The sequence below is a fragment of the Vibrio sp. MACH09 genome, from assembly GCF_033238805.1.
In the GTDB taxonomy this organism is placed as follows: Bacteria; Pseudomonadota; Gammaproteobacteria; order Enterobacterales; family Vibrionaceae; genus Vibrio.
The window spans coordinates 287,429-402,771 of record NZ_BSFZ01000002.1; the positions used below are offsets into that span (position 1 = coordinate 287,429).

Genomic DNA, 115,343 nt, shown 5'->3' on the forward strand with positions numbered 1-115,343 from the left:
ATAAGAACATCAAAACTTTTATTGCTATGGAGAACATTGGCTACCCGCAATGAGTTTGTTATCACTTGAAGGTTACTTTTTTTCAGCAAATGACTGGCTATAACTTCCGTGGTGGTTCCGATAGTAAGAAATACTGTTGAGTTATCAGGGATCATCTCCGCAATACGCGCACCAATAGCATTTTTCTCTTCTGTTTCAGATACTTTTCGAATTTCATAGTCTAGGTTTACTGTGCTTGATGGTGAGCTAGCACCACCATGGTGACGAACAATAAGACGTTCATCACTTAGCTTTTTAATATCGCGTCGAATGGTTTGGGTAGAAACATCCAATGTTTCTGCTAATTCTTCAACGGTGCAGTAACCTTTATCGATAACTAATTGTAATAACTTGTCTTGTCTTGGATTAGTCATGATAAACCTTATTATTATTTGGCGATATCGACTTCAACTGTCTCTCTGTCTGGAATACCTTCACGCCCGCCTATTTTAGTACATTTAAGAGCCGCTACTGTATTGGAAAAAATCACTGCATCTCGCGTTTCCATATGCTCAGAAACGGCTAATGCAAAAGCCCCGTGGAATACATCACCAGCACCAGTGGTGTCTACAACGTCGACAACCTTGCCTGATTGATGTTTAAGATCCCCGTCTTCCAACCAGTAACATCCCTTTGCGCCGACAGTAACATAAACCTTACCATTTGTCCTTTTTTGAGCAATTTCTAACCCTTTAATTGGGTCTTCTGTCTCAGTAAATCTTGCAAGCCCAGGCTCAGAAAAGGCCACATGGTCTGCTAATTCAACAAGCTTATCAATGGGTTCAGGTGACAAATCAGCATCTAGAACAGAAGGAATAGCGTATTTTTTTGCTTGTTTTAGAGCGTATTCCGCTCCTTCAGGCCATCTAACATCACACAACACTGTAGAATATGTAGAAAAGTCGACAGTTTTCAGCCGCTCAATATCTCTGCTTAATGATTTGTCTTGATAATTAATGATCATTCTCTCACCTTCATCATCAACTAAAACAGCAGAAAATGCAGAGGAAGCATTAGCAATGCGGATAACATTGTCTACATTCACACCATAATCTGACATCTCTTTTAACATTGTGTCAGCAACCGAGTCGTCACCTACACGGCCAATAAAATCAACAGACTTGCCTAATTTAGCGACCGCTACTGCAGCTGTCGCCGCTGGGCCACCACCTATTTCAAAATAATCCGTCGCAACAAATTTTCCTCCCGTTGTTGGCAGGTTATTTACGCGCTGTACTCGGTCTAAAACGGTGATTCCTACACAAGCTATCGGCATCATTTTCATCTCTTTTATTGATATCTCACGTCTAACTGGCTTTTCTTGTACCATATTTACATAAGATAAGGGCTAAGTTTTCTCACATTATAAGAAAAATGACGGATTTGGTTGGGATTGCAATCACAAAACGACATTTCATGAGCATAAAACAACATTATGTGACATTGATTACGGTTGTTTTTGTTGAAAAGGTTATAGTTGCGCTAGTTTAAACACATTTAAAAGGAAAAGTTCATGTCAACTATCGGCTTTATCGGTCTTGGTCAAATGGGTAGCCCAATGGCAGCTAATTTAATCAAAGGCGGCCATTCTCTAAAGGTTTATGATATTAGCAAAGAGGCGATTGATGTTTTAGTCAACCTAGGAGCAACAAGTGCCGCTTCACCACAAGCAGCAGCAGAAGGTGCAGACTTTATCGTCACAATGTTGCCAAATGGTGCATTAGTACGTAATACCATTTTTGCGGACAATGGCATCATAAAAGGCATGAGCAAAGACGCGCTGCTTATAGACATGTCGACTATTCACCCTTTTGAAACAGATGCGCTTGTTAAAGATATGACTGCGCAAGGTTTCGCTATGATGGAAGCGCCTGTAGGCCGTACATCTGATCACGCCATTAAAGGCGAACTATTAATCTTGGCAGGCGGAACAAAAGAACAGATCGAAAAAGCACAACCTCTATTCGACTGCATGGGTTCAGAAACCATCGATGCAGGCGGTGCGGGTAAAGGTATACGCGTTAAGATCATCAACAATTACATGAGTATCGCGTTAAATGCATTATCAGCAGAAGCCGCAACCTTAGCAGAAGCAATCGGCTTAGAGTTTGATACTGCGCTAGCCGTTATGAATGGTACACCAGCTGGTAAAGGTCACTTTACTACTACATGGCCTGGCAAAGTTCTAGCGGGCGATCTCTCTCCAGCATTTATGGTTGATCTGGCGCATAAAGATCTCGGCATTGCTTTAGATTTAGCCAATCAAGTTCATGTGCCAATGCCTTGTGGCGCGGCATCACGCGAGCTTTATAGTATAACCAAAGCAGCAGGACGTGGCCGACAAGATTGGACGGCTGTTCTGGAACAACTTCGTGTAACGTCAGGGCTTGAAGCAAAGATTAAATAATCCGACGAGGCAAATATAGTGGAATTGACGATCACACCTTGGGGAGCCGTAGAGGGAGAGGATAAACCTGTTCAACTATTCACTCTGCAAAACAAAAGTGGCATGAAAATGTCAGTGACTAATTTCGGTTGCATTGTTACATCAATAGAAACACCCGATCGCTCAGGCCAATTGGCCGACGTCGTTCTTGGCTACGAGTGCTTAGAGAAGTATCTCGCGGGTCATCCCTTCTTTGGTGCAATAGCCGGACGTTTTGCAAACCGCATAAAGAATGGCAAATACCAACTTGATGGAAAAACATTTCAGCTAGAAACCAATGAACCACCCACTGTCCAACATTTACATGGTGGCAGCAAGGGGTTCGATAAGTATGTTTGGCACCACTCAGTTGAACAGACTGATAATGGTGTTTTTGTACACTTCAGTCGAATCTCTCCTGACGGTGAGTCTGGTTATGGTGGTACATTAACAGTCACTCATACCATCGGTTTGGATGAAGATAATCAAGTCCACTATAATTTTAAGGCCACGACAGACAAGCCAACGGTTATCAACCTTGTTAACCATAGCTACTACAACTTAGCTGGACATGATTCCGGACCGGTAGACAAGCATAGTCTGAAACTCTATTCGGATTTTTACACCCCAGTGTCAGATAACATGATCCCTACGGGGGAGATTTTATCGGTTAAAGACTCCGGGCTCGACTTTACTCAGTCAACGGTTATTGCTGAAAACAAACAGCGAGTAGTAAATGGCGCATTTGATCATAACTATCTTCTTCATAAGCGTGAAACTGAAGGTGAATATGCCATGGCAGCTGAGCTATATGAGCCATCATCAGGTCGGCTAATGACCGTACTAACCACACAACCAGCGGTTCAGTTTTATAACGGCTCAAAGCTATCAAATAAACCGTGGTTTGGAAAAAATGGTTTTAAGTATGAGTCTTGTGGTGGAATGTGTTTGGAAACGCAACATTTTCCTGACAGCCCAAACCAAGCTCACTTCCCGAGTACTCGTCTAAATCCGGGTGACATTTACCAAGAGAAAACAATCCATCGTTTTGACGTTAGATAATCAGTTTCTCATGTTCATCGGCGCTCTTAGCGAGCGCCTTTTTTATTTAATTTATCTTTATTAATAGTGACACAACGATTGTCGTTTTATGACATTAACCAGCAAAAATGTCCATTTTTGGAGATTAATGTCATAAAGTGATACTTATCTAACAGAAATGAAACTGTTTGACTGATAATTTCAGTATTAACAGACAATGAGGAAATTTTTTATGAAGTGGATTAACACTCGGTCCCATAACTCTTGGTTAGAAACTGAAACGGATCGTATTTTTGAATTTGGCAGAAATGCTGTCGTAGCAAATGGCTTTGGCTGGATTGGTAACAACGGTCAGGTTCGCGAAGAGATGGGCACACGTCTGTGGATCACCTCACGTATGCTGCACTGTTATTCACTGGCTGCTTTGATGGGTCGTCCGGGCGCCATGGATCTAGTTGAGCACGGTATCGCTGCTCTGGAAGGTCCGATGAAAGATAGTACTCATGGCGGCTGGTTTGCCACCATCGACAACGAAGGCGAAGGCATTATGGATTCGTCTAAACAAGGTTACCAGCACGCATTCTTACTACTTGGCGCTGCCAGTGCGGTAACTACCGGTCATCCTCGTGCTCAAGCTCTTCTAGACGAAGCTATTACGGTTTACGAAAACCACTTCTGGGTAGAAGAAAAGCAGATGTGTTACGAGTCATGGGATCAGGCATTCACTGAAACAGAAGATTACCGTGGCGGTAATATGGCGATGCACTCAGTAGAAGCTTTCCTCATCGTTTACGATGTGACTAAAGATAAGAAATGGCTGGATCGCGCACTGAACATCACAGAGTTTATGATCCACAAAACAGCCAAAGGCCTCAGCTACCGTGTCAACGAGCACTTTGATTCTGACTGGAATCCACTGCCCGATTACAATAAAGAAACTCCTGCCAGCCACTTCCGTGCTTACGGCGGTACTCCGGGTCACTGGATCGAGTGGGGACGCCTGATTTGTCACCTACGCGCCACGCTGATGGAAATTGGCGCTGACGCTCCTGAGTGGATGCTGGAAGATGCCAAAGGTTTATTCGATGCAACAGTACGTGATGCATGGTCTGTAGATGGTGCACCAGGATTTGTTTATTCGGTAGATTGGGATGGCAAACCGGTTGTTCGTGAGCGTATCCGTTGGACACCCGTTGAAGCCATCGGTACTGCTTATGCGTTATTTACCGTTACAGGCGACAAAAAATATGAAGAGTTCTATCAAATTTGGTGGGATTATTGCCGCACTTACTTAATTGATTACGAAGGATGTTCATGGTGGCAAGAGCTTGACGTTAACAACCAAGCTGGCACCAGTAAAGTATGGGATGGCAAACAAGACATCTATCACTTGATGCACTGCTTGGTCATTCCTCGTTTGCCACTAACACCAGGGTTAGCACCTGCGCTAGCGGAAGGTTTACTCGATCAAAAGATGCAGTAACCTTAACCTGATAACTTGTCAGACATTAAAGATGATGGTTTAAACACCATCATCTTTTTTTCCCTTAGAGCGCTCTGTCCATTGGCTTCTCGTCATTAAAGCCTATTGAACTGTCGCCGCTCATTTTGCCGCAATGTATTGATGCATCAACAAGCCTTAGCGATTCCGACAAATCATCAATATTCAACAAACTTTTCATGTCCAGTGCTCACAGCGTAAAAATATGTGTCATAACGCTCACAAATGTCCATTTATGATTATTTTTGTCCAAAAGTGGTACTTAATTAACAGAAATGACAATCACTGACTGGTAACTTTACCCACACGAACTAATTATGAGGATTCTCAAATGCCATACCAATCTGGTAAAACAATGATTAACGAAGCGTGGAACAATGGCTACGCTATCGGCGCTTTCACAGCTCACAACCTTGAAACAATCAAAGCGGTTCTTCTTGCTGCTGAGGAAGAACGCTCTCCAATCATGCTTCAAATTGGCCAGAAAGCAATTAATGAAATGGGCATGAAGCCTCTACGTGATGCTGTAGATTCTCTTATTCAACATCACCAAATCACAGTGCCAATCTGTATTCACCTTGACCATAGCCGTAAGTTCGAACAGTGCATGGAAGCAGCAACACGTGACTTCCAATCACTTATGTTTGATGGCTCAGCATTACCGTTTGAAGAAAATATCCGTATCACGAAAACCGTATGCGAAGTTGCTGCAGCACTGGGCTTAGGCTCTGAAGGTGAGATAGGCAAAATCGGTGGAACAGAAGATGACATCACAGTGGATGAGAAAGATGCCATGATCACCACCGTTGAAGAAGCGCTTGATTTTTCTGAACGCACAGGTGTTGACTATCTTGCAGTTTCAATTGGCACTGCACATGGTGTGTACAAAACAACACCAGAATTGAAGTTTGATCGTTTAAGTGAAATTAAACAAGCGGTTAAAAAGCCTATCGTACTTCACGGTGGATCTGGTGTGCCTGACGACCAAATCATTGAAGCAGTAAAACGTGGCGTTGCAAAGGTAAACGTTGACACTGAGCTTCGTCAAGGTTTCATAAGAGGCGTACAAGGGCACTGGGCAAAAAATGAAAATGATTTTATCCTAGCAGATGTGTTTAATACTGGTATCGCTTCCATGAAAGAAGTGGTTCAACATAAAATTCGTTTATTCGGCTCAAACGGTAAAGCGTAATCTAAATAACTATTATTTAGGGAGTAGCCCTCCCTAAATAATGTTATAAATGTGACATCAAATATACACAAAATTACAAATCTTGATTGAATGTGAAAATCATCACGGTTCGATTGAACCAAACTGATAGGATTCAATTCAAGAAATAATATAACAACTTTATAAAGCAGTTCTCCAATAGATTACCGAAACAGAGATATTTGATTATGCTGTTTCTATAACGCCTGTTTAATAAAGTTTTAATGGTGACTATATGTTTAAAGGTATTGAAAACGCGTTGAATAAGATTAACGCACCTATAGCAAATTTTGCTGCTCAGGTTTCAGGTATCTTATTATTAGTAATGACAGTAATCGTACTACTACAAGTCGGATGCCGTTACATTTTGAATATACCTCTTAGCTGGACCGACGAATCATCTCGTTTTTTGATGATTTATATGACTTACCTTTGCTTACCTATCGTTTATCTACGCGATCAAAACATCGCAATGACATTCGTAACTGACAAGTTTAAGAATCTACGCGTTTATCACGTGTTTATGATGATCGCTCATATTGCGGCACTAATTCTATTCGCAATCTGGATCTACTATGGATACATCTTCTTCCAAACGGGTGGAGTAATGGCAGATAGCTTGCCAATTCCGATGTATGCCATCTACATCATTCCACCTGTGATGTTAGCCATATCAAGCTTAACGGCTCTAGAAAAGCTAGCTGCGTCAGTACACAACTTTATTCATTTCGCTGACCAACGTAAGTTAGCAGAAGTAGCGGAATAGGGACTAATAATTATGATTTCTCCAATTTTTCTTGTCTATTTTATGACATTTCTGATCATTGGTGTGCCTGTTCTGTTTGCTCTAGGTCTATCACCAATCATCACTTTTGTTCAAGACGACCAAATTCTATTTATAAACATGCTTTATCAGAGACTTTACTCTGGTCTAGACAACTTTTTACTGTTAGCTCTGCCATTCTTTATGTTGGCAGGTGAATGCATGTCTAGCGGGGGGATTACTCCTCGTATCATCTCTTTTGCTCAAACTCGCGTTCAACATATGCGTGGTGGACTTGGACATGTTGTTATCATCGCTTCAACACTATTCGGAGCACTTACTGGGTCTGCGGTAGCTGCGACCTCAGCGATTGGTAATATGCTGATCCCAGAGATGACTCGTTACAAGTACGACAAAGCATACGCCGCTGCTCTGACTGCTGCTGCCACTGTACTGGGAACGATTATTCCACCATCCGGTATTATGCTGATCTATGCGTTTGTTATGAACACATCGGTAGCGGCTATGTTCCTATCGGGTATCGTTCCGGGGTTAATTTTCTGCTTAGGCTTAATGCTGGTTAACCGTATTCAGATTCGCAAGTACCCGAATGTTCAGCCGTTTGAACGTGCGACGAAAGAAGAACGCCGTAAGAGTATGAAAATGGCCATTCTACCTTTAATGACACCAGTAATTATTCTTGGTGGTATTTATGGTGGTATTTTCACTCCAACTGAAGCAGCCGCTGTCGCGGTACTGTACGCCATCATACTGTCGGTTTACATTCTTAAAGTTAGTGACATTAAAGCGACTTATGCTCTGTTTTCAAAAGTAGCAGTTAACGCTGCAGCCATTCTAATCATTGTGGCCGCCGCTAGTGGATTTGCATCTGCAATCAGCTTCTCTGGTATTTCTAACAGTGTTGCCGCGTTCTTTAACGGCATAACTGATAACCCATATTTGCTGTTCTTTATCATCAACATCTTCTTGTTCATCGTAGGGATGTTTCTTGATGCAGGTCCTGCCATTCTAATTTTTGCTCCAATCATCGCACCTATCATGATTGCAGCAGGAATCGACCCAGTACACTTTGGTGTCGTAATGGTATGTAACCTTTCTATCGGTCTTGCAACACCACCGATGGGTCTCGTTCTCTTCGTGGCATCTGGCGTTTCAGGTGTACCACTGCAACACATTTCGAAGGCGATTATCCCGTTCCTAGCAATCGAGTTCTTAATCATCTTCTTAATTTCGTTCTTCCCATCATTAGTTATCGGTTTACCGCAACTATTAGGGGTTATGTAACACCGAATTATTCGTGAAACAAAATCTTATTTGAAAAAATAAAACAATAAGTTAAGGAATATAACATGAAAAAAACACTACTTGGATTAGTTACTTCAGCACTGTTCGTATCTGGCGCAGCATACTCAGCAGACTATAAACTAACAGTCCCTCATGTATCTAACCTAGATAGTTACAACCACCAGTCTCTATTAGTATTTAAAAACTATGTTGAGTCTCGTTCTAATGGACAGATTGAAGTTGATATTTATCCATCAGGTCAGCTATGTAGCAACGCGAAAGAGTGTTTAGCAGGTATCCAAGCAGGAATGTTTGATTACTTCCAAACAACAATCGCCGAGCTAGCTAACTACTGGCAACCTGTAGGTGCGTTTGACCTACCTTACATGCTACCAAACGACCGTGTGGCAGAGTGTGTTTATGATAATGAAGCGTTCCTTGGCGACGTTCGTCAAAACGTTCTTAAAAAAGCACCAAACTCTCGTCTAATGATGGTTTCTAACTCAGGTGGTTGGAGAAACATTGCTACAACCAAGAAACAAGTTAAGTCTCCGACTGATGTTGAAGGTCTAAAACTGCGTACTGTTCCAGCTAAAATTCAGCAAGAATTGGTTAAGAACCTTGGTGGTGCACCAACACCTATCGCCTGGCCTGAAGTTTACACAGCCCTTTCTACAGGTGTGGTTGACGGAACTAAGAATGGTATCGTAGATATCGTACAGAACCGCTTCCAAGAGAGCTTAAACTACATGGTGCTTGATGGTCACGCATACATGGGTGGTGCTTGGGTATTTAATGACAAGAAATTCCAATCTTTCCCTGATGAGCTAAAAGCCGTCATCATCGATGCCGTTAATGCTCAAAACCAGTACCTACGTTCTTATCCTAAGCACCGTGAATACACAGCTTACGAAGAGTTTAAGAAAGCTGGCGGCGCGATCTACAACCCAACAAACCAAGAGAAAGAAGCATTCAAAACAGCAGCAGCGCCTGTTCGTGATTACTTCTTAGAAACTTCTGGTGCGGAAGGCGAAAAATGGCTTCAACGTTTTGAAAACGAAATCAATACTTGTAAAGCTAAAATCGACGCTGACTATAAAGTACAGTTTAAATAAGTCTATTATTTAATATTCTAGCCTCTTCTATTGGAGAGGCTAATTAAGATGACAAAAAGGAGAGCAATTATTCTCTCCTTTTATTTCAAATGAAATCTCATTTATTTATTTAAATAATTTCTACAAAGAACATTTAATTAAATTTATTTACATAAATAAATTAGTAATTTTTCCTGACTATTTGGAGCCTAAAAATGGACGTATCCTGCAACGACAGTGCTTTAATCATAAAACATAAAAATAGAATTGTATTCCAGCACTCTAAAGACACTCCCTCTTTATTCTTAGGTGTAGGTGAAGCGAACTACGACATGTACCGTGGTAATTTTGATATTACGGACTATGTGACTGAAAGATTGCCAATGCGCCAATATGATGTTGAGCAAGGTGATAATGCGACAACAGTAACCTTCTATTTTGATGGTGAGCCAAGTATTAAAATGGTGGTTTCAGAAACAGAAGAGACCCGTCTTAAAGCTGAATTTGTTGCTTTAGACGAAAAATATAACCGTTTCTGGATTCGTCTTGCTGCCACAGAAGATGAGAAAGTTTATGGCTGTGGCGAACAGCTCACCTACTTTAATCTGCGAGGCAAAAACTTCCCTCTTTGGTCTTCAGAGCCTGGAGTAGGCAGAAACAAAAACAATTACGTGACATGGCTTGCTGATGTTAAAGATAAAGCAGGCGGCGATTACTACAACACTAACTACCCTCAACCGACGTTTGTTTCCGACAAGAAATACTTCTGTCACCTAGAAACTACCGCCTACGCTGACTTCGATTTCACTAATGCGGATTTCCATGAACTACAGTGTTGGAACATTCCTCAATATCTGCTGCTAGATGCTGAAGAATCATTCCCTGCCTTAGTGAAAAACATTACCGGTGTATTTGGCCGCCAACCAGAAATGCCAGACTGGGTTCATGATGGTGTGATCCTCGGTATTCAGGGTGGTACGGACATTACAGTAAGCAAAATAGACAATGCGAAAGCGGCAGGTGTCGAAGTTGCAGGTGCGTGGTGCCAAGATTGGCAAGGCATTAAGATGACCTCTTTTGGTAAACGCTTGCAGTGGGATTGGCAATGGAACAAAGAGCTATACCCAGAGCTTGATAGTAAGATTCACAAACTGAAAGAAGAAGGTGTGCGCTTCCTTGGTTACATTAACCCTTATGTTTTAGAAGACTTCCCTCTTTATAACGAAGCGGCTAAAAATGGCTATCTTGCCACTAAACAAGACGGCTCGAAGTATGTGGTTGATTTCGGTGAGTTCTACTGCGGCGTGGTTGACTTCACTAACCCTGAAGCCTGTGAGTGGTATAAAGGCGTAATTAAAACGAACATGATCGAATTTGGTCTTGATGGTTGGATGGGTGATTTTGGTGAGTACTTACCAACTGACTGTTCCCTAAGCAACGGGGTTAGTGCTGAAATCGAACACAATAAGTGGCCATATCGTTGGGCAAAAGTTCAGCATGAAGCGATTGAAGAAGCCGGAAAAACGGATGATATCCTGTTCTTTATGCGTGCGGGTGGTACCGGCATTCAAGGCTACTGTCACACATTATGGGGTGGCGATCAGTGCGTTGACTGGTGTATTGAAGATGGCTTGGCGTCTGTTATCCCAGCCGCACTTTCATCCGGTTTAATGGGTAATGGTATTCACCATAGCGACATTGGTGGCTATACCACGCTTCACGGAATGAAACGCAGTAAAGAGCTATTCCAACGTTGGGCTGAAATGGCAGCATTTACACCAATTATGCGTAGCCATGAAGGTAACCGCCCGGGAGACAACCATCAATTTGATAGCGATGCAGAAACCCTTGCTCACCTTGCCCGCATGACCAAGATATTCAAATATCTTAAGCCTTATATCAAGGCGGCTAGCAAGTTGAACGCTCAAGAAGGATTACCTATTCAACGTCCTCTGTTTATGCATTATGAAAATGACACAGAATCGTATGAAATTAAGTTTGAATACCTATTTGGTCGTGACCTATTAGTTGCGCCTGTATACAACCAAGGCGAACAAGAGAAAGAAGTGTATCTTCCCGAAGATGAGTGGGTACATGTATGGACAGGTGAGGTTTATACCGGTGGTTGGATTACCGTCGACGCACCTATAGGCAAACCTGCGGTATTCTATCGTAAGAACGCTGAACAAGCGGAATTCTTAAGCAAAATAGCGGATTTCTAATAACATTATCCATCCTCGTATTTGGCCTCTTTTTACTAAAGAGGCCTTTTTTATCCCTCTCAACTCTCTCTATTTTCTGTTGTATAACTCGCCACAGTCGCGCTGGATAGTCAGCTATTAGCATCTCATTATCTAAATTACTTTTTATATGCTATTAAAAGTTGACCTATTAGCTCTCAATATTGATTTATCAATACAACTTGCGAGCAATAATGATGCTTTTATCCGACAACATCAGTGTAGATAGCAAATTACTCTCTGAATTAATCACCTCTTCCGGCGGAGACGACAGTATATTTAGTATCTCCACAATTCTAGATAATATTGACGCCGTTATTTGTGCCAAAGATCTTCAAGGACGACACTTTATTGCCAATAAGTGTTACCAACACTCTGTTGGTGTAAAAAGAGAAGATGTATTAGGAAAAACCGATCGAGAAATATTTGTTTTTTCCCCTGAGACAGCCGAACATATTCGCCAATTTGATCAACAAGTCATTCGCGAAAAGAAAAAAGTGACCATTGAAGAAGAGGTACCAAACTCAAAAGGTCATTCTCATTATTATCTCACGCAAAAGGCACCGATATTTGACAGCAAAAATAGGGTTATTGGCGTAATGTGTTTAGCGGTCGATATTTCAAAACAAAAACGTTTGGAGCTGAATTTAAAGCAGGCAACAAAAACAAAAAATCTATTTTTAGCCAAAATGAGCCATGAAATCCGTACCCCCATCAGCGCAATTTCGGGTTATCTTGATCTGATAAAACATTCCGATTCATCAAAGCACGACGAGTATCATAGTAATATTGAAGCATCCGTCGATCACCTACTTAACTTAGTCAATGACATTCTTGATATCTCATCCATCGAGGTAAACCAGCTTAAATTGGATCAACATAAGTTTAACCTAGTTAACGTCATTGAAAGCGTGTTATCTAATCAATCTTTTAAAGCCAGCGCGAACAATATTGATCTAATCTCAAAATTTACTATCAATAAAGAAGATCAATTTATTGGTGATGAGACTAGAGTTAAACAGATCATTTTTAATTTGGTCTCTAATGCCATTAAGTTCTCCAGAGATGCCCCGGTTGAAATCCGCGTCTCGTCGCTGACAACACGCACTCCGAATCGACATAAAATAATGATATTAGTCAGAGATCACGGTATCGGGCTCAACACTCATCATAGAAACTCTGTGTTTAAAGTGTTTAAACAACTCAAAAGTTCAGAAAAATACTTTGAAGGGACTGGATTAGGGCTTGCGATAGTAAAGGAAATTGCTCTACTGATGGGAGGAAATGTAAAGTTATTTTCAACACCTAACCGAGGCACTATTGTCGCGGTATCTTTATATTTAGATAAAGTCGAAGAAGAACAAGTTTTCACAGAAAACAGGCCGACATTATTTTCTGACAATAAACGCTATTTACAAAATAAAGTGATCTGTATTGTAGAAGATCAAGCGTTTAATCGAGAGATCTTAAAGTATATGGCACGCTCAGAAGGCGCGAAGGTCATTGCGTTCGCCGATGGTGATGAGCTAATTAAAGCAATAGAACAACAGCAATTTCCCAAATATATCGACTGTTTTTTGCTGGATATCCATATGCCAATACTTTGCGGTCCTGATACCTTAAAAAGACTCAGAACAATCGAAGAGTATAAAGAGACGCCCGCTTACTTTATTACAGCAGATGCAATTAAGAGTAATTTGGAAGGGTACAGGAACAGTGATTACAATCTTAGTGGCATTTTTATTAAGCCAATAGAGAGAAATCAACTAATAAGCTGCTGCTTGAATTAACTCCACACCATTACTTTGAGGTTATACAGGCCTGACATATACTCAAGTGACCTCAAGGTGCTTGTTCAGCGAGAATGTATTGGCTCCTGATCAAGGCACTGATTTGAAGGCATAGTCATTCTACGGCAAGAATCAGTAACACAGAGCAGGAGCCAATAAAACTCGCCCTTTGGGAGCACATCAACACGCCCATTTCTGCGTCAGATAATCTTGAAAGGGAATGCCATTCCTTCAATTATCTTTCTTGAACTGAACTTGTTGATGTTGCTCTGAATCCTGCATCTTGAGGTCACTTGAGTATAATTAGGCCGTATCTATTAAATCTTCCGTTGAGATAATGCAAGCAACTTTCGTGGTCAGCTAGTTTAAGCTCACTTCGACATCCGAGTGTACTTTGCAAGAACAGGCCAATACAAAACCTTGCTCAATATCTTGCTCTGTTAACGTCTCGACACTTGTACGTTCAACTTCACCAACCGTCACTTTGCACTTACACGAGCCACAAATACCACTGCGGCATGCGGCAATGACAGGCACTCCCCCTTTTTCTAGGGCGTCTATAAGCATTGAACCTTTGTCTGCTTCAACATCTGCACCAAAGCTTGGAACCTGTATAGACACTGTTCCGGCCACTTCGGTATCAACCGTTGTTTCGGTGTCAGTAGTAATATCTGGCGTAAAGCTCTCTTCAAAAAAGTTGGCGCTATCAAAATTCAGCTGCTGTAAATAATGACTGATATCTTGCATAAAACCGACAGGCCCACACAGATAAACGGTTCTTTGCGTTATGTCAGGACTCAGCTCTGATAACCATTTCTGATCTAATCTTCCTTGAGGGTACTGAGTGTCAGCACTATTTTTTAGTAGCAGCTTTAGATGAAAATTATCGTATTGCTTGGCCAATAACTCTAACTCATCAAAGTAGATGGTATTGGCTTTATCACGCGCCATATGAACAAAGTCAATGTCGATCTTTTCACCGCTGTTGAGCCAATACTTAACCATGGACATAACAGGCGTTATTCCGCAGCCAGCACTGATCATAGTCACCTTTTCTTGCGGTATGCAGTCAATATTGTTAAAGCTTCCTGCCGGCTTCAACACTGTTACTCTTTCACCCACCTGAAGGTGGTCAAGTATGTAATTTGAGACAAGCCCGCCGTCTACACGCTTAACAGTAAACTGCAAAAAGTGCTCATTAGGTAACGAACTGATTGAATAAGCACGATATTGAACACTATCTGAAAGAGTAACACCTAGCGAAGCAAACTGCCCCGGCTTAAATGAAAAGCTGACATCATTATCAGCGCTGGCCAGTATAAAACTAACGCTATCAGGGGTTTCGTGCCATTTATCTTTGCAGATAAGTTCTATGGTATCTGAGTGTGTCCAAGCTAACATGATTTACATCCTCGAATTCTAAAACAAAAAAACCCGGCAACGCATAAGCAGTGCCGGGAAACCCTTAATACAATTAAGCAGCGAGGATTGTTTTAAGATCGTTTTCTACGGTAGAAATGCTACGCATATCAAACTCTTTTTGCAGAATAGCCAATAGGTTATCTGTTAAGAATGCTGGTGCTGTCGGCCCTGTGTAAATGCCTTTTACACCTAGAGCGAATAGCGTAAGCAAAATTACGATCGCTTTTTGCTCAAACCAAGATAGAACTAAGGTAAGAGGAAGCTCATTAATGTCGCAATCAAACTCTTTTGATAACGCAAGCGCTAATTGAATCGCTGAATACGCATCGTTACATTGGCCAACATCAAGCAAGCGAGGGATACCATTGATATCGCCAAACTGGTTTTTGTTGAATCGGAACTTACCACACGCCAGTGTTAGAATGACACTGTCCTCTGGAGCTTGCGCGGTAAAATCGGTGTAGTAGCTACGTTCTGCTTTATCACCATCACAACCGCCCACAAGGAAGAAATGCTTAATATTGCCTTCTTTCACTTGTTCAACAACCGCTGGGGCTGCAGCCATTAGTGCATTTCGGCCAAAACCAACAGTAATCATCTGTTCAATTTCATCGTGTTGGAAGCCATCTTGTGCCAAAGCGCACTCAATTACTGCGCTGAAATCATCACCTTCGATATGAGCAACACCCGGCCAGCCAACAATACTGCGAGTAAATAGACGTTCAGAATACTGACCCACGTCAGGGCTAAGTAGACAGTTAGATGTCATCACAATAGCGCCCGGGAAGTTAGCAAATTCTTTTTGTTGATTCTGCCAAGCACTTCCGTAGTTACCTACTAGGTGAGGGTATTTTTTCAGTTCAGGATAAGAGTGTGCAGGCAGCATCTCACCATTGGTGTAAACATTGATGCCTTTGCCTTCTGTTTGCTGAAGGATTTTCTCAAGGTCGTGTAAGTCATGACCAGAAACAAGAATGCAGTTGCCTTTCACTGTTTTAACGTTAACTTGAGATGGCTCAGGGTGGCCAAAGGTGTCAGTTTCACCTTTATCCAGCATCTCCATGATTCGATAGTTCATCAAACCAATTTGCATAGAGCATTTTAGTAGCTCTTGCAGATCCGTTGGATCAGTCCCAAGCCACGCCATAATTTGATGGTATTCGCCATACACGACATCATCAGTTTGAGAAAGTACTCGTGCATGCTCCAAGTATGCTGCAGCCCCTTTAAGGCCGTATAGACACAGCAGTCGAAGACCAATAACGTCTTCATGCAAAGTATCATGACCACGGTTTACCGCGGCTTCAGGAGCAAGAGAGATGATCGCTTGAGCATCATTCGGTAGATCAAATTTAGCGGCTGGAGAAAGCTCTGGAAGCTCAAACCCGGAAAGAAGCGCGGCTGCTTTCACTTTTTCAGACAAGCTTTGCTTATAAGCGTCAGATTGTTGAGCAAATTCAATAACACGTTCAGGATCGAAGTTGACATTGGTTAACGTTGAAAAGAATGCTTTTGGTGCCCACTGATCAATTTCATTGTCGATAACACCAACTGCGCGACCGAGATCCGCCCAGTAAGAAACACCTTGAAGAGAATATACTAATATATCTTGCAGATCAGAAACTTCTGCTGTTTTACCACACATACCTTGGGTGTATGAGCAGCCTTTCCCTACAGGGGTTTGAATCGTTTGTTCGCATTGAATACAGAACATAGTTTAAGCTCCAGTTAATTAATTCTTGCTATTGATACTCTGCCAATAGCTTTTCATTTCGGAGCAGATATAGCACACTCCGTGCCAAAACTTATCCTGTTGATTTTTAACAACTTTAATTAAACTGGGCGCTTAAAGTGATGTAAATACCACAACGTCACGTTGTCATATTTACATCAAGCCATTCTATTTACTTTCAATGCCGAGCTTTTTACCCATACGGTAGAGGTTTCCGCGATCCATATGTAAAAACTGCGCGGCTTTTGCCCAAACACCATCTGACTGTTGCAGTGCATGTTGAATCAGGTGCTTCTGAAACACCTCAACCGTTTCTCGCATCGGTTTTGGTGCCTGATGAAAATAATCTCGCTCAGTCGTCGCTTCCATTGACGGTATCGGATGACCCAAATCAGCCGAATGTATAACATGCCCTCCTTGCTGTATCACCTTCAAGCTTACTCGCATTAAAGTATGCTCTAACTCCCTTACATTGCCTGTCCATTCCATTCTCTCCATAACGGCTAAGCAGTCAGGATGAATATATAAATTGGGGATATTAAATTGACTACGAACTTTATCAAGAAGGTAACCCGCTAATACAGGAATGTCCCCCACCCGCTGTCTTAATGGCGGAATATAAATAGGGAATACATTCAATCGATGGAAAAGATCCGCTCTAAAGTGCCCTTGCTCGACTTCATGGTGAAGTTCTCTATTTGTTGCCGCAATAATACGCACATCTACCAAGGCATTTTTATCTGCCCCTACTCTCTGCACTTCGCCCTGCTGAATAACTCTGAGTAACTTAGCTTGCAACAGTAGAGGGAGCTCACCAATTTCATCAAGGAAAATGGTACCACCATCTGCAAGCTCGAACTTTCCGGCACGATTCGATATTGCTCCGGTAAATGCTCCTTTAACATGCCCAAACAACTCACTCTCGGCAATGGACTCGGGCAGCGCAGCGCAGTTTACATAGATCATAGGCTTATCGCTGCGTGTCGATTTCTCATGCAGAGCATGAGCTACCAGTTCTTTACCTGTTCCCGTCTCGCCACTAATGAGGACGGCATAATCTGACGCCGCCACCATGCTAATGCTGTCTTTCAACGACTGCATTTGAGGACTCACCCCCACTAACTGTCCTTGCTTATGCCTTGCCTGCTCTATTAACAGCTGATTAATGGATTTCTGTTGGCGGTTGGACTCTTGTAACGCTTCAAATAGGGTGATATTTCGTAGGGTTGCAGCCGCAAGCGCAGCAAAGGTTTCAATGGTAATCGCATCCACTTTATCAAACGCCCCTACCTCCAACGCATCAAGGGTCAATAGCCCTACGAGTTTGTCTTCGACATACAAGCTACAGCCCATACAGTCATGAACATCTATTTGTTCTCTTGGGGCAATAGACAACAAACCGTCAAATGGATCGGGTAATTCGGAGTTTGCACTAAACCGGATCGGTTTTTTGTTTGATAAGATTTTGCTGAGTCTAGGGTGATCGGCAGGAATAAACTGTCGGCCAAGAACGGAGGTAGACAAACCACTCACCGCCACAGGCACTAATACTCCATTTTTATCTAACACAAATAACGCGCTAGCATCACAAGGAAGCACCTGCTTTACAGAATCAATAAGCTTTTGATAGTGCTGACCTTTAGGAAGGGCTGAACTTAAATCCAATGCTATTTGTAGTAATACTTTCTCTACGGACGCCTTCATTCTTTATCTCAAATACTGAACAGGGCGTTAAGATAACACGATGTTGTCTTTATGACATCACCGCATTATCTCAATAGCGATCAATCTCGCTGATAATTATGCTGTAAACGTCTTTCCCATTGAGTGATAAAGGCCACTGCACCGATAATGATAAACGCGCCTAGCCATAGCCTACCCGGTGGAACCCACCCAAAGACCAACCAGCCGAGCAACACATTTAGAGGCAATTTAGCATGGTCAAAAGGTTGAACAAATGAGGCATCAGCAACTGAATATGCCTTCACAATTCCCCACTGTGCCAACGCTGTCATCGCTCCTGCCACAAATAAGATCACCCAAACTTGGGTTCCAGAAGGGATTGACCAGTCAGGCAACGCCAACAAAATGTTAAATGGGGTAATGAACAGCAGCAGATACACCACCATAGTCGAAGGAGAATCTTGCGACGATAGTTTTTTCACCATTAACGAGTAACAAGCCCAGAAAAAAGCAGCCCCTACTGGCAGCAGAGTTGCCCAGCTAAAATCATCAGCCCACGGCTCTAGTATGATCATGGCACCGGCAAAGCCCGCTAACGTGGCACTCCAACGGGCAACCCCTACCTTCTCCTTAAGGAACAGTCCTGAACCGACGGTGGCAAATAGAGGAGAGGTCATCAATAATGCTATGCCTTGCCAAATTGGTACAGGGTACGCAAGTGCCCACATCCACAGCTGAATGCCGATTACCGATAAGAACACACGAAAAATATGCTGCTCAAGATTACTCGTCGATAATGAACGACGAATACCAAGCGTTTTTAAGTAAGGCAAGATTACGATCAACGCAATGGCGTACTGAATTAAAGCAACAGTGGTAGACGGCAAACCAAAATTGATACTGACGTACTGTGCCAAGCTATTAACAACAGCAAAAGCCAGCCCTGCGGTTAGCATCCAGCTTGCACCCAGCACTGGGGAATGAGAAGACATATTGACCTAAGATAATGTAAATAATTGCTACATAATAATAGAAAATAGCCAGTAGCCAAATAGTTATTATTATGTTTCCAATTGAAACATAATCAGACAATAATCCATAAACCTCAAGGGATCGGCTTAACCCGTTGTTTTTTGTGCTCCCATTTACTTCTCCATAGTGACATTAATCAAACATCAAACTAACGCAGATCATTTACAACAATGTCATCTCATGTCACTTTCACGCGCTATACTAATTCAATAAATTATTACCAGTTCTCTTATCAGTCTCACGGGTCTGTTGATCTTACAAATAGACACGTTGATCAATCTGAACGCGGTTCGAGCATGGCATGAGGTTAAAATTAATGTTCAGCAATAAAAGTACTAAGCTAGTTTTACTATTTTCACTGGTCACTTTTTCATGGTTCAGCAGTGCCAAAGTGGTATCCACTCCTAATACTGCGGTCGTGGTTGGTCTAGGGAGTGATATAGGAAAAAGAGTCTGTTACTACCAAGATAAAAGTTACTCCGTTGGTGCACTCTTAAAGGTCGGCGACTACTACATGATCTGCAAGGCAGAAAATGCTTACGAAACCAATGGAGCATTAAAATGGTTTACTGTTGAGCAACCTGCAGAAAAACAATAATACGGGCTTGATACACCACTAACATAATAATTTCATTCGATATTTATGAAATAGGCACCTATTTTTGTAATTTTCTCTTCATAAATGTAATTTAATTACCATTTTTATTTGACTTGCATCACATAAAGACTCATAATTGTGACCGAAATCTAAAAAACACATTCAAAAGGAATCATTATGAGCTCAATCTTATCATCACAAATCACAACAACTGAAAACCAACAAATCAGCTCTAAGTTAAAAGATACGTTCGCTGAAATCGCTGCTCTAGCAACAATGTTTACCGTTACAGCAACCATCGTTCTATTAATGAGCCTGTCTTGGGTAAACTAATTTACGCGCCAATTTATTATGTAGTTTTACTACATAAATAGTTACCTAACGAACAAAAAAAGACCGCATTTCATCAATAGCAATTACGCTAAATCAAAAACACGGTCTATATGTCAATATCAATGTAGCATTCCCGACCAGGGAACACCCACTCAGCTACATACTATCCAATTGCATCCACATCACGAATCTGAGCCTTAAGGCTTGGAAGCAGTGATGCGCTAGCACTTAGTTTATGCACGCCTAATTGAATCAACATTTGTGACATTTCTGTATCGCCAGCCATTTCTCCACACATGCTTACTGGAATATCGTGCTTACTGGCCGCTACACATGTCATTTCAATGGCTGAAATGACAGCCGATTTTTTATAATCCACCAGCTCGGCAACCGACGTATTTCCGCGATCAGCCGCCATGACATACTGAGTAAGATCATTGGTTCCTATGCTAAAGAAATCTGCCTCTTGTGCTAGCTCATCAGCATTGAGCACCGCTGCGGGCACTTCAATCATGATACCCACTTTTAATGGGCATTCGCTGTCAGGCAAATTCAGCTCTTCTCGACACTGAACAATAAGCTTTTTAACCGCACGTAGTTCAGCAGCTTCAGCAATCATAGGTATCATCAACTGAACATTACTGTGTTGCTTAGCAGCACGTAATACGGCTTTAAGTTGCGGTTTAAACAGGGCTTCATTCGCCAAGCATAATCTCACGCCACGAAGACCGAGAAATGGATTCTCTTCTTCTGCCATTGGATAAGCGGGTAACGGCTTGTCACCGCCCACATCCAAACTACGTATAGTGAGAGGTTTATCGCCTAACGCCGCTGCAATGTCTCGGTAGATTTGGAACTGGTCATCTTCTGTTGGTAATGTTTCTTGCGACTGAAATACAAATTCAGTGCGCAGTAACCCAACACCCTCTGCACCATTTTCTAGCGCCGACTTAACATCTTCTAAGCCACCAATATTGGCATGAACGTCAATTTTCAAACCATCTTTTGTGACTGCTGGTTTAGATGCCTGCTGTTTTTTCTCAGCAATATCGGCCATCCAGATAGTTCGCTCTTCAGTAAGTCGAGAGCGCGTTTCTGCATCAGGAGTTAACCAAAGGTGACCACGTTTGCCATCGAGTATGACGTCTTGTCCACCCGCTGTTAACGCTAATGCGCCTTCTGCTTTTACTATGCACGGAATTCCCATTGCTCTCGCAATAATGGCGCTATGAGAAGTACGCCCACCCGCCTCTAAACAGATACCAGCCACCTTTTGTGGATCTAACTGTGCGGTTTGTGCAGGAGACAGATCGACCGCAACGATAACGCAGTTATCCGTTAATTCTATGCTTTCTGCTTTGGCACCCGCGAATGAATACATGGTCTGTTTCGCCACATCCCATACATCCGCTTCACGTTCGCGCATGTAATCACTATCAGAGCTTGCGTATTCATTAGCAAGTTCAGACATTGCAGAGAGCAGTGATGCTTCCGCAATCGAACCATTTTTAATGTTTAGCAAAATGGAACTACGCAGTTCTGGATCAGAAATCATCATAGAGTGAGCACTAAAAATATCGGCATGCTCTTTACCTAATGTTTTCTCAGCTTCTGCATGTTGTTGCTTCAGAGAAGCTAACACCGCTGCTAACGCATCATCAAAGATAGCGATTTCCTGAGCTTCACCTGAATACTGACGCTCTGGCACTTCAGGCATGGCACTCTCAAGACCCAAGACTTGGCCCATTGCTATACCATCACAAACCGGAATCCCTGCAATTGCGCCATCGACCTGAATAATCTCTTCAGCAGCCTTGTGAGTCGCAATTTCAGCGCTATTAACCACTTCCGCCTCAACAGATTCACCAAAATGTTCATTGGCTAATCGTTCAAACGCTTCTATCGCTCTATCTGCATCCGATCCTGATGCCATGATGCGAATCTGTTCATTCAGTTTCACACTCAGTTTTGCTATAGCATTTAAACTTTTCGCATTGGCTATGCCCGCTGGCGCTTCAAGTTGAATATCAGAATCAAAGCCAGCGAGAGTAGACACAATCGCCGCAGCAGGACGTGCATGCAAGCCATGTGGATTAAGTACCGTCCAGTTGAACTCGACTATCTCTCCGGACATCTCTACAACGTCCACTGTCACTTCGTCTTGATCGCTCTCACCTAAATGCTCACGTTTGGCAGATAGCGAACCCGCCGCTTCTTGCAGTACAGATGCAATATCAAGACCCGCAGATGCCGCGACCGAGGCCGCCATGGTTCCTTCAACAATAGGAGCAGAACACAATGAAATATGCTCTACCATCTCAGGATCAATAAGCTCCAATGCAGTTTCGGTGCTCAATAGCGCTGATCCCATATCCATCATCACCACGACACCGCTGTCATCATAAACTTCTTCAATTGCCATCATAATACGAATGGTATCTGTACCAATCGGATTTTCAGGATCATCAATGCCTCCGGCCGCTGCAATTTTGCAACGACCTTGAGTCATTTGATTTGCTAGCTCAACCACTCCGTTTGCCAGCAATTCGCTGTGTGAAACGACAACGATACCTACCATTATTTATGCCTCATTTACCACATTGTTAAGTGTTTGAATCATTAGTTTTGTTGACGTTGCACCCGGATCAGCGTGGCCAATACTGCGCTCACCAAGATAGCTGGCACGCCCTTTCTTAGCCTGCATTGGAATGGTTTTTTCAACGGCAGATTCAGCCACTAACGCCATGTTAGCCAGCGCAACCTTAACATCTTCACCCGCTGCGGCTGATTGCTTAGCGGTTTCAATAACATCCCACCAAACATCACACATGGTTTTATCACCAGCGACCGCTTTACCGCGACCAACAACACCGTCGACACCCGCTTGAAGAACGTCAACAAACTCTTCTAATGTTAATGCTTCCTTTCCAGCAGATTTTGTTGCGGCACGAATAAACAGAGTGCCGTATAGCGGGCCAGAAGCACCACCGACTTTTGAAAGTAGAGACATGCCTGTGATCTTAAATACGTTAGCAATATCTTTATCGGCAACGGTTGGTAATTTTGCGGCAACTTCAGCAAAACCACGTTCCATATTCAAGCCATGATCGGCATCACCAATAGCGGCATCCAGTTCCGTTAGCATATCTCGGTTATCGATATAAACCTGACTGCAATCCGTTAACCAACGGATGATTTGACTTTTACTGATATCAGACATAATTAGCATCCCCAACGCAGTGATGGCGCATCGACTGGTGCGTCCCATAACTCTAAAGTCTCTTGGTCTGCTTTAAGCAGAGTAATAGAGAAACCTTCCATATTTAACGACGTACAATAGTTACCAACCAATGTACGGGCAACATTGAAACCGGCAGCTTCTAACTCTTTATGCACTTTACGATACGCACCAAACAGTTCTGATTCAGGTGTTCCACCCAGTCCGTTTACCAATACAATAAGATCATCGCCTTTTTCAAAACTTTCTGTTACTTGCTCAGTTTCAATCCAAGCACCTTCTTCTCTGTCCCAAGTTTTCAGTACGCGACTGTAACTATCAGAAGCTAAGATCTCTTCAAGCATTTGTGATGTTGTCGTATCAACATTTTTATATTCACGACGCTCGATACCCGGCTCGCCATGAATACCAACACCAAACTCAATTTCGTTATCAGCCAACTCGAATGATGGCTTACCGTTGGCAGGAACAACACAAGCCGACAATGCGACACCAAACGAACGCGCTCGATTATTTAAACGCGTCGCAAGTGCTTCACAATAGGAGATATCTTTTCCAGCTTCAGCCGCGGCACCTACGATTTTTTCAATGAGGACCGTTGCTGCAACACCACGACGACCTGCGGTATAAAGTGAATCTTTTACTGCAACGTCATCATCAATGACCACAGAGCCCACTTTAATGCCTTCCATATGCAACATTTCAACCGCCATTTCAAAATTTAAAATGTCGCCAGTGTAGTTTTTAATAAAGTACAAAACGCCTTCTTCATTAGGAATAGCTTTGCCACATTCCATCATCTGGTCAGGCGTTGGCGAAGTAAATACAGCACCAGGACAAGCGGCAGTCAGCATGCCCTTACCAACAAAACCGGCATGTAGAGGCTCATGACCGCTACCACCACCAGAAACTAAAGAGACTTTACCTTGGCTTTTATCGTGATAAATAAAATACGGGTCTGTCACTAGTTTCAACTCTGGGTTGGCTAATACCAGCCCTTCTACTTGTTCAGAAACAACGCTTTCTACTTCATTAATTAGTTTTTTCATCACATTCACTTCACTGTTTATAGATAAATTATTGGAGCTAAAATAACAGGCAACCCACCCTCTGTCGTTGCTGCATGTCACTTTTTGTAATATTTCCAACAGTGTAAACGTTTTACTGAGAGAAACATCAAAAATAACACTCACAAAACACCATTAATGCACAAAATGAGTCATCGATCACTGTCGCGATGGAAAATAACTGGTTACATTAAATAAAGAACCCTACGCATCCAATTTCAAAGAGGTCTAAAATGGACAAAATCATTATCTCGCCTAGCAAATATGTTCAAGGCGCTAACGTACTTAAATCTATCGGCGAATATGTAAAACCACTGGGCACCAACGTACTCGCCATCGCAGATAGCTTTGTAACGGAATTAGTTGGTGCGACAGTATCTAAAAGCTGTAATGACTCTGGCGTTGAGTTAAAAATGGCAGAATTTGTCGGAGAGTGTAGCCGTCCAGAAATTGAACGTTTAATGGACATCGCAAAAGCACAAGGTGCTGAAGCCATTGTTGGTATTGGTGGTGGTAAAACCTTAGATACAGCAAAAGCCATTGCCTTTTACAGCAAAATTCCAGTCATCGTGGTACCAACGATTGCTTCTACAGATGCACCGACAAGTGCGCTTTCTGTTATTTACACACCTGAAGGTGAATTCGCAGAGTACCTAATTTATCCAAGCAACCCGAACATGGTTATCATGGATACGCAGATCATTGCAGGTGCACCTACTCGACTACTTGTTGCAGGTATGGGTGATGCGCTATCTACTTATTTTGAAGCTCGTGCAAATGGCATTTCTGGCAAATCGACAATGGCTGGCGGCGCACCAACTCGTTCGGCTCAAGCACTAGCTAAGCTATGTTATGAAACATTAATTGCTGACGGCCTGAAAGCAAAAATCGCTTGCGACCAAAATCTATCAAATACAGCAGTAGAGAACATTATCGAAGCGAATACTTACCTTTCTGGTATCGGTTTTGAAAGTTCAGGTCTAGCAGCGGCTCATGCCATCCACAACGGTTTAACTAAGCTTGAAGAGTGCCACCACTTATACCATGGTGAAAAAGTAGCATTTGGTACACTCACACAGCTTGTTTTAGAAAATGCACCAATGGAAGAGATCAACGAAGTACTCGACTTCTGTCGTTCTGTTGGCCTGCCAACTAACCTGAAAATGATGGGTGTTACGGAAATCAATCGTGATAAATTACTGGAAGTAGCAGAAGCATCATGCGCTGAAGGCGAAACTATTCATAACATGCCATTTGAAGTTACACCAGAGCTAGTGTTAGCCGCCATTCTTACTGCAAACGAACTAGGTTCAATGTAAAAGGTAGTCATTTCATCTTTTCCTTTTTTTGCCGTCACATTTGTGGCGGCTTTTTTATACCCAAATAGCACCAAATTCCAACAGAAATATTGACCCAGAAAATTAATGACAACAATTAAACAGGAAGATAATCGATAAATAGGAACATACTAAATGCGATGAGAATACACCCTGCTCCCCTCTCAATAATATGTACACTCTGCTTTAACGTTTTCTGTACCATTGGCCAGCCAATGACTATCGCAATTAATAAATCCCAAAATAGAACAGCAAAAAACATCCACACACCACAAATAACCTGCTGCGCAAACGTAACGTCACTCCCTAAAATAACCGTCATCAAGCTCATATAAAACAAGGCATTCTTAGGGTTTAATAGCGCCGAACTGATACCAAGCACCAGTTGTCTCATTGCCGAAGGGGCTTCTGTGTTGTCAGCTTCAAGAGCAACACCATGGTTTTTACTTTTCAGTAGCCCTATCCCCAGCCACATAAGATAGGTAGCACCCAATACTTCTACCAGCGAAAAGAGCATAGTGTTATCCCGAATACTGGTCCATCCAACGATAGCAACCGCAATATAAACAGCATTTCCCAGTGCAACACCAAGACAAATATATTGACTTCCGCGCAATTTATGACGAAGAGCGTGCGCCACAATCAGAAAAAAATCCTGCCCCGGACTCAAAAGAGCAGCGAAATGGGCAATAGCTAAAGCGGGAAATGCAGCGGGAAGAAAAGTTGAGAAGAACATAAGACAGCACCTATAGTAAAAATGATGTCAAACTATAGGGTTTTCAGCCTAGCAATTATTGTCGAAAATTGACGCTCCCTGTTGATACTGTCTAGGCGTTGAAGCTGTATAGCTCACAAATGCTCGATGTAGCTGACTCTGATCCGAAAAACCAACTTCAGCAGCAACATCGACAATATTCATTCCACATTTTAACAACGCCTTTGCTTTTTCAACACGATGATTGTTTAAGAACGATTTTGGCGTTATCCCAAACCGACGTTTAAAAGCCCGGATTAACGATTCTGTAGGTCTACCTAGTTGTTGAGAAATAGCATCAAGAGATAGGGAGTAACTAATATCCTCTAGCAATCGTTCTCTCACATTTACCGCCAACAGGTCATCACTTTTTAGCGGATAACTCGGTGAACAATAATGGCTCAATAAATAAAACAGATGATTATCGATCTCAAGAGCAGACTGTTTAGACTCATTCTCTAGCAGTGAGCAAACCGAATCTGTTAAGTCTGAAGTAACGTCACTGCAGGACAAATGTTTATGATCACAGGTAAGTTGAGTCACTTTATAGCCATACAATGCAGAAAGCACATTACAACACCACTCATTATCAACATAAAGCATATAGTAGCTACGGGGAGTCTCTGCTATAGGGTTACAAGCATGAACCATATTCGGTTCAATAATAACGGCATCACCTGCTTGTAAAACGGTTTGACCTGTCGGCAAAGATAAACAAGTCGACCCCGACAACAAGATACCAATAGATAGCTCTGAATGGCTGTGAGCCTTATAACTCTGTAGGCTTGAGCTTGTCGTGCGAATAGTCAAATGCGGGTTAGTTTTACTACTGAAAAATCGTTGATTAATGTTACGAACAGTACCAGTCATTCTATCAAATTCCATTTTGACAACTCATCCATGTTTTATCTTACATAGGTTTTAAGTCTAACCAAAACCCAATCTACTAGCTGTTGCTGTTCAATAGCGATCAGTTTTTCACTCGACTTTATGTAATCTAACGCATCTCGTTTACTTACCAGCTCACCCTTTTCTAAATAGTACAAAATACGGCAAGCACAGTGATAACAAGCTTCGCCGGGGAAGTAGCTAACAAACCAATTTAAGCATTCTTGCATAACATCCAATAGCAAATTCTGATCAATGTTTGGAAAAACAGCAGAGAAAGGTTGCCCAACTAAATTGATGCCATACTTCTCGGCCATCGCAATATCCAACACAAACCAATGGCGAGGATCACTGGTGTAATCAAATGAAACATAATCAGCTATGGTTTTACCCGTATTGAGATTAATTGAATATTGCAGCAGCTCGGGAGAAGAGAGCCCATACTTTGTATAGGTTACAAACTCTAGCTTTGTTGCTGGGCATGGGAAATTATCATGGCGTAATGCTTGCGACACATCGATCTTATTCTGTTCCGTTAACTCTTGAGCAACAACCATTTGAATATCAAGATCGCTCTCGCCTTTTACATAGCAAGACTGGCTAGCTGAACCTAGCAGATACACACCGACAAGATTATCTCCCACAAGCGACTGAAGCTTATGACAAAGCTCGTTGATGTAACGTTCTTCATCATAAGGTAGGTTTAAATTTCGGATACTGGTTAACACTATGACACTTCACCAAAAATTGTTTTGTTTTAAGATAAAACAGTAACATGCAAAGGCTTTATCAACCAATTAAATAGCTTTCCAGCGCAGATGTGGCAAGTGCTAAAGCTTCAACCGTTGAACTTATTCCCCACTGCGTCGAGCTAACCAATTTATGATAACTTCATTTACTTGTTGCGGCTTTTCTTGCTGTATCCAATGCCCACAATCTAAATTAACGACGTCCACATTAGGTACGAACTGCTGTAAGTTTTCAAACTGAGGAATGACATCTTGATCACCGTAGATCATAAGAGAAGGGTGCCGAATAACAGGATCCACATCCGCTAATAAATGCCAGTTTCTATCGAGATTTCGATACCAATTGATACTCGCTGTGAACCCTGTTGATTCAAACGCAGCGACAAAAACAGCCAACTCTTCGTCACTCATAAGAGGTTCACCTATCGGCTTTTCCGCTCTCGCAAGGTTGATCATCTCCATGCCGAGTTCCGGCGCACTAACAGGCTTATTTTTCCTATACAAATTGCGAAGAAACTGACAAGCGTGTTGTTCTAGTACCGCATCAGCTACGCCAAACTGTCGATTGAAATGAACAAAATAGTAGTCATCACCAAGGAATTGCTGCATCAGTTCTATCCAGGGTGTCTCCCCACGCTCTTGGTAGGGCAAGCTTAAATTGATCACCTTATTAACACGGTTAGGATGCAACAAAGCCAATCCCCAAACCACCATCGCGCCCCAATCATGGCCAACAAAAATGGCATCTTTGTATCCATAGTGATCAAGAAGAGCAACAAGGTCTCCTGACAAATGCTTAATATCGTAATCCGTTACTTCTGACGGACAAGATGAGTGACCATAACCTCGCTGGTTTGGAACGATAACATGGTAGCCCGCTTCGACGAGAGCTGGGATTTGATAACGCCATGAAAAAGCGTGCTCTGGCCAGCCATGGCAAAGCACTATCGGTTTACCGATATTCGACAGACCGGCTTCAAACACTTCAAGTGTCACACCATTAACTGAAATTAGGCTAGGTTTTGGAAAATCCGCTAGATCAAACATTATATTTCTCCTGTATATGTTTGGCATTTACTGACATCAACGGATTATTTATATATCGTAATGGTGACAAATATTGGCACCATTGAGGGATAATCTGACAAGATGAATATTCGCTTACGACAAGACGCCATAGTGCGACACCTTCGCCGCAATGGTACTTCCACCATCGCCAACCTCGCGCAAGAGATAGGCGCATCCAGACGAACGATATTACGTGACATTAATTCACTTCGTGATGAGGGCTATGTGATTCATTCCGAACCAGGCAGAGGAGGAGGTTTGCAGCTCGATCCACGCTCTGTACAAACTACGGTTAAACTTTCAGTAGCAGAGGTTTTTGCCCTGCTCATCAGCGTGTCATCCATGTATACCATAGGCAATATTCCATTTTCCGGACTTGCAGATACTGCACTGAGTAAAATAGAAAAAGCTTTACCATCAGACAAACTTCACGACCTACGCCGCCTGTTAAGTTGCTTATATGTGGGAAAGCTTGCAGAACAAGTGAACATAACGGATATGGCAGAGATGGACAGCGCACTATTGCCTTCTTTCGAAGCCGCATTTCTACAACAACAGTATTTGCAATTTCAATACTGTGACGCTAATGGAACGATGACCAGCCGAGTTGTTGAGCCACAAGCGATGCTCATTTTGCCCCCCTTATGGTATTTGGTTGCTTGGGATCCAACACGTGAAGACTTTCGCCATTTTAGAATGGATCGAATTAGCCAACCTGAACTGATTAAAGGGAAAACGTTTTTGCGACGACATGTACCGTTTGAAGACCATGTCTCGCCCGTTCGCAATCTAGTCCGCTGATTTTCATTTGGTTAGACCAATAAAGCTAAACCAAACAAATTCGCTCTGAATCAACATCTATTTGACACTACAACTCAATAAATCATATGCTTGCCAAGTGCTGGCAAAATCCAGCACCGGGATTAGACCCCTGTTTTTATTACACTAGACGCATTGAGCCGCCTTAATATTCTGGCCGTTTAATGTGGTGCTTTGTCACACCCAAATTAAGTTGAACTGGTAAATTTTTAATCAGTTTATTCGAAATTATGGTGGACTAAGCGGGGCAGCTTTATGCTGGCCGCCTCTAGTGTGCGGTAGGTCTAACCCTGTTTAGTTCACCACCCGAAGATTAGACCCTCCGAGTGGTAAATGACTATAACTACACTAGGAGGTCACCATGGTTGATCAATCTGATTCTGACTTTTTCTTGCAAGTAGAAGATTTTATTTTTAATTCTGACACCCCAGAAGCCAATCAAGCACTCACCAATGAGATCCGTTTATTTCTTTTAACCTTGTTAAATCACTATAAACAACAAGAGATGAACGAGAATTAAAAACCATTTAAAAATGTTAGCCAGTTTATCTGGCTGACATTAAAAAACCGCCTCTGGGGCGGTCTCTATAAAACAAATATCTACCAGATTATTCGCCATGATAGCATCACTAATAGAGTGACTATGGTTAAGAATATTGCTGGTTCATATTTTACTAATAATTGTTTCATCATCGTTATTTCTTTCCTAGGATGTTGTTTACTACAGATATTCAACAAATTTCACTTTATGCACGAAAACCTTTTTTGTAAGGCTTAACATCCTTTTAATCCACTCGAATTAGCTTTCGCTATTTCTCATTACCCTACCGAGTACTGACTGATCAAAACTGGTACAACTCTAGCGTGCATAGGGAGATATATCTGACACAGATCACATTATAGTTTTTCCTCGCGACTTTACCAGTCTAAATTTTCAGCAGATATATTCATAAACAACAGGCTTCACGCATCAACTCCCTTGTTGTCACAATAAGTTGTCACAAAATTAATACCATTTATTGCGTTAATTAAACGACAACGCCCTGTCAATTATAGAGAAAAATATTTACCTCCACTCATACTGTAAACAATAAATTACACCAGCAATAATTTATTTTACACTTACACTTGATCACCGAGTATAAATACTACAGAATCCACACTCACCACTAGATATGACTATAAACAACCTGTAGCTCAGCGTAACAAGCTATTAACACACATTTGACTGTAAAAGAATTTATACAATGACTAACTCCAAAGTTTTCGGTAGTACTTTGATCGTTGCTGGTACCACGATAGGTGCAGGCATGCTTGCCTTGCCTCTCGCCTCTGCAGGTATTGGCTTTTTTACTTCTCTTGCCATTATGGCTTTGTTATGGGCATTGATGACCTATACCGCTCTTCTCATGCTGGAACTACACCAACATGCACCAGCAAACGCCACATTACATACGTTAGCTAAACAGTTTCTTGGTGATAAAGGTAAATGGATAGCAAGCTTTTCTATGTTGTTCCTATTTTATGCTCTTTGCGCCGCCTATATTGCAGGTGGAGGATCTCAATTTGGTCAACGCATTACTCAATTAACCGGAGCTGAGATAAGTGGCTCGATGGCGACGGTAATATTCACCGTTATTGTGGCTCTTGTGGTTACTATCGGTACACGTACCGTAGACCATTTAAACAGACTGCTGTTCATCACCAAGTTAATCACAATGGCTGTTGTGCTGTTTTTCCTTGCGCCTAATGTGACTGAGTCTTATCTGTTAAATATGCCTATCCAGCAAGGGCTGATTGTGGCTTCTATCCCGGTTATTTTTACCTCATTCGGCTTTCATGGCAGCATTCCGGCTATCGTGAACTACTTAGATGGCGATACGCGCTCTCTTAAAAAGGCCATCGTTATTGGCTCTGCGATTCCGCTGGTCATATACCTATTTTGGCAAGTGGTTACTTTAGGTGTTGTTAGCCAACAAGAGCTGTCTGAAAATAGCGGATTGAGCAACTTAATTGCGGCACTTGGAGAGAAAGTTCACTTCAGTCAACTCAGTCAAATCATCGGCCTTTTTGCTGATTTAGCATTACTGACCTCATTTTTAGGAGTGAGCTTAGGGTTATTTGAGTTCCTTGGTGACACACTTAATAAAGGTAACGGTAAAAACAGCCGCATACTTTCTGCTGTTGTTACTTTCTTCCCTCCAATGTGTTTTGCGCTATTTTATCCGCAAGGTTTCATTATGGCGCTGGGCTATGCTGCCATCGCATTGGCAATATTAGCGATATTTTTACCTGTTGCCATGATCAAGAAATCTCGTTCTGATGCATTTAAAACAGAGCAGGTTGATGACCTTTATCAAGTTAAAGGTGGCCAGTTAACATTGGCCGTAGTCGCAGGTTGTGGTGTATTAATTGTCTGTGCGCAATTTATGATTACGTTCGGCTACCTCCCCTCTCTAGGCTAGTTTCATAAAGAGTGACTGTTAGCCAGTAAAGCATATCAAAAATGCCACTAAACCTTTGTTTAGTGGCATTTTTACAATACACGATGTTTACTAGATACCATGCTTAAAATATACAAAGCCTACAACACACGATTATCCCCACCGCTGTAGGCAATAATCTGGCTTATTTCACTTAAACTGCGTTGTGATTCTTGCTGCCATTTAAGAAACGCCGTGTTGGCAGCTTTTAACGCTCTTTTGCTTCCTCGCCCTGAATCAATAATGTCGTAGTTTCGAAGATAGGACTCAACATCCGAAGAAAGAATAAAGGTATCAACGCCAAGCTGTCGTAATGCGTAAGGCCCCGTGTTACCACCCAAGCGTTTTCCATTCTTCTTTAGGTATTCCCATAAGCCAATCACGTCGTCAGCCGGCCACTGAGCAACCATATGACCAAATGAACCATGCTCAATAGAGGCAGAGTGAATCATATGCGCGTTATCGGCAATCGACATCACCTTAGTTAAATGCCGAATAATGGCTTTGTCTTGTGCTTTTGCTTCCCACTGCTCTTGAGAAAGCATCAATAAAGGTTCTACTCTAAATTGAAAAAACAACTCTTCAAAATTTGGCCACTTTTTACGCACCACATCCCAAGAGATTCCGCATTGAAAAACCTTCATCGAGAATGCAGATAACCATCGGTCATTACTGATTGCGGCGACATCAGCAGCAGATAACGGCTGGCTAACCAACTCCTCAAGACGAACTTCACCACCTTTTCGTTCCGCTGCTCTGGCATAAATAGCGTCAAATTTTTCCATCATGTTCTGTTTTTTCCTCAGTATTAATCGGTTAACTCTGCGGTTTTTGTCATTAAGCTCAACCATCTTAAACTAATAGGGCGCGACTTTTAACAAGTCACGCCCTATTCATTGACTCACTAAAACTAATCTACCGATGCTTTACATACCTCTTTTTGTATCGCTGCTGGGGCTGGCTCATAATGACTTAATGTCATGCTGAAGCTACCTTCACCTCCTGTTAATGCTCGCAATCGACGAGAGTAGTCTTGTAACTCATTAATTGGAGACTTCGCTTTTAATAAAGCAAAGCTATTGGGTTGAGTCTCTGTACCTTCGATTAACCCTCTGTTAGCAGATAAATCACCGGATACATCACCCACCGATTGAATAGGAATATGAAGGTTTATCTGCACTATCGGTTCTAACACGATTGGGTCGGCATTATTAACCGCATCTAGGAAAGCTTTTTTGCCCGCAATAACAAACGCGATTTCCTTAGAATCAACAGAGTGGAACTTGCCATCGTAAACCGTTACTTCGATATCACGCAGCGGGTTTCCAGAAATAGCGCCTTCGTCTAATGCTTGACGAATACCTTTTTCAACTGCTGGAATTAACGCTGTAGGGATAGCGCCGCCCACCACTTTATTCACAAACTTGAAACCAGTTCCTCGTTCTAGAGGCTGTACTCTTAGCTGTACTTCACCAAACTGACCGGCTCCGCCACTCTGTTTCTTATGACGATAACGCCCCTCTGCTGGTTGAGTAATGGTTTCGTAATACTCGACACTAGGTTGTGACGTTTCGACCACTAGCTTGTAGATCGACTCCATTTTCTCTAGTGCCATTTTTAAATGAAACTCTCCTTGGCCACTTAGTAGGGTCTCATTAGTACGAGTTCTATGTTCAATACGCAATGAAGGGTCTTCGGCCACAATACGGTGCAGCACCTCAGACAGTTTTTGTTCATCCCCTCTTTTAATTGGCTTCACCACCTGACTGTACATAGACTCGGCAAAAGAGAGCGTTCTCATTTTTACATCGTCTTCATCATGAGAATCATGAATAACAGAGTCAAAGAACAGGTCATCCACTTTAGCCAGTACGCATAGATCACCCGCAATCGCTCGGTTAATTTCAATACGTTTTTTCCCTTGTAGCTGATACAGATGTCCCACTTTAAAGGCTTTATTACTCTCACCGACATACAGTTGGCTGCCAGCATTGATCTCGCCTTGGAACACTCTGATGTACGCCAATTTACCCATGTATGGGTCAATACTAACTTTGTATACGTGCGCGACGGTATGTTCCAAGGTATCACAATCTACTGGAATCAATTTGCCCTGTTTTTCCAGCAATGGAGGGTTCCCCTCATAGGGCATAGGCATAATTTCTGCCAAGGTTTTTAGCAGCAGTGGGATACCGGCTCCCGTCTCGGATGAGACAAAACAGATAGGGACAATATGCTCGGTCCGGAGTGCTTCTTCAAAGGGATCATGAAGTTGGTTTGGCGTCAGTTCCGAACCTTGTTCCAGATAAATCTCCATTAACTGTTCATCGACTTCAATCACTTGATCAACTAAAGCTTCATGCGCGCTACTCACATCATTAAACAGTGTCTGTTGGTCATATTCTGGGGTAAAAAAACAATCAATCACTGAGTCACCATCCTGAGCAGGAAGGTTTATTGGTAAGCAAGCATCTCCAAAATGCTCGTTAATCACCGACATCATTTCAATTATTTTCTTAGGGTTTAAGTCGATCTTATTTACCACAATCATCTGGCATTTCTTCTGCTGTTTGGCAAAGGAAAACAGACGATCTGACACTTGGCTGATTGGGGTATTCGCATCCACCACTAATGCCGTTGCTTCTACCGCGGGAAAAATGCTCATCGTCCGTCCAAGCAGTTCCGTTTGTCCCGGAGTATCAATAAGGTTCATGCGGTGTTTATTCCAGCTAAGCGCAACTGGAGTCGCTTCGATACTGTGATGATAATGAATGGATTGCTCATCAAAATCGGTAACAGTGTCTCCTTTATCAACACTGCCAAGATGAGATGTTGTTTTTGATTCAAACAGTAAACGTTCAATAAGACTGGTTTTGCCGGTACCACTTTGACCAATGAAGGCAATATTGCGGATTTTATTTGGCATATAAGGCTCCTAAAAATTACTGGAAATGATGGTTCAAATTCAAAACATCTTCAGAGTAGGCGGACTTAACCGCCTACTCGTCTTCCACGTCATTTTTCGGATAGATATATGCAAAGTTACTCCATCAACTTTTAATAACGAATACAGATTGCACCTAAATGCACATAAATAATGTGATTTATTTCATAGCTGTAGCATTCCTGTAAACAGAACATTAAAAACTGGATATGGATTACAAAAATAACAGCAAAAATAAACCGCAATGCCCATCCGATGAAGCAACATTTAAGTTACTCAATAACAAAACTTGTTGGTAAAAGCGTGTCGTTATGGTGTAGTGTTGAACTCAGAAAAAATCAATCAAGGAGATGCAGTTATGATCAATCTAGCCGTTATTGGTACAAATTGGATTACAGAAAAGTTTGTTGAAGCCGCCGTCGGCACAGGAGAATTCCAATTAAGCGCCATTTTTTCACGCTCGATTGACTCAGCAGAAAACTTTGCTACCCCACTGCAGACCATCAATTGTCACTATTATGATGACTTACAAGCGATGGCCCAAGATGAGCATATCGATGCGGTTTATATTGCCTCTCCAAATAGTCTTCACTGTGAACAAGCATGTTTAATGATGACTCATGGCAAAAATGTTATTTGTGAAAAGCCTATTTCATCCAACTACGCTGAAGCACAAAAAATGTACGCTTTGGCAGAAGAAAAAGGTGTCATTCTCTTTGAAGCATTCAAAACTGAGTTTTTACCTAACTTTGAAGAATTAAAGCGCAATTTAGGCAGCGTCGGCAAGTTAAACTGTGTCAGTCTAAGTTATTGTCAATACTCCTCTCGCTATCAAAAATACCTCAATGGCGAAAATCCAAATACCTTTAATCCTGCCTTCTCCAATGGCTCAGTGATGGATATTGGATATTACTGTATTGCATTTGCTGTCTCTCTTTTCGGTAAACCTGATCACGTACAAGCCAGTGCTAAGTTATTACCGTCCGGGGTTGATGCGTACGGATTCGCTACTCTAACGTATCCAAATTTTATTGTTTCCATTCAGCACTCCAAGGTCTCTGACGGATACGTACCTAGCGAAATCCAAGGTGAGAGCGGCGTGATTCTGTTGGATCATTTTTCCGAATGCAGTGGCTTCACTGTAAAACTAAGAAATGGTAAAGCCAAATCTATTAACCTTACTCAAGATGAAAACTCCATGAGTTATGAAGCAGTGGCGTTTGCAAAACAGATTGAAGAGGGTGAAATGAACCAAGCTTATGTTCAGCGTTCACTAGAAGTGTCTGAGGTCATTACTGAGATCAGGAAACAGACTGGGGTAGTTTTCCCTGCCGATGACATGCAAAACAATTAATATGCCTTTGCTCTAGCAAAGAGCGGTCATTCGGTACATCTCGTACCGTTACAATACTACGCCACTGCGTTTAACAGAGTTCCTTTATCGTAGTGGCGAGTTTGAGTAAGTTCATTTTGATTGAGCTGATAAGTCACCATCTTTGACGGTGCTTTCTTCGGGTTCGCTAAGTAGACAACGACACCTTGTGGTTCGCTCTTAGTTGTATTGGTCAGCGCTGATTTTTCAGCAACTTCATTAATCAACTGTTTGCCCGACTGAATAGACAATACTGGTAGCCCTGTTGCACTCACTCGGTATTTTGTATTTATTGACATCATTGATTACCTACTTAACTCGTAACGGGGTAATCAATGTACAATAATCAGCTATTCGCTCTGTTCAGCGCTTGTCATCGTCGGTTAAAAATTTGTCAGAAGATTCTAGCAAATGTCAGATTTTGACTAGATCATCATAAGCCTTTTTTATACTGATTCTTCACGGTCGGCGCGACACTCTTCGCTATTCCAGCGACCGCATCAGGATCGCCTCCACTGGCTAAAATAAATTGTTCCACCAGCTGCTGCTCTGTTAAGTTGCGTTGGGTCATGGTGTCAATTTGGCGAAGATCCAGTAGATAGTCGCTATAAAGCGTCGACAGATCATTTATCACATCCATGTTCATATAGTGGTACTCACCATACAAACTGTTGTAATGACCTTTTTGCTTATCCACTATATACGGGTTGTCTTGCAAATTAATAATAGACGTGTGCTTTTGGCATCGTGGCAAACAGCCCTTATTGATGCGCATTTTCTTACACCCCATACTTTGCTGAAATAAGCACTGACGGCTAGTAAGTAATGTAATTGGGTGATAGATACTGTGCAGTAACTTGAAACCCTCTGGGCGCACAATTTTCCGCATCTGGAGCTTGCTTAACTCATTAGAAATAAACGCACCTGAGCAGTTGAACTCTTCGATTAAGCACTGAATAGCAAACGAGTTAGTAATGTTCATTTGCGGCCCAGCAATCCATTTTATACCTTGCTGTTTGGCGATGTAACCAATGCCACTATTGTTCGCCACTAACCACTCAGGTTTAACTTGCTCTATAAACGACAGTGCGGTGTCGTACTCTTTGTCTATCAATATTGATGGGAACCAAGGGATCAAAAATGAGTGCTGCTGAAAGAGTGCCACCACTTCGTCTAACGTTTTTTCCATTGAACTTGGCAACTCATAATAGACCGCGGTTTTGCCATCGCTATGCTGAGAGATCTGCTCTGGTGATGATATCAGCACGGTAATGTTGCTCGGTTCATTTCGCGGTGAATGCTCTGCCAATGCAGGAGCATCTATCACGCCACCTGATTTTAAGCTGGTCACCGCCTGACTCATTGGTTCAGGGAGTAAGTGCTTGGTTTTAGACTCGACATTGCGAATAATGGCGGTTTTCTTATCGTAGAGTTGCTGCTTAACTTGCTGCTGGCTCTCTGGTGTTGAGCAGGCATACACTTTGCTAAAATGTTTGGCTGAATAGTCTCTTGGGTTATCAATAAACATATTCTGATGGATATCCGCTTTTAGATAACCATTGGAAAAATCCCGATTAAACACCGTATACAGCTCACTCATATCGGTAAGCATTTCATCGCCATTGCAGTAAGCATCGATCTGTTTTCGCCAATTATCCACGACCGTATACACATAGTGGGACTTCTTAATTCTGCCTTCCACTTTCAATGAATAGACGCCTGCGTCAGCCAGTGCTTCCAGATCCCCAAACGCGGAGTTGTCTTTCATATTAAGCGGAAAATCACTACCCGCTTCCGTGGTTTGGTATTGATCTCGGCAAGGTTGACTGCAACGTCCGCGGTTACCTGACGCACCATTACGCACAGAGCTTATATAGCATAATCCAGAGAAACCAATACAGTATGAACCGTGAACAAAGACTTCCATCAGAACATCATGCTTTAAGCCAAACTGAGCCAAGCGTTTAATTTCATTAATATTAAGTTCGCGAGACAAGTTTACCCGGCTAACACCAAGCTGGTTAAGCAGTAGAATCTGCCCTTCATTGTGGGTATTAAGCTGAGTTGAAGCATGAACATCCAATTGTGGAAAATGATGTTTCAGGATATAAGCAAGGCCGAAATCCTGAACAATAACACCATCTATTTTGGTATTCACCAGCTCTCGCAATAAGCGAGTAACCGCAGGTATTTCATTTTCTAAAATGATCACATTTAAAGTGACAAATATTTTACAGCCGTGCTGATGAGCAACCTCGACAACATCATTCAGGTTGTCGAAAGTTAGGTTCTCTGCACGGTTACGAGCATTAAATCTATCCAACCCACAATAGATAGCATCTGCACCCGCAACAATAGCGGCTTTTATTGACTCAATGTCACCACCTGGGGCTAACAACTCAAATTGGCTTTTATCCACGACTATCTCAATATTTGTCTAATTCATTTTCAGGCGCGTATTCTACTGCTTACTAGCACGTTTTTCTCGCTAATTTTTCTTTTTACTGACAGATAAAAAGCAATTTTGTACAAAACATGTTTTTAATATTCATTATATACTCAAGTGACCTAGTGGAAATTGAATCAATAAGCGAAATGGCGAAAGATGACCGAAAAGAAAAACAGCATCGAACAAGCTAAATTCCATGTCGCGCAAGAGCTCGGAGGATTAGAGATCCTCGATGCAAAATATGATAAGCAGAATTTTTCACGTCACAGCCATGAAGGCTATACCATTGGGGTGATAGAACAAGGAGCTCAACGTTTCTATCGAACTGGCGGCCACCACATCGCTCCAAAAGACACCATTATTTTGGTTAATGCCGACCAAGTTCACAGTGGCCACTCTGCACACGAAGGGGGTTGGCAATACAAAGCCATGTATCCGTTGCCAGAACAGTTCGAAAACATTACCAATGAGCTTGGCTTGCCCAACTATGGCGCTCCCTACTTTATGCAGCCCGTGGTTAATGACCCTGAACTGGCAGGTCAATTACGGCTGGTGTTCAATACTCTAGAGCACTCCACCAACCCACTGTTAAGAGAGACGTTGGTGTATGGCACCTTAGTAAAACTGATAGCCAAACATGGTAAATCTCACCTTTCTCAAACCAGCATAGCAACGCCACAAAAGCAGCTAAGTTTAGTTAAAGAGTTCTTAGATGACTTTCCTCAAGCGGATGTCTCATTGGAAGACTTAGCGAAGTTATCCGGGATCAGCCCATATCATATGGTTCGCTCCTTTCAAAAAGCCTATGGCTTACCACCGCACGCATACCAAATTCAAGCGCGATTACGCTTGGCAAGGACGCTGTTAAAGCAAGGACACTCGATTTCCGATGCAGCACAACAAAGCGGCTTTCACGATCAGAGTCATTTTCATCGTCATTTCAAACGTGCCATGGGTTACACCCCCGGCCAATATTTAAAGATGCGTTAACCACCTACCCCATTCATCTCGCCTTGATAAAAACAGGGCGCAACCTCGTACAATATACGCGTTACATCTCCCTTTATACTCAAACTGACCTCAATATCCAGATGACAACAGGAGAGAATGTGACTACTGAATCTATCGATTGCAGCCAATTGCAGCACAAGCAGCAACTCATAAAAGGAGCCATGGCGGTTCTTCCACTCTGCATCGCCGTGCTCCCTTGGGGGGTACTTGCGGGTTCATTTGCCATTGAAGCGGGCCTATCCATTATGGAGGCGCAAGCAATGTCAGCCATATTATTTGCCGGGTCTGCTCAACTGGTGGCGATTGGAATGTTTAAAGCGGGTGTCGGCTTAGGCACATTGCTGCTTACCACTTTTTTCATCACCTCACGACACCTGTTATACAGTGTGACTCTGCGAGAGAAAATCAGCCCTCTTCCTTTTCGCTGGCGATTTATTCTGGGATATTGGTTAACCGATGAGCTCTTTGCTGTTTGTGCAAACCAATCCAATAGTGAGTTTAATCGCTGGTTTGCTCTGGGTGCTGGGGGAGCGTTCTACCTTATTTGGAACTTGGCGACGTTTGCAGGCATTGTGGCGGGAAGTTACCTCCCTTCCCTAACGGAATTAGGGCTGGATTTCGCGGTTGCCGCAACATTTATTGCCTTAGTGGTACCATCCATGACGAACAAGCCGATCGTCGCATCGGTTGTGGTCTCTCTTACCGCCTCTGTAGTCACAAGTGCCTATCAAATTGAAGGATCATTAATGATTGCTTCCATTCTGGGTATGTTTGCCGGTTATTTCTGTGAAATAGCCAATACCAAGTCGGAGGGAGTATCATGATCTTGCTGTCAATTTTAGCCATGACTTTAATCGTTTTTCTTAGCCGCTACCTATTTTTGGAACCCGCAATACCCTTGAGATTGAACACCACAGCTCAACGAATACTCCGATATTCAAGTCCTGCGGTTTTGACCGCCATTTGGGCTCCGATTGTTTTTCTACCAGAAGGTCAGCTAAATACAGGTATTAACAACCCCTATTTCATCGCTGCGCTACTCGCGGCTCTGTTGGCGTGGAAAAGCAAAAATATCCTGATTACCGCAACCATTAGTATGGCGGCATTTCTTTTACTGAAGCTGGTTATATGATCATAAGGCAGAAAAAAAGCAAGCCGCCAGTAACGAGTACTAATGCGGCTTATTGCTCAGTGAGCGCCATTCTCTTTATTATCACGAGAGAGGCAAAAACGTATGTTTGAATCAACGGTTAGGCAAAGGTAAATACCGAGACAACAACCGTGATAGACAACAGACAAATACGCTCAATAAATCCGATAGAGCGATGTTCAATCATTTCAGGTTTCATATTAACTTCCTATAGAATTACAATGTATATACATTGTAATTCTATAGGAGATGCATGTCTAGCAAAAAATGTATAAAAATCAGGTCATAAATAACCAGACACCTACGCCCATCATTAACGTTCCAGAAATACGATTCATAAATCGAACATTTTTCGAATGACCAAGCACGCGTTTAAGGCCTTTACCTCCAGTGGCATATAAGGTCATACAAAGAAACTCCGAAAGCATAATAATAGAAACCAGAAGTATCAGTTGCATTGTTAACGGCTTGGTATGATCAATAAAAGGAGGAAGTAAGGAGATCATAAATGCCCACCCTTTTGGGTTAGCGATGGCAGTAATAAATCCCTGCGCCACCAAATCCCAGTTTTTCCCCACTTCAACATCAGCGTTATCACTACTGATCGCAAGTTTCCCTCTGGAGCGCCACATCTGCACCCCTAAATAAAACAGGTAACCCGCCCCAATGGTTTTAAAACCAACAAACAACCATGGGTAGTTCAACATTACCGTTGCAATACCAACCACTGCAGAAATTGCCACCAAAGCGACACCGACCACCTCGCCCGCCATCATCCACAAGGTTCGTTTGTAACCAATACTCATACCCATAGAAAGCGCCAGTGTCATACACATTCCCGGTGTAATCGAAACAAAGAAAAAAGTAGGGATAAATACGCTTAACAGAGCGAGGTTCATTGAGATTCAGTCCTTTAAAACGAGATTAGAAAACCGACTATAAATCGCACATATCACTATATGAAGTCAAGATATGTGTGCGCTATATCATATTTATTTCAGTGATGACGTATTCAACAATTATCAATGTTCCTCTTTACTGATAATTGATGACGACTCCTACACTTTTTTCCACCGCTATTTGGGATGTCGAATAGTAATGACTACGCTTAAATATATAAATAATAAAAATAGTTCTGGTGGTGCATATGCAATTGTTTTCCTTCTCCTCAACTCTATTTCTTCATCGTATCGCTATTATTCTTGTCTGTTTGCTCCCCCTACCAGTAATGGCTGAAACCGGCTCATCTGAAATGAATTATTTGCCAATGACCGTAGGATTATTAGGTGGTCTAGCGCTCTTTCTTTATGGTATGGAAAAGATGTCAAACGCTTTAAAGCGAGCGGCAGGCGATAGAATGAAGACTTTGCTGGCAAAACTGACCTCCAATCGATTTGCAGGGGTTTTAACAGGGACAGGCATTACCGCAGTCATTCAATCGTCATCGGTAACCACCGTACTTTTGGTTGGTTTTATTTCAGCAGGCTTAATGACACTCACTCAGGCCGTTGGCGTCATCATGGGTGCCAATATCGGCACCACGGTTACCGCACAAATAATTGCATTTAAAGTAACTAAAGCTGCATTAGCAATGGTTGCTATTGGCTTTATGATTCACTTCACCTCAAAGAGCGAAACCAATAAACATTACGGCAATATGCTATTCGGTTTAGGGCTCATCTTTCTGGGCATGAACCTGATGAGTGAAGCCATGTCTCCACTGCGCAGTTATCAGCCATTTATCGATGCAATGGCGCATATGGATAATATTTTCTTAGCTATCCTACTTGCGGCAGCATTTACTGCACTGGTGCAATCTTCATCGGCCACAACGGGTATTGTTATTGTCCTCGCAGGGCAAGGGTTTATTTCGTTGGAAACAGGGATTGCTTTAGCAATGGGTGCCAATATTGGAACCTGCGTGACCGCTTTGCTAGCAGCCATAGGCAAAACCCGAGAAGCCATGCAAACTGCGGCGGTTCATATTCTGTTTAATGTATTAGGCGTAGTGATCTGGCTGCCTTTGATTGGGATACTCAGCCAGATTAGTGTCGGTATATCACCGAGTCATGAACATTTAGTTGGCGTCGACCGCCTAGCGGCAGAACTCCCTCGCCAAATAGCCAATGCCAATACACTATTTAATATTGCCAATACCATTATCATGGTGCCATTTGCCGGCACCTTCGTCTGGTTTGTTCGCAAAATTTTACCCCATCAACCAAAAACGACAGCCAAATCCAGTAGCAAGAAAATCAAACCAAAATATTTGGGAAATGCTTTTCTCGCCACGCCCGATATTGCGCTAGAACAAGCTCAATTAGAAATCGCTCGGGTGGGACGAAGGGTGTGTAATATGATGAATATGTTGCCGCCGTTCGCCTATAAAGTTGGTAATGAAGCAGAAAAGCAGGCAATACGTGAACAACTTAATAAAATTGAGTCCATCGAAGACGAAGTAGATCGACTTCATGGCCATATATTGTCCTATCTAGGCCGATTGCGAATGGAGCCTTTATCAGATCAACAAAGCAGTCACCAAATCAAGCTGATCAGTATCACTGATCAGTTAGAAAGTGTCGCGGATTTAGTGGTGGATGTGATGGTGCCTTTGGCTTACAAAGCCCTAAACGACAATGTCGTTATTAGCTCCAAAATGCGAGCGACTCTTGACGCCACACAAGATAAAGTGAATCAATCTATGTTGGACTGCGTTAATGCGACCCGTCGGGGTGATGACGCTTTAGCTAAACAGGTATTAAACGCCAAGAGGGAACTCAATTCTCTACTTGAGACGGTTTTGGAACATCAGGCAGAACGACTGGTGGATCCTGACCCAAACAGACTACAACTGTTCCGCTACGAAATGGAGTGGGTCGACTCTCTTAAAAGCATATACACACTCAGTAAACGTATCGCGAAATTACAATTGAGAAAACAGTCTGTTATACCAAAAACAAAGAGCTGACTCTCTCACTTGCTGATGTGATTAAACACTGTATTAACAAATACTGGCCTTAATTGAGTTAACCTGGATTCAACCTGTTGGTTTCCAAATCATGACGCAACCTGATCGTACAAGTAGCGTCACCTCACTATATCCATGCGTGCCAGTAACATTTTAGGCCGATAAGTTTCTTCACCTGTTAACGGCAAAAACAGCTTGTAGCGAACAGCATAGAGACGGTGTTCGTTTCACCCTGCCCATTTAGTTTCATTCAGCCAACTGCTGAATGTTCTTAAGCCAGGATGAATGCTCCTTACAGCTTTTGCATAAATTGGATCAGGTTACCTTCGGGGTCCTGAATAAAGATAAACGACAACCCAAGTTCTTCATTGGCAAATTCCCAAGTTAATGGGATATTGCGCGCCACCAAGGTTTCCCGCACCTCAGCAATGTCATTGGTAATCAATGAAAATTGGGTGAAGCCTTGAAAACGAGTGTGGGCCGGTGGGATATCTTTCTTCGGTCCGGCAACCGATTCTGCATCTTTGATGAGCTCAACGTGATAACCATTCAGTTCAAGCAGTACCAATGAAGTACCAAATTCCGGGTAATGTTTTTCCTTTACCAAGGTGAAATCAAGCTTGTCACAGTACCAGCGAATCAATCCCTTAAAATCCTCAACCGATAACGTCACGGCATAAGGTTTGAGCGTTTTAAATGGCGATGAAGTTGACATAGTTTTCTCCGACTTAATTATGATTCTTATGTTTTAGTGATACCTGCCATATAGGCAGAAAAGGCGAGCTAGTCGCTCGCCTTGGATAGATAAGTAGGGTTATTCTGATGCTACCAACAGATGCTTAACTTCCGGATCAACAATCGGGTAATCCGTCAAGCCTTTGCCTGCACCGCCGTAGTAGGTTGAGCGGTCATTCACATTAAGAGGCAAGCCTTCTTTAAAACGGTACACTAGGTCAGGGTTAGAGATGTAGTATTCACCAAAGGCAACCAGATCGGCATAACCGAGATCCAGCATATCCTGTGCTGTCTCTTTGGTGTGACGGCCAGCAACAATAATAGGGTTCTTCCAGATTTCACGAACCTGACTGCGGAATGAAGACGGAACCGGACGCCATGTCGCAACGTTCTCAGAGAAATGCACATACGCGAGTTTCAGGTGCGCTAGCGCTTTAATCGCTTTTAGCGCCAGTGATGGCATCTCCGGATCCACATCCGGATCATCGATTACCAGATAAGGAGACAAACGGAAGCCTACTTTCTCAGCACCGATAGCATCAGAAACTGCAGAAACCGTCTCTACTAGAAAACGTACACGGTTTTCCTGACTGCCACCGTATTCATCATTACGCTGGTTAGCACTTTGCAACATAAACTGCTCAAACAGGTAGGTGTTTGCAGAGTGGATTTCAACGCCGTCAAAACCCGCTTCCATCGCATTTTTTGCCGCCTGAACAAAATCCCCCTGAGTTTGGACAATATCTTCTTTGGTCATCGCACGCGGCACTTCCTGATCAACGAACCCGTAACCACCTTCAGGTAGAGGGCCAAAGCCTTTGTTGATACCTTTTACAGCAGAAGGCGCAACGGGTTGCTCACCACCGGTAATACTAGGATGAGTGACACGACCAACGTGCCATAGCTGAATGAAGATTTTACCGCCCTCGGCATGTACTGCATCAGTCACCTTCTTCCAGCCGTCAATTTGCTCTTGGTTGTAAATCCCCGGAGTAAAAGAATAACCACGACCTACGGTAGATACAGGCGCACCTTCTGTAATAATGAGGCCCGCTGTGGCACGCTGCTCATAATATTTAACGATATGTTCATTCAGAGAACCATCCAGACCTGCGCGGGAACGGGTCATCGGAGCCATAGCCATACGGTTAGTAAGCTCGGTATCACCTAATTTGAAGTTAGAGAAAAGCATCACGCCTCCTAATATGTATAAAGTACACTCAGATTAGAAGACTTAACCAATTACTTAAATACCCACAAGGTGAATTTACTATGTACTTTTTCCACATTAATGGGCGTATTTCAATCTTGCATTATGGATTTAACGAGTCAAAACGTGCTTTAAGCTTGTCAACAAATAGGCGCGCACCAAAGCTGAGATCTCTGTTTGGATAAACAGCATAAATTGAACCCTCAGCCGGAAATCTTACTTCCGAGAAGAGCTGTATCAGCTCGCCGCTCGCCAGCTCCCGACTCAAGTTATGATCTGCTACCATGGTGTAATACATCCCTGCTTTAGAACTTTGTACCAGAGACTCAGGGGAACTGGATTTATAGGCAGGGTTCATATTAACCACTCGAATTTTATCTTCAGCATCGTAGTAACGAATTTTATCTCTGATGACCCCAAGCCTCGCATAACAAGCAGCAGGCAACGTGCTAAGTTGTGAGATATTTTCTGGCATTCCATAATGGTTGATAAACTCGGGGCTTGCCACTAATACTAGCTTGGAAGAGCGGAGCTTCTGACCAATCAGTGAACTGTCTTGTGGTTCCCAGATGCGAACGGCCATATCAAAGTCTTCTTTTACAATATCAACCCGCCTGTCATCGAAATCAACTTCAAAATGAACTTCGGGGTATTCTGACTGAATCGCTTTGATCGTCGGTAAGACATAGTCGTGACTGAGATGTGATGCGCAGGTAAGACGTACGAGTCCACTGGCTGTTGTACTGTAATTTTGCGCAAAACTATTCATTTTTTGCTCTAGGTCTTTTAGCACCAGTGCCTGCTGATAGATTTGTTCGCCAGCTTCAGTTAACGATAACGCGCGCGTAGTACGTTTGAGCAACACTACACCAAGCTTTTCTTCTAAGCTTTTTATGTTTCTTGATAATAGTGATGGCAGCATATCCCTGTGCTTTGCTGCCTCTGCAAAGCTTTCATACCTAACCACATCAACAAATGCCATCAATTGCTTATTTAACTCTATCGCCATTACTTCATTCCACTAAGCATCAAATAAAATACATTGTGCACCAAAAAGTACATAAAGGAAGTTTTTTTAATGCTACTTATCTTCAGTATTCCCAGCGTTACATTTATCCGCAACAAAACAAGCCGACAATAAAGGAGCGACTACGAAAACTATTTTGTTCGCTGATGCAACCGACAACATCGCGAAACTCGCTATTAAAAACTTGGAGAATGCAAAGGTAACCATCTGCGTAAGTATCCGAGAAGCCGAGTTGAAGATTGGTCGTAAACTATACACGGAGCAAGCTAATGTCGAGGTCGCTGAGCTGCTAATTGTGCACTAAAAAGTGCATATACAATTTACTTTTTAGCTATTTTTGTTGGTAAATCTAGGCCATATCATTGAGGGAAATTGATAAAGATCACACTTTGCATAATTAGCAACAAGCTCTTTATCACAGCCGTAGGCGCGCTGTATGAGGTAGATATCCTCAAACAAGGCCGGAACTAATTCATTACACATAAACAGGAATGGACACATGAGCTCAACAACACTCGGTCAAGAATTTCTAACAAAATATGCGGAAGGGCTAAAGAAAGCCGACTCAAAAGCAATGGCAGAACTTTTCCATTACGGACTGGCTTACATTGTAAATAATGAAGCGCGTGATGGTTCAGAAGGGCTTTGCAAACCAGAAACATGGGACTTTATCTTTAGTAAGATTGAATTTATCGACGCTGCTGCCAGTCATGTAATTGAAGTACATCCAGGGCATATCTTCTATCATGAGTATTTGAAAGTACGCAGCAAAACCAGTGGTGAAGTTAAGGAAGGTCACTTTGGTGATCAGGCAGTAATCAACCATGAAGGTAAAATGTTGATGGTAAACCGTGTGGCCGATAGTGCTTATTTTGAGTGGTTTGGTAAAGCTTTGGCTTAACTGCTCCCCTGAAACGAAGAACTGCTTGTTCCCTACGCCGATACAGTGGCTATGTTGATTGTATCGACAGAACCAAATTGAGAAATAAGTGTTCTCGCGAATCAGTAGCGAGAACACTTAGCAATGTATTAGCGAATCATATCGCTATTAGAAGCCAAACTTCCCATTGCTGTTTTTCCATTCCGAAGCGGCTGGAATCGTTTCAATGGTGTCCCAATGTTCAACGATCATGCCGTTTTCTAAACGGAACAAGTCATAGAACGAGACATGTTTATTAAGAAACTGACCTTCGCTTATAGACAGAACAAAATTTCCTTCGCCTAAAATTTTGTGGTTCTTGTGGTAAACCATCGGCATTCCTTGCTCTGCAAGCGCCGTGAGTGCAGCACTTAAACCACTTAAACCGTCCGCAACACCCGGGTTATGTTGAAGATAATCCTCGTCTTCTGGGCCAATAAATTTGCCTATTTGTGGTAAATCACCATTAATGAGAATAGTTTGAACAAAATCACTCACTATCGCTTTATTCTGTTCCGTTTTATCTAAGTCAGTAATGTCTGTCACTCCATCAAACTGAGTACGACCACTGGCGTTAGGCGGAGCTATCTCTTGTAAATTGTCCCAATGCTCTACTATTTTTCCATCTTCAAAACGAAACACATCAAAGCCTGCTTTCGGTCCAAAGAAATTATATTCGGTATGCACTACCGCAAAGTCACCATCTTGGAAGGCTCGCACTACTTTAGCTCTTGCGCTCCCCTCTGGCAGCATCTGCATAACTTCACCAAAGCCAGCTAAGCCGTCAGCAACCGCCAGATTGTGTTGGATATACTTTTCAGGGTTGATAAAACCAATCGGCTCTTTCGCGCCGGTTTCAATACTGGCAATCACAGCGACAGCTTTATCTTTATTAGACAAGAGCTGGCTGTCTGTTCCCGCGGTAGAGCACGCAGCAACAGAAAGAATACCTGCCGCCATAACAGATTGGTTAACGATTTTTGTTAGGGATGATTTGTTCATAATATTGTCCTTCTGATTTGTTGCGGACAATATTACTGACATTAATGAAATGAATGCAGAGTGGAATTATGCATAAAAATGGTGAATATCGAACCTAACTATAACTCAGGCTGAAGGTACCTCTTCTGAAACTGGCTTGGAGTGTAACCAGACAGATTCTTAAAATACTTAACAAAATTACTGGCGTCTTCAAAGCCAAAGTCATAGGCCATCTGCTGAGTGGTAATATTACTCACAACCAACATTCGTTTAATTTCAGTAATCGTGTAGGCGTCAATAAGCTGCTTGGCGGTTAAATGTGTCGCCAGCTTACACACCTGATTCAATGTTTTATACGTCGTGTTGATCTGATTTGCGTACCAATTTGCGTCTCTAACCTGATAAAAATGCTGAAAAAGCAGCTCAATAAAATCGGCAAACTTTTTGCTCTGGGAAGCAGATAACTTATCGTGACGCATATCAGGACGCAATCGATGCAGCATCAAAGACAAAGAAGAAAAAAGATACATCACTATCAACGGGTCCGATTGTGCATGAGCCAGCTCCGTGATGATTTCCTTAATAATGGCATCGCAACGCTGAATGTGTGTACTATCCAATTGAATCAAAGGGGTGTGGTATCGATTTAAATGGGTCGGCGTATAGTTAGGCAAACGCATATTAGCATGCACTTGGTCTAAAAATGCCTGAGTAAAGAGCAACACCTTACCTTTTGGCTTAGAAGAAAAATCAAAGGCATGGACTTGTTCACGTTGAACAAACAAAAAGGAGCCGGCAGAAAATGCATGCTCTTCAAAATCCACCATATGAACGCCATCACCCTGTTCAATATAGATGAAGTTGAAGAAACTCACCCGGTGAGGTTTTTCCGGCGAGAGCGCTAACTGCCGCTGATAGAGCGTCTGCAACTCAATCACTTCAAACTCTGCTGACTCTGTTTTGTTGTGATTAAATCCAACTTGTGGAATGTGCATCTAGCGCTCCAATAACCCTTATTTGTTGGCTTATTCTATCTTATTACCACCGCAAAATTTAGTTTGTACCGTTAATTTGTCTCAATAACTTTATCCTTGTCGCTCAACAACTAGTTCGCTTGATGTTTAAAATATCCCGCAACGGTTTGAATAGGTTTAAACCCATCTTCTTTAGTTAGCCATACCGCGACAGCATCGGTATTGTCGGGAATATTCGCTAGAGAGAACTGCCAATTATTTTCAGCAGTCAGTTGATATTTTTGCAGTACTACAAAATCGTGCTCTAGCTGTTTACCGTGATTTTCACCCGCTCTCACTGAGGTTTTTTCGTCCAGTGCAAGCAGTGTCAAATGGGCGATAAAGCGCCCTTCTGTTTGATAATTGATCTCAAATTGGTTACCAGACTGGGTTAATACCAGCTTTCCTGCTTTGTTTACCTGCTGCGTAGGTAATGCGCGACGAGAAAAGTAACCTTGCCACTCTTTACCATCAACAAAGAAGCCAGGCGTATAAACAGATTTCGCTGCACCATAGCTTTGGTAAATACGTTGACGCTGGCTAAAAGAGGGGTGTGAATAAACATCTTTCCAGCCCAAATAGTTCCAATAGTCCACATGAAAAGCTAATGGAATCACTTCCGTCCAGAGGTTTTCACTACGTTGAAATTGACTAAGATACTTATCCGCAGGAGGACAACTCGAGCAACCTTCTGATGTGAAAAGTTCTATGAGCTGCGCGGGTTTGCCATCATGCTGCCATACTTGGCTAGCATTCGCGCTTATCGCCACAAAGCCCAGTAGTGATAACAAAGCTAATGTCACCTTATTCATATTTCAAAACCTATCTATTGACAATAGATAACTAGACCTTCAATTTAGGCGATAAATTTCAATTTCTGCTTTTAAATTATACAAGTGACTCAACTCCTTTATGAACTTGATCAATAGCCCTGTAACACAACATCAATTTGACCAGCACGACTTTTATCTTAAAAGAGATGATCTATTACATGCGCAGTTTTCAGGAAATAAAGCACGTAAGTTTATGTCTCTACTAGAGAATGACTACCCAAATATTGACTGTTTAGTGGGCTATGGTTCCGTACAAGCCAATTCACTCTATTCATTGGCTGCACTCTGCCACCTTAAGAAGTGGACCTTACATTTTTATGTTGATCATATTGCCAGCTACGTAAAACAGTCACCGAGAGGAAACTACCGAGGCGCACTCGAACTGGGGGCGGAAATCATCGATTTATCACAGCAAGATGACCGTAAACAACGACATGCCAGCGACTATATTCGCGACACATATGCCCATCAAAGTAACGCAATGATTATTCCAGAAGGAGGGCGCAGCCCAATAGCAGAACATGGCGTAGCACAACTAGCCAAAGAGATAAAACAGTGGAAGGTTCAACAGCAGGTTGACAATCTCGTGGTGGCTCTTCCATCTGGCACAGGCACTACCGCATTCTACTTACAAAAACATCTCAGCAAAGAGAATATAGAGGTGCTTACTTGCGCCTGTGTTGGAAACCGAGCATACCTAACTGAACAATTTGCCATGTTGGAACAATCATCTAATTTGCCCACCATTCTAGCTGCTGAGCAGAAACACCAGTTTGGTCGATTAGATTTAGACGACTATCAGCTATGGCAGTCTCTCCATCAACAAACCGGCATAGAGTTTGATCTTCTGTATGATCCCTTTATGTGGCGCTGCCTTAAACCGTGGATGACAGCCAATAAGGATAAAACCCTAATGTATATTCATCAGGGTGGATTATTGGGGAATGAAAGTATGCTAGGTCGATATCAACGGATGCTAAGATCCCGTTGAGCTTTTCAATATCCGTCACGGAATAAACATGTATCAAAAATCGAATGGTTCTAAAAACAAATGGTCCTAAAAACAAAATGCTTCTAAAAGCCGTTGCCTTTACTGATCCTCGTCTTCAAACACGACATTGTAGTTTTCGGTATAAGTACAGATCGGCAGGCGGCTACAGGTAAAGAAACGACGACCTTTAAACTCCCCCTTACTCGCCACTTTAATCACCATTGGACTGCCGCACTTTTTACAAAAACGCACTTCTTTATCCGGTTCAATCAGGTCAATATGTGACGCCAATAAGCGGCGTAGTCGTCCAACTTGATAACTATGTTTAATGCTCGCTCCAATTAATGGAATATTGGCAGAGTTACAAACATGCATTAACAGTTTTTGTCGCTCTATCTTGCCTTTATCAAGCTCTTTTCCATTATCAAACTCAATAATGACTCTCACTTCTAAAGAACGTGGATCGCACACCAGATAGTCAAAATAACTCTTAGCTATTTTGCTGCTAGCGATAAAGCGCTTCTTCTTATTACTACTGTCTGGTGCAACAACATGAGTCATGTTCACTTTTGCCAACACAATACCATGCTCGCCAACAGCGGTTATCAGTGCATTATAAAACGCCATTTCTTGGGAGTTTAATAACGCATTCTTGCTCTTATATGCACAATCTTTATAACTTTCGTTTTTAGTCAGTTTTTTTTGTACCAACAAAAAGAACACCACTAATAACACAACAAGAATAAAAATATTTTCCATTTGCTCTCAAGCTTCTACCTATAGACAACTCGTTAATTAATAAACTAAGTTGTCGAAAGATGCTATAGCTAATTGCGATAATGAGAGATAAGCATCTATCTAACGGCACTCTTTACTGTGAGCAGCCCGAAGTTCCCTATAAAAATTAAGCGGTGCCACCGAAAGCTCATCTTCTTGCTTGGCAATGGTGAGGTGAAAATCCGCCAGATAATCCAGTTTCGGCGCGTCTAGGGCCACTAACCGCTTTTGGTTCAACCATGTCTCTGCATAATGCGTCGGTAAATAACCGATAAATTGTCCAGACAATATTAATTGCGCTGTCGCTTCCATATTGATGCAACTGGCCATATGCATGACATCGTCTTTATGACTTAAGGGGGTAACTTTGTGTGCCAATCCTCTTTCTACCACGGCATAAGGAGCGATGTCTTTGCGTGAGGTGATCTCACCTAAAGCCAGTATGTCATGGTCAGGTGTGCAGTAAAGTCGCTGCTTTTCTGAAAAAAGAAAATGGTAATTTAAGCACGAACGCATAATTTCAGAAGAGGTAATGCCAATATCCACTTTGCCAGAGATCAACTGCTCTTCAATTTGCTGAGAGTCCATAATATCGGTATCAAAACTCACATTAGGGTATTTTTTGCAGAATTTCTGTATCGCATGATAGACATTACATTCTGGGTTAGTGGCAATATTATCGGTCATCGCTAATCGCACATGCCCCAGTGTGACAGAACGAATATCATCAATCACATGTTCAAATTTCTCTATATCAACAAACAACGCTTTACAGGCTTCATACACCTTATAGCCGTCATTAGTCAGCTTAAATCCACCTCTACCACGCTGACAAAGCTTCATATTTAATCTTTGCTCTAAATCGTGCATTTTTTGGCTTATCGAAGACTGGTGCATATTAAGTTTAGACTGAGCAGCAGAAAAGCCGCCTGACTCAACAATTTGGGCGAATATTTTAAGTAGCTTTAAATCAAAATTAGACGCTTTGTACATAGTTTACCTTCAAGAAAAGCGCTCAATACCAACGCATATTGAGCGGTTAACAACACATTTCAGAGAAATAGCCAAATAAAGAAGCTTTAAAAATACATATTATTTTACATGCTAGCACTAATAGAGAGCATTATAGTGTTTAGCACGATAAAGAATAAAACTAACGGCATAATGAATCGCAACCAAGCTCCGTATGGCACGCGCCCAATAGCCAAACAGCCCATCAATACACCATAGGTCGGTGTGACAAAGAGTACCGTACCAATACCAAACATATACGCGGAGACAACGAGCTCTCGGCCTGTATTAGCAAAATCACTAAGAGGAGCAAGAATAGGCATGGTCATGACCGCCAATCCAGATGTTGAAGAGACAATAAATGACAGCATCATTTCTATCCAATACACCGTATTAACGAACACAATGGAGCTTTTACCGACTACCAGCTCTTCACAGTAATGCAAAATTGTGTCAGTAATACTCCCCGCTTCCATAACCACAACGATGCCACGAGCGACACCTATAATAAGGGCAACGCCAATAAGATCGGCTGCTCCCGCGATGAATGAGTTAATGAGTTCGTCTTCTTTCAATTTACCAACAATGCCACACACGATCGCCATGGTAATAAAAAGTGTGCTCATCTCCGCCATCCACCAGCCTAGTGTCGAAACACCATAAACCATGACAATAAATGTGGCGGCAAAGAGAATGAGCACAAACTGTTGTGGCCGAGTTAAGGCCGGTATTTCTTGATCCGCACTTTGATTACCAAGAAAGTGCTTCTTATTAGAATCCGATAGTTCATAAATCAATGACAAAGAAGGCGTTTTCTTAATCTTATGCGCATAGCGCATCACATAACCACAGCCCGCAACAAACGCCACCACCAGCACAACAATGCGCGTGGTCATTCCTTCAATGAAATCGATATCAGCAGCATTTGACGCGATAACTGTTCCAAAAGGGTTAATGGTGGATCCCAATGTTCCTATTCCTGAGCCGACAAAAATCACCGCTACCGCCACTAAAGGATCGAACCCAGCCGCCACAAATACCGGAATAAGCAGCCCATAAAACGCCAATGTTTCTTCAGCCATACCATAGGAAGTTCCACCTAGGCAAAACAGCAGCATCAAGATAGGGATCATCCATATTTCACGCCCCTTTAAACGCACCATCACTCGTGCAATGCCGGTTTCAATCGCCCCTGTTTTGGTTACTACAGCAAGAAACCCGCCGACCATAAGAACAAAAAGGCTGACATCAATCGCCCCTACTTCATAAGTAGACGGATTATAGAAGCCCGAAATTGGCGCCATTAAAGTGTCAAAAAATCCTTGTGGTGTCGCTTCTACGATTTTATAAGACCCCGGGATAGGAACTTCTCGCCCCAACTGAGTATTTTCAACACGGTCATATTTTCCAGCAGGTAGAATAAAAGTTAATATAGAAAATAAGGCAATTAGTATAAATAATATTGTAAAGGTATTGGGTATTTTTTTAATTTTAAACATATCTATTTCCATTTCACACTTAATAATAGTAATTAATTTTTAATATATTAATTACCTAAAAGTCTTTGCTGATGTACTCAGAGGTCATGCATTGAAGAACGCCGGAATAACCAAGATTGAAATTAATAATATCCCCTGCTTTATATTTATTTTGGCAATCATCCACGTCTAAAATTAGGTGGTCACTGCTACCACCGACAATGATAACGTCCGCGTCTTCGGGGAATAATTCATCAAAATTTACATCTTGTTTGCCAATGGCACATATGGCTCGCATGCGATTGCCTCTATCTGTGAAAGTAGGGACATTTCCAAATGCATCTAGCGCCGAGGAATTTTGAGGAACAGAGGGTTTTCTTTTTACTTCTATGATTTCAGCACTCAATGTAAAGGTATTCTGTTTTGTCCCTTTCACTGGCATATCATTCAGGCCGATGCCCATTAGAATCGACGCACCAAGACGGAGCTGGTTAACCTCGGTAGGCAAGCTCCCTTCCATCATTAAAGGTAACCCGGCAGAACTGGCCCCTGATATTATCTTCAGTTTCACTTGGTACTTGTTCTCTATCTCTTTAGCAATAGCAACCAGTTCGGACTGATTCTCTATGCTTGGTTCAACTCCGCCAAAACAGGCAAGGTTTGATCCAATACCAAGCAACTCGATATTCTCAAGGTGGATACAGGTGCTGGCGAGTTCCTGCGTCATATTAATATTTATCGAGCCCTCTCGGAGATCACCGAGATCGTGCATAATAATTACTTGATGTATTTTATTTTGTTCAACCGCAGAACGAGACAAAGCCTGCAAAATATCCAGTTCAGAGTTCAGGGAGATATCACTATATTTAATGACCTCATCCACTTCACTTAGAGCAGGTAATCTTAGTAGCATTTTTTTAACGGCTATATGTTGTGCTTTCTTTAAATTCTTTATTCTTGAATCTGCAATTGTGTCTATTCCAGATTGAATAATCTCTTGAATAATACTGGGGGCAGAACATACTAATTTTGTCACCGCAACAGGTTCAACGCCATATTTTTGGCAAGATTTAATTAGAGCCTGAGCATTAAATTTAATATTTTCTTTATGAGCAATAAGTTTAGGGTATTTGATCATGGTGCTTTGTTTAGTTGTTATTTTTAAACAATGATCAGATAAAACGAAGGAAGGTAAAATAACTAGTTTGTAATGCTTACTTTAGAAATTGACTAAGCAATTACGGTTTTGCTGATAAAACAAATTAACTATAAATATCAGCAAGTTAAGAAAAATCGGATTATGGACGTTAATAAAAAATGGCGAAATTGGGATATCACGCCATTTTTGTCTCTTTATTACCAATGTTAACTTACTCGTTTAATGAGGAATATGATGCCCTCCATGACCTTCATTGTACTCTTCAATGTATGCTTCATAACGACCTCTGAGTGTTACCGTCATCCATCCATACAATATTCCTATCCCACAATAGATAAGCTCAGTTACTGTCGCCGTTACATAGGTAGCACCTGATACATAAGACATAAAACCAAAAAACGTACCAGCACCAACAAATAATGCAGGTACAAAATCAAATGGCGGCATTCGTTCTAAACAGATACATGGAACAACAACAACAAAAATGGCGAACGGAAAAGCAAAAAAACCAAAACCTGAAAATGCACCGCCTAACTCCATGATGGCGATTGAGGCGATAATACCGGATATGTAGCCAAATACCGTTTTTTTGCCACCTTCAAGTGTACAACCAGCCATAAAGTACATCGCCCATGCAATAAACGCAATCCAGCCAAAGCCAACATTATTAGCAACAGGCATAAACCCTGCTAGTAGTTGGTCAAGTATTTGAATGGTAAATGCCAAAAACGCGACAATTACAGGTATCACTATAAATTGTTGAAATTTCATCTTTACCTTCCTTAAGATTGGATACTTTTCTCTGTTTGATATAAATCGTACGCCTGAACAGGAGTTAGGTTATCGTGAACGACACCGCTAATAGCCTTGATCATCCCTACAGGACTATCTGATTGGAATACATTGCGTCCCATATCTACGCCCGCTGCACCAGATTGGATCGCATTGTAAGTAAGCTGTAACGCTTCCATTTCAGGCAGCTTTTTACCACCAGCAACCACAATGGGTACAGGGCATGCGGCCACTACTTTATCGAAGTCATCACAGTAGTAAGTTTTTACAATATGAGCGCCGAGCTCTGCGATGACTCGGGTTGCCAACATGAAATAGCGAGTGGTTCTTTCCATCTCCTTACCGACCGCGGTCACGCCCAAGGTAGGCACGCCTAAACGGGCACCAGCATCAACGGTATTGACTAAATTTTGTAAACTGCTGCACTCTCCTTTAGAACCGACAAACACTTGAATCGCAAGACACGAAGCATTGATACGTAAAGCGTCATCAATATCGACACCCACCACCTCGTGGCTCATGTCATCTTTCAAAACCGTGCTGCCTGCGCTCGCACGCAGAATGACGGCTTTATTGTGAGTCGGTTGAATACAGCTTCGTAAAGCACCGCGAGTCGCCATTAGCGCATCAGCATACGGAGCAAGCGGTTCAATCGCTAAATCGAGTCGCTCCAATCCTGCTGTCGCCCCCATGATGTAACCATGGTCAAACGCGAGCATGACTGTTTTACCTGTATCAGGTCTGAATATTCGACTCAGTCTGTCCTTCATACCCCAGTCAACGTGATCCATTCCTTTTACATAGAACGATTGATTCGCTTGTGGTGTATCTAAGCCGTAATTCTTAGCCTGCTTCATTCCATCTTTATCTGCCATTTTCTTACTCCTAGCTTTTGTCGTTCTGTATATATTGATTAAAAGATTCAAACAGGATTGCCATGCTAGTCGCGCCTGGATCGATAAATCCCACGGCTTTTTCACCCAAGTTTTTTGCTCGTCCACGTGTTGGAATCATTTGTTTAGTCGCTTCTGCACCTTGAGTGGCCGAGTCCGCAGCACGGGCAAACATAGATTCGATAGACTCACCATCCGACGAGGATCGCTCTAATGATTCCACAGCAGGGATAAGCGCATCTAACATGGTTTTATCACCCGCATGTGCACCACTAAATTGCATTAATTTGTCTAACCCAGCACGGAAGGTGCTGGCAATTTGCGAGGGTGATAACTCGGGTTCTGATAAGCCTTCAGCCAGACCCAAAAAGAAATTACCCACTAACATTCCTGCCGAACCACCATCCTGACTCATGATCGACCAACCAAGATCATCGACTTGTTTATTCCAATCGCTACCGTACTGTTTGAGTGACTCTTCGATGCAATGGCACACTCTCATCATGGTGGTGCCATGATCCCCATCACCTGTTTTTCCATCCAACTCATTTAGATGAGGTACCTGTTGCTCAATGCTCTCAGCGGCATACTCCAACATGCCAAATAGCACATTTTGGTTGAACTCTGTCATTACCTTTCTCCTGAATTCAGGCAAAACGCCACCCTACGCCAAAGACGCATAACCATTTAACTTAGGGTGGGGTTTAGCTCAGCTCACTGGCGATTTAGGCCAGCAAGCCAATTAATCACTACTGTTGAGTCCAGTACGGTGTGTTACAAGGTTTGTCCCAATATTGAAGTGTTTCATTATCAAACTTACCGATACACATCTGGAAACCTGCCATTTCCTGAACCGTCAAAATCTCTTCGACTTTTGAACGGACTACTTTGGCACCTTGCTCTTCTAATGAAAGGTGACATGCTCGGGCAACAATAAACATTTCCATCAATGTAGTCGCTCCTGAGCCATTGACCATTAACATAAGGTCATCACCCGACTCTATATTAAGTGCCTTGCTTAGCTGCGCTAGCATGATATTAGCGGTATCATCTGCCGTCTGAATCTTCATTCGACCACCGCCACCTTCTCCATGCTGTCCCATACCAATTTCCATCTCATCATCAGCTAAATCGCCAATCGCCATTCCTGACTGAGGGTGCATTGCATTACTCATTGCTACTGCTAGAGTTGCCATGTTTTGATTAAATTTTTCAGCAATGCGTATAACTTCGTCTAGAGAAAGCCCTGCTTCAGCTGCAGCTCCGGCAATTTTATAAACGGGTACACAACCCGCCAACCCTCGCTTATCTTTTTCATCAGCATCTAAGCCCGCACTGATGTCTTCGTGCGTAAGTAACATTTTGACATTGATACCTTCTCGTTTAGCCATTTCCATCGCCATATTGGCTGCCATGACGTCACCTTCATGGTTAAGCACAATTAATAGAACACCCGCCGGACAGTTCGCAAGCTTTAGCGCTTCAAATACCTTTGGGGCACCAGGAGCGGCAAAGATATCACCGACGACAGAGTAATCGAGCATTCCCTCTCCTACATAACCACTTAATGCTGGCTCATGACCTGCGCCACCAAGGGTAACAAGCGCAACTTTATTCGCTTCTTTAGCTGTCGCTCTAGCCACAATTTTATCTGACAGAACTTTCACTTTGTGAGGAAAAGTCATAGCCAAACCTTGAAGAAGTTCTACCGTAATATTTTCGCTATTATTGATAAATTTTTTCATTGTAGGGTTCTCTTTATCACGTTCTTGTTCAGTTATTAATCTGAACTGAATAGATAGAAAATCAGTTAAATCCGCTTTATTTCACTGTGATCTGACTGACCTATAATCATAACGATGTTAGCGCCCACTAATGGTACTGCATTAGCTCAACAGGGGCTTCATCTTCCAAAATAAAAGCAATGGTTAATGATTCACTGGCATCAAATGGTTCCAACAGCACTTCTTTTCCTACCATTGCTTGTTGTAAATCATCCACTTCATAAGCAACATGAGCGGTCGTTTTTAACGCTTCAGGCATTGGGCTTTCTGGTAAAAATCGTAACCACTCAATACGATTATCGCTATTAGAAAAGTCGGTCACATACAAGCCAATATCAGCATTAAATGTCTCCCCCTCATGAACGACTGATGTCGGAATACCAACATGATTAAACTTTTTCATCTATCACTCCTTGAATTGTTTTTTGGGTACGGCATTTAATATAGTGAGTACTCCCTCGATTGAATGTGACATATATCACACACAAAAATAAGAGATAACCTATTGAATTATATGATTAATTTTATTTACTCTTATTCAGTAAACAAGCAAGTGCAACAAATGCGCACAAAAAACCAACAGGGGCAAGTGCAACAAAATCATCCTTTAAAAACAACATTTTTAGCGATATCTACATGACAAGTGCAACAAACTAGAATAAGTCAAATGAGGGAAAGTTAGAGCAAGTGCAACACGTGATCTTGCTCTAAAAAATAATATTAAATTGCTGGTTCAAAGCTATCGAGCAAGCTATTAAGCTGCTCTGTTGTCAATTCGGGATGATGATGAACAATAAATGTCTGGCACTGGTCTCTATCCCATCCCAGACTGAGTAACTCCTTGAGCAACTCTTCATACTGCCTTTCAACAATTTGCTGATGAAATTTTTTACGATAAATAGCCATTCTTTGCGCTAACTGTGGCTCATAGCCATACGGGCCCGAATTGCGGTTGAGTTCTCGACTAACCGTTGAGCGATGCACAGCTAATACTCTGGCTATCTCTGATTGGGATTTCCCTTCTTTACGCATGGCCCAAATCTGTAAACGCTTATCTTCCGTTAACTGTTTATACACTCAGATTTCCTCCTTAGACAAAGCGATTTGCATGGTACTTTGCTACAAGTTCCTAATAGAATCTGTGAACAACAAAGCAGGCTGACGCTACAGCCACTAAATTGCTCACACTTTTAGAAAACGGGCTTGGGGTGTTCCAATTCTATTAAGATCAAAGTACTTAAATGTAACCATCGTTTAATACAACAGAGAACATGCTGACTAATTTACAGAAACTGGTATCATAAATCGGCGAAGCAGAGCCACTGTTTTGCCTAAACCATAAGCCCCATTTATGGCTTCAACTTATTGAAAGGATTATTCAAATGCAGGTTAGTGCAATAAAACAAATTCTGAGTCTATTTTTGTTGGCGGTAGTTACCTTCATTGTGCCAACCATGGCAAATGCTGAATCAGGAAAATACCAGTCTGCGATCAATCGCTTCAAAAAAGCCCCTGAGGTAGATAGCTTTTTTAATGAAAGTTATGGCTTTGCTATTTTTCCCACGGTAGGAAAAGGTGGTATAGGAATTGGTGGCGCATATGGTGAAGGGCGAGTATATCGACAAAACAAGTATGTTGGTGATACGTCACTAAGCCAACTTACTTTTGGCTTACAATTTGGTGCGCAAGCTTACAGTGAAATCATATTCTTTAAAAATAAAGCGGCATTTTTATCGTTTACCAGCAACAGTTTTGAGTTTGGAGCACAAGCCTCAGCAGTCGCACTTACAATCGGAGCAAGCGCGACGGCAGGATCAAATGGCGTCAGTGCTTCCGCTGGTGAAAAGCAAAGCAAGGCAAAATATATTGATGATATGGCGGTATTTACAGTAACGAAAGGAGGACTTATGTACGAAGCCTCTATTGGTGGTCAAGGCTTCACGTTCGCACCGAATGATGACTTTTAACGCAGTTGATTAGCAAAATTCGCTTTTACTGACATCCTAGTTGGAGCAATAAAAGCGAATCACAATTCATTATTTGACTTCGTTTTCTGAAACGTCCTCAAACTCACCTTCTATAGCGGAACGCTGCTGATATGACGCAGCCTCAGCATCAGCCTTAAATTTATTTTGCAGTTGCTTGCCGGTAATCACGGCGGCAATAGTCAGTGGAATAACCATTATCAAGCTAAAAACCATCGTGATAATAGTGGTAAAAATTGCCAACACTGAAAACAATACTCTATTCATATTCTACCTCTGATGATTCAATTAAGTCACTCAGCCTTATAACTAAGCGACTTTAAAGAGCATATACCGTTCAACATGAACCTAATATGAACATTGTTCTCTTGTCACCTAAAAGTGCTTCATTAGCTGACGTTACCGGCCAGTTAACCACAAAGTGCCTATTCAGAGTGTCACTATAGCAATAGAGTCGCTACCGCTATTACTCTTCCGAAGGTTTCGCTGCTGGCTTTTTCTTTGGTACGAATACCTCATCACCGACAGAAACATTCTTGTAAAAGCTGTTATCACGTTTAGCGGGTTTTTTCGCAGTTTTCTTCTGTGCCGCTTTTTTCTTCTTCTGATCTGTGACTCGCTTTTTAACATTTGGCTGGCGAGGTTTTATGCCTTTAAATTTACCTTTAAGGCCTTCTAATTCAGAGAAAGATAAGTCCTGATGTAAAAACGCTTCTACTCGCTTAAAGCTATCCCAGTCTTTCGGGCCAACAAGTGATAACGCTGTTCCTTTGCTTCCTGCTCTTCCTGTTCTTCCCACACGATGCACGTACTCTTCAGTGTGTTTCGGCATATCAAAGTTAATTACGTGGGTTACATTGGCAATATCTAGTCCACGAGAAGCAACATCTGTCGTGACGAGTATCTTAAAGACACTACGCTCGAACTGACTCATGATGGTATTGCGTTGAGCTTGATTTAGATTCCCACTCAAGGCGATAGCTTTTAACTTCTTATCATTGAGTTCTTTTGTCAGCCTTTCCGTATCCGCACGTGTGGCGGTGAAAATAATGACCTGACGATAATCTGCATCTTCAATAAGACGGTGCAGAATAGCTTCTTTATGATCAAGGTGATCACAAAGATAAAATGACTGAGCAATATCTTTATGCTGCTCACTGGCAGAACCTACCGTTATACGCTTAGGATCGTTGAGCATTTCCATTGCGATATCAATAACTTCAGTATGTTCTAACGTAGCAGAAAACATCAATGTTTGGCGACGACGATGTTTTGCCGCTTTATGAATTCGGCGCAACTCAGGTGCAAAACCTAGATCAAGCATGCGATCAGCTTCATCTAGAATCAAGGTATCTAAACCATCTAAAAACATTGAACGGTGTTCAAGGTGATCCGCTAGACGTCCAGGGGTGGCCACTATAAATTTAGGGTACTTACGTAGCGCTTTTACTTGGTCATTAAAGTTCTCACCACCAACAATAAGTGCACCGGTATAGGACAAGCCTCCAAGCATACTTCGCAGCTCACCATAAACTTGTTTAGCCAGTTCACGAGTTGGGGCTAATATAACGGCACGAGGATCTCTTGCAGAAAATGATTTTGTTTTTAATGCTTTATGTAGCATAGGTAAAACAAACGCCAAGGTTTTACCTGATCCGGTTTTGGAAGACGCCAGTAGATCTTTTCCAGCAATTGCAACCGGTATGGCTTGCTGCTGAATGTCAGTTGCCTGCTTAAAAGCATAGTGATTAAGGTTTTTAAGTAAGCGGTTATCAAGACCTAGTTCTTTAAACTGCAAAGTGCGCTCCACGGATTGTGATGATAAAAATAGCCCGCAATGATACCGTGAAAACACCATCTATGGATATAGATCACATTAAATAATCACGATTATTTTATCATCAACTCACTAGCATCGAAGAGTCATAAAGTATCTGCTCTTTTTAAACTATATACTAAACTAATAGTTAACAAGTTTATGACTTGAGAGAATAGGAGAGGTAAACTCTCTAAATGGCGTAACTAAACGCAGTAATTCATAAACCATTCATATACTCACCTTTAAGTTGCTCAACGAGTTTATGCGATGGCGTTATTTATCAGCGCGATTGTTCACTTTAAGCTCAGGCCAAGTATGAACAGTCATTGAAGAGATAATAGTAACAGGGAGCTCAAATGAATAAGAAAATAGCATTAACATTGGCCATTGGTTCAACACTTTTACTTGCTGGTTGTTCTTCTGGTCCTGATGACCAAACAATGAGTCAAATTAAAAGCTTGAACGGTCAAATAGAACAACTGAACAATGAAATAGCCACGCTAAAACAGAATCAGTCTCGCACTGAAATGAAAGCAACGGATGCTCGAGATACTGCGAACTCAGCAAAAGAGAACGCATTCTCAGCTCAAGAAGAAGCGATAAGAGCGAATGAGCGTATTGATAATATCGCTCAGTCTTACACTAAGTAATCTTGTCTGTTCTTGCTGAATAAGCACCTTAAAGTGACTTAAGTAGAGATAGCGGCTTCTTTATAACGAAGGAGCCGCTATCTCAATTGGCACACCACTTTGAACAATCATTGCCGCTCTGGCTTTGTTCATTGAAATATCAAATTCCATCATCCACCACTGTAACTCTTGTGGCATAACCAGAGGCTCCTGAACACCATCACTGTTTGTTAGCGGTTCATGCACTTCCATAAACACACTTCTATCCGGTTCAAGAGAGACTTTAATAGGAATGTTAACTACCCTTACCCGATCTTTTCGTGATACTTGCTCAAACAGCCATTTAATATCAACCGGTTCCATTCGAATACACCCTGAGCTTACTCTTAGCCCAATACCAAAATCTCGATTTGTTCCATGAATCAAATAGTCACCAACGCCATAGGCCAGCCGCAACGCGTACTCACCTAATGGATTATCCGGCCCAGCGGGAACTACTTTCGGCAGTTCAATGCCTTTTTCTAAATATTCGTCACGAATCGATTTTGGAGGGGTCCAAGTGGGGTTGGGGATTTTTTCGTTAATATACGAACTCATTTCTGGAGTGTCTCGGCCTATACGACCAATACCAACGGGAAATATATGTACTTGCTTTTTATCGTCATCAAAATAGTAAAGTCGAAGTTCCGCGAGATTGATAACGATGCCGCTTCGATCTTCTGTTGGCAAAATGAACATCGTTGGTATCGTTAATACTGTACCAATATCGGGCAAAAAAGGATCAATACCTTTATTCGCGGCCATCAGCGATAACAAACCGACATCATAGATCTTGGCTAGTTTTGCAAAGGTATCCCCTTTTTCAACGACATGATGCTGTAAACGCCCCACTACCTGACTATCATCTTCGGGCAGAAGATAACTGGCAGAATAACTGGAGAAAGTCATCACCAAACCTAACAAAACCATCATACTTCGCAGCACGTCAACACTACCTTGTTAATTTATCATTCACTGTTAAGGCTAACGCGGTTTCACCAATAGAATCAACTAATGTTAAGCAATTAGTCACTCTCAGTTCGTCTATAAAGACCCACCAAGCATACTATTTTTCGGTATCAGCAGACCATTTCCACTCATATGCATTTATCAATTATCATGTCGGCAAAAACAGTCCAACCCAAGAAAATAGAGTGTTTCTTAAATTATTGATAAAAGTCATGTTATGAAATGATAAATAGGAGTAGAAGTATTAGAGAAAACGAATAAACGATCTTGAACAAAACCAATAGACTGGCGTATGGATGATATAGTTACATTAGGCATTGCCACCATTGATTCACTTAATGACAATTTCCATGACATCCTAACTCAGGATATGGAACTGGCACTGACTCAATGTAACAAAGCTCGAGATGCAGCTAAAGAGCTGAATTATCAGAAAGGGATACTCGACGCGGACTTCAATCAAGCATGGTATCACCTATGGAAGTGCGAGTTTAATCTTGCTTTTCCGTTGCTAAAAAATCTCCCTGAGCAGTACAACATACTTAACGATGAGGTCGGCTATCTAAAGGCCATTAACGCCTTAGGTGCCATTCATTTAGATATGGGCAACTACGAAAGTGCCCTACCTTATTTTCTAAAGTCACTAAAAAGAGCCCGCAAAAAAAGCAATCGAGAGCGTGAAGCCTCTGCACTAGCAAACCTAGGCTTGCTATACGAAGGACTGGACAATATTGAAGAAGCCTATTCGTTTTTTAGCAGCGCTCTCGACATTCCGGAACTCAACAGTACCGGATTCTATACCGCATCAAAATGCATTGCTTTGTACTACATAGACAAAGCTGATTGGACAAACGCCAAACACTACTTAGATTCTGCCCTGAAGCGCAGCCGAGAAAATCTCGATATTTACTTTGAATCTGAACTGCTAGTCACGCAAGGTAAGCTCAATCTTGCCCAACAAAACCTAAAAGCCGCCCAGCACTGTTTTATGATGGGGTTTGATATTTCCAAGCAGTTGGGAAATAAAAAGATAGAAACTGAGCATTTATATGAGCTGGGTTGTCTGGCTTTAATGAATGAAAATATCGAGCTCGCACTCACCTATTTTGACCAAGTTAAAATGCTAGCCCAAACTCATGATATTGGCCGATTTATCTGCCACGCTTATCAAAAACTGAGTTTCGTCTACGAGCAGAAACAAGACTATAAACACGCATTAGAGTATTTAAAAAGTTATAACGCAATGGCGAAAAAATACGATCTAATGGAAACAGAATTGAAGTTAAAAAGCCTCGGTTTTGAACACGAGCTGGAGCAGAAGCAAAAACTTGCAGAGATCTACCGGTTAAAAAATATTGAGCTAGAAAAAGCCAATCAAAAAGTTCTTCAACTTGCTAATCACGACAGCTTAACCGGCTTGCCCAATCGGCGACTGTTAATGGAACAGTTAAAAATCACAACGGCGATAGCGGAGAGCAATGGCAGTAAAATTGCCATACTGTTTATCGATCTTGATAACTTTAAACCAGTAAATGACCAGTTTGGTCACCGTACAGGTGACCTACTATTGCAGCAAGTCAGCAATCGTATTAAACAGCAGCTTGAAGAGAGTGCTGTTGTCGCTAGATTTGGCGGCGATGAGTTTGTCATCATCATCCCAAATATTACCGACATTGCTTCCATTAAGAGTAGAGCAAAAAACATCACTCAATTTATGTATCAGCCATTTTCAATAGCCGACCAACATTACCAACTAGGCAGCAGTATCGGTATTAGCATTTTCCCCGAGCACGGCAGAGACATTGAAGATTTATTGTCCAAAGCCGACCAAGCCATGTATGACGCTAAGATCAACGGAAAAAACCGTTATCTTATCTACCAAGAAGAGAACAGATAACGACAGAATAAACTCACTATTAGTAGATAGACACGAACTAAAAAACGCCTGCCTGCCCGTAAATAGTGACCAAGAAAAATTCATTCAATAATCACAAAATGTACCTGATGGAGGTCGAATTCAAAAAACGACTACAGTTTTCTGTTTTCATACCGATAAAATTAACAATAAAGCTCAAAATTTCATGTATATTTAACTTATTGACGCTATCATTAATAAAACTCAATGTATTTATAACTAAAATAATAGGTAACAGCCCATGAATGGAAAAGAAAGAACGTTTTCGCCAAGCTCCACCTTAGTTTCTGTCACCGATTTAAAAGGGGTAATACAATACTGTAATCGTGATTTTGTTGAAATTAGCGGCTACTCAGAGCAAGAGTTGATCAACTCTAACCACCATATTGTTCGCCACGGTGATATGCCAAAAGCCGCATTTGCTGACCTATGGGCCACTATTCAAGCTGACAAACCTTGGCAAGGCATGGTAAAAAACCTGTGTAAAAATGGTGACTATTACTGGGTAGATGCCTATGTTACGCCGGTGTTTGAAGAGGGAAAAAAGATTGGCTACCAATCGGTTAGAAGTTGCCCGACTCGAGAACAAATTTCCGCGGCAGAAACACTCTATAAAGAGCTAAACAGTAACCCACAAAAATCCATTCCCAAACCGAGTATTTTCACTACCATGAAAATGGCAACCAAAGTAAATGCACTCGTATGCTTAGCTTTCGTCACTTTCTTACTTGCACAATGGCATGGCGGCTTTCTATTCAGTGCCGCGCCACTGGATATAGCCACAAACATTTGGGTTATCTTGGTTTTCTCTACGCTTCTATACTTATTTAATCACGATGTTGTTAAGCGAATCCATCGTCTAAACAACATCATCAAACGCATCTCTGCAGGCGACTTAGCGGATAATATCCAGATACTTAAGCAGGATGAAATTGGCGAAACCGTCATGTCAGCCAAAATGCTTCAAGGCCGACTAAAAGCGGTGATAGGACGTTTTGGTGAATCATCGCAAGATCTCGTTGTTGCCACAGACGTGCTGTCGAAAAATAGCCACACCACCAAAGAGAGCATGAACCACCAGCATACCGAGACAGAAATGGTAGCAACTGCGATGAATGAAATGAGTGCGACCGTTGCAGAGATCGCTCAAAATACATCAAGAACATCTGAACTGGCATCCACTGCCGATATGGCCGCCAACAACGGCAAGATGATGGTGTCATCAACTCGCGAAACAATTCTAGAACTGTCTGAAGATATTTCTAACATCTCCAACTCCATCAATTTACTGGCGGAAGAGTGCCAACAAATTCGTGACATTACAGATTCCATAAGTGGTATTGCCGACCAAACCAACTTGCTTGCGTTAAACGCTGCAATCGAGGCCGCAAGAGCGGGTGAACAAGGCCGAGGCTTTGCCGTGGTAGCCGACGAAGTAAGGGTATTATCTTCACGCACTCAACAATCGACAGTAGAAATAAACAGCATGATTGAAAGGCTACAAAGCGGCAGTAGCAATGCAGTAAATGCCATGGAAAAAGGGTTAGAAAAAGTCCACTTATCCGTGGAGCAAATCCAAAATACTGAAGATGCCTTTTCTGAAATTGTTGATTCCGTTACCGATGTTAATGATATGAACATGCAAATTGCTACCGCAGCAGAGGAACAATCTAGCGTTGCCGAAGAGATGAACAAGAACGTCACTTCCATTAGCGCACTCTCTTACAAAACATCCGACAGTGTGGTGCAGTTAGAAGAAAAGATCGATGCACTCACCAAGATGTCCGTGTCACTAAAACTGCAGCTTAAACAGTATAATTTAGGCGACTGATTAAAAGCGACACTAACTAGTAGTAGACGGCTCTTACCAAGCTTTTGGTAAGAGCCGTTTTGTTATTATTCTAGGGACTCCTATTTACAGCTGCAATTTAAATGTTATGTAAATGTAACGTAACCATCACATTCGGCTTGCAATATAGTGGCGAAATTATAAATGCCTAAAAAGGCTAAAAATCAGCACGTAAAAGGAAGTCACTAAATGAAACACTTTAACCAAAACAGCGATCAGCGCCCATTAGATCACGAGCCTGAGTTCAACCGCCTTGTTGAAGCTGCAATGTCCCGCCGTAATTTTCTGAAAACGACAAGTGCCGCGAGTACTGTGGGTTTCTTTGCCGCAAGTCCAATCAGCCAGGCAGTAGCTAGTTCTATATCTACGAAGTCTGAGCTATTGGGGTTCGAAGCCATTCCAATCTCAACTTCAGATACGATTGAAGTTCCTGCTGGCTATCAGGCCGATGTCCTAATTTCATGGGGAGATCCTGTTGTTAAAGGAGCGCCTGAGTTCAGCCAGTCAAATAACTCCATGGCACAAGAACAGCAGTTTGGTGATAATAATGACGGGATGACTTTCTTCCCAATTTCAGATACGCGTGCTGTATTGGCGGTAAATAATGAGTACACCAATAATGAATATCTATATGAACATCAAGGCAAAAACATTACCGCTGACGATGTACGTAAAGCACAAGCCGCTCACGGTGTGTCTATTGTTGAACTCGTTAAGAAGAATGCCAAATGGATGGTAAACCCTGAAGGTCGTACAAACCGTCGTATTACTGCATTTACTGAGATGGAGATGACCGGCCCAGCTCGTGGACATGCACTTCTCAAAACGGATGCAGACCCATCTGGTATGAAGATCCTTGGCACAATGAACAATTGTGCTAATGGTCAGACACCATGGGGAACATACCTAACATGTGAAGAGAACTTTAACGGTTACTTCGGAGCGTCTGCGGAAAACAAATTAGATGAAAACTATACGCGATATGGCCTGAAGAGTAATGACTGGGGCTATGACTGGTTTAAACATGATGAACGTTTTGATATCTCTAAACATCCAAATGAGCCACATCGAATGGGTTGGGTTGTAGAAATTGACCCTATGAATCCAAACTCCACCCCGAAAAAGCGCAGCGCACTTGGTCGGTTCAAACATGAAAACGCAGCGCTGACGATTAATGGTTCAGGTCATGCAGTTGTTTACCTAGGAGATGATGAACGTGGCGAACATTTGTATAAATTTGTTTCTAAAAACAAATATATTCCAGGTTCAAAGTCCAATCTGGATCTTCTTGAAGAAGGTACGCTTTACGTCGCTAAGTTTAACGGTACTGAAGGTGAACTAACGGGTAAGGGTGAGTGGCTAGAACTGACATGGGGTAAAAATGGACTGACTCCGGAGAACGGTTTTCCAGATGCGGCTTCTGTGATGATATTTGCACGTCTTGCAGCTACTCAGGTTGGTGCTACCACGATGGATCGCCCTGAATGGGTATCAGTTCACCCAGACAATAACTCAGTATTTTGTACGCTGACTAACAACAAGTACCGTGGTGTTAAAGATACGCAGCCTCTAAATGCATCAAATCCGCGTGAAAAAAATCCCTATGGTCATATTATTCGCTGGCGCCCGACTAACAGCAACCATATAGATAATACCTTCGAGTGGGACATCTATGTGTTAGCAGGTAACCCTGAAGTTCACCCATCGGGCTTGATGGCGGGTTCTGATAATATTAATAAAGACAATATGTTCAACAGTCCAGACGGGATTGGATTCGACCGCTTTGGTCGTCTCTGGATTCAAACAGACGGCAACTACAAAAACAAAGATGGTTTTGCTGGCATGGGTAACAACCAAATGCTTTGTAGTGATCCACAAACGGGGGAAATCCGCCGCTTCTTAACGGGGCCTATAGCTTGTGAAATAACCGGCCTTACTTTCTCACCTGACTACAAGACCATGTTTGTTGGTGTTCAGCACCCAGGAGAAGAGCTGGCGCCTTCTCACTTCCCGCAAGGTGGCGACAGTATTCCACGCTCTTCAGTTATTGCTATTACCCGTAAAGATGGCGGTGTGATTGGCGCCTAGTTATATTTGTAAGAGAAAAATACCTCACTCCCACGCCAGCGTGGGAGTGAACATCAAACTAGAGTTCATTCTAAACAACATACCCTCATTCCCGCTCCATACATAAGACTATAAATGTCGCCAACAGCTGGGAAAAAATGACTCGACGTTACGATGGCAATAACGGATGGGTTAACGGGTATTCTCAACAGGCGTGGTTTTGATGAGGTTTTCTCTAAAGAGCTGGATAAGACATTCAGAGAGCATCTTGAACTATCGGTAACCATTTGTGATGTAGACTTCTTTAAGCAATATAATGATCACCACGGCCACTTAGAAGGAGACGATTGTCTTAAGAAAATAGCGCTATGCTTAGAGTCTAATCTTCGTAGAAGTGTCGATGTTGTTGCAAGATAGCAAAGACAGTAATTATCAAGCCAACAAATAAGTCCCCCCTGAACCCTTCCTTAACCCTTCCTTAACCCCATTTACTGCTATTTTTATCTATAGTGATGAGCTAAGGAACTGCTCATCGTTTCTCGAAAATGACAGTCAAAGGATAGAAAATGACGAACAGTCGTACATCTCATGTTGGAACCATAGTATTACTATTAGCAATCGCAGCCGTGTTAATTATTGCCATGATGATCTTCGGCGCGCATTTGGGCTTGTGGGAGCCCATCGTAGGCTTTGGCTATTTCCGAAACTACCTTAACCCGATTGGTATCTCTCTGCTTAGCTTAAGTTCTCTGGGGCTTATATTTCAATTGGTCGCACGAAACCGCAATGGGGCAATAAAATCCTTTGTTGCTGTGCTAATCGGACTGGGTTTAGTCGCTCCCATGATTTACGGCACCATTAATCCAACAAAGCGTGCCCCCGCAATTCATGATATTACAACGGATACCACCAACCCTCCTGAATTTTTAGTGCTGGATAACACGCGTTCTGGTGCGAAAAACTCTTTGATTTACGCGGGAGAAAAGGTGGCGGCAATACAGAGAAAAGCTTATCCATACATCAAGCCGATTCAATCAAACCTCACCACAACAGAAGCTTACCAAAAAGTCTTGGGCATTGCGCACAGCAAAGGGTGGGAGATCATAGCAGAAGACCCCGAAACATTGCGTTTTGAAGCGACCGCCAAAACACCCTTTTTTGCCTTTATGGATGACATCGTCGTCCAAGTAACGCCGATAAATAACCAAAGCCGTATCGACATTCGTAGTGTGTCTCGAGTAGGACGAAGTGATCAGGGGGTTAATGCCGCTCGAATTGTCGAGTTCACGGATAGCTTTAACCAGTAAATGATTTACCGATTACGAAAACCGTTATTACCAATACAAGGGTGGTGGAATGTTAACACCAACGATAGTACTCATAACAAGGATGATATAGATATGAAACCGAACAGCATGACCAACGTTATAATCGCTTTTAGCTTAGTTTTTTCTCCTTCACTTCTTATGGCAGCTGAGCCAACTGTCCCCACAGAACCCCCATATATTGTGTTAAGTGACAATCTAGATGAGCCAAACGGTTATGGATTTTGCATTGACACGTACGGTCGTGGCCACTCTGAACTGTTGCAAACTCACACCTGTAAACCGAGACCAGATGAAGGCTCACCTAGAAACCATTCCGGGCATGATGTCAGGTTTGAGTACAATAGCAAAACCAATAGAATTCAATCCTACGCCTTTGAAGGCCTATGTATGCAAGGTCTTTTAGCGAAAGGAAAAAGCGAACTCGCATTACTAGATTGTAGTGATGCAAAGCATCAGGGTTTTGTTTACCAAGAAGACGATCAAACAATTAGACTACAGGCGGATAATAGCTACTGTCTGGCTGTTACATCAGAAACACAAACCGCAGGCCCATGGGTAAAAAGACCGCTTCAGTTAGCTCAGTGTGACGAAATAACACCGAACCTAATGCAGTGGACTGTCGTTCCCTTATAACCTGACCTTCTTAAGTAAACGACGTTGTACAAACGCTATACGAGCTCCTTATCAACCAATTTTTTCCCTTTATTGCCACTTCATTCTCGTGGCAACAAAGGGCAAATTACTCTAGTTAATTATCACTTTCAAATCGGCGGTCTGCCGGACGGCTTTTTCCATAGCCAATGCGTTCGAACTCATGATTAAACTCGCTATCAATGTCACAGATAATGTCACCGAGGAAATTCGGCTCATCATGTACTCTTTACATGCCCACGGTCATTATCAACATACTGGCAGCACTTCAGCAATACATGCGTCTAACTGTGCAAACACCTCTTCATAACCGTATTTGGGCGTCCACATCAGCTCTTTCTGCGCGAGAGATGAATCATAAACACGATCCAAGCTCACAGGTAGGCGCCATCCTCTTCGGTGAAATTCACGCACTAAATTGGGCGAGCATTCCCTAATCACATCCTCTGCTCTACAGTAAAGTCGCTCACAATCACTACTATTAAATGGTGAACTGGCTGAAATAATATAGCGAGTAAATCCATTGGGCCGTGCCTTAATGGCACAAGCATGGGCAGCCGCGACATCTCTAGCATCGACTCCTCTATTTAACCGATAAACAGCCATCATATCGGCTGGCTCGGGAAAGCAACGAGACATTTGCAGCACTGTTATTGGCAAGCATTTCTCTTCCGATACTCTTTGAAGCAATTGTTCTGCTTGGATTTTACTTTTGTGATAAATCGTTCTAGGCAAGGGCGTCTCATTTTCTGTAACCCAAGATGCTTCTCCATGTGTGGTAGATGTACGACCATAAAGTGCCGTCGTACTGGTAAATACGATATGAGAAACACCTTGCTCAACCGCTATTTTTGCTATCAATTTAGTTGCGTTCACGTTTATATCAATAAACTCTTCATCTGAACGAACACCAACATGTGGCGCATGAAGTGCCGCAGTATGAATCACAACATCAACGTCTGTTAGCGCTTCTCTTAGCAGGGTAGAATCTCGAATGTCTCCAAGATAATCAACCGTAGAACAGGGAATAAGATCAATGCCTTTTACTTCACAAAATGACATTAGATGAATGTAGATATTACGGCCAACTCGACCAGCTGAACCTGTCACTACAACTCGCATTTGATACTCCATATCAGTTTAATTCTGACTTTCATACACTTTACCGTATTATGATGTAAGCTCCAGCAAGCAACATAGCAAGACCTAAAAGCCTATTGATGTCTAGATCGCGAGGTACGGCTCCAAAAGCACCCAAGTAATCTATGACAATTCCATCATCTCGTTTTACCTACGCTTTCAAAGTCACTTTACAAACATTAGGTTAGAGGAATAGTCTCATGAACAGAAGTGGTTTATATTCAGGGCTACCATTCCCGAAAGGAATAGATCAGGGTCTTACTCATGCACATTGAAAATTTAGCTAAACTCGATTTGAACTTACTCGTGAATCTACATGTTTTGTTAGAAAAGCGTAACGTGAGTAGAGCTGCAGAGCATTTGAACTTAAGCCAATCGGCAATCAGTAAAAGCTTGGCTAGACTTCGGTTGCTATTTGATGATCCACTGCTAGAACGTTCAGGTTATGGAATGGAACCGACACTAAGAGCGAAACAAATTCAGTCTGACTTGCAACGTTTAATGGTTGATATTGAAAAACTAACCTCCCCCACCCGTTTTGACCCAGCCCAAAGCACCAGAAAATTTCATATTGCCGTCGTAGAAAGCGCTTACTCGCTTATTTTCCCAAAATTTATCGCTGAAGCACTGACAATAGCACCAAACATAACCATCGATTCGGTTAGTTGGGGAGCTGACACATTTGAGCGCCTTCAAAGAGGAGAGCTTGATTTTGCTATTACAGGTAAAGACTTAAAACCCGAAGATGAAGCTCGTACTTTGATACCGCCGAAAGGGATTGTTTCTCAAGAGCTATATCAAGATGAGCTTTATTGTTTAGTCAATCCTAAACATCCTTGCCTAGAGAGTACTTGGGGGCTTGAACAATACCTATCTTATCGGCATATCATGGTTAAAAACTACACCAATGAACGTTGGTTAGTGGACATCAAGTTGGCAGAAAAAAACATAGAACGGAACATTGCGTTTTACGTCTCTGACTTTAACAATGCGGTAGAGTTGTGTCGCCATACCAATCTAATACTGACGGCGCCAAAACGATTCGCTGAACAGACTTCGAAGAAAATGGGGTTAAAAGTTATACTATTACCCGTTGATGTTCCCGCGTTAACATACCCGTTATTTTGGCACGAAAACAGAGATCGAGATTTAGCTCACTCATGGCTAAAACAGATTATCATCGAACGGTTTGAGACAAACATTATCACCACACCAAGCTAAAATAATAAACATAGATGTTACAAACTACCCAGCATATAGCATGCTGAAATTTGGGTGAAAGATATGATCATTAGCGTTAGTCGTAGGACTGATATTCCAGCTTTTTATACGCCATGGTTTATGAACAGAATCCGTGAGGGATTTTTATTGACTAGAAACCCTTTTAACGCCCATCAAGTTAGAAGGGTTTCCCTGTTGCCAAAAGATGTCGAGCTTTTTGTCTTTTGGACCAGAAACCCCGCTATGTTAATGAAGCACCTGAATGAGTTAGATTCCCTAGGGCATAAATACTACTTTCAGTACACGATTACTGCCTACCCGAAACAATTAGAGACTCGAGTTCCCCGTCCTCATAAGGCGATTGATACATTTATAAAACTCAGTGACCAAATAGGTGCTGATAAAGTCATCTGGCGGTATGACCCAATACTGCTGTCCAATCTTGTTGATATGAATGAACACAAGCGAATATTCTCTAAAATTGCCGCCATGCTAGCAAACAAAACCCATAAAGTTGTTATTAGCTTTTCTGATTTTTATAAAAAGACAGAAAGAAATTTAAACCGAATAGATGGCCTGACATTCGCGGACATAACTAAGATGCCAAGTGAGCTATACGAGTTGTCTAACTACATGGCAAAAGTGGCTAATGAACATGGCATGACAATAGAAAGCTGTGCCGAAGAGATTGATCGAGAATCATCTGGAATCAAACAGGGAAAATGCATTGATGATCTCTTGATAAAATCGGTGTTTAACTTAGATGTAAGTTCTAAAAAGGATAGTGGCCAAAGAGACGCCTGTGGCTGTATAAAAAGTATTGATATAGGCATGTATAATACATGTCTTCATGGCTGCTCATATTGCTATGCGACTTTTAATAAAAATGCGGTGATGAAAAACAAAAGTCTCCATGACCCCAAAAGTCCTTTTTTGGTTGGAGGTACAGAAGGTATCGATCCAAACCTACTATTAAGACCTCTAGTACAAAACTCATTATTTTAGGTTAACGGTTATCGTACGCAAGTAATGTTGTACGCAAATAATGTCAAAAAGGAAATTCGGCTCATCATGTACTCCTTACATGCCCACAGTCATTATCAATATAGAGTGTTATTTTATTTTGTGTAGATAAAGACTATAGCTACACTGAAGTAAAAATTGGGAGTATAAGAATACTGATATACTGTAAAAACTAAAAGGACATTTATAGCCACTTTAATAAAGAAAAGATTAAAGATCTTTTGTCTTAAAGCTGAAATTTTTCTTCTATTACACTAATTAACAGTATTAATATAAGTTAAGGAATACTGTATTTTGACATATATCCAGAGTCTGGTTTCCACTTTTATTACAAAGCACTTCAATGAGGTTCATGAGTCCTTTTTCCTATTACACACAATGCTTTTATTATCAAACACCTATTCTTAACGAGGTTCCTAACAGGGTGAATGTCGATTTTTGTTAATTGTGTTGTTACCGTTTCATGTTACCTAGTTTTCAGTAGATTGTGTTACTGGTTAAGCAAAAGCTTAGAACTCTGTTTTCATCGATAATACTGCCCAGATAATATGAGCAAGTTTATTTGCCAAAGCTACGATACATTTGCAAGGATGAATGAGAAGTCTTCTGAATATTCTGCCGCCCGTTTATTGATTTTACCGAGCCAGTTGGTAGTATCGCTGGCATATTGCCGTGGTATAAATCCTATTCAAGCTACGAGCTGGAGACCATTTATATAAGCCAGAAGCAGCGAGACCATAATGTAGGCAACATCAAGTATATTAAGGAACCCTTGATAGTTACTTCGAGGGAAAAAAAGCTATTATAACTCCAATTTTATGTTCTTTGTCTGCTTGGAGAATATACGAATAGTAAGCGATATTCTGATGATGAAACTACCGGAATAGAGCGCCAATTCATTTTTGCTATTCTCTAAAATTAATGGTAACTGACTTTTAACATTCGCGATACTTTTATTCACCAAATTCAGCAAGTAGTCATCTAAGCTAATTCATCAAAGCACCTTTCAGCTTAATGAGTAATTTTCTTATCTAATTAAAACACTAAACATCTTACTGTTCAAAGAGCTAAATTGAAACAAAGTTCAATGTCGTTCAAATTGGCGCTTCAACTATTGCCAATGTATCGTTATTATCATCTTTAAATACTTATAATGAGGTAGCTAAATTTAGTTAACCACTTCAGAGGGTTTAATAAAAAAGCAAGAATACACTTTACAGTATGACCGAAATGTTGAATCAAGAATTGGAATAGTAGCAAACTTCCATCACTACAAGAACGAATTCGAATGGTTGTAATTCGTGAAGTAAATTAGAATATTTTGATTTTTTGTTAAATATAATTTTTCTTTCGTAACTAAACGTGAAGATTTGAAAGATATTCTTTGTTAAATCGATACTAATAACACTACATTTCATAGTAACCATTTCGTTAGGTTATCTCTGTTTACTTTTCAGTCTTGACACATTGTGATGCCGTCAGCGGAGCAACAAACTCAACACACGCCACAAAACACTGCAATCAATTATGATTAGTCTATGCATTTAATGTTACGTCACGATTCGTTGGTACGAATCAAATTTCTAGTTATAAGTCTTATAATTGAATAAAAAATAGTTACAACTTACAGTAAGAATTATTGTTAGATAGGTAACAATTGATTATAATCAAGCATGGATCAATTTTTTAACGGAATTATGCTATTTAGTGATAAGCTTATAAAATTATTGTTATAGCGGATTAGTAATACTAAATTGTCAATGTTTGTGATTTTTCCTTGTAGTTACGATGTGCATAGTTTTTATATTGGATGCTAATTATGATTTTTAGATATGACATACAAATATTAAGAGGATTATCTGTTTTATTTGTTGTTTTGTTCCATCTAGGCTTATCTTCTTTTAAAGGAGGGTTCTTAGGTGTAGATGTGTTTTTTGTTATTAGTGGTTTCCTAATGGCAATATTATATGATTTCAGAAATAAAACTGAATTCTTTAGACGTAGAGCTAAAAGACTTTTACCACCTTACTTTTTTATAATTTTAGTTACATTATTAGCTTCTTTTGCATTTACTACAGCTAATGAAACTAAGCAAGTTGTTGAACAATCAATATTCAGCTCTTTTTTTGCATCAAATTTTGGATTTTGGATGCAAAATTCATATTTTAGTAAATCTGAGTTTAACCCTTTGTTACATTTATGGTCTTTGGGTGTTGAAATTCAATTTTATATCATCATACCTTTATTATCATGGTTTTTTAGAAAGTCTAAATATTTTTTACCCATAATTTTATTCTGTTCTTTGACTCTATGCTTATTAGTATTAACTATTTCACCGAAAACATCATTTTTTATTTTCCCTTTTAGAGTTTGGGAGTTTCTTATTGGTTTTGGGATTGCAAAACATTTCACAAATGAAGGAAAGATTCGTTATAAAGGAAGAGAATGGATTGGTTTTTTTTCAGTTATAACTTTAACAATTATTCCATTTATGCCTGTAAATGGTGAATCACTTAGTGTTATTTTTGGTCATCCTGGTTTGTTTTCAGTGTTGATTTGTTTAGCTACTAGCGGAGTACTATTGTTTGGTTTACCTTTAGCCATTCAAAATTCCACTTGTGGGAAAGCACTTATTTTTTTAGGGAAATACTCATATTCCATATATTTGGCTCATTTTCCCATAATTGTAATTTTCTTATCTAAACCTTTTGGCGGAACTATACTTAACACTGAGTCATTGGGCGAAAAATTGTTAATAGTCTTTCTTATTGGGTTATTTTCATACATTTCATTTAATTATATTGAACAGTTTAAATCAAAAAAAATATTTACATTTACTATTATTAGCTCACTTACAATTGTGACTCTTTCTTTTATTTCATCTAGCTTGCAAGATAATTTATTAACCGAAAAAGAAAAGTATATTTTTAAAGCATTTTCTGATAGGAGCGAATACCGGTGTGGTAAATTAATCAGAATTTTAGAACCAATTGCTATATCTTGTGAAAAGAATAACGTGATTAATCCAGAATCAACAATTATGCTTGTAGGTAATAGCCACGCGGATTCTATAAAAACATCCTTAGCTAAGATATCTAGTGAGAAAAATGCAAAATTGATATTTTTAGTACCTAATAACCCCCTAATGGAAGGTGGTCTTACCGTATCCAGAATTTTTGAAGATGCCTTATCTCAGAAAGTTGATAAAATTGTAATCCACTATTCTACAAGTGGTTTTCCCATCAAAAACGTTCTGGAACTAACGAAAGTTGCTATAGATAAAGAAATCAAAGTAGTAGTTATAGATCCTGTTCCAGTTTGGAACCAGCATGTACCTAAACATATGTACACGTTGTTAAAAGAGGATACTAGTAACTTAACCAAGAACATAAATAGTTATTTGGAAGATAACGAGGCTATTTTTAAAAAGTTGGATTCTATTGAATCGAACTTATATGAACGAATATCTGTATCGGATGTTTTTTGTAGATATGAATGTGTGTTTAGTGATGATAAAGGTGTCCCTTTTTACTTTGATAGTAGTCACTTAACGTTGAGTGGCTCTCGGATGTTAGAGGATAAATTTCGAAGTTTTATTCAATAAGTTAATATAAATCTCGTTTGGGATAGGGCAGTTTTTAACATAACTGCTCTTAATCTTCGCTAAGATTTAGTTAGAGCAAATAGAGACATCCTATTTGCATGACTGTTCTGACGTTTAAAGATATAGAACATCTCGATATAGTCGAGAATATCTGACCGTGCTTTTTTTGCGTTAGATATATCTTTTTCGAACACGCTCACGTTTTAACAATTAAAAAAAGCTCTCAGCGACAGTATTATCATGACAGTTACCTCTTCGGAACATTAGCTTTTCTGACTTTTATAAAAAGACAGAAAGAAATTTAAACCGAATAGATGGCCTGACATTCGCAGACATAACTAAGATGCCAAGTGAGCTATACGAGTTGTCTAACTACATGGCAAAAGTGGCTAATGAACATGGCATGACAATAGAAAGCTGTGCCGAAGAGATTGGTCGAGAATCATCTGGGATCAAGCAGGGAAAATGCATTGATGATCTCTTGATAAAATCGGTGTTTAACTTAGATGTAAGTTCTAAAAAGGATAGTGGCCAAAGAGACGCCTGTGGCTGTATAAAAAGTATTGATATAGGCATGTATAATACATGTCTTCATGGCTGCTCATATTGCTATGCGACTTTTAATGAAAATGCGGTGATGAAAAACAAGAGTCTCCATGACCCCAAAAGTCCTTTTTTGGTTGGAAGTACAGAAGGTATCGATCCAAACCTACTATTAAGACCTCTAGTACAAAACTCATTATTTTAGGTTAACGGTTATCGTACGCAAATAATCAAACAAGCGGGCATTATATGAAGATTAAAAGTGACGTTCTCCCGTATAAACAACGTTATGCCCTTTATCGCAAACAGGAGGTTTCATGGCTAAAAATGCCGTAGAGCAAGCGATCGAAAATATCCGATTGAAGTCGAAAGGAATGAAGGGTTCTTTAAGTTGCGCTATTACAATTAATTTTCACCCAGACCGTTATACGTCAGACAATAAGCCGCTGCTTCAAGCTATTGCGGATGATGGTTTTTTGAAATCTCAATTTGAAACAGCGACAAGCAATGGTGGTTTAACGGCTTATGCTGGCGGTGAGCGATGGTCGTGGGAACAAACTGTCTTTAATGGCGCGTACGATAATGCCCCAAACAACCTCAGACCAAAATATGGTGCGCTAAATTACCGCCATTATGCAGCAGGGGCTTCCTGTCGTTTTGGTTCTTCTTTCTTTCAATTGAAGCCTCACATTTTTGAGCGAACAACATTTTGCTACCCAGATAGTTTTTTTCAGCCCGAAGATTTTGCTGTCTCTAGCAACTTAATGACACTCATTGATATAGCTTCGTCATCAAATGTGGATTTGTTAGATGACTATATTGAGGCCCACGTTCATGGGATTATATCGGTAAAAGAGGATATTGAATGTGTTGTGTTAGACCCGATTTATCGCTCTACAAATGTCGCTGAATATGCCTCAAAACTAGGTGTGCCGATAAAATGGCACAATGGTTATGAGTTAAGTCTTGAGGAAATGCGTCGTCATCCTGACTATCGTGGGCAGCAATTTATCGAACTCGCTACAGAGCTGGCTCATAACGGTAAGATTAATGCGAGAATACTGGGGTTAGCCATTACAGAGCAAGGTTATGACGAACAAGATATCAAAAAAGTTTGGCATTACTTGGCTCGATTTGGATACCGCACTGTCTCTGCAAGCAATTAACACTTCAAGTTACTTATTCTAGTTTAATGCCTAGAGTCTAAGGTTCTGTTTTTGGCTAACTCTTCGCCAAAAACAGGCCACAAAAGCCAAGCGTAAACGGGAATGGTCATCAAGTTTAATTTATTGACACTTCAACCCTAGAAATCATATGCTTAGCTCGCACTGGCAAAATCCAGTGTCGGGATTAGGAACCCTGCATTCAAATACATAGGCGCATTAATACCAGCTTTAACTGGATAATAATGTGCGGCTTTAGCACACCTGAATTTAATGGCATTGCCTATTTTAACGGCAATAATCAACATTATGGTGAGCTGAGCGAGGGCGCTTCGGCGCGCCGTTTCCTATGTAGCGGTAGTTCCTAACCTTGTTCAGTTCGCCACCCCTTGATTAGGAACCTTTGAGTGGTGATTAACCAGAATCTACATAGGATCTAGCTATGAACTCAGCGAACAATTCTCAACCCGATTTCTACTTACAAGTTGAAGACTTTATTCTGAATGCCTGTATCGAAGGCACCAACAACGATGCGTTGAGCAATGAAATACGCCTATTTTTGTTAACGCTGCTGAATCACTATAAACAACAAGATCAGGAATAAGAACAAAACAGAAAAGAAAAGACACCGTGAGTTAATGGATTAACGGTGTCTTTGTCATGGCTACAATGCATTGGCTTGTCACATTGCGAACGCGAATATTGTTTTCCTTGTTACCACCCTACAAATTACGATGAACAAAGGAACAAGGTGAGATTATATTGAGAGGCAACAGGAAAGTTACCTCTCAATTTAGAGGACCTTATAGATTTGAAAATCTCCTAGAGCCTCTATGCGATTGAAACTCATCCATATTAATGAATTCGTCATGGTCGACGTCAATGCGTTCAAACATCTCATCGCTATAAACTGAATTCTTTAATAAACGACCTTCTGATCTACGAAGTTCCTGTCTTGCCTTTTGGAAATCAACAAACTCTTCTTCAGATATCAAACCATCTTGGTTTACATCAATATCTGCAAAGACAGGAGCTTGAGACATCCCCATTCGACCATTTCCTTTTGCAGCAACATCCACTGAAAGAGAAATAGTTAGGCAACCGAGTAATATAGAAAAGATATATTTATTCATGGTCATCTCCTTTACCAATTTCCCACATAAATCATACTCCTTTTAACCATAATTAGTGTAAGGTTATGTAAAGGTCAATAGGATTGTTCTAAAGTCTTATTCCTGAGACTCAGCAAAAACTGATAGCATCCATAGAAGAAAGCGCTAATAGGCACACCTTTTACTATTGAACCTGTTTCAACCTCAAAGTCGTTCAATCTCACATAGTGACACATTACTTTTGTCAGCTTGATCGCTATTGACTAGGCTATTATTAATTGTTCGACTTTACTCCATACAAATTACAAATGAGATATCTACCATTGCGACAATCCATTACTATCTTGTTCATTTCTCTATTCTCTTCATTGGTGTCAGCTGAAACGTTCCACGTAATGCTGCATACAGGGTCATTCCCACCTTACTTTTTTGAAGAAGATGATGCACGGACAGGAACGATCAAAGATATTTACTCAGCCATTGCTGAAGAAACAGGTGATACCTTTGAGTATGTCAGGGTTCCTTTTAATCGAGCTCTGCATAAGTTCGAAGTAGGTGAGATCGATATTGAGCCGATGACCAATCCAGCGTATCGAGGGAAGTCAAAGGTCATTGGTGTTTATAGTATCCCATTTACCGTGGCCGAAGAGGTTATCCTATTTAATAGTGACCACCATATCAGAGTTAATGGACCAGATGACCTATTAGACAAAACAGTTGGAGTCATAAAAGGGTACCACTACCCTAAATTCTCACACTATTTTAACGATGGGCGTATCAAAACATCGTCGGTAAAAAATGAAAATATACTGATCAAGTTATTGCTTGCTGGTCGCTTCGATCAAGCACTCATCAATAAAGATTTTGCTCAGTATGAAATTCAGCAGCAACATATAAGTAAACGAGTCGTGGTAGGTAAAACCTACAACTCGCTCGATATGATGCTGCGCTTGCATCCAAACAAAGAAGAGGCGTTACCTAGGTTCAACAAGGCGATTGATAAGTTAGTAAAAGATGGCACGATCGAGAAGATTTATGACCGCTATCGCTAATTAAGGCACCGTTCGCTCAGTTCAGTTCGACAATGAGCTCGCTTAACAAAAAAACCAGCGTACAAACGCTGGTTTTTATAATCCGGTGACGGTTATAAACCGCCCATTAACATGTATTTTGACTCCAAGTAATCATCCATACCTAAATGAGAACCCTCACGGCCAAGACCGGACTCTTTTACGCCACCAAATGGCGCTAAGGTTGTCGATATCAGCCCTTCATTTATACCTACAATTCCTGTCTCCAGCTCTTCAGCGACGTTCCAAGCTCTAGCAAGAGATTGAGTATAAACATAAGACGCTAAACCAAATTCGGTGTCGTTAGCTCGCTGTAACACCTCTTCATCGGTCTCAAACGAAAACAGCGCCGCAAGAGGACCAAACGTCTCTTCCGTTGCCACTTGCATTTGATCTGTTATACCGGTTAACACATGAGGAACCACTAACCGACTGCCCTGTGGAGGCAACTGGCCATAAAGTACCTTAGCGCCTTTATCGCAAGCGTCTTGGATATGTTCGGTGACTTTATTTACCGCGGCGTCATTAATAAGAGGGCCGATAGAAACGCCTTCTTCAAAGCCGTCTCCCACTTTTAATTGAGCAACTTTGTTCGCCAGTTTAGTAGCAAACTCATCATACACTTTGCTATGAACAAAGAGTCGGTTGGCACACACACAAGTCTGTCCGGCATTACGGAACTTGGCGATCATGGCCCCTTCTACAGCGGCATCAATATCCGCATCGTCAAAGACAATAAACGGTGCATTTCCACCTAACTCTAAAGAGAGTTTTTTAACCGACGATGCCGATTGCTCCATCAAAATTTTGCCGACATTGGTTGAGCCAGTAAACGAGAGTTTACGCACCACTTTACTTTGAGTTAGCTCGCCACCGATGGCAATGGCATCTCCAGTAACGACACTAAATACCCCTTTTGGTATCCCTGCTCGCTCTGCAAGCTCTGCCAACGCCAAAGCGGTAAAAGGAGTGTCAGGCGCCGGCTTTAAGATAACAGGGCAACCTGCGGCAAATGCAGGGCCACATTTTCTGGTGATCATTGCAGCTGGAAAGTTCCAAGGCGTAATGGCGGCGACAACACCAATAGGCTCTTTGGTGACTAAGATTCTCGCACTACTTTTATGGGTTGGAATGATATCCCCGTAAGCACGACGTGCTTCCTCCGCAAACCACTCTATAAAGCTGGCGGCGTACATCACTTCACCTTTTGCTTCGTTAAATGGCTTACCTTGTTCGGTCGTCATGATGGTGGCAAGATCATCACAATGCTCAAGCATAAGCTCATACCAACGACGAAGCACTTTAGCACGATGCTCGGCAGTCTCTTTTTTCCACAATTTAAATGCAACCTGAGCGCTCTCAATCGCTTCTTGGGTCTCTTTTTGTCCCATATTAGGCACATGACCAATCACCTCATCGGTAGATGGGTTGGTGATCGCGGTTACATCGCCATCAAGAGCACTTTTCCATTGACCATTGATGTAACATTGTTGTTTAAACAAACTCATATCATTTAATTGCATTACCTAGATCCTTGTAAAAAGTCGACAATCTTTCTGTCTTCCATCAGTTTGTCGAGGGCATAGTTGTCTCTTGCTGCGGTATTAAATAGTGGTGACAGTAGAGATATAAAACGATAGCGATGATGGCAAAGCTCGTTAGCAATATAGGCAACATAATAAAGCCAATATACTCGACTAACAGACCAATGAGCTGTGCAAACAGTGCGCCCAATAATAGCTGGATAAAACCAAGTAAACCAGAAGCTGACGCCCGATTAACCGGCACAGCAGAAATCGATAAAGACTGCAGGTGAGGCTGGCTTAACCCCCGCCCAAAAGTAAAAATGGCCATGGAAAGAAACAGTGTCTGGTAACTGACGGAATAAAAGCTCAACGATAGCAACATAGTCACGGCGCCCACTAACGAAAGGCAATGGCCGGCGACAATTGTGGTGGCATGTGACCATTTAGCCGACAGCTGCGCACTGGCAAAGCTACCAGCCATAAAGCCGAGTGCAACAAACAGAAACCAAAAGCCATACTGCGTTAAATTATCTCCCAGCAGTTGATGAGCAATAAACGGAGCGCAAGTTACAAACGCAAAAAAACCACAGGCAATTAAGGTACTCGATAATGCAAGACTGGTGTATACCCTATTTGATATTAACCAGCGATACGTGGCCAAAAAAGAAGATTTTCTCGCCACGTTTTTTTCAGTAATAGGCTTTGGATACTGAAAGAAAACCCCTAACCAGACACAAAATGCCATAAACATTGGCAAATAAAATACCGAATGCCAGCCAAAAATCTCTGCTGACACACCGCCGATGGTTGGTGCAATAGCTTGCGAAACGGCCACACCCATGGTGATGTAACTCAGCTTCTCAACCGCTTTATCTGACGGGTAAATATCAACAAGTATACTGCGAGCCAGCATCATGCCAATGCAGCCGCCTGCGGCCTGCATCACTCGGCTTAGCAGTATCAAAGAGACAGAACTGGCAAAAACACCCACCAAGCCACCAACAATATGCAGCCCAAATCCCCACAATAGTAAGCGTCGTTTACCATATTTGTCCGCGATCGGCCCTGCAAACAACTGACCAATTGCCAGCGTTGCCAAATAAGCCGTAAAACTCAACTGAATGATGTTACCTGAAGAAGAAAACTGTTCCGCCAGCAACGGCATGATGGGGGCAACAATATTGAGGGCAACAGGGCTAACCATTGCCATTAGAATTAAGAATAGGGTCAGTTGATTGTCTTTATTCATGGGATGAATAACAGTGCGAACCATGCAACGGCATAGCGCGAGACTGCTGAATAGCCTGTTGCTGAAACGCCGCTACGCCAGCATTTGCGCAGGCGGCATCTTGGTCTTCGCTTGCACCAGACACACCGATCGCTCCGACTAGCTGGTCGTGGTAATAGATGGGCTCTCCACCAGCAAACAGCACCATGCGTTTTTGATGAGACAAGCCATGCAGCAAAGAAGGTTTCGCCTCTAATCGGCTGTTCCACTCTTTAGTGGCAAAACCAAAACTCACTGCGGTATAGGCTTTATCTGCGGAAATCTGCGTGCAAGGAAGTGCAGCATGATTAATGCGTATTTGGCTGAGCGGGTTGCCGTGTCTATCCAGCACCGATACTGAGACTTTAAGTTGGTTACTCTCTGCGTACTCAATGGCTGCTTGTGCAATCAACAGAGCCGATTGCCAGCTTAAACTCGTATCGGTGACAAACATGTGACTACAACACCTCAAACAGTACGTTAACTTGTCCTGTTCCCGAACTCGGGAAGTACTCACTTACAATTCGGCCTTTGCCTTTGTAGTTATCCCAACCAAGCGCTCCGAACAGCATAGCGGTATCATGCATTCCACCTTCACCATCACATTTATCCGCGTAATCAGGCAACATTTTAAGGAAAGTGTCGATATCGCCATTCTCCCACATCTCTAATACATGCAGATCCATCTGACGGTTGAACTCTTTAGAGATAGTGAACGTTCCGTTGTTGGCGGCGTAATCTTCGTTATCCCAAATACGGTGTGATAATGAACCAGAGGCCAATAGCATCACTCGACTATCACTGGCTTCTATTGCTTCACGAATGGCTTCACCCAACTTGCGTGACGACTCTAAGCTATGCACGGTACACATTGCCGCAACAGAGACCACTTTAAAGTGCTTATCTTCATTCATATAACGCATTGGAACCAAGGTTCCGTACTCAAGCTCTAAAGATTCCACTTGATGAGAAAGGGTAAACACCCCTTTTTCGGTCGCGATATCCGCAATCAAATCACCCAGTTTAGAATTACCTTCATACTCATAAGGTAAGTCCTTAATAAAATGAGGGAATTCGTTACTGGTAAATACCCCTTTAAAGTGCGCTTTAGAATTAATGTGGTAACCCGCATTCACTAGCCAGTGTGTATCTAATACCACAACCGTATCAACGTTATTGTCACGCGCCAATTGGGCGATCTCTTTATGGCCATTTATAGCGTGATCACGACAACCAAATAATTTCCCTGGCTGCTCCGACATAAGCATGGTCGGTACGTGCGTAATTTTTGCAGCAACAACAAGTTCACCCATCTTGTCTATCTCCCTGTTAAGTAAATCAAAGCCTCGTAAGCTCTAATTAAAATTCAATTAAATTCCGTTATTGGTTATTGGACAGTGCTTTCAGTTTTTCATGTATATTGTTTTTTTTGTAATTAAGTACGGGATGTAACTCGGTAAGCTCAAATCCAATACTTAAATAGCGGCTGGAAAAAATAGGCTGTAAAAAATCAGTAAACGCCTGAAAAATAGTATCTCCAGCTTGCTGTAATGTTTCGATTGGCCGCCCACTTCCCACTTTAGCGGTTAAATGAATAAAGCCATTTTCAGCAGCACCTTCAGCAACTCGAAAATGTTCACAGCGAATCGCACGGCTACGAATGCCCCCCAAAGGAAAAACACCTGTGGAGACTGCCGTGTCATTCAACACTTTCAGCAGTTGTGGAATATCCAACTGTTCTTCGATATTGGCAGAGTACTCAACGATAAAGTGTGGCATTCAAGTTCCTTTTGTTTATCTTGTTTTAATAAATCATCTGATGAGGTGGTGACTAAAACAGGGCCTCTTTAAACCACGTTTTAATCACCTTTAGCTAATCGCTAGTTATCGACCGAGTACGGGAACCGTGTGCGTATCAAAGGCGATACAAACATTCTTAGTTTCCATATAGAAATCGAAACTCCAGTCACCACCATCGCGGCCTACACCAGACATTTTCACACCACCAAATGGTGACGGAAGGTTACGGTTATTTTCTGAGTTAACCCAAACCATACCAGACTCAACAGCATGAGCCATACGCATAGAACGCCCGGTGTCTTTAGTCCAGATATAAGCGGCCAGGCCGTAATCGGTATCATTCGCCATCTGAATGGCTTCTTGCTCCGTGTCGAACGTTAACGCCGTTAGTACTGGGCCAAAAATTTCTTCACGAGCAATTCGCATACTATTATCTGCATCGGTGAATAGAGTTGGCGTTAGGTAATTACCATTGCCAAGTGTGGTAATTTTTTTGCCACCAACAGCAACCGTTGCGCCATCTTCAATCGCGGCATCAACATAACTCAAAACTTTGTTGTAGTGAGAGCTATGTACTAGCGGACCAACCTCTGTGGCTGGATCCAACGAATGCCCGACTTTAATATTGGCCACACGCTCTTTTAATGCAGCGATAAATTTGTCTTTAATACCCGATTGCACCAATAGTCGACTTGAACTGGTACAACGTTGACCGTTTAGGCTGTATATCATAAACACTACGGCATCGAGGGCGCGGTCAAAATCCGCGTCATCAAAGACGATTACCGGGTTTTTGCCACCCAGCTCAAAGTGAGAGCGCTTCAACGTATCGGCGGCTTGTTTTTGAATCATAGAGCCGGTAACCGTTTCACCAACAAACGCAATTGCTTTAATCGCTTTATGTTGCGTTAGCTCTTTACCTGCCACTTCACCAAAGCCGTTAACCATGTTCCAGACACCTGCTGGCAGTCCTGCTTCTTCTGCACACTCTGCTAGAATAGCCGCAGTTAGAGGGCTAAACTCAGCTGGCTTATGAACAATCGTACAACCTGACGCTAACGCCGGAGCTATCTTCCATGTCGATAGCATAAACGGCGTATTCCAAGGTGTAATAACCGCAACTGGCCCAATTGGAGTACGGACGGTAAAGTTAGTATGAGTATCTTGCTGCAGAGCTAAACCATTGCGAGCTTCTGGCGCTTTATCCGCGAAGAATCGAAAGTTAGCGGCGCCACGAACAGCGGCTTGGCGCATAAAACGCAGAGGCTGACCACAATCGGAAGACTCTACTAAAGCAATCTCTTCTGCTCTCGCTTCAATTTTGTCTGCCAGTTTATGCAAAATGGCTTTACGCTTTGCTCCATTCATTGCTGCCCATTCAGCTTGAGCAGCTTGTGCCGCATCACACGCAGCCGCCACATCTTCTTTGGTGGCTTTTACTACCATGCCTAACGATTGGCTATCAATAGGTGAAGTGTTATCAAAGGTTTCACCTTCTGTTCCTAGCGTCCACTCACCATTAATGTAATGACCGAGTGTTTTGTCCTTAAAGCGAGCTAAATAGGTAGCGGCTTTATCAATATTGTTTTGAAGTTCCTGACTCATAATTTCGTCCCTTTTAATCATTGACGCTAAGGTTATTTACGCTAAAGATATTGGCCTATCGTCGTTATATATTGTTTGAAGATCGGCCGAGGCCGATCGAACAGTGTCTAATAATTTGACCCGTAAAACTCTTGCTCCGAAACCATATGGGTTTCTAATGCCCCTATTTTTTCGATAGAGCAGACAACCACATCACCAGGCTGCATATCCTTGAGCCCTTTAGGTGTGCCGGTAGCAATCATGTCGCCGGGTTTAAGCGTCATCGTAGCGCTGAGATACTCAATCAAAAACGGAACATCAAAAATCATATCTGCGGTTGTGCCTTGCTGAGTCACTTCACCATTAACTGTCGTTTCCAGTTTCAGGTCGCTTATGTCGCCCACATCATCCTTGTCTATTAACCAAGGGCCAATTGGACATAATGAGTCGCGACTTTTTACTCTAAGGTTTGGTCGATAGTAATTTTCTAGGTAGTCTCGGATAGCAAAGTCATTACAAATGGTGTATCCCGCAACATAGTCCATCGCCTCTTCGCGAGGAATATCCTTTCCGTCTTTACCAATAACAGCAACCAACTCACACTCGTAATGCATAAATTCAATATCATCAGGACGATAGGAGTTTTGCTTGTGGCCCGTTAAAGTATTTGGCCCTTTAATAAACACTAACGGCTCAGTTGGTGGCGCAAAAGCCAGTTCTGAGGCATGGTCAGCATAGTTCAAACCCAGCGCAAATATGGTTCCCGGTTTTTCAATTGGTGAAAGCCAAGTGACTTGCTCTTCATTCAGTTTCTCGCCAGAGTCTGTTATTAATTCACCAGCTTGAGTCACTTCTACTTGATATACTGTCTCTTGAAAGAGTACGCGTGCTCTCTTCATTGTTACTCTCCCATTACCGAATTATTAAGTTGAACAAAACCACTCATCGTTGAACTGACACTATCACCTGCTTGCACTGGAATGCGTTCCCCAGGGAAGCCAACCGCGATAACATCTCCGGCCTCTAGGGTCATAATGGTCGAAATCAAACTGATAAGCTGTTCTACACTTCGGTGTAAATCTGTCACTTTTAGCGTGCGTTGCTGCTGGCCGTTAACAGAGGTCGTCACCTCTAAATCTTGCAAAGAAGAGATATCAGACATCGCCACTGGCTTTTGTGCCACAGGTGCAGAACCATCAAGACACTTCCCTTTAATATCCGGGCGGTAGTAGCTAGTTTCAGGTAACGAGAAATCGTGAACCAGAGATAAACCACCAATATACTCAACTGCGCTCTCTTCGCTAACACGGCAACACTGCTTACCAATAACCACAGCGATACTGGCTCCTACAACCAGTGATTGGCCATCTTTTGCTGGTGCAATCTTGGCCTCATCAGTAGACCACGTATTATGGGTTTTAAAATACAGTACCGGCTGCGTTGGCGGTTTGAGATACGGTTTTTCGTTGAATGTGCTGTCTAGCTGAGCAAGTTGGCTCGCATCATTGAGCGCGACACAAACAAGTTTACCTTTCACTATTTGGTTTGAACTCATTAGAAATCCTTTTATTTACATTAGTAGCCGCTTGATACAGGTTCATTACCTGTTGGCGTATTTTGATTTTTAACTTTTTGGATAAGTTGCTCTGCGCCCGTCCTTAGTAGCAGCGTATCGACACCTACCCCAATAAACTTGGTCCCAGTTTCAGCAAACTGCTGAGCGTTTTGCAAATTGAGCGAAAGAATGCCTGAGGCCTTTCCAGACTGCTTAATCACCTCCATCGCCCACTCAATTTTCGCCACCACTTCTGGATGGTCTGGGTTGCCAACGTGCCCCATAGCACCGGACAGATCGGATGGGCCGATAAACACCCCATCAACCCCATCTACAGCCACTATCTGTTCAAGGTTATCCATCGCTTCTAACGTTTCGACTTGAACTATCAAACAGATCTCATCATTGGCTTTTTGTAGATACTGCGGCACTTTGTTCCAGCGAGCGGCTCGGGCAAGAGAGCTGCCCATTCCACGAATACCTTCTGGCGGATAACGAACCGCAGAGACAAGTTCTTTCGCTTGATCTGCGCTATTAACCATAGGAACTAATAAGGTCTGAGCACCAACATCTAACAACCTTTTGATCAACGATATTGATCCATTCTCAGGACGAACAATAGGAGAAACCGGATAAGGCGCTAATGCTTGAAGGTGATGCAGAATCGTTTTCAACTCAAATGGTGCGTGCTCACCATCAATTAACAACCAATCAAATCCCGCCCCTGCGCATATTTCCGCGCAAGAGGTATCAGGTAAACCTAACCATAACCCCCACAGTGTTTCGTCATTTTGTAGGGCTTTTTTAAACGTGTTTTCTGGCAACATAACCTTTACCTACCTAGACAAACTTAACGGAAATGCCACCAAGCGGACCAAAATCAGCATGGATGGTGTCTCCTGCTTTCACAGGTACTGGGCGGGTAAATGAGCCAGACAGAATGACTTGACCCGGTTCTAGGCCGATATCATGGGGAGCAAAACGCTTACAGACCCAGCAGATACCATTTGCAGGGTTACCTAGCACACCTGCTGCTAAACCTGTCTCTTCAATCTGACCATTTAGGTACAACATGGCGCCAGCCCAACGCATATCAAAATCCATCGGTTTAATAGGGCGTCCGCCTACGATAATGCCGGCGTTAGCAGCGTTGTCTGCAATGGTGTCATAAACCTTACGGGTATAGCCGGATTCAGGGTCAGTACGGTGGCAGCGGGCAGCAATAAGCTCTAAAGAAGGGATGATGTAATCCGTGGCATTTAGAACGTCGAAGATCGTGACGTTTTCGCCTTTTAGCGGCGATTTAAGAACAAAGGCGAGTTCAACTTCAATACGGGGATCAAGAAAGTCACCAACTGGAATTTGAGCACCATCTTCAAAAAACATATCATCCAGCAATACGCCATAATCTGGTTGGTCAATATTAACCGCCATCTGCATGGCTCTAGAGGTCAAGCCAATTTTATATCCTCGAACTTTAGCACCTTCACTCTTCTTTCTTTCCACCCACTCACTCTGGATAGCGTATGCATCTTCCATGGTCATATCTGGGTGTTCAAGGGTCAGGGCAGGTATTTGGTAGCGCTCTTTCTCTGCTGTATACAATTTTTCTGCGGCTTTCTGAATCTGCTCTTGAGTAAGCATAGTTTGACCTTCCTTTGCCAATATTCTTATTCTTGTTACGACGATAAAATCGGCGCATATTAGTTAACATATTAAACATCTTAATTAACATCTTAACTAATTACTAGACAATTTTAGTCAACATTTACCCCATTCTCGCTACATTTTTTACTTAACCCAATGATTAACAAAGAATTTATTTTGGATTAATATTGAATTTTTGTTAACAAATATGCGCATTTGATCACATTTCATTATTTAATATAGCGACGGCCAGTTTTTTCTTTTTGTCCAACCCATGATCAAAAAAAACACTACAAACCCTGAAAACACTAAGCTCTTAGTAGTGAATACCCACAACAAATTCTATGAAAAGTGCAAGCTTTAGCTGATTTCGTCTATTTTCATTTATTGACTTAGCACAGAAAATTAACATCACATTAACCATGAAGGGACGGATAAGGATGTCTAATCAACCACTATTTCGAGATGCAATGTCAAATCTAGCGGCTGCAGTAAATATTGTGACCACGGGTGGCGATGCTGGGACAGTAGGATTAACGGCAACAGCAGTATGTTCAGTCACTGATACACCGGCTACTATCATGGTGTGCGTGAATCGCAACAGCGCATCAAATGAACTCATTAAATCCAACAAGCAGGTGTGCATTAATGTCTGCGCAGCAGAGCACCAACAATTATCGTTAGACTTTGCTGGTATGACAGATATGACGATGGAAGAGCGCTTTGCCAATCCGGTATGGCAAAAAAATCTGCACGGAGTGCCTGTATTATCGGGCTGCCTAGCAAGCTTAGAAGGCCGAGTAGCCGATATCTCTGAAGTAGGAACGCACAGTGTGTTCTTTGTCGAAGTTGACAATATTGTGGTCAACAAAGATAAAGATGCGCTCGTTTACTTCGCGAGAGAGTTTAAGAAAGTCGCTTGTGCCACACCAAAAGAAGAAGCATTGGTGTAATAGCAAGCTCATCAAATCAAATTTAGTAAGATCGTGTTGAGTGTATTGTCTTTTTTGCAGGTAAAAGGTCCCACTTTTACCTGCTTTTTTTGCCTAAAAAATGTCAAAAGTCGCACCAAAGCCAGAGCTTATTGGCCATCATTCACTGGCTATTGGTTTACAAGCGATATAGATTTGCAAGCAATATAGATTTACAAACAATATTGACGAGCTAGCTCTCTTTTTTGCCGATAATCATTCAATAGAGTCTCAGCACTCTTATTACGGTTACCATAGAAAAACGCACCGTTGTGACTAAGTAGTTCAAAATGATTCGCTAACAACTGTTCGACTACATCTATTCTCCTTAGCGTCAACGAAGTACAACTTTTTCCATGCAGGTCATCTTCGATATCCAGTACATGAGAACGAAAAGAGTCCAATAGAAACCATTTGTCTCGCTGCTGCTCACTACTTAGTGTCTCTTTACACTGTAAATAGATCATCTCAGCATGCTGTACCACGTCTCGATCAGCGTGATTGTTTTTAAGCCATGCCAACTTTTGTTCATAAACCATGCTCGCTTGCTCTTTTACCATTTGATAGATCATTTTCTGTTGCTGTTCACTTATAGGCTGAGTGAGCAACCAACCAAACAGAAATCGAGTTTCGAACCGTTCTAACAAATGAAAAATTGGATCAGCTAAACCGTTGCTATTTATCTCATGCAGAGGATCAAAACGGTACATATAGCCAAAATCAAACAACTTAATATCTCCACTGCGATCAACAAGAATATTGCCCGCACACAAATCCCATTCAAACAGCCCTTGCTGCTCACATGCCAGCAAAGTAGTAAACAGTTGAGCGATAGTGTTTTGGTTAAGTGAAGATATCTCCTCTCCTTCTATCCACGGAGATAAAATAATCCCTTGCCGATAGTTGGCGTAAATAGTGTCAACAATATGAACAAACTGATTAGATTGACGCTTCAAACGTTCGAAGTCGTTACGGCGTTGAACTTCATTCAGGAAAGAGTATTTTCCGTCAACATTCAAAACCTTAGATTCAGCACGCTTCTTCTTTAATGTAAATTCGTTGCCATCAATACTTAAATGGAAGATTTCTGCGGTAAGCCCGTGAGTATAAACGTGTTTAACATAGGGTGAGGCTTCAGTGATATTAATTAGCTGCTCGATAGGAAGTGGGCAAGATTGGCTATCCCCTACCACAATATTTTGTGAGCTCTGATCAAAATGTTGCTGTGCAGATTGTCGATGATTCATTGTCTATCCTTATTACCTAAGCATAAACTCAATCTACTCGCTTAACGATTAGCCGAAATCCCCCTTATAACAATTTATTAACGCGTAGGCTTAGGGAGGAGAGGCAGATGACATCCTGCGTATTGGCTTGCACGCTGTAGTTTCCCCTGCCTCACTCACTATATTAAACACCTTGGGGCAATGCTCACCGTTTGTGCTCTAGCCAATTCTTTTTGTGCATCGCGTAAATGGTATGGTCCACAATACGACCATGTAAGTTTTCCGCGTTGGTTATTGTACCTTCTAGACGCAGCCCTAATCGTTCACAGACAGCACGGCTGGCTTTATTTCCTTCAGCAGCCGATATCTGCACTTTTTCCATTGCTAACTGTTGAAAGGCCATATCTATCAATGCTGAAACCGATCGAGAAACAATACCCTTCCCTTGGTATTTGGATGCTATCCAGTAACCGATCTCTACCGATTGAACATCTTTGCGGATTGAATTAAAACTGATGTTCCCGACAACCTCGTCACAATACATCATGGCACAGGTGATGCTTTTACCGTCGGCATAGTCATGTAAAGAACGGCTGACAAAACCTCTAAAGTCCTCTTCAGTTTGGCAGTGTGGCGGCCACTGCAGCCATTCACTTAAATACTCAATATCATCAGCAACAAGCTTGGTATATTGGCAGGCAAATGAAGGCTCAACTAGCGCCAACTTTATCTCTTTATCTATCGTTATTGAAAACATGCAATACTCTTATTTTTATTATTTAGGGCATCATATTGCATAATAAATATCAGACAATCAAATACTATTTAAGACAGAAAACAACTCATTAAAAAGCTACCCTAAAGGTAGCTTTTTAATTCGAGTGATAGGTAATACTTCTAATTTATACTTTCGGGAAATAATAACTTCTCACAAAGAATAAAGAACCATCAGGATTTTCTCTCAAGGCTAGATAAAAGTAAAAGGGACTATTCCCTCGAGTAAAAGGAAAGATGATCACTTTATAATTATTTGCATCATAATCTGGATCATTACAATTGCTAACAACAACATTAGTTGCACTAGAGTAGTATCCATTATCTGTTAATTGTCCATTAAAAATACAATTATTACTATCGGTAATAGTAAATTGTCCATCTTCTTCAAAATCCCATGATTTAGTGTTGCCAGATTCGCTGATGTTTATAGACTTTCCATACATATAGGACACAGTGAAAGGTGCTTGGTTCTTGCTCATAAAGAAGGTTAAGATTTGACCCGAAATATTTGTTCCCGCAACAGTGACTTGGTTATTGTTAAAACGGGCCTCCATTTTTTTTGTTGCGTCGTATTTAAGTTGTCCAGTCTGATTAGTGTAGTATAACCCTTCTCCAATATAGCGGTCAGCAGATGCCGTCCCTTTCTCTACAAGATATAGTTCTTTGTTTGCATTGTCATACAGTACCGCTGGCCAATCTTTTCTCTCAGCATCAATAAGCATTACCGTATTATCCACATCACTCGTATAAACACCATTTTTGACTACACGGGCTCCTGAATTTCCGCTATCACTACCGCTACCGCTACCGCCATCACCACCACCACCGCAGCCTACTAACGACACTAAAGATAACGCTGCTGAATATAACCATACTCTCATAAATACCCCTTAATATAATATTTTTGAGAGAACAGTATTCAATATTAATAATTAATAATTGAATATCATATTCAACTATTAACATGGCAATTATGATAACTAATTATATTAGTTAATATTAAATTACAGTCAGCAATAAGTACTGTATTTTTATAGGGATGACTTAGATAAATAACATTTTAAAGATGCTGAGAGATATAAAAAAGACCCCCAATAATTGGAGTGGCCAACTATTGGGGGTCAGTTCGTAAAGAAGGTTTTTATTATGAATTAAGCACGACGGGCAGAGACCGCATCGGCTAATTGACGCAATACTTTTTCTGTATCACCCCAACCAATACAAGCGTCGGTAATAGACTGGCCGTAGCAAGCAGCTTTGCCGTCCACCAAATCTTGTCTACCTTCAACAAGATGCGACTCAATCATCACACCAAATATTGCGCTGTCACCTGACGAGATCTGTTGGCAAACATCATCCGACACCACCATTTGGCGACGATAGTCTTTAGCACTGTTTGCGTGGCTAAAATCGATCATCACTTTTTGGCCTAAACCTGACGCTTCTAACTGAGACTTAATCGTTGCGACATGCTCTGCACTATAATTTGGCTCTTTACCGCCCCGCAGAATAATATGGCAATCAGGGTTTCCGCCTGTTTCTACAATCGCAGAGTGCCCATACTTAGTGACCGATAAAAAGTGGTGTGAGGCGCTGGCACTACGGATTGCATCTGTGGCGATTTTGATGTTGCCATCCGTTCCGTTTTTAAAGCCTACAGGACAAGATAAGCCAGAAGACAATTCACGATGCACCTGAGATTCCGTAGTTCGCGCACCGATCGCTCCCCAGCTAATTAAGTCCGCCACATACTGAGGGGTAATCATATCTAAGAACTCACTGGCGGTTGGCATTCCCATATCCGTCAAGTCCAACAAAAGCTTACGACCAATTCTCAAGCCATCATTCAATTTGTAGGTGTCGTTCATATACGGGTCATTTATCAGCCCTTTCCAACCAACGGTCGTACGTGGTTTTTCAAAGTAGACTCGCATGACAATTTCTAGGCGATCACCCAGTTCATCTCTTAATACTTTTAACTTCTTTCCATACTCCAACGCTGCCTCAGGATCATGAATGGAACAGGGTCCAATAACAACGAGCAAACGATCATCTTTGTCTTGCAAAATATTATGAATCGCCTTTCGAGCTTGGTAAGTGGTTGAGGCTGCGGTTTCTGTCGCGGCATACTTTTCCAAAACGGCCACCGGCGGGAGTAACTCTTTAACTCTATTAATTCTTACATCATCAGTTTGATACATAACTGCACTTCTTCCTGTATTACATCGTACTCACGCTATACTCGATTTATCACTAGTAAGTAATCTATCGGTATGCAGGGCCTTTAATTTCATCATTCATGTAACTTATCTATTAAAAATGAGAACTTCAACCAGTTTTTTGCACAAAATTCAATATTAATGCTATTTTTACACTTTTCACGCTTTGTAAAATATATTTTACAGTTGTTTTTTCTTATGACTATAAACTGCATGAATTTAAGGTGAATTCTGCATTTTGGTTAAATTTATGTATATACTTAGCAATAAATACAAAAAAGAATGAGTTAGTTTTGACCCAAAACCAATCATTGGCCATTGAGTTTGAGAATGTAGACAAGTGGTTTGATAACTTTCAGGCTTTATCGGATATTAAGTTATCTGTTCATGAAGGCGAGATCTTGGTTATCTGCGGCCCATCAGGCTCGGGGAAATCCACATTAATTCGTTGTATCAATGGGTTAGAAGCAATTAACTCAGGTAAACTGACGGTTCTTGAAAAACAAAATTTGTCTCAACAACAGGGCAAAGTCGGTATGGTTTTTCAACACTTCAACCTTTTCCCGCACCTCACTGTTTTACAGAATCTCACGCTTGCTCCAATGAGAACGTTGAAGCTGTCAAAACAACAAGCTGAAGAGCGCGCACTCCATTTTTTAAATCGGGTTCATATTGCTGATCAAGCGGAAAAGTTCCCTGTGCAATTATCTGGCGGCCAACAGCAGCGAGTCGCGATAGCACGTTCACTGTGTATGATGCCTAGTATTATGCTGTTTGATGAACCAACATCCGCACTGGATCCTGAGATGATTAATGAAGTACTGGATGTGATGGTTGAATTGGCTCAAGATGGTATGACCATGGTGTGTGTGACTCATGAAATGGGGTTTGCTAAAAAAGTCGCCGATCGCGTTGTTTTTATGGATGAAGGAGAAATCATTGAGGTTGCACCACCAGAAACACTATTTTCATCACCTCAAAATCAACGCACACAAGCCTTCTTAAAACAAATTCTGAGCCATTAATGCTGACAACTATTATCAAGCCCACGCTTTCTGCTATCGTGCAAATACTGTTATTGCTCGCAGGGCTCAGCTGGTTGCTGGACAGTGGCGCAGACGCAATGGGATATCGTTGGCAATGGCATCGTATTCCCGATTACTTATGGTTCTATGAAGACCAACAGTGGTGGCCGGCAGAATTATTAGAAGGGCTTCTAGTAACAATTAAGATCTCCATGTTAAGCCTTGCGGCCACATTAATTTTAGGCTTGATTACCGCGCTGCTTAGGTTGTCTAACTCGATTGTTGGCCGCTTTCTAGCCCGTAGCTATATCGAGATCATTCGCAATACGCCTTTGTTGGTTCAAATATACCTCCTTTATTTCGTATTTGGCCCCGTGATAGGGCTAGACCGTTTCGCAACGGCAGTATTGGCTTTGGCTATTTTTCAGGGAGCCTATACCGCGGAAGTCTTTCGGGCAGGCTTAAACAGCATTGATAAGGGGCAGTTTGAAGCGGCAAGTACACTGGGGCTTTCTCGCTTCTTTACTTACCGCGACATTATTTTGCCGCAGGTTATTCAGAAAACGCTGCCCCCTCTTACTAATGAAGCCGTATCGCTGGTAAAAAACTCGTCTATCGTGAGCGTTATGGCGATATTTGATTTAACGACAGAGGGACGAAATATCGTCTCTGAAACCGCTATGCCATTCGAAATATGGTTCACTGTAGCGGCAATTTATTTGCTACTAACCCTTTCACTATCAGGGTTAGCGGCTTATATGGAGCACAAACTAGGCTCTCAGTGGCGCAGCCGCTAGTACCGTGAGTCGAGAGAAAAACTATATGGAGAGAAGAGAGTGAAAACGATCAAAACAGGGATAGCCATATTATTAGGCATACTAACCTCATTTACCGTATTGGCGAACAGTCCAAATGTAGACAGTATCGATAAGCGAGGCACTTTACGAGTAGGAATGTCCACATTTGTTCCTTGGGCAATGAGAGACAAACAAGGTGAACTGATTGGCTTTGAAATTGATGTTGCTAAAAAGTTAGCGGAAGATTCAGGCTGGAAGGTAGAGTTTGTACCTACCGCTTGGGACGGTATTATTCCCGCCCTTTTAGCGAAGAAGTTTGATGTGATCATTGGCGGCATGTCTGTCACTGAAGAGCGTGCAAAAAGCGTGTTGTTTAGCAGCCCTTATTCTCACTCTGGTGTGCAAGTCGCTGCAAACAAAAAACTGGCGGATGGATTTAGTCAATTTAGCGATTTCAATTCACGACGCGTAAAAATTGCCGCTCGCCGAGGCGCTTTTACCGTGCAAGTTGCACGTGAAACCTTTCCTAAAGCTAAAATCTTACAATTTGACGATGACGCACAAGCCTTTCAAGAAGTACTTAATGGCAACGCTCATGCGGTTATTGCATCCAGTCCAAAACCGGAACATGAAGCAATTAAACACGCAGATGTGCTGTTTTTGCCATTTAAAGAGAGATTGTCACGAGGAAACGAAGCTTTTGCCGTTCGTTTAGGTGAAGAAGATAAAGCCGAATTCTTTAACAAATGGATAAAAGCTCGTACTGACGATGGCTGGTTAGCAGAGCGTTACGAATACTGGTTTGCCACCCTTGATTGGCAAAACCAAGTAGCTCAAGGTCGATAAGGCGAAGTAGTTGCGATGATAATAAAAAGTAATCCCTTACCTATTTCTGGGAGAAAAGGCACCAAAGTAGCTAAAAAGTTGAAATTGAATACCCTCGATTATCTACTTTTAGCCATTGTTGCCTTGGCGTTTGCTTGGATTTATCATCGCTCATCTGCTGATATCAACTATCACTGGGACTGGGCTAACGCACTGTCGCTTATCTTTACTCCTAGAGCAGATGGTAGCCTACCCTATTTTTTCCAAGGATTACTCTCTACCATTCGGCTGAGCGTTTGGGGAATGCTGTTTGCCATGATTCTAGGGGTATTACTGGGTGTTGCTCGTCATACCAACCACTGGCTACTCAAGGCACCCGCTACTGCGTATATTCAGTTAATACGGAACATACCGCCCTTGGTATTCGTGTTTATCTTCTATTTCTTTATCTCTAATCAGCTTATTCCGTTACTCGGTTTAGAGCCGTTATTGAGAGAACATAATGGGGATATAAACCTAATACAGTCTTGGTTATTTGGTGAAGCCTATCTTTGGGAAAACTTATTATCCGGTATCTTATGTGTAGGGTTGCTATCAGCAGCTTACATTGCAGAAGTCGTTAGAGCTGGACTAGAAGGCGTTGAAAGAGGACAGTGGGAAGCAGCTGACGCTCTTGGCCTCTCTATTTGGTCGAAATACCGTTATGTGGTCGCTCCGCAAGTGATCACAGCAATTACTCCTCCTTTAGCTGGTCAGGCTATTTCACTCATTAAAGACTCTTCCATTGTCTCACTGATATCAATACAAGAGTTAACGTTTGTGGGGACTGAAATGGCAAATTCATCAGGGCTAATTTTTGAGATATGGCTTATTGTTGGATTATCTTATTTTGTTCTTTGCTTTATTTTATCTTTGTTATTTAGCAAATTAGAAAATAATAGCCGCAAACATTTACGCTCATAGCCGTAGACAGCAATTGGATTAAAAACGTCTCAGCACTATCTTGAGTATAAATAAATTAAATCGAACGACAAAAACTGCAATATTTTACAATGCTAAGGCAAACGAATGAGGCATAGTAGAGCCTTTCTACCTTGTCTTAAGAACTGAACATCATGACTAATACACCTTCCAATCGCGTAGAAGTTAACTTCACTAGTGATAATATTGCTGGAACATCACCAGAAATACTCGCTGCAATCATTGAAAACAGTACAGAAGCGCTAGCGCCATATGGCAACGACGCGTTAACTCAGCAAGTAACGGAGCAGCTTAAGACTGTTTTTGAAACCGATCTAGAGGTATTTCTTGTACCGACCGGAACCGCAGCTAATGCGCTGAGCTTAGCATGCTTAACACCACCGTGGGGAGCGATCCTCTGCCACCCAGACAGTCATATAAACAATGACGAATGTGGCGCTCCAGAATTTTTTACTGATGGCAGCAAGATAATACAAGTCGACGGAACAAACAGTAAAATGGACGCAAGCTTGCTGGCGAAAATGGCGGCAGCTAAAGTTGGTGATGTGCATACCGTTCAGCCCTCTGTGGTCAGTATTACTCAAGCGACTGAAGCTGGAAACTGCTATTCGTTAGACGAAATCCGCCATATTGGCGACATTTGTCACTCCAATAATTTAGGGTTTCATATGGACGGGGCGCGCTTTGCTAACGCTCTGGTCAAACTCAACTGCACGCCAGCGGAAATGACATGGAAAGCAGGTGTGGACGTTCTCTCTTTTGGTGCAACAAAAAATGGTACCCTTGGCGTAGATGCCATCGTGTTATTTAACAAAAAACACGCAAAAGAACTGGCGTTTCGCCGTAAAAGAGCCGGACATTTACTGTCTAAGATGCGTCTATTTTCCTGCCAGTTACACGCGTATCTTAACGATGATTTGTGGCTAAACCATGCCAGGCATGCCAATGCTATGGCTCAGAAGCTAAGCCATGGCCTAGAGCGCACGGGTAAAGTTGAACTGATTTCAGCAACAGAAACCAACATTATTTTCTGCAAAATGTCACCCGAGCTCATTGAATATCTCGTCGACCTCGAAGCCAAGTTTTATCATGACCGCTGGGAAGAAGGGGTTGTTAGGCTAGTAACGAATTTCTCAACCAAACCAGAGCAAGTAGACTACTTTATCCAGAAAGTGGCTGAGTTTACTCCATAGCCTTCGCTCTGGATAAGAAAGTCAAAATAACCTATGTTTTCATATAATGAAATGCATAGGTTACTCAGTACTGCCGTTTTAGATAGGCAACAAAGCAAAATCATACATTGGAGATAAATCTATTGTGTTGATTTTAATAAGGTTAAAGGCGATCAAGGTAGTACTGAGGTTGCTCTAAATCCTACATCTGGAGATCACTTGAGTATAAAAGATAAGGTCCAATATCACCGTGTTGCCGACTCTGCGGATTTAACACTGAGTGAAGGTATTTATATCGATTACAGGTTTGAGCCTCACTACCACATCGACTTTCATATCGGGCTGGTCGTTAGTGGCGTGCAACAACAAAAGTTTAATGGCCAACAAGTACTTCTTGGCCCAGGAAGAGTATCAATCATGCCGCCAGGGGAGATACATGATGGCTCGGCTTATCAAGACCCATACTATCGGCTCAATACTTTTCGAATAACTCAAGATATGCTCGATGAGCATTTTTTGGATATTTTCGATCGCCATCGTTCTGTCTCCTTTGCAGGGGCAATGTTAGACGACGCAATACTGTCAAAACAGCTCAGCCATTTATTCTCATTAATCAAAGGAACGGGAGAGCTGTCGTCATTATCCGTTGAAGAAAACTGGTTAAAAGTTCTGCACCCTATTCTCTCACAACTCAACCAGAGTAAAGCCCCTGAAATAAAGGGCGGTTTATCCGGTAAACACTGGGATTGGATTAATGAGTATTGCCGTGAACATATGGCCGACAAAATCACTTTAGCTCAACTTGGCAGCATCTCAGGTTTAAGCCGCTACCAGCTCTTGCGTCGATTTGAAAAAACCATCGGCATTACGCCGCATGCTTGGTTGACACAATTACGCTTAGAGTACGCCTGTAGAATGCTAAGAAAATCAGATGAACACATCGCCAACATCGCGACCAACGTTGGCTTTTATGACCAGAGTCATTTTAACCGAGCGTTCAAAAATGCGTATGGAGTCGCACCTTCTAAATACTGACTTACTCAGCCAACCATTCCGCTTCGACAATGGTGCGCTCTTCACATTTTATTCGTCCGGTAAACACATCTCCCGCTCTAACGACACCGACCCCTTTTGGCGTTCCAGTCATGATTATGTCGCTAGTCTCTAATGTTGTATAACCGCTCAGCTCTTGCAAAATAGTTCTAGGTGAGTAAAGCATCTGGTTCACATGACCACTTTGAATCCTCACACCGTTAATAAACAGTTCGATAGATAAGCAATCAATGTCTACACCGTCTAAAGGAACAAACCGGCTGAATACCGCAGAGTGATCAAACGCTTTTGCCCGCTCCCATGGAAGCCCTCTGTTTTTCAACTGAGACTGTAACTCACGCTTAGTTAAGTCTAAACCAAACCCTACCGCCGCCAATTTTTTGCGTCGAACTAAGAAGCAGATCTCTGATTCATAATGGAGAGGCTCTTGAGAGAATGCGTATAACCGGTTACTGATGGCTGAATTGGGTTTATTAAACACCACCATCTGTTCTGGCATGGCGTTACCTAACTCTTCAATATGCTCAATGTAGTTTCGTCCTACACAGACGATTTTTGATGGCTTAACTCTTTTGTCACCTAACTGTACTGTATTCATCTATTAATCCATTAATTTTATTCATTAACCTCAACTCGAGATATTTAAGCCTCTCAGCATAGCTGCTTTTAGCACCTAACCGCGCCTCGTCAACTTATAACCTATTGAATTTAAAAGTTAGATTGACTTCCTCATCCCAAGTTAAAGTTACATTAGTCTAAGCGAGAAAGCACCTTTTCACACAGCGTCTTCAACTGAATAAGGTCATCCAGTGGCAAGCCAATTTTACAAAACATACCCTCTGGAATCGCCATGGCTTGTTCCTTTAACTGTGCCCCTTTTTCTGTTAAGTAGAGCATTCTCACTCGTTCATCCTCTAGGCTCCGCTTTCGCTCCACCAGAGATTTGCTCTCTAGTCTTTTTAAGAGAGGCGTTAACGTGCCTGAATCTAAATACAATTTCTCACCTAGGGTTTTGACGTTAATACCATTAGTTTGCCATAACACCATCATTACTAAATATTGAGAATAGGTTAAATCCAGTTGTTGCAAAAATGGCCTGTAAGCCCTAATTACCGCATTAGCTGCGCTATAGAGAGGAAAACATACTTGGTTGTCTAAGGTGAGTTTTTCTGCATCTTGCTCAGAATTACATGATGTCATTTTACTGCCTCATAAATATATTGCGCACAATATACTTGCATTACGAATAAAGTTCGACATATAATTGCAAACAATCTAATTGCGCACAACTTAAATAACTGGAGCATACAATGACAACTTTATATAAAACAAAAGCAACGGCACTCGCTGGCCGAAACGGTAACGTAGCAACTGAAGACGGATTGCTAAATGTCGATCTAAGCTATCCAAAAGAGATGGGGGGGTCAGGCACTGCAACAAACCCAGAACAACTTTTTGCAGCAGGATATGCCGCGTGTTTCTCTAATGCGATTTTACATGTCGCTAAAGAAGCAAAAGTTAAAATTGCTCAAGCGCCTGTTAGTGCCGAAGTTGGCATTGGACCAAATGCAGAAGGGGGTTTCGAACTGAGTGTCGAGCTAGCGGTAAGCTTAGATCTTCCGCAAGATAACGCGTTAGAACTTGTTCGTGTTGCTCATAAGGTTTGCCCTTACTCAAATGCTACGCGTGGCAATATAGACGTCGCGGTTACTGTGAATGGCGAAGCCATCTAAAGCCATCTATTTACACAAAACCACTGCCACTGAGTCTTTGTTTCTGTACCACTTGGGAGTCCCTTTCGAGAATAACTCGAAAAACTAACCACATTGATTGAAGCACATTAGAGCCTGTTTTAGCCTCCCCGCAAACAGGCTCATTTTTTACTCATCGGCTTTAGAATAAAAGGGCTGAAGTAGTACTATGCGACTCTCCTCATGCCTTGCTCAAAACGCTTGTAGATTGAACATCACTTGTACTTTAAAGATCAACCGACCCTAGGTACTCACATAAATAGGCAGTAGCAACGTCCACTTTGACATCAAATGATGAGTTAGCTTTGACATCAAATGCTTCACCCGCTTTAAACTGTACCCACTCGCTATCATCTTCACGCTTAATGGTTAATGCCCCTTTAACCACCGTCATCTTTTCCGCGGCCTGTGTGCCAAAGGTATAAGTACCCACAGCCATCACACCCACGCTGCTGTCACCATCTTGCTGGTTAAAGCCAAGAGATTTTACTCCACCATCAAAATAACTGTTTTCTTTAATCATCATACTTCCTTGTTCGTTTCTCATTGAGATCATACTTTGCTACATGCAAATCTATGACTCGCTTACTTGCTCAGTTCACACTGGCGGTTATTTTCTTGTCGTTTCCAGCAATTCCGTTAGCTGCTCCGCCGCAAGAGGTTTACTGTAGTAATATCCCTGTCCTTGCAAGCAGCCACGCTGAATTAAAAAATCCACCTGCTCTTTTGTCTCGACACCTTCTGCAATCACTTTTAAAGACAAAGCATTACCCATGGCAATAATAGCGTCAGTAATCGCAATACCATTACTATCATGAGGCAGGTCATTCACAAAGGATTGATCAATTTTAATTTTGTTTAATGGCAGTTGTTGAAGATAACTTAATGACGAGTAGCCCGTACCAAAGTCATCCATAGAAAGCTCAATTCCAAACCGGCGTAACGCCTTCAAATACTTTATCGAACGTTCAGGCTTACTCATCATAAACCCTTCCGTCACTTCCAACTCTAAACGGTGGGTAGGCAAGCCCGTCTCAGTGACAACCGAAATAACCTGTTCAACAAATGACTCTTTTTGCAGCTGCGGTCCAGCGACATTAACCGCGATCCGCCCGAAGTCATAACCTTGTTCTAGCCACTCAACACCTTGTCTGCATGCGGTCTCAAGTACCCAGCGACCAATGTCATGTATTAACCCCGCTTTTTCCGCTACCGGAATAAACGCCAAAGGAGAAACCTCTCCCAAAGTTGGATGCTTCCAACGAATAAGTGACTCAAAACCAATTAATTTTCCGGAAGCCATATTGAACTGCGGTTGATACACCAGTTGAAAGCCATCATTTTCCAAAGCCCCATGCATGGCACTTTGCAACTTTAAGTGCACCTCCGACTCTTTGGTAAGCGACTCGGTATAAAAGGCAAAATTATTGCGACCATCATGCTTTGCTCGATACATGGCCACATCAGCATTTCGTAATAGCGTGCCACTGTCCGCGCCATCTTGAGGATAAAGAGCGATTCCCATACTGCCGGTAAACCTCAGTTGCTCTCCGTTAGAAAGCACGATTGGCATATCAAAGATCTTCATCAATTTGCTAACAACTAAGGCAACAGCATTAGGATCAGAAACGCCAGTAAGTAACACCACAAATTCATCACCACCAATACGGGCGATGGTATCTTCTGCGCGTAAGTTCTTCTTCAATCGGGAGGCAATTTCACAAAGCACCTCATCACCAATTAAGTGGCCATAGCTATCATTAATGTGTTTAAAATGATCAATATCGATGAATATAGTGGCAAATTGACCAGAATTTCGCTCAACATGCTGAATTTCTTGCTCAATCTGCGTAGACAGTTTTAACCGATTGGGTAGATCCGTTAATGGGTCGTGGTAAGCCATGTGTGTCAATTCGGCTTCACTCTTCTTGATCAAAGAGATATCCGCGAACACCCCAACAAAGTTACAAATTTCATTGTTCTCATCGTAGACAACACTAATGGTCGAGAGCTCTGGATAAATAGCGCCATCTTTTCGTCTATTCCACAGCTCTCCCTGCCACTTGCCATTCATCACAAGTGAGTTCCACATCTCTCGGTAAAAATCACCATCATGACGGCCTGATTTAAGAAAGCGAGGATTACGACCTACTGCTTCCACTTCTGAGTAACCGGTAATTTCACAAAAAGCTTTGTTTACATAAGCGATATTGCCATTGCGATCAGAGATAATGACACCTTCTACTGAGTTCTCAAATACCGTCCCAGCAATCATCAGTTGATCTTCAATCACTTTTCGATTGGTTACATTTCGTGTCATACCGATAATGCCCACGGTTTGACCCACATTATCGACAATCGGCGCTTTAATGGTTTCTAACCAAGTTTTATTTTCAGGGTCAGATACATTTGAGTACTCTTCCACAACCATTTGAGTCCCTTCTTCTACTACCTTTTTATCGGTAATCAGGAACTTCTCGGTTAACTCCTTATCGAATATTTCCCCATCGGTGTAACCAATAATTTGCGATATTCTGGAGTGCCATGCGGCTTCCACTTCTTTATTGCAAAAAGTGTACACGCCGTTCATATCTTTAACCCAAAGATGATCTTTAAAGCTATCAATAAACATTTGGAAATCAGGCGCTTCAAAGTTCGCCCCCGCAGCGGCCAACTCAGCTTGGTGAGTGAGCTGCGCCTTTTGATAGAGTGCGATCAAATCTTTCTCGATATGACTCACCACGCTATCCAGTAAGAGACCATCATCGTCACTTAACGGCTCATCTTTTGGCAATACAACTAAACAGCCAAAGCGCTTTTTACTCAGCCAACAAATAGGTAGCCCAACCACTTCAATGCCCTTCTTCGGACTTTGCTGTGTCGGCTCTTTGCTATCGTCATTAATCAGATGGTCAGACGTTAAAAGCTCACGAGTTAACGCTCCATTTTCCATCACACGAGAGCAAAACGGTTGCCACTGTTCATTCAGTGAGTTGAGATCTATGGATTTATCAGAAGTCACTATTGGCAAAAAACGCTCAGCATTTTTTTCAAATTGGCATAACACAAACCGGCAACCAATAAGTCGCTGAAAACGTGAAAAAAGATTTTGCCAAGCCTCTATGGACTCAAGTGGTATAGCTGGATTTATCATAAAACGGCATTATCGATAACTCTAACGTTAAAAGTGCTGCACACTTTCAAACAGTAGAGTATGTTCTGAAATTACTAGATTGATTCCTGCACAAAATATAACAATTTAATCTTTGAATAGGTAAAACAAATATCTATAACGTTAAGCTAATAGCAGTTCTAAACATAATTATGTGGCTTATAATCTAAAACCCCTTCTAGACACCGTATTCAGAGCAACATTGGTTGAACCGTTCAAAGGAAATAATAGAACCACTCACCTTCTTTCTAAGGTTGCCTCAAGCCACCATTTCAATGGCCATTATTTGTATACTCAAGTGACCTCAAGGTGCAGGATTCAGAGCAACATCAACAAGTTCAGTTCAAGAAAGATAATTGAAGGCATGGCATTTCCTTTCAAGATTTCTGACGCAGAAATGGGCGTGTTGAGGTCACTTGAGTATATGAACTGAAAAATATCAATTACGAACCTTAGCAAGGTCACGTTATGCGATTTGTCTGATTCACCAAAAGGGTCAAGGGCAACTATACTGACAGAAGTGTGAATTTTTAAGGTCAGGTATGAATACAGTAAAAGCCATGGCAAACAACATCAGCAACCCAATTAGAAGCCGCATTGGTAAACGTATTATTCTAATAATGGTGTTGATAAGTGGTACGGTGACGTTAACAGCGACAACACTTCAACTGGTATGGGATTATAAACGTGAAGTCAGTGACGTAGAAAATCGTCACAAAGAGATAGAGACCATCCATGTCCCCTTATTGGCTGCATCCCTGTGGGAGTTCGACTTAAAACTACTGCAACAAAAGCTTGAAGGCTTAATAAACCTGCCTCGCATTAACTATCTTGAAGTCCGCTCCGCAAGCGAGCTTTTTTACGCAGGCAGCCCAGTAAAAGACAATGCTTTAACCGATGAGTACCTCATTGTTTACCAGTCTTCGTACAATGAAGAACCCGAGATACTGGGCACGTTGCGCGTTGAATCTGATCAGCAAGAAATTTACGACTACCTGATTCGCCAATTTGTCATCACTTTGATCATCAATGCCTTCAAAACCATCATTGTCTGTTTAGTTATATTGATGGTGATCCACATCAGCATTAATCGACGAATTTTTTCTATTGCTCAATATCTGAGACGCTACAATCCACGGCACCCAAGTAAGCCTCTCAAATTGCCTTCCACTAAAGTTGTCACGCAACATAATGATGAATTAAATCAGTTAGGTAATGAGACCAACAAGATCACGTCTAGGCTGACGCTTCTTTATAACAACATTAAGTACGAGCAAGAACGTTTTTCAGATTTTGCTAATGTCGCCTCCGACTGGCTATGGGAAACAGATGAGAACGACATTCTCATTTACGCATCATCAGAAATGATCGACGCTTTGGATATTAATGAAAATATTCAACTGCATTTTCGTGATCTACCGGCGTTAAAAAATGCCGAGCAACTGCTAGATAAAATAGCCCAGAAGCAAAGTTTCTCATTTTGTCAGGAAACCGTAGTGATAGACGGAATCACTCACTACTTACTTTTCCAAGCCAATGCCAACTATAAAGATGGAGAGTTTACCAACTTCAGAGGGACGGCCATCGACATCACCGTACTTCAGCAAGCTCAAATTGAGCTAGAAGAGCTGAATAATACCCTAGAAGGCAAAGTCATAGAGCGTACTCAAGATCTTGAAACCAGCATGCATAGGCTACAAAAAACGCAGCAACAACTGATTGAGTCAGAAAAACTGGCGGCTTTAGGCGGGCTGGTCTCTGGTGTTGCTCACGAAGTCAATACGCCATTAGGTATTTCCGTTACTGCCGCGTCTATCATTAAAGAGATTATCGCAGAACTCAATAATGCATTTGCTCAACAAACACTCACCACAAGTCAGTTCTCCAACCTCATGGAGCGAATGAATGAAAGCACCGATATGTTAGAAACCAATTTGAATAGAGGTGCCAAACTAATTCGCGACTTTAAGCAAACGGCGGTAGACCAAGTATCAGAAAGTCGCAGTATCTTTAAGGTTTACCAAGTATTGGATTCTCTTATTGCCAGTCTGCATCCTGAAACTCGCAAGATTCCTGTGGAACCACGCTTAGTTGGCGACACTAATATCTCCATGAACAGTCTGCCAGGTGTGTTAACGCAGGTCATATCAAACTTGGTTCTTAATAGTGTCAATCACGCCTTTACCAACCAAACTGCCCCAGAAATTGTTATTAATTTCACAGAAGAAGGGGACAAAGTGGTATTTGAATATCGTGATAACGGCAGCGGCATAGAAAAGCACCTGCATCAAAAAATATTCGAACCTTTCTTCACTAGCAAGCGAGGCAAAGGCGGTTCTGGGTTAGGTTTGAATCTGGTGTTTAATCTTATTCAGCACAAGCTGGAAGGCCATTTAGAGTTCGATTCAGAGCCCGGGCAAGGTGTGCACTTTAAGTTCTGGTTACCAAGCCAATTGCCTCTTACGGTCGAAAAAGAGCTTGAAGAATTAGAAGATGTTTCAGGCCAACAACATGGTTAATGGCAGCGGTTAATAACGGCTGCCATTTCAGATAAGAAGAAAGTTAGATAAGAAAAAAGGAGGTAAACCGTGTTTACCTCCTTTTCGTCTCTATCACTTTCATTGTGACTTAATCTGGGAACTTCTCTCTAATATCTAAGAACTCTTCCCAGTTATCTAAAATCAAGTCCACCATTTTAGGCTCAAAATGCTTACCTCGTTGCGAGACAAACTCTTGCTTAATTTTTTCATCCGGCCACGGTTCTTTGTAGCTGCGTTTTGAACCCAATGCATCGAATACATCCGCAACCGCGGTTAATCGTCCTGCGACTGGAATATCTGTACCTGACAAGCCATTAGGGTAACCACTACCGTCCCATTTCTCATGGTGATAACCTGCAATTTCTTTAGCGACCAAGATTAACCGACGTTTAGAGTTACTCAGAATCTCAACGCCATAGTCAACGTGCTTCTTCATAATCTCCCACTCTTCACTGCTCAGTTTTCCGGGCTTATGAAGAATGCTATCAGGAATGGCCACTTTACCCACATCATGCAGTGGAGATGCATGCTTAATGAGTCGAGTCTCGTTGTCAGGCAAGCCATACAACTGCCCTAACCGCTCACTAATCAAAGAAACACGTTGTACATGCGCACCGGTCTCTTTACTGCGAGCTTCAACCGCATTGGCAAGGTTGTAAACCAACTCTTTCGAGGTGTCTTGCAAATCCACCATTAGGTTAATATTTTCAAACGTCAGACAGATATTCTGCATGTATATCTCAAGCAGTTGCTTGTCTAACTCCGACAGCTCTGTGTTTAAATTGATATAGAGGATACTGTTCACCCCTCTATCATCAGTCGCAAAAAACACATAAGCATCTTTATAACTTAATGACGCACCAAAATTGATCGTTTCTAAACAACGTTTTGCGACTTCATCAGGCAACAATTCAAATGAGCACTCAGGATAAAAATTAACATAGTCCCCAGTTGCTGCAAGCGTTAAGGCACGAGTATCTTCACCATCCGAACTAGGTTGAACCAAGCAATAAAAAGCGGAAGCATCTAACTTTAATAAAGAGGTTAATTGATGCAAAACGGTTGTCGCATAGGTTTTTAACGTATTGGTATTTTGTACGTTCGCAGAAGCGGTAATTACTCGGCTTAACCCCTCTTTCTGCTCTTCAATTAAGCAGAGATCTCGATAAGAGCGCAGCATTGAATAGAGCAAGGTACGAAGCTTTTGCGTGGTCAGTTCGGTCTTTTCTTTGTAGTCATCAATTTCATACTCTTTAATGACGACATCTTCAGGTGCCTGTCCTGCTTGTCCCGTTCTTAATACCAAACGGATAAGACGGTTATCCTGCTCTGTACGAATGTATTTAACCAAATCTAGACCAGCGTGTTCGGTTTCCATCACTACGTCTATTAACGCAATGGCAATATCATCGTTATCTTGAAGTATCACCTTCGCCTGCTCTGCAGAAAACGCAGAAATAAGCTCTAAATGTCGCTCTTGAAACTCAAAACCACTCAGTGCAATACGAGTAATTTGATGCATCTGCTCATCATCGTCTACTAGCAATACTCGCCATGGATTCTCGTGCAGTATGTTTTTTTCTTCTGTTTCATCTGTTCTTTTGGGATCACGAAGATCAGCAAACAACTCCATTTCAACCTCTTCTGACCTGTAACGGTGATAAATCTAGATCGTTAAATTCTATCAAGGAATAGCATCAACATTATTTATAATAGTCCTTAATAATTAGAATGCGTTAATAAGATAAAAATTCAAGCAGTTCTTTCTACTAAGTTTAGTGTTCTTTTGTAAAGTGAGACATTGATTATTGATAATCACTCTCACATTAAGAAACAATACACATATTAGATAGAAAAATCACAGACTTCCATCAATAGATTATTAAAAACCCCATTTATCGCTAAATGGGGTTTGGTAGAAATAGTCGTCACCTTTTGGCTATTACCAGCATAAATACCGATAAAAACAGCTAGCACATCAGTGAATTGGATTTTCTGTTTTCTGATAAAACTTTCCAAAATGTTCTTCTAATGCTTCTGGTGTCAGTTTTCCCTCAGCTTCCAGTTTCTTTAGCTTTTCAACCACGGCTTTCTGCTCTTCCATTGAGGGAAGTTTGACTTCCGGCTCATCATTGGATTCTTGGGACATTTTTTCTAACTCTTTTTCAAAATCACTCATTCTGGTACCACTTCAATAGTTATCTGACTAAAGTGTACCTACTTACAAGGTTTGATTCTACTCTCGGTTTATCTCTTCACACACAAGCCAGAAGACGCTTACCAGCCATACATGCCATTTTGTTTCTGCTTTGGGGCTCTCGATGCATCGCAATAACATCTGTTAAAAAAAACTGCTTGATAACTGTATGATCAGCCTCATAATCTGTAAATAACTGAACTTTTTTATGCCTTTACTTACCAAGTATTAAAAATTTACCGAGACATTCACTTATGCATGCAGCGTTATTTCAAAAACTTGAGTCTTATCTTAATACCCAGATCATCGGCCAGAGCGAATTGGTACAACAACTCCTTGTTGCCTTGCTTGCCGATGGACATATTTTGGTAGAGGGCCCTCCCGGTTTAGCGAAAACTCGCGCAGTACAGAAACTGTCAGAATGCATTGAGGGAGATTTCCATCGTATCCAGTTTACTCCGGATCTTCTTCCAGCAGACTTAACAGGTACGGACATATTCAGGCCAGAGAAAGGGGACTTTACTTTCCAAGCTGGTCCTATTTTTAATCACCTGCTGCTGGCAGACGAGATCAACCGGGCACCCGCCAAAGTTCAAGCTGCAATGCTAGAAGCGATGGCAGAGAAACAGATTACTGCCGGAAGAAAAACCTACTCACTGCCTGATCTGTTTCTGGTTATGGCGACACAGAACCCTATAGAACAAGAGGGAACTTACCCTCTTCCTGAAGCTCAATTGGACCGTTTTTTACTTCATTTAGATGTCAGCTACCCCGACAGTGACAGCGAACTGGCGATTTTGCGCCTAAACCGAGGTGAAGCACTTGGCAATGAACATATTGAGCCTGTGTTAATTGATCAATCGGTTATTTTCGCTGCTCGTCACCATGTACTGTCTGTTCATATGGCTGAAAGCATCGAACAATATATAGTGCGACTGGTCATGGCCACACGCCAACCCGCTAAGTACTCTTCACAGCTCGAACAGTGGTTAGAGATGGGAGTAAGTCCAAGAGCCACTATTG

General features: G+C 41.8%; 107 protein-coding genes and 1 pseudogene (2 of these 108 running past the window's edge). 47 read left to right on the forward strand and 61 right to left on the reverse strand.

Translation table 11 applies throughout. The annotated features are described in order from the left end of the window. On the reverse strand, window positions 1-413 hold the 5' portion of the coding sequence (locus CHJ_RS16505) for a DeoR/GlpR family DNA-binding transcription regulator (protein WP_171752259.1). It extends 346 nt beyond the left edge of the window; only the first 413 of its 759 coding nucleotides appear in the window; its start codon is at window positions 411-413; the stop codon falls past the left edge of the window. Between the two features lie 14 nt (window positions 414-427). Beyond that, the gene (locus CHJ_RS16510; protein ID WP_171752260.1) at window positions 428-1,318 is read right to left on the reverse strand and encodes a PfkB family carbohydrate kinase; all 891 of its coding nucleotides are present in this window, start codon (window positions 1,316-1,318) and stop codon (window positions 428-430) included. A gap of 234 nt (window positions 1,319-1,552) precedes the next feature. Here CHJ_RS16510 and yihU point away from each other — a divergent pair, with 234 nt between their 5' ends. From yihU to CHJ_RS16525, 3 genes are all read left to right on the forward strand, one after another. After that, on the forward strand, window positions 1,553-2,446 hold the full coding sequence (yihU, locus tag CHJ_RS16515) for a sulfolactaldehyde 3-reductase (RefSeq protein WP_171752261.1): 894 nt from the start codon (window positions 1,553-1,555) through the stop codon (window positions 2,444-2,446). An 18-nt stretch (window positions 2,447-2,464) separates the two neighbouring features. Next, window positions 2,465-3,526, forward strand: coding sequence for an aldose epimerase family protein (locus CHJ_RS16520; protein WP_317918330.1), 1,062 nt, complete (start codon window positions 2,465-2,467; stop codon window positions 3,524-3,526). A 211-nt stretch (window positions 3,527-3,737) separates the two neighbouring features. Continuing rightward, window positions 3,738-4,988 (forward strand): AGE family epimerase/isomerase, encoded by a 1,251-nt coding sequence (locus CHJ_RS16525; protein WP_171752263.1) that lies wholly within the window; start codon window positions 3,738-3,740, stop codon window positions 4,986-4,988. A 64-nt stretch (window positions 4,989-5,052) separates the two neighbouring features. Here the strand turns inward: CHJ_RS16525 and CHJ_RS16530 are convergent, their stop codons facing one another. After that, the gene (locus tag CHJ_RS16530; protein WP_317918331.1) at window positions 5,053-5,187 is read right to left on the reverse strand and encodes a hypothetical protein; all 135 of its coding nucleotides are present in this window, start codon (window positions 5,185-5,187) and stop codon (window positions 5,053-5,055) included. A gap of 150 nt (window positions 5,188-5,337) precedes the next feature. On the opposite strand from CHJ_RS16530, the gene CHJ_RS16535 reads away from it, so the two are divergent. The 6 genes from CHJ_RS16535 (at window position 5,338) to CHJ_RS16560 (ending at window position 13,408) form a co-directional block, all read left to right on the forward strand. After that, window positions 5,338-6,198, forward strand: a complete 861-nt coding sequence (locus CHJ_RS16535) for a ketose-bisphosphate aldolase (protein ID WP_171752264.1) — start codon at window positions 5,338-5,340, stop codon at window positions 6,196-6,198. 253 nt (window positions 6,199-6,451) lie between these two features. After that, the gene (locus CHJ_RS16540; protein WP_171752265.1) at window positions 6,452-6,982 is read left to right on the forward strand and encodes a TRAP transporter small permease; all 531 of its coding nucleotides are present in this window, start codon (window positions 6,452-6,454) and stop codon (window positions 6,980-6,982) included. A gap of 12 nt (window positions 6,983-6,994) precedes the next feature. Then, a complete protein-coding gene (locus CHJ_RS16545; protein WP_171752266.1) occupies window positions 6,995-8,284 on the forward strand; it encodes a TRAP transporter large permease in 1,290 nt (429 codons plus the stop codon). A 65-nt stretch (window positions 8,285-8,349) separates the two neighbouring features. Then, complete coding sequence (gene dctP, locus CHJ_RS16550) at window positions 8,350-9,399, forward strand: TRAP transporter substrate-binding protein DctP (RefSeq protein WP_317918332.1); 1,050 nt, start codon at window positions 8,350-8,352, stop codon at window positions 9,397-9,399. A gap of 194 nt (window positions 9,400-9,593) precedes the next feature. Continuing rightward, the gene (locus tag CHJ_RS16555; protein ID WP_171752268.1) at window positions 9,594-11,600 is read left to right on the forward strand and encodes an alpha-glucosidase; all 2,007 of its coding nucleotides are present in this window, start codon (window positions 9,594-9,596) and stop codon (window positions 11,598-11,600) included. 212 nt (window positions 11,601-11,812) lie between these two features. Beyond that, the gene (locus CHJ_RS16560; protein ID WP_317918333.1) at window positions 11,813-13,408 is read left to right on the forward strand and encodes a PAS domain-containing sensor histidine kinase; all 1,596 of its coding nucleotides are present in this window, start codon (window positions 11,813-11,815) and stop codon (window positions 13,406-13,408) included. Between the two features lie 360 nt (window positions 13,409-13,768). Here the strand turns inward: CHJ_RS16560 and CHJ_RS16565 are convergent, their stop codons facing one another. From CHJ_RS16565 to CHJ_RS16580, 4 genes are all read right to left on the reverse strand, one after another. Then, a complete protein-coding gene (locus CHJ_RS16565; protein WP_317918334.1) occupies window positions 13,769-14,809 on the reverse strand; it encodes a hybrid-cluster NAD(P)-dependent oxidoreductase in 1,041 nt (346 codons plus the stop codon). A gap of 73 nt (window positions 14,810-14,882) precedes the next feature. Further along, window positions 14,883-16,544 (reverse strand): hydroxylamine reductase, encoded by a 1,662-nt coding sequence (hcp, locus tag CHJ_RS16570; protein ID WP_317918335.1) that lies wholly within the window; start codon window positions 16,542-16,544, stop codon window positions 14,883-14,885. Between the two features lie 186 nt (window positions 16,545-16,730). Further along, entirely contained in the window at window positions 16,731-18,266 is a 1,536-nt protein-coding gene (norR, locus tag CHJ_RS16575) for a nitric oxide reductase transcriptional regulator NorR (protein WP_317918336.1), read from the reverse strand. A gap of 80 nt (window positions 18,267-18,346) precedes the next feature. Beyond that, entirely contained in the window at window positions 18,347-19,237 is an 891-nt protein-coding gene (locus tag CHJ_RS16580) for a DMT family transporter (protein WP_171752273.1), read from the reverse strand. A gap of 356 nt (window positions 19,238-19,593) precedes the next feature. Between CHJ_RS16580 and CHJ_RS16585 the strand changes: the two genes are divergently transcribed. Together CHJ_RS16585 and CHJ_RS16590 are read left to right on the forward strand one after the other, a co-directional pair. After that, window positions 19,594-19,875 carry a DUF1496 domain-containing protein gene (locus tag CHJ_RS16585; RefSeq protein WP_171752274.1) on the forward strand — a complete coding sequence of 94 codons (282 nt, stop codon included), beginning with the start codon at window positions 19,594-19,596 and terminating at the stop codon, window positions 19,873-19,875. Between the two features lie 177 nt (window positions 19,876-20,052). Then, a complete protein-coding gene (locus CHJ_RS16590; RefSeq protein ID WP_317918337.1) occupies window positions 20,053-20,208 on the forward strand; it encodes a hypothetical protein in 156 nt (51 codons plus the stop codon). A 163-nt stretch (window positions 20,209-20,371) separates the two neighbouring features. On the opposite strand, the gene ptsP is transcribed toward CHJ_RS16590, so the two are convergent. The 3 genes from ptsP to dhaK are packed head-to-tail and all read right to left on the reverse strand — an operon-like array spanning window position 20,372 to window position 24,495. Then, a complete protein-coding gene (ptsP, locus tag CHJ_RS16595) occupies window positions 20,372-22,786 on the reverse strand; it encodes a phosphoenolpyruvate--protein phosphotransferase (RefSeq protein ID WP_317918338.1) in 2,415 nt (804 codons plus the stop codon). A 3-nt stretch (window positions 22,787-22,789) separates the two neighbouring features. Then, window positions 22,790-23,428: a dihydroxyacetone kinase subunit DhaL gene (gene dhaL, locus CHJ_RS16600; RefSeq protein WP_317918339.1), complete on the reverse strand. Its 639-nt coding sequence runs from the start codon at window positions 23,426-23,428 to the stop codon at window positions 22,790-22,792. Window positions 23,429-23,430: 2 nt separating this feature from the next. After that, complete coding sequence (gene dhaK, locus CHJ_RS16605; protein ID WP_171752328.1) at window positions 23,431-24,495, reverse strand: dihydroxyacetone kinase subunit DhaK; 1,065 nt, start codon at window positions 24,493-24,495, stop codon at window positions 23,431-23,433. Between the two features lie 251 nt (window positions 24,496-24,746). Here dhaK and CHJ_RS16610 point away from each other — a divergent pair, with 251 nt between their 5' ends. After that, entirely contained in the window at window positions 24,747-25,832 is a 1,086-nt protein-coding gene (locus CHJ_RS16610) for a glycerol dehydrogenase (protein WP_317918340.1), read from the forward strand. Window positions 25,833-25,947: 115 nt separating this feature from the next. Here CHJ_RS16610 and CHJ_RS16615 read toward each other — a convergent pair whose 3' ends face one another. The 4 genes from CHJ_RS16615 to CHJ_RS16630 form a co-directional block, all read right to left on the reverse strand. Continuing rightward, complete coding sequence (locus CHJ_RS16615) at window positions 25,948-26,586, reverse strand: LysE family translocator (RefSeq protein ID WP_317918341.1); 639 nt, start codon at window positions 26,584-26,586, stop codon at window positions 25,948-25,950. A gap of 48 nt (window positions 26,587-26,634) precedes the next feature. Next, window positions 26,635-27,489 carry an AraC family transcriptional regulator gene (locus CHJ_RS16620; protein ID WP_317918342.1) on the reverse strand — a complete coding sequence of 285 codons (855 nt, stop codon included), beginning with the start codon at window positions 27,487-27,489 and terminating at the stop codon, window positions 26,635-26,637. Between the two features lie 20 nt (window positions 27,490-27,509). Then, window positions 27,510-28,220, reverse strand: coding sequence for a hypothetical protein (locus CHJ_RS16625; RefSeq protein ID WP_317918343.1), 711 nt, complete (start codon window positions 28,218-28,220; stop codon window positions 27,510-27,512). Window positions 28,221-28,343: 123 nt separating this feature from the next. Continuing rightward, window positions 28,344-29,288, reverse strand: coding sequence for an alpha/beta fold hydrolase (locus CHJ_RS16630; RefSeq protein WP_317918344.1), 945 nt, complete (start codon window positions 29,286-29,288; stop codon window positions 28,344-28,346). 102 nt (window positions 29,289-29,390) lie between these two features. Here CHJ_RS16630 and CHJ_RS16635 point away from each other — a divergent pair, with 102 nt between their 5' ends. The 3 genes from CHJ_RS16635 (at window position 29,391) to CHJ_RS16645 (ending at window position 32,593) form a co-directional block, all read left to right on the forward strand. Continuing rightward, window positions 29,391-30,110 carry a helix-turn-helix transcriptional regulator gene (locus CHJ_RS16635; protein ID WP_317918345.1) on the forward strand — a complete coding sequence of 240 codons (720 nt, stop codon included), beginning with the start codon at window positions 29,391-29,393 and terminating at the stop codon, window positions 30,108-30,110. Window positions 30,111-30,489: 379 nt separating this feature from the next. After that, window positions 30,490-30,648, forward strand: coding sequence for a hypothetical protein (locus tag CHJ_RS16640; RefSeq protein WP_317918346.1), 159 nt, complete (start codon window positions 30,490-30,492; stop codon window positions 30,646-30,648). Between the two features lie 727 nt (window positions 30,649-31,375). Continuing rightward, window positions 31,376-32,593, forward strand: a complete 1,218-nt coding sequence (locus tag CHJ_RS16645; protein WP_171752287.1) for an aromatic amino acid transport family protein — start codon at window positions 31,376-31,378, stop codon at window positions 32,591-32,593. 119 nt (window positions 32,594-32,712) lie between these two features. Here CHJ_RS16645 and CHJ_RS16650 read toward each other — a convergent pair whose 3' ends face one another. Continuing rightward, window positions 32,713-33,396 (reverse strand): DNA-3-methyladenine glycosylase I, encoded by a 684-nt coding sequence (locus CHJ_RS16650; protein ID WP_317919200.1) that lies wholly within the window; start codon window positions 33,394-33,396, stop codon window positions 32,713-32,715. A gap of 125 nt (window positions 33,397-33,521) precedes the next feature. After that, a complete protein-coding gene (fusA, locus tag CHJ_RS16655) occupies window positions 33,522-35,537 on the reverse strand; it encodes an elongation factor G (protein WP_317918347.1) in 2,016 nt (671 codons plus the stop codon). Between the two features lie 376 nt (window positions 35,538-35,913). On the opposite strand from fusA, the gene CHJ_RS16660 reads away from it, so the two are divergent. Next, window positions 35,914-36,909 (forward strand): Gfo/Idh/MocA family protein, encoded by a 996-nt coding sequence (locus tag CHJ_RS16660; RefSeq protein WP_317918348.1) that lies wholly within the window; start codon window positions 35,914-35,916, stop codon window positions 36,907-36,909. A 56-nt stretch (window positions 36,910-36,965) separates the two neighbouring features. On the opposite strand, the gene CHJ_RS16665 is transcribed toward CHJ_RS16660, so the two are convergent. After that, on the reverse strand, window positions 36,966-37,229 hold the full coding sequence (locus tag CHJ_RS16665; protein WP_317918349.1) for a hypothetical protein: 264 nt from the start codon (window positions 37,227-37,229) through the stop codon (window positions 36,966-36,968). A 131-nt stretch (window positions 37,230-37,360) separates the two neighbouring features. Next, a complete protein-coding gene (locus tag CHJ_RS16670) occupies window positions 37,361-39,346 on the reverse strand; it encodes a peptidase U32 family protein (protein ID WP_317918350.1) in 1,986 nt (661 codons plus the stop codon). 186 nt (window positions 39,347-39,532) lie between these two features. Here CHJ_RS16670 and CHJ_RS16675 point away from each other — a divergent pair, with 186 nt between their 5' ends. The 3 genes from CHJ_RS16675 to CHJ_RS16685 all read left to right on the forward strand — a co-directional run bounded on the left by CHJ_RS16675 (window position 39,533) and on the right by CHJ_RS16685 (window position 41,519). Then, window positions 39,533-40,366, forward strand: a complete 834-nt coding sequence (locus CHJ_RS16675; protein WP_317918351.1) for an AraC family transcriptional regulator — start codon at window positions 39,533-39,535, stop codon at window positions 40,364-40,366. Window positions 40,367-40,548: 182 nt separating this feature from the next. Next, complete coding sequence (locus tag CHJ_RS16680; RefSeq protein WP_411861586.1) at window positions 40,549-41,211, forward strand: AzlC family ABC transporter permease; 663 nt, start codon at window positions 40,549-40,551, stop codon at window positions 41,209-41,211. Beyond that, window positions 41,208-41,519 (forward strand): AzlD domain-containing protein, encoded by a 312-nt coding sequence (locus CHJ_RS16685; RefSeq protein WP_317918352.1) that lies wholly within the window; start codon window positions 41,208-41,210, stop codon window positions 41,517-41,519. The genes CHJ_RS16680 and CHJ_RS16685 overlap by 4 nt, the downstream gene beginning before the upstream one ends. A 296-nt stretch (window positions 41,520-41,815) precedes the next feature. On the opposite strand, the gene CHJ_RS16690 is transcribed toward CHJ_RS16685, so the two are convergent. Beyond that, a complete protein-coding gene (locus CHJ_RS16690; RefSeq protein WP_317918353.1) occupies window positions 41,816-42,436 on the reverse strand; it encodes a LysE family translocator in 621 nt (206 codons plus the stop codon). Between the two features lie 248 nt (window positions 42,437-42,684). Here CHJ_RS16690 and CHJ_RS16695 point away from each other — a divergent pair, with 248 nt between their 5' ends. Then, window positions 42,685-44,505, forward strand: coding sequence for a Na/Pi cotransporter family protein (locus tag CHJ_RS16695; RefSeq protein WP_317918354.1), 1,821 nt, complete (start codon window positions 42,685-42,687; stop codon window positions 44,503-44,505). A 292-nt stretch (window positions 44,506-44,797) separates the two neighbouring features. On the opposite strand, the gene CHJ_RS16700 is transcribed toward CHJ_RS16695, so the two are convergent. From CHJ_RS16700 to CHJ_RS16710, 3 genes are all read right to left on the reverse strand, one after another. Then, a complete protein-coding gene (locus CHJ_RS16700) occupies window positions 44,798-45,220 on the reverse strand; it encodes a VOC family protein (protein WP_317918355.1) in 423 nt (140 codons plus the stop codon). A 99-nt stretch (window positions 45,221-45,319) separates the two neighbouring features. Beyond that, window positions 45,320-46,432, reverse strand: a complete 1,113-nt coding sequence (locus CHJ_RS16705) for an alkene reductase (RefSeq protein WP_317918356.1) — start codon at window positions 46,430-46,432, stop codon at window positions 45,320-45,322. A gap of 121 nt (window positions 46,433-46,553) precedes the next feature. Continuing rightward, window positions 46,554-47,459, reverse strand: coding sequence for a LysR family transcriptional regulator (locus CHJ_RS16710; protein ID WP_171752297.1), 906 nt, complete (start codon window positions 47,457-47,459; stop codon window positions 46,554-46,556). A 517-nt stretch (window positions 47,460-47,976) separates the two neighbouring features. Here CHJ_RS16710 and CHJ_RS16715 point away from each other — a divergent pair. After that, a complete protein-coding gene (locus CHJ_RS16715; RefSeq protein ID WP_317918357.1) occupies window positions 47,977-48,378 on the forward strand; it encodes a hypothetical protein in 402 nt (133 codons plus the stop codon). Between the two features lie 147 nt (window positions 48,379-48,525). On the opposite strand, the gene CHJ_RS16720 is transcribed toward CHJ_RS16715, so the two are convergent. The 3 genes from CHJ_RS16720 to CHJ_RS16730 form a co-directional block, all read right to left on the reverse strand. Beyond that, complete coding sequence (locus CHJ_RS16720; protein WP_411861587.1) at window positions 48,526-49,356, reverse strand: nuclear transport factor 2 family protein; 831 nt, start codon at window positions 49,354-49,356, stop codon at window positions 48,526-48,528. Between the two features lie 140 nt (window positions 49,357-49,496). Continuing rightward, on the reverse strand, window positions 49,497-50,372 hold the full coding sequence (locus tag CHJ_RS16725) for an AraC family transcriptional regulator (protein ID WP_317918359.1): 876 nt from the start codon (window positions 50,370-50,372) through the stop codon (window positions 49,497-49,499). A 110-nt stretch (window positions 50,373-50,482) separates the two neighbouring features. Beyond that, window positions 50,483-51,202 carry a DUF1223 domain-containing protein gene (locus CHJ_RS16730; RefSeq protein WP_171752301.1) on the reverse strand — a complete coding sequence of 240 codons (720 nt, stop codon included), beginning with the start codon at window positions 51,200-51,202 and terminating at the stop codon, window positions 50,483-50,485. 100 nt (window positions 51,203-51,302) lie between these two features. Between CHJ_RS16730 and CHJ_RS16735 the strand changes: the two genes are divergently transcribed. Next, complete coding sequence (locus CHJ_RS16735; protein ID WP_171752302.1) at window positions 51,303-52,214, forward strand: pyridoxal-phosphate dependent enzyme; 912 nt, start codon at window positions 51,303-51,305, stop codon at window positions 52,212-52,214. 99 nt (window positions 52,215-52,313) lie between these two features. Here the strand turns inward: CHJ_RS16735 and CHJ_RS16740 are convergent, their stop codons facing one another. The 10 genes from CHJ_RS16740 to CHJ_RS16785 form a co-directional block, all read right to left on the reverse strand. After that, window positions 52,314-52,973, reverse strand: a complete 660-nt coding sequence (locus CHJ_RS16740) for a DUF2726 domain-containing protein (protein WP_171752303.1) — start codon at window positions 52,971-52,973, stop codon at window positions 52,314-52,316. A gap of 99 nt (window positions 52,974-53,072) precedes the next feature. Then, window positions 53,073-53,984, reverse strand: coding sequence for a LysR family transcriptional regulator (locus tag CHJ_RS16745; protein WP_171752304.1), 912 nt, complete (start codon window positions 53,982-53,984; stop codon window positions 53,073-53,075). A gap of 104 nt (window positions 53,985-54,088) precedes the next feature. Then, window positions 54,089-55,501 carry a YfcC family protein gene (locus CHJ_RS16750; RefSeq protein ID WP_171752305.1) on the reverse strand — a complete coding sequence of 471 codons (1,413 nt, stop codon included), beginning with the start codon at window positions 55,499-55,501 and terminating at the stop codon, window positions 54,089-54,091. A gap of 55 nt (window positions 55,502-55,556) precedes the next feature. Then, complete coding sequence (locus CHJ_RS16755) at window positions 55,557-56,618, reverse strand: alanine/ornithine racemase family PLP-dependent enzyme (protein ID WP_317918360.1); 1,062 nt, start codon at window positions 56,616-56,618, stop codon at window positions 55,557-55,559. Window positions 56,619-56,858: 240 nt separating this feature from the next. Continuing rightward, window positions 56,859-57,410: a DUF1097 domain-containing protein gene (locus CHJ_RS16760; protein WP_317918361.1), complete on the reverse strand. Its 552-nt coding sequence runs from the start codon at window positions 57,408-57,410 to the stop codon at window positions 56,859-56,861. Between the two features lie 11 nt (window positions 57,411-57,421). After that, window positions 57,422-58,306 carry a 3-hydroxy-5-phosphonooxypentane-2,4-dione thiolase gene (lsrF, locus tag CHJ_RS16765; RefSeq protein WP_171752308.1) on the reverse strand — a complete coding sequence of 295 codons (885 nt, stop codon included), beginning with the start codon at window positions 58,304-58,306 and terminating at the stop codon, window positions 57,422-57,424. 10 nt (window positions 58,307-58,316) lie between these two features. Beyond that, on the reverse strand, window positions 58,317-58,955 hold the full coding sequence (gene dhaL, locus CHJ_RS16770; protein ID WP_317918362.1) for a dihydroxyacetone kinase subunit DhaL: 639 nt from the start codon (window positions 58,953-58,955) through the stop codon (window positions 58,317-58,319). Between the two features lie 118 nt (window positions 58,956-59,073). Beyond that, complete coding sequence (locus tag CHJ_RS16775) at window positions 59,074-60,069, reverse strand: dihydroxyacetone kinase subunit DhaK (RefSeq protein WP_317918363.1); 996 nt, start codon at window positions 60,067-60,069, stop codon at window positions 59,074-59,076. A gap of 127 nt (window positions 60,070-60,196) precedes the next feature. Next, a complete protein-coding gene (locus tag CHJ_RS16780) occupies window positions 60,197-60,511 on the reverse strand; it encodes a hypothetical protein (RefSeq protein WP_171752311.1) in 315 nt (104 codons plus the stop codon). Window positions 60,512-60,828: 317 nt separating this feature from the next. Continuing rightward, window positions 60,829-61,185 carry a helix-turn-helix domain-containing protein gene (locus CHJ_RS16785; protein ID WP_171752312.1) on the reverse strand — a complete coding sequence of 119 codons (357 nt, stop codon included), beginning with the start codon at window positions 61,183-61,185 and terminating at the stop codon, window positions 60,829-60,831. A 305-nt stretch (window positions 61,186-61,490) separates the two neighbouring features. Here CHJ_RS16785 and CHJ_RS16790 point away from each other — a divergent pair, with 305 nt between their 5' ends. Then, window positions 61,491-62,075, forward strand: coding sequence for a YSC84-related protein (locus CHJ_RS16790; RefSeq protein WP_317918364.1), 585 nt, complete (start codon window positions 61,491-61,493; stop codon window positions 62,073-62,075). A 69-nt stretch (window positions 62,076-62,144) separates the two neighbouring features. On the opposite strand, the gene CHJ_RS16795 is transcribed toward CHJ_RS16790, so the two are convergent. Together CHJ_RS16795 and CHJ_RS16800 are read right to left on the reverse strand one after the other, a co-directional pair. Beyond that, the gene (locus CHJ_RS16795; RefSeq protein WP_171752314.1) at window positions 62,145-62,360 is read right to left on the reverse strand and encodes a hypothetical protein; all 216 of its coding nucleotides are present in this window, start codon (window positions 62,358-62,360) and stop codon (window positions 62,145-62,147) included. Window positions 62,361-62,559: 199 nt separating this feature from the next. Then, window positions 62,560-63,903 carry a DEAD/DEAH box helicase gene (locus tag CHJ_RS16800; protein ID WP_317919202.1) on the reverse strand — a complete coding sequence of 448 codons (1,344 nt, stop codon included), beginning with the start codon at window positions 63,901-63,903 and terminating at the stop codon, window positions 62,560-62,562. A gap of 365 nt (window positions 63,904-64,268) precedes the next feature. On the opposite strand from CHJ_RS16800, the gene CHJ_RS16805 reads away from it, so the two are divergent. After that, complete coding sequence (locus CHJ_RS16805; protein ID WP_171752316.1) at window positions 64,269-64,562, forward strand: Lpp/OprI family alanine-zipper lipoprotein; 294 nt, start codon at window positions 64,269-64,271, stop codon at window positions 64,560-64,562. Window positions 64,563-64,622: 60 nt separating this feature from the next. Here the strand turns inward: CHJ_RS16805 and CHJ_RS16810 are convergent, their stop codons facing one another. Then, window positions 64,623-65,513, reverse strand: a complete 891-nt coding sequence (locus CHJ_RS16810) for a L,D-transpeptidase family protein (RefSeq protein ID WP_171752317.1) — start codon at window positions 65,511-65,513, stop codon at window positions 64,623-64,625. A gap of 328 nt (window positions 65,514-65,841) precedes the next feature. Here CHJ_RS16810 and CHJ_RS16815 point away from each other — a divergent pair, with 328 nt between their 5' ends. The 6 genes from CHJ_RS16815 to CHJ_RS16840 all read left to right on the forward strand — a co-directional run bounded on the left by CHJ_RS16815 (window position 65,842) and on the right by CHJ_RS16840 (window position 73,341). Further along, on the forward strand, window positions 65,842-67,446 hold the full coding sequence (locus CHJ_RS16815; RefSeq protein WP_317918365.1) for a tetratricopeptide repeat-containing diguanylate cyclase: 1,605 nt from the start codon (window positions 65,842-65,844) through the stop codon (window positions 67,444-67,446). 259 nt (window positions 67,447-67,705) lie between these two features. Beyond that, window positions 67,706-69,295: a methyl-accepting chemotaxis protein gene (locus CHJ_RS16820; protein ID WP_317918366.1), complete on the forward strand. Its 1,590-nt coding sequence runs from the start codon at window positions 67,706-67,708 to the stop codon at window positions 69,293-69,295. A gap of 207 nt (window positions 69,296-69,502) precedes the next feature. Further along, window positions 69,503-71,401 carry a PhoX family protein gene (locus CHJ_RS16825; protein WP_317918367.1) on the forward strand — a complete coding sequence of 633 codons (1,899 nt, stop codon included), beginning with the start codon at window positions 69,503-69,505 and terminating at the stop codon, window positions 71,399-71,401. A 153-nt stretch (window positions 71,402-71,554) separates the two neighbouring features. Next, window positions 71,555-71,797, forward strand: a complete 243-nt coding sequence (locus tag CHJ_RS16830) for a diguanylate cyclase (protein WP_317918368.1) — start codon at window positions 71,555-71,557, stop codon at window positions 71,795-71,797. Window positions 71,798-71,946: 149 nt separating this feature from the next. Next, complete coding sequence (locus tag CHJ_RS16835) at window positions 71,947-72,687, forward strand: DUF1499 domain-containing protein (protein WP_317918369.1); 741 nt, start codon at window positions 71,947-71,949, stop codon at window positions 72,685-72,687. Window positions 72,688-72,780: 93 nt separating this feature from the next. After that, window positions 72,781-73,341, forward strand: a complete 561-nt coding sequence (locus tag CHJ_RS16840; protein WP_317918370.1) for a ricin-type beta-trefoil lectin domain protein — start codon at window positions 72,781-72,783, stop codon at window positions 73,339-73,341. Between the two features lie 267 nt (window positions 73,342-73,608). Here CHJ_RS16840 and CHJ_RS16845 read toward each other — a convergent pair whose 3' ends face one another. After that, window positions 73,609-74,481, reverse strand: a complete 873-nt coding sequence (locus CHJ_RS16845; RefSeq protein ID WP_317918371.1) for an NAD-dependent epimerase/dehydratase family protein — start codon at window positions 74,479-74,481, stop codon at window positions 73,609-73,611. A 282-nt stretch (window positions 74,482-74,763) separates the two neighbouring features. On the opposite strand from CHJ_RS16845, the gene CHJ_RS16850 reads away from it, so the two are divergent. From CHJ_RS16850 to CHJ_RS16860, 3 genes are all read left to right on the forward strand, one after another. Beyond that, a complete protein-coding gene (locus CHJ_RS16850; RefSeq protein ID WP_317918372.1) occupies window positions 74,764-75,720 on the forward strand; it encodes a LysR family transcriptional regulator in 957 nt (318 codons plus the stop codon). A gap of 63 nt (window positions 75,721-75,783) precedes the next feature. Further along, complete coding sequence (locus CHJ_RS16855) at window positions 75,784-76,725, forward strand: DUF1848 domain-containing protein (protein WP_317918373.1); 942 nt, start codon at window positions 75,784-75,786, stop codon at window positions 76,723-76,725. Between the two features lie 1,837 nt (window positions 76,726-78,562). Further along, window positions 78,563-80,347, forward strand: a complete 1,785-nt coding sequence (locus CHJ_RS16860) for an acyltransferase family protein (RefSeq protein ID WP_317918374.1) — start codon at window positions 78,563-78,565, stop codon at window positions 80,345-80,347. Window positions 80,348-80,406: 59 nt separating this feature from the next. On the opposite strand, the pseudogene CHJ_RS16865 reads toward CHJ_RS16860, so the two are convergent. Then, a pseudogene (locus tag CHJ_RS16865) lies at window positions 80,407-80,611 on the reverse strand (IS3 family transposase); the annotation flags it as partial. A 55-nt stretch (window positions 80,612-80,666) separates the two neighbouring features. Here CHJ_RS16865 and CHJ_RS16870 point away from each other — a divergent pair. From CHJ_RS16870 to CHJ_RS16880, 3 genes are all read left to right on the forward strand, one after another. After that, window positions 80,667-81,095 carry a DUF1848 family protein gene (locus CHJ_RS16870; RefSeq protein WP_317919203.1) on the forward strand — a complete coding sequence of 143 codons (429 nt, stop codon included), beginning with the start codon at window positions 80,667-80,669 and terminating at the stop codon, window positions 81,093-81,095. A gap of 112 nt (window positions 81,096-81,207) precedes the next feature. Beyond that, the gene (locus CHJ_RS16875; protein ID WP_317918375.1) at window positions 81,208-82,056 is read left to right on the forward strand and encodes a DUF3626 domain-containing protein; all 849 of its coding nucleotides are present in this window, start codon (window positions 81,208-81,210) and stop codon (window positions 82,054-82,056) included. Between the two features lie 439 nt (window positions 82,057-82,495). Next, window positions 82,496-82,657, forward strand: a complete 162-nt coding sequence (locus CHJ_RS16880) for a hypothetical protein (protein WP_171754389.1) — start codon at window positions 82,496-82,498, stop codon at window positions 82,655-82,657. Between the two features lie 199 nt (window positions 82,658-82,856). Here CHJ_RS16880 and CHJ_RS16885 read toward each other — a convergent pair whose 3' ends face one another. Beyond that, window positions 82,857-83,186, reverse strand: a complete 330-nt coding sequence (locus CHJ_RS16885; protein ID WP_171754390.1) for a hypothetical protein — start codon at window positions 83,184-83,186, stop codon at window positions 82,857-82,859. Window positions 83,187-83,473: 287 nt separating this feature from the next. On the opposite strand from CHJ_RS16885, the gene CHJ_RS16890 reads away from it, so the two are divergent. Further along, window positions 83,474-84,217 (forward strand): substrate-binding periplasmic protein, encoded by a 744-nt coding sequence (locus CHJ_RS16890; RefSeq protein WP_317918376.1) that lies wholly within the window; start codon window positions 83,474-83,476, stop codon window positions 84,215-84,217. A 92-nt stretch (window positions 84,218-84,309) separates the two neighbouring features. On the opposite strand, the gene CHJ_RS16895 is transcribed toward CHJ_RS16890, so the two are convergent. From CHJ_RS16895 to hpaH, 10 genes are all read right to left on the reverse strand, one after another. Beyond that, window positions 84,310-85,758: an NAD-dependent succinate-semialdehyde dehydrogenase gene (locus tag CHJ_RS16895; protein ID WP_317918377.1), complete on the reverse strand. Its 1,449-nt coding sequence runs from the start codon at window positions 85,756-85,758 to the stop codon at window positions 84,310-84,312. Between the two features lie 43 nt (window positions 85,759-85,801). Continuing rightward, window positions 85,802-87,010: a multidrug effflux MFS transporter gene (locus tag CHJ_RS16900; RefSeq protein WP_317918378.1), complete on the reverse strand. Its 1,209-nt coding sequence runs from the start codon at window positions 87,008-87,010 to the stop codon at window positions 85,802-85,804. Next, complete coding sequence (locus tag CHJ_RS16905; protein WP_171754394.1) at window positions 87,003-87,482, reverse strand: GlcG/HbpS family heme-binding protein; 480 nt, start codon at window positions 87,480-87,482, stop codon at window positions 87,003-87,005. Before CHJ_RS16905 ends, CHJ_RS16900 begins: the two co-directional genes overlap by 8 nt. A 4-nt stretch (window positions 87,483-87,486) precedes the next feature. Then, entirely contained in the window at window positions 87,487-88,341 is an 855-nt protein-coding gene (gene hpaD, locus CHJ_RS16910; RefSeq protein WP_171754395.1) for a 3,4-dihydroxyphenylacetate 2,3-dioxygenase, read from the reverse strand. A 67-nt stretch (window positions 88,342-88,408) separates the two neighbouring features. Next, entirely contained in the window at window positions 88,409-88,807 is a 399-nt protein-coding gene (locus CHJ_RS16915; RefSeq protein WP_171754396.1) for a 5-carboxymethyl-2-hydroxymuconate Delta-isomerase, read from the reverse strand. Window positions 88,808-88,912: 105 nt separating this feature from the next. Beyond that, entirely contained in the window at window positions 88,913-90,433 is a 1,521-nt protein-coding gene (gene hpaE / locus CHJ_RS16920; RefSeq protein ID WP_317918379.1) for a 5-carboxymethyl-2-hydroxymuconate semialdehyde dehydrogenase, read from the reverse strand. 107 nt (window positions 90,434-90,540) lie between these two features. Further along, the gene (locus tag CHJ_RS16925; protein ID WP_317918380.1) at window positions 90,541-91,311 is read right to left on the reverse strand and encodes a fumarylacetoacetate hydrolase family protein; all 771 of its coding nucleotides are present in this window, start codon (window positions 91,309-91,311) and stop codon (window positions 90,541-90,543) included. Window positions 91,312-91,313: 2 nt separating this feature from the next. Next, complete coding sequence (locus CHJ_RS16930; protein WP_171754399.1) at window positions 91,314-91,967, reverse strand: fumarylacetoacetate hydrolase family protein; 654 nt, start codon at window positions 91,965-91,967, stop codon at window positions 91,314-91,316. Window positions 91,968-91,987: 20 nt separating this feature from the next. Then, complete coding sequence (hpaI, locus tag CHJ_RS16935; RefSeq protein WP_317918381.1) at window positions 91,988-92,794, reverse strand: 4-hydroxy-2-oxoheptanedioate aldolase; 807 nt, start codon at window positions 92,792-92,794, stop codon at window positions 91,988-91,990. Between the two features lie 13 nt (window positions 92,795-92,807). Then, on the reverse strand, window positions 92,808-93,611 hold the full coding sequence (gene hpaH, locus CHJ_RS16940; protein WP_171754401.1) for a 2-oxo-hept-4-ene-1,7-dioate hydratase: 804 nt from the start codon (window positions 93,609-93,611) through the stop codon (window positions 92,808-92,810). A 443-nt stretch (window positions 93,612-94,054) separates the two neighbouring features. Between hpaH and hpaC the strand changes: the two genes are divergently transcribed. Further along, window positions 94,055-94,567 carry a 4-hydroxyphenylacetate 3-monooxygenase, reductase component gene (gene hpaC / locus CHJ_RS16945; protein ID WP_317918382.1) on the forward strand — a complete coding sequence of 171 codons (513 nt, stop codon included), beginning with the start codon at window positions 94,055-94,057 and terminating at the stop codon, window positions 94,565-94,567. A 191-nt stretch (window positions 94,568-94,758) separates the two neighbouring features. Here hpaC and CHJ_RS16950 read toward each other — a convergent pair whose 3' ends face one another. From CHJ_RS16950 to aroG, 4 genes are all read right to left on the reverse strand, one after another. Then, the gene (locus CHJ_RS16950) at window positions 94,759-95,832 is read right to left on the reverse strand and encodes an AarF/UbiB family protein (protein ID WP_317918383.1); all 1,074 of its coding nucleotides are present in this window, start codon (window positions 95,830-95,832) and stop codon (window positions 94,759-94,761) included. A gap of 184 nt (window positions 95,833-96,016) precedes the next feature. Continuing rightward, entirely contained in the window at window positions 96,017-96,568 is a 552-nt protein-coding gene (locus CHJ_RS16955) for a GNAT family N-acetyltransferase (RefSeq protein WP_317918384.1), read from the reverse strand. 145 nt (window positions 96,569-96,713) lie between these two features. Next, on the reverse strand, window positions 96,714-97,469 hold the full coding sequence (locus tag CHJ_RS16960) for a hypothetical protein (protein WP_317918385.1): 756 nt from the start codon (window positions 97,467-97,469) through the stop codon (window positions 96,714-96,716). Between the two features lie 270 nt (window positions 97,470-97,739). Then, window positions 97,740-98,789, reverse strand: a complete 1,050-nt coding sequence (aroG, locus tag CHJ_RS16965) for a 3-deoxy-7-phosphoheptulonate synthase AroG (protein ID WP_171754406.1) — start codon at window positions 98,787-98,789, stop codon at window positions 97,740-97,742. Window positions 98,790-99,100: 311 nt separating this feature from the next. Between aroG and CHJ_RS16970 the strand changes: the two genes are divergently transcribed. The 6 genes from CHJ_RS16970 (at window position 99,101) to CHJ_RS16995 (ending at window position 104,642) form a co-directional block, all read left to right on the forward strand. Further along, complete coding sequence (locus tag CHJ_RS16970; RefSeq protein ID WP_301338372.1) at window positions 99,101-99,832, forward strand: amino acid ABC transporter ATP-binding protein; 732 nt, start codon at window positions 99,101-99,103, stop codon at window positions 99,830-99,832. Beyond that, window positions 99,832-100,629 carry an amino acid ABC transporter permease gene (locus CHJ_RS16975; protein ID WP_317918386.1) on the forward strand — a complete coding sequence of 266 codons (798 nt, stop codon included), beginning with the start codon at window positions 99,832-99,834 and terminating at the stop codon, window positions 100,627-100,629. Before CHJ_RS16970 ends, CHJ_RS16975 begins: the two co-directional genes overlap by 1 nt. Window positions 100,630-100,668: 39 nt before the next feature. Continuing rightward, entirely contained in the window at window positions 100,669-101,475 is an 807-nt protein-coding gene (locus CHJ_RS16980; protein WP_317918387.1) for a transporter substrate-binding domain-containing protein, read from the forward strand. 15 nt (window positions 101,476-101,490) lie between these two features. Beyond that, the gene (locus CHJ_RS16985) at window positions 101,491-102,417 is read left to right on the forward strand and encodes an amino acid ABC transporter permease (RefSeq protein ID WP_317918388.1); all 927 of its coding nucleotides are present in this window, start codon (window positions 101,491-101,493) and stop codon (window positions 102,415-102,417) included. Window positions 102,418-102,569: 152 nt separating this feature from the next. Beyond that, the gene (locus CHJ_RS16990) at window positions 102,570-103,628 is read left to right on the forward strand and encodes a threonine aldolase family protein (protein ID WP_317918389.1); all 1,059 of its coding nucleotides are present in this window, start codon (window positions 102,570-102,572) and stop codon (window positions 103,626-103,628) included. 198 nt (window positions 103,629-103,826) lie between these two features. Continuing rightward, entirely contained in the window at window positions 103,827-104,642 is an 816-nt protein-coding gene (locus CHJ_RS16995) for an AraC family transcriptional regulator (protein WP_317918390.1), read from the forward strand. 1 nt (window position 104,643) lies between these two features. Here CHJ_RS16995 and CHJ_RS17000 read toward each other — a convergent pair whose 3' ends face one another. Together CHJ_RS17000 and CHJ_RS17005 are read right to left on the reverse strand one after the other, a co-directional pair. Next, window positions 104,644-105,258 carry a fumarylacetoacetate hydrolase family protein gene (locus CHJ_RS17000; RefSeq protein ID WP_171754411.1) on the reverse strand — a complete coding sequence of 205 codons (615 nt, stop codon included), beginning with the start codon at window positions 105,256-105,258 and terminating at the stop codon, window positions 104,644-104,646. A 152-nt stretch (window positions 105,259-105,410) separates the two neighbouring features. Beyond that, entirely contained in the window at window positions 105,411-105,860 is a 450-nt protein-coding gene (locus CHJ_RS17005) for a MarR family winged helix-turn-helix transcriptional regulator (protein ID WP_317918391.1), read from the reverse strand. Between the two features lie 110 nt (window positions 105,861-105,970). Between CHJ_RS17005 and CHJ_RS17010 the strand changes: the two genes are divergently transcribed. Beyond that, on the forward strand, window positions 105,971-106,393 hold the full coding sequence (locus CHJ_RS17010) for an organic hydroperoxide resistance protein (protein WP_171754413.1): 423 nt from the start codon (window positions 105,971-105,973) through the stop codon (window positions 106,391-106,393). 244 nt (window positions 106,394-106,637) lie between these two features. On the opposite strand, the gene CHJ_RS17015 is transcribed toward CHJ_RS17010, so the two are convergent. Together CHJ_RS17015 and CHJ_RS17020 are read right to left on the reverse strand one after the other, a co-directional pair. Continuing rightward, window positions 106,638-106,934, reverse strand: coding sequence for a pyrimidine/purine nucleoside phosphorylase (locus CHJ_RS17015; protein WP_171754440.1), 297 nt, complete (start codon window positions 106,932-106,934; stop codon window positions 106,638-106,640). 87 nt (window positions 106,935-107,021) lie between these two features. Continuing rightward, entirely contained in the window at window positions 107,022-109,565 is a 2,544-nt protein-coding gene (locus tag CHJ_RS17020; protein ID WP_317918392.1) for a putative bifunctional diguanylate cyclase/phosphodiesterase, read from the reverse strand. Between the two features lie 560 nt (window positions 109,566-110,125). On the opposite strand from CHJ_RS17020, the gene CHJ_RS17025 reads away from it, so the two are divergent. Continuing rightward, complete coding sequence (locus tag CHJ_RS17025) at window positions 110,126-112,102, forward strand: ATP-binding protein (RefSeq protein ID WP_171754415.1); 1,977 nt, start codon at window positions 110,126-110,128, stop codon at window positions 112,100-112,102. Window positions 112,103-112,211: 109 nt separating this feature from the next. Here the strand turns inward: CHJ_RS17025 and CHJ_RS17030 are convergent, their stop codons facing one another. Together CHJ_RS17030 and CHJ_RS17035 are read right to left on the reverse strand one after the other, a co-directional pair. Further along, the gene (locus tag CHJ_RS17030) at window positions 112,212-113,756 is read right to left on the reverse strand and encodes a DUF3369 domain-containing protein (protein ID WP_317918393.1); all 1,545 of its coding nucleotides are present in this window, start codon (window positions 113,754-113,756) and stop codon (window positions 112,212-112,214) included. Window positions 113,757-114,101: 345 nt separating this feature from the next. Continuing rightward, window positions 114,102-114,302, reverse strand: a complete 201-nt coding sequence (locus CHJ_RS17035) for a restriction endonuclease subunit S (RefSeq protein ID WP_171754417.1) — start codon at window positions 114,300-114,302, stop codon at window positions 114,102-114,104. A gap of 272 nt (window positions 114,303-114,574) precedes the next feature. On the opposite strand from CHJ_RS17035, the gene CHJ_RS17040 reads away from it, so the two are divergent. Then, on the forward strand, window positions 114,575-115,343 hold the 5' portion of the coding sequence (locus CHJ_RS17040) for an AAA family ATPase (protein WP_317918394.1). The gene runs 188 nt beyond the window's last position; only the first 769 of its 957 coding nucleotides appear in the window; the start codon lies at window positions 114,575-114,577; its stop codon lies off the right edge, out of view.

Bases quoted from the DNA above. Each gene is read 5' to 3' on its own strand.
- CHJ_RS16510 (WP_171752260.1), bottom strand. From the start codon at position 1,318: ATGATGCCGATAGCTTGTGTAGGAATCACCGTTTTAGACCGAGTACAG.
- yihU (WP_171752261.1), top strand. From the start codon at position 1,553: ATGTCAACTATCGGCTTTATCGGTCTTGGTCAAATGGGTAGCCCAATG.
- CHJ_RS16525 (WP_171752263.1), top strand. From the start codon at position 3,738: ATGAAGTGGATTAACACTCGGTCCCATAACTCTTGGTTAGAAACTGAA.
- CHJ_RS16530 (WP_317918331.1), bottom strand. From the start codon at position 5,187: ATGAAAAGTTTGTTGAATATTGATGATTTGTCGGAATCGCTAAGGCTT.
- CHJ_RS16535 (WP_171752264.1), top strand. From the start codon at position 5,338: ATGCCATACCAATCTGGTAAAACAATGATTAACGAAGCGTGGAACAAT.
- CHJ_RS16540 (WP_171752265.1), top strand. From the start codon at position 6,452: ATGTTTAAAGGTATTGAAAACGCGTTGAATAAGATTAACGCACCTATA.
- CHJ_RS16545 (WP_171752266.1), top strand. From the start codon at position 6,995: ATGATTTCTCCAATTTTTCTTGTCTATTTTATGACATTTCTGATCATT.
- dctP (WP_317918332.1), top strand. From the start codon at position 8,350: ATGAAAAAAACACTACTTGGATTAGTTACTTCAGCACTGTTCGTATCT.
- CHJ_RS16555 (WP_171752268.1), top strand. From the start codon at position 9,594: ATGGACGTATCCTGCAACGACAGTGCTTTAATCATAAAACATAAAAAT.
- CHJ_RS16560 (WP_317918333.1), top strand. From the start codon at position 11,813: ATGATGCTTTTATCCGACAACATCAGTGTAGATAGCAAATTACTCTCT.
- CHJ_RS16565 (WP_317918334.1), bottom strand. From the start codon at position 14,809: ATGTTAGCTTGGACACACTCAGATACCATAGAACTTATCTGCAAAGAT.
- hcp (WP_317918335.1), bottom strand. From the start codon at position 16,544: ATGTTCTGTATTCAATGCGAACAAACGATTCAAACCCCTGTAGGGAAA.
- norR (WP_317918336.1), bottom strand. From the start codon at position 18,266: ATGAAGGCGTCCGTAGAGAAAGTATTACTACAAATAGCATTGGATTTA.
- CHJ_RS16580 (WP_171752273.1), bottom strand. From the start codon at position 19,237: ATGTCTTCTCATTCCCCAGTGCTGGGTGCAAGCTGGATGCTAACCGCA.
- CHJ_RS16585 (WP_171752274.1), top strand. From the start codon at position 19,594: ATGTTCAGCAATAAAAGTACTAAGCTAGTTTTACTATTTTCACTGGTC.
- CHJ_RS16590 (WP_317918337.1), top strand. From the start codon at position 20,053: ATGAGCTCAATCTTATCATCACAAATCACAACAACTGAAAACCAACAA.
- ptsP (WP_317918338.1), bottom strand. From the start codon at position 22,786: ATGGTAGGTATCGTTGTCGTTTCACACAGCGAATTGCTGGCAAACGGA.
- dhaL (WP_317918339.1), bottom strand. From the start codon at position 23,428: ATGTCTGATATCAGTAAAAGTCAAATCATCCGTTGGTTAACGGATTGC.
- dhaK (WP_171752328.1), bottom strand. From the start codon at position 24,495: ATGAAAAAACTAATTAATGAAGTAGAAAGCGTTGTTTCTGAACAAGTA.
- CHJ_RS16610 (WP_317918340.1), top strand. From the start codon at position 24,747: ATGGACAAAATCATTATCTCGCCTAGCAAATATGTTCAAGGCGCTAAC.
- CHJ_RS16615 (WP_317918341.1), bottom strand. From the start codon at position 26,586: ATGTTCTTCTCAACTTTTCTTCCCGCTGCATTTCCCGCTTTAGCTATT.
- CHJ_RS16620 (WP_317918342.1), bottom strand. From the start codon at position 27,489: ATGGAATTTGATAGAATGACTGGTACTGTTCGTAACATTAATCAACGA.
- CHJ_RS16630 (WP_317918344.1), bottom strand. From the start codon at position 29,288: ATGTTTGATCTAGCGGATTTTCCAAAACCTAGCCTAATTTCAGTTAAT.
- CHJ_RS16635 (WP_317918345.1), top strand. From the start codon at position 29,391: ATGAATATTCGCTTACGACAAGACGCCATAGTGCGACACCTTCGCCGC.
- CHJ_RS16640 (WP_317918346.1), top strand. From the start codon at position 30,490: ATGGTTGATCAATCTGATTCTGACTTTTTCTTGCAAGTAGAAGATTTT.
- CHJ_RS16645 (WP_171752287.1), top strand. From the start codon at position 31,376: ATGACTAACTCCAAAGTTTTCGGTAGTACTTTGATCGTTGCTGGTACC.
- CHJ_RS16650 (WP_317919200.1), bottom strand. From the start codon at position 33,396: ATGGAAAAATTTGACGCTATTTATGCCAGAGCAGCGGAACGAAAAGGT.
- fusA (WP_317918347.1), bottom strand. From the start codon at position 35,537: ATGCCAAATAAAATCCGCAATATTGCCTTCATTGGTCAAAGTGGTACC.
- CHJ_RS16660 (WP_317918348.1), top strand. From the start codon at position 35,914: ATGATCAATCTAGCCGTTATTGGTACAAATTGGATTACAGAAAAGTTT.
- CHJ_RS16665 (WP_317918349.1), bottom strand. From the start codon at position 37,229: ATGATGTCAATAAATACAAAATACCGAGTGAGTGCAACAGGGCTACCA.
- CHJ_RS16675 (WP_317918351.1), top strand. From the start codon at position 39,533: ATGACCGAAAAGAAAAACAGCATCGAACAAGCTAAATTCCATGTCGCG.
- CHJ_RS16680 (WP_411861586.1), top strand. From the start codon at position 40,549: ATGGCGGTTCTTCCACTCTGCATCGCCGTGCTCCCTTGGGGGGTACTT.
- CHJ_RS16685 (WP_317918352.1), top strand. From the start codon at position 41,208: ATGATCTTGCTGTCAATTTTAGCCATGACTTTAATCGTTTTTCTTAGC.
- CHJ_RS16690 (WP_317918353.1), bottom strand. From the start codon at position 42,436: ATGAACCTCGCTCTGTTAAGCGTATTTATCCCTACTTTTTTCTTTGTT.
- CHJ_RS16695 (WP_317918354.1), top strand. From the start codon at position 42,685: ATGCAATTGTTTTCCTTCTCCTCAACTCTATTTCTTCATCGTATCGCT.
- CHJ_RS16700 (WP_317918355.1), bottom strand. From the start codon at position 45,220: ATGTCAACTTCATCGCCATTTAAAACGCTCAAACCTTATGCCGTGACG.
- CHJ_RS16705 (WP_317918356.1), bottom strand. From the start codon at position 46,432: ATGCTTTTCTCTAACTTCAAATTAGGTGATACCGAGCTTACTAACCGT.
- CHJ_RS16710 (WP_171752297.1), bottom strand. From the start codon at position 47,459: ATGGCGATAGAGTTAAATAAGCAATTGATGGCATTTGTTGATGTGGTT.
- CHJ_RS16715 (WP_317918357.1), top strand. From the start codon at position 47,977: ATGAGCTCAACAACACTCGGTCAAGAATTTCTAACAAAATATGCGGAA.
- CHJ_RS16720 (WP_411861587.1), bottom strand. From the start codon at position 49,356: ATGGCGGCAGGTATTCTTTCTGTTGCTGCGTGCTCTACCGCGGGAACA.
- CHJ_RS16725 (WP_317918359.1), bottom strand. From the start codon at position 50,372: ATGCACATTCCACAAGTTGGATTTAATCACAACAAAACAGAGTCAGCA.
- CHJ_RS16730 (WP_171752301.1), bottom strand. From the start codon at position 51,202: ATGAATAAGGTGACATTAGCTTTGTTATCACTACTGGGCTTTGTGGCG.
- CHJ_RS16735 (WP_171752302.1), top strand. From the start codon at position 51,303: ATGAACTTGATCAATAGCCCTGTAACACAACATCAATTTGACCAGCAC.
- CHJ_RS16740 (WP_171752303.1), bottom strand. From the start codon at position 52,973: ATGGAAAATATTTTTATTCTTGTTGTGTTATTAGTGGTGTTCTTTTTG.
- CHJ_RS16745 (WP_171752304.1), bottom strand. From the start codon at position 53,984: ATGTACAAAGCGTCTAATTTTGATTTAAAGCTACTTAAAATATTCGCC.
- CHJ_RS16750 (WP_171752305.1), bottom strand. From the start codon at position 55,501: ATGTTTAAAATTAAAAAAATACCCAATACCTTTACAATATTATTTATA.
- CHJ_RS16755 (WP_317918360.1), bottom strand. From the start codon at position 56,618: ATGATCAAATACCCTAAACTTATTGCTCATAAAGAAAATATTAAATTT.
- CHJ_RS16760 (WP_317918361.1), bottom strand. From the start codon at position 57,410: ATGAAATTTCAACAATTTATAGTGATACCTGTAATTGTCGCGTTTTTG.
- lsrF (WP_171752308.1), bottom strand. From the start codon at position 58,306: ATGGCAGATAAAGATGGAATGAAGCAGGCTAAGAATTACGGCTTAGAT.
- dhaL (WP_317918362.1), bottom strand. From the start codon at position 58,955: ATGACAGAGTTCAACCAAAATGTGCTATTTGGCATGTTGGAGTATGCC.
- CHJ_RS16775 (WP_317918363.1), bottom strand. From the start codon at position 60,069: ATGAAAAAATTTATCAATAATAGCGAAAATATTACGGTAGAACTTCTT.
- CHJ_RS16780 (WP_171752311.1), bottom strand. From the start codon at position 60,511: ATGAAAAAGTTTAATCATGTTGGTATTCCGACATCAGTCGTTCATGAG.
- CHJ_RS16790 (WP_317918364.1), top strand. From the start codon at position 61,491: ATGCAGGTTAGTGCAATAAAACAAATTCTGAGTCTATTTTTGTTGGCG.
- CHJ_RS16795 (WP_171752314.1), bottom strand. From the start codon at position 62,360: ATGAATAGAGTATTGTTTTCAGTGTTGGCAATTTTTACCACTATTATC.
- CHJ_RS16805 (WP_171752316.1), top strand. From the start codon at position 64,269: ATGAATAAGAAAATAGCATTAACATTGGCCATTGGTTCAACACTTTTA.
- CHJ_RS16810 (WP_171752317.1), bottom strand. From the start codon at position 65,513: ATGATGGTTTTGTTAGGTTTGGTGATGACTTTCTCCAGTTATTCTGCC.
- CHJ_RS16815 (WP_317918365.1), top strand. From the start codon at position 65,842: ATGGATGATATAGTTACATTAGGCATTGCCACCATTGATTCACTTAAT.
- CHJ_RS16820 (WP_317918366.1), top strand. From the start codon at position 67,706: ATGAATGGAAAAGAAAGAACGTTTTCGCCAAGCTCCACCTTAGTTTCT.
- CHJ_RS16825 (WP_317918367.1), top strand. From the start codon at position 69,503: ATGAAACACTTTAACCAAAACAGCGATCAGCGCCCATTAGATCACGAG.
- CHJ_RS16830 (WP_317918368.1), top strand. From the start codon at position 71,555: ATGGCAATAACGGATGGGTTAACGGGTATTCTCAACAGGCGTGGTTTT.
- CHJ_RS16835 (WP_317918369.1), top strand. From the start codon at position 71,947: ATGACGAACAGTCGTACATCTCATGTTGGAACCATAGTATTACTATTA.
- CHJ_RS16840 (WP_317918370.1), top strand. From the start codon at position 72,781: ATGAAACCGAACAGCATGACCAACGTTATAATCGCTTTTAGCTTAGTT.
- CHJ_RS16845 (WP_317918371.1), bottom strand. From the start codon at position 74,481: ATGCGAGTTGTAGTGACAGGTTCAGCTGGTCGAGTTGGCCGTAATATC.
- CHJ_RS16850 (WP_317918372.1), top strand. From the start codon at position 74,764: ATGCACATTGAAAATTTAGCTAAACTCGATTTGAACTTACTCGTGAAT.
- CHJ_RS16855 (WP_317918373.1), top strand. From the start codon at position 75,784: ATGATCATTAGCGTTAGTCGTAGGACTGATATTCCAGCTTTTTATACG.
- CHJ_RS16860 (WP_317918374.1), top strand. From the start codon at position 78,563: ATGATTTTTAGATATGACATACAAATATTAAGAGGATTATCTGTTTTA.
- CHJ_RS16875 (WP_317918375.1), top strand. From the start codon at position 81,208: ATGGCTAAAAATGCCGTAGAGCAAGCGATCGAAAATATCCGATTGAAG.
- CHJ_RS16880 (WP_171754389.1), top strand. From the start codon at position 82,496: ATGAACTCAGCGAACAATTCTCAACCCGATTTCTACTTACAAGTTGAA.
- CHJ_RS16885 (WP_171754390.1), bottom strand. From the start codon at position 83,186: ATGAATAAATATATCTTTTCTATATTACTCGGTTGCCTAACTATTTCT.
- CHJ_RS16890 (WP_317918376.1), top strand. From the start codon at position 83,474: ATGAGATATCTACCATTGCGACAATCCATTACTATCTTGTTCATTTCT.
- CHJ_RS16895 (WP_317918377.1), bottom strand. From the start codon at position 85,758: ATGCAATTAAATGATATGAGTTTGTTTAAACAACAATGTTACATCAAT.
- CHJ_RS16900 (WP_317918378.1), bottom strand. From the start codon at position 87,010: ATGAATAAAGACAATCAACTGACCCTATTCTTAATTCTAATGGCAATG.
- CHJ_RS16905 (WP_171754394.1), bottom strand. From the start codon at position 87,482: ATGTTTGTCACCGATACGAGTTTAAGCTGGCAATCGGCTCTGTTGATT.
- hpaD (WP_171754395.1), bottom strand. From the start codon at position 88,341: ATGGGTGAACTTGTTGTTGCTGCAAAAATTACGCACGTACCGACCATG.
- CHJ_RS16915 (WP_171754396.1), bottom strand. From the start codon at position 88,807: ATGCCACACTTTATCGTTGAGTACTCTGCCAATATCGAAGAACAGTTG.
- hpaE (WP_317918379.1), bottom strand. From the start codon at position 90,433: ATGAGTCAGGAACTTCAAAACAATATTGATAAAGCCGCTACCTATTTA.
- CHJ_RS16925 (WP_317918380.1), bottom strand. From the start codon at position 91,311: ATGAAGAGAGCACGCGTACTCTTTCAAGAGACAGTATATCAAGTAGAA.
- CHJ_RS16930 (WP_171754399.1), bottom strand. From the start codon at position 91,967: ATGAGTTCAAACCAAATAGTGAAAGGTAAACTTGTTTGTGTCGCGCTC.
- hpaI (WP_317918381.1), bottom strand. From the start codon at position 92,794: ATGTTGCCAGAAAACACGTTTAAAAAAGCCCTACAAAATGACGAAACA.
- hpaH (WP_171754401.1), bottom strand. From the start codon at position 93,611: ATGCTTACTCAAGAGCAGATTCAGAAAGCCGCAGAAAAATTGTATACA.
- hpaC (WP_317918382.1), top strand. From the start codon at position 94,055: ATGTCTAATCAACCACTATTTCGAGATGCAATGTCAAATCTAGCGGCT.
- CHJ_RS16950 (WP_317918383.1), bottom strand. From the start codon at position 95,832: ATGAATCATCGACAATCTGCACAGCAACATTTTGATCAGAGCTCACAA.
- CHJ_RS16955 (WP_317918384.1), bottom strand. From the start codon at position 96,568: ATGTTTTCAATAACGATAGATAAAGAGATAAAGTTGGCGCTAGTTGAG.
- CHJ_RS16960 (WP_317918385.1), bottom strand. From the start codon at position 97,469: ATGAGAGTATGGTTATATTCAGCAGCGTTATCTTTAGTGTCGTTAGTA.
- aroG (WP_171754406.1), bottom strand. From the start codon at position 98,789: ATGTATCAAACTGATGATGTAAGAATTAATAGAGTTAAAGAGTTACTC.
- CHJ_RS16975 (WP_317918386.1), top strand. From the start codon at position 99,832: ATGCTGACAACTATTATCAAGCCCACGCTTTCTGCTATCGTGCAAATA.
- CHJ_RS16985 (WP_317918388.1), top strand. From the start codon at position 101,491: ATGATAATAAAAAGTAATCCCTTACCTATTTCTGGGAGAAAAGGCACC.
- CHJ_RS16990 (WP_317918389.1), top strand. From the start codon at position 102,570: ATGACTAATACACCTTCCAATCGCGTAGAAGTTAACTTCACTAGTGAT.
- CHJ_RS17000 (WP_171754411.1), bottom strand. From the start codon at position 105,258: ATGAATACAGTACAGTTAGGTGACAAAAGAGTTAAGCCATCAAAAATC.
- CHJ_RS17005 (WP_317918391.1), bottom strand. From the start codon at position 105,860: ATGACATCATGTAATTCTGAGCAAGATGCAGAAAAACTCACCTTAGAC.
- CHJ_RS17010 (WP_171754413.1), top strand. From the start codon at position 105,971: ATGACAACTTTATATAAAACAAAAGCAACGGCACTCGCTGGCCGAAAC.
- CHJ_RS17015 (WP_171754440.1), bottom strand. From the start codon at position 106,934: ATGATTAAAGAAAACAGTTATTTTGATGGTGGAGTAAAATCTCTTGGC.
- CHJ_RS17020 (WP_317918392.1), bottom strand. From the start codon at position 109,565: ATGATAAATCCAGCTATACCACTTGAGTCCATAGAGGCTTGGCAAAAT.
- CHJ_RS17025 (WP_171754415.1), top strand. From the start codon at position 110,126: ATGAATACAGTAAAAGCCATGGCAAACAACATCAGCAACCCAATTAGA.
- CHJ_RS17030 (WP_317918393.1), bottom strand. From the start codon at position 113,756: ATGGAGTTGTTTGCTGATCTTCGTGATCCCAAAAGAACAGATGAAACA.
- CHJ_RS17035 (WP_171754417.1), bottom strand. From the start codon at position 114,302: ATGAGTGATTTTGAAAAAGAGTTAGAAAAAATGTCCCAAGAATCCAAT.